At 67.7% G+C, this 101,191-nt stretch carries 94 protein-coding genes and 1 pseudogene; 37 read left to right on the forward strand and 58 right to left on the reverse strand.

Annotated elements, in window-relative coordinates:
* Positions 1 to 163 precede the first annotated feature (163 nt).
* Both FFS49_RS27465 and FFS49_RS27475 read left to right on the forward strand, forming a co-directional pair.
* Complete coding sequence (locus tag FFS49_RS27465; RefSeq protein WP_105818027.1) at positions 164 to 1,708, forward strand: TolC family protein; 1,545 nt, start codon at positions 164 to 166, stop codon at positions 1,706 to 1,708.
* A 305-nt stretch (positions 1,709 to 2,013) separates the two neighbouring features.
* On the forward strand, positions 2,014 to 2,721 hold the full coding sequence (locus FFS49_RS27475; RefSeq protein WP_011354660.1) for an MgtC/SapB family protein: 708 nt from the start codon (positions 2,014 to 2,016) through the stop codon (positions 2,719 to 2,721).
* Positions 2,722 to 2,767: 46 nt separating this feature from the next.
* On the opposite strand, the gene FFS49_RS27480 is transcribed toward FFS49_RS27475, so the two are convergent.
* A complete protein-coding gene (locus FFS49_RS27480; RefSeq protein ID WP_071332319.1) occupies positions 2,768 to 3,487 on the reverse strand; it encodes an autoinducer binding domain-containing protein in 720 nt (239 codons plus the stop codon).
* A 73-nt stretch (positions 3,488 to 3,560) separates the two neighbouring features.
* Between FFS49_RS27480 and FFS49_RS27485 the strand changes: the two genes are divergently transcribed.
* The 3 genes from FFS49_RS27485 (at position 3,561) to FFS49_RS27495 (ending at position 5,642) form a co-directional block, all read left to right on the forward strand.
* Positions 3,561 to 4,004, forward strand: a complete 444-nt coding sequence (locus tag FFS49_RS27485; protein ID WP_105818029.1) for a DUF4902 domain-containing protein — start codon at positions 3,561 to 3,563, stop codon at positions 4,002 to 4,004.
* 213 nt (positions 4,005 to 4,217) lie between these two features.
* Positions 4,218 to 4,826 carry an acyl-homoserine-lactone synthase gene (locus tag FFS49_RS27490; RefSeq protein WP_027789397.1) on the forward strand — a complete coding sequence of 203 codons (609 nt, stop codon included), beginning with the start codon at positions 4,218 to 4,220 and terminating at the stop codon, positions 4,824 to 4,826.
* Between the two features lie 51 nt (positions 4,827 to 4,877).
* Complete coding sequence (locus FFS49_RS27495; RefSeq protein ID WP_039344012.1) at positions 4,878 to 5,642, forward strand: hypothetical protein; 765 nt, start codon at positions 4,878 to 4,880, stop codon at positions 5,640 to 5,642.
* A 173-nt stretch (positions 5,643 to 5,815) separates the two neighbouring features.
* Here the strand turns inward: FFS49_RS27495 and FFS49_RS27500 are convergent, their stop codons facing one another.
* On the reverse strand, positions 5,816 to 6,106 hold the full coding sequence (locus tag FFS49_RS27500) for a hypothetical protein (protein ID WP_105818373.1): 291 nt from the start codon (positions 6,104 to 6,106) through the stop codon (positions 5,816 to 5,818).
* A gap of 298 nt (positions 6,107 to 6,404) precedes the next feature.
* Here FFS49_RS27500 and FFS49_RS27505 point away from each other — a divergent pair, with 298 nt between their 5' ends.
* Positions 6,405 to 6,791, forward strand: coding sequence for a VOC family protein (locus FFS49_RS27505; protein WP_039344010.1), 387 nt, complete (start codon positions 6,405 to 6,407; stop codon positions 6,789 to 6,791).
* A 21-nt stretch (positions 6,792 to 6,812) separates the two neighbouring features.
* Here the strand turns inward: FFS49_RS27505 and FFS49_RS27510 are convergent, their stop codons facing one another.
* Positions 6,813 to 7,379 carry a GNAT family N-acetyltransferase gene (locus FFS49_RS27510; protein ID WP_105818030.1) on the reverse strand — a complete coding sequence of 189 codons (567 nt, stop codon included), beginning with the start codon at positions 7,377 to 7,379 and terminating at the stop codon, positions 6,813 to 6,815.
* 150 nt (positions 7,380 to 7,529) lie between these two features.
* Complete coding sequence (gene ribA / locus FFS49_RS27515; protein WP_039344006.1) at positions 7,530 to 8,180, reverse strand: GTP cyclohydrolase II; 651 nt, start codon at positions 8,178 to 8,180, stop codon at positions 7,530 to 7,532.
* A 178-nt stretch (positions 8,181 to 8,358) separates the two neighbouring features.
* Between ribA and FFS49_RS27520 the strand changes: the two genes are divergently transcribed.
* On the forward strand, positions 8,359 to 8,817 hold the full coding sequence (locus FFS49_RS27520) for a CBS domain-containing protein (protein ID WP_039344004.1): 459 nt from the start codon (positions 8,359 to 8,361) through the stop codon (positions 8,815 to 8,817).
* A 157-nt stretch (positions 8,818 to 8,974) separates the two neighbouring features.
* Here the strand turns inward: FFS49_RS27520 and FFS49_RS27525 are convergent, their stop codons facing one another.
* Positions 8,975 to 9,304, reverse strand: coding sequence for a DUF4148 domain-containing protein (locus FFS49_RS27525; RefSeq protein WP_039344002.1), 330 nt, complete (start codon positions 9,302 to 9,304; stop codon positions 8,975 to 8,977).
* 512 nt (positions 9,305 to 9,816) lie between these two features.
* Between FFS49_RS27525 and FFS49_RS27530 the strand changes: the two genes are divergently transcribed.
* Complete coding sequence (locus tag FFS49_RS27530; RefSeq protein ID WP_105818031.1) at positions 9,817 to 10,215, forward strand: GreA/GreB family elongation factor; 399 nt, start codon at positions 9,817 to 9,819, stop codon at positions 10,213 to 10,215.
* Positions 10,216 to 10,396: 181 nt separating this feature from the next.
* Here the strand turns inward: FFS49_RS27530 and FFS49_RS27535 are convergent, their stop codons facing one another.
* The gene (locus FFS49_RS27535) at positions 10,397 to 11,515 is read right to left on the reverse strand and encodes a porin (protein WP_046548217.1); all 1,119 of its coding nucleotides are present in this window, start codon (positions 11,513 to 11,515) and stop codon (positions 10,397 to 10,399) included.
* Positions 11,516 to 12,121: 606 nt separating this feature from the next.
* Here FFS49_RS27535 and FFS49_RS27540 point away from each other — a divergent pair.
* Positions 12,122 to 12,496 (forward strand): YXWGXW repeat-containing protein, encoded by a 375-nt coding sequence (locus FFS49_RS27540; RefSeq protein WP_105818033.1) that lies wholly within the window; start codon positions 12,122 to 12,124, stop codon positions 12,494 to 12,496.
* A gap of 491 nt (positions 12,497 to 12,987) precedes the next feature.
* Here FFS49_RS27540 and FFS49_RS27545 read toward each other — a convergent pair whose 3' ends face one another.
* Entirely contained in the window at positions 12,988 to 13,374 is a 387-nt protein-coding gene (locus FFS49_RS27545; protein ID WP_105818034.1) for a helix-turn-helix domain-containing protein, read from the reverse strand.
* Positions 13,375 to 13,702: 328 nt separating this feature from the next.
* Here FFS49_RS27545 and FFS49_RS27550 point away from each other — a divergent pair, with 328 nt between their 5' ends.
* The 3 genes from FFS49_RS27550 (at position 13,703) to FFS49_RS27560 (ending at position 17,270) form a co-directional block, all read left to right on the forward strand.
* Positions 13,703 to 14,179 (forward strand): nuclear transport factor 2 family protein, encoded by a 477-nt coding sequence (locus tag FFS49_RS27550; RefSeq protein ID WP_105818035.1) that lies wholly within the window; start codon positions 13,703 to 13,705, stop codon positions 14,177 to 14,179.
* A 230-nt stretch (positions 14,180 to 14,409) separates the two neighbouring features.
* Positions 14,410 to 15,225 (forward strand): helix-turn-helix transcriptional regulator, encoded by an 816-nt coding sequence (locus FFS49_RS27555; RefSeq protein WP_224755828.1) that lies wholly within the window; start codon positions 14,410 to 14,412, stop codon positions 15,223 to 15,225.
* Positions 15,226 to 15,644: 419 nt separating this feature from the next.
* On the forward strand, positions 15,645 to 17,270 hold the full coding sequence (locus FFS49_RS27560; protein ID WP_105818037.1) for an amidohydrolase: 1,626 nt from the start codon (positions 15,645 to 15,647) through the stop codon (positions 17,268 to 17,270).
* Positions 17,271 to 17,290: 20 nt separating this feature from the next.
* Here FFS49_RS27560 and FFS49_RS27565 read toward each other — a convergent pair whose 3' ends face one another.
* From FFS49_RS27565 to FFS49_RS27585, 5 genes are all read right to left on the reverse strand, one after another.
* Positions 17,291 to 17,902 (reverse strand): cysteine hydrolase family protein, encoded by a 612-nt coding sequence (locus FFS49_RS27565; RefSeq protein ID WP_039343987.1) that lies wholly within the window; start codon positions 17,900 to 17,902, stop codon positions 17,291 to 17,293.
* Positions 17,903 to 18,075: 173 nt separating this feature from the next.
* A complete protein-coding gene (locus FFS49_RS27570; RefSeq protein WP_105818038.1) occupies positions 18,076 to 19,326 on the reverse strand; it encodes an MFS transporter in 1,251 nt (416 codons plus the stop codon).
* Between the two features lie 210 nt (positions 19,327 to 19,536).
* Positions 19,537 to 20,361: a hypothetical protein gene (locus tag FFS49_RS27575; protein ID WP_198113022.1), complete on the reverse strand. Its 825-nt coding sequence runs from the start codon at positions 20,359 to 20,361 to the stop codon at positions 19,537 to 19,539.
* 349 nt (positions 20,362 to 20,710) lie between these two features.
* Positions 20,711 to 22,225 (reverse strand): cytosine permease, encoded by a 1,515-nt coding sequence (locus tag FFS49_RS27580; RefSeq protein WP_105818039.1) that lies wholly within the window; start codon positions 22,223 to 22,225, stop codon positions 20,711 to 20,713.
* Positions 22,226 to 22,427: 202 nt separating this feature from the next.
* Complete coding sequence (locus FFS49_RS27585) at positions 22,428 to 23,075, reverse strand: glutathione binding-like protein (protein WP_105818040.1); 648 nt, start codon at positions 23,073 to 23,075, stop codon at positions 22,428 to 22,430.
* A 105-nt stretch (positions 23,076 to 23,180) separates the two neighbouring features.
* On the opposite strand from FFS49_RS27585, the gene FFS49_RS27590 reads away from it, so the two are divergent.
* Positions 23,181 to 24,305, forward strand: coding sequence for a pyruvate dehydrogenase (locus FFS49_RS27590; protein ID WP_105818041.1), 1,125 nt, complete (start codon positions 23,181 to 23,183; stop codon positions 24,303 to 24,305).
* 18 nt (positions 24,306 to 24,323) lie between these two features.
* Here the strand turns inward: FFS49_RS27590 and FFS49_RS27595 are convergent, their stop codons facing one another.
* Positions 24,324 to 24,779: a MarR family transcriptional regulator gene (locus tag FFS49_RS27595; RefSeq protein ID WP_071332302.1), complete on the reverse strand. Its 456-nt coding sequence runs from the start codon at positions 24,777 to 24,779 to the stop codon at positions 24,324 to 24,326.
* A gap of 173 nt (positions 24,780 to 24,952) precedes the next feature.
* Here FFS49_RS27595 and aceE point away from each other — a divergent pair, with 173 nt between their 5' ends.
* Positions 24,953 to 27,637 (forward strand): pyruvate dehydrogenase (acetyl-transferring), homodimeric type, encoded by a 2,685-nt coding sequence (aceE, locus tag FFS49_RS27600; protein ID WP_105818042.1) that lies wholly within the window; start codon positions 24,953 to 24,955, stop codon positions 27,635 to 27,637.
* 59 nt (positions 27,638 to 27,696) lie between these two features.
* Here aceE and FFS49_RS27605 read toward each other — a convergent pair whose 3' ends face one another.
* Genes FFS49_RS27605 through FFS49_RS27615 form a run of 3 tightly spaced genes read right to left on the reverse strand, consistent with a single transcriptional unit; the run spans position 27,697 to position 33,627 of the window.
* A complete protein-coding gene (locus tag FFS49_RS27605) occupies positions 27,697 to 29,226 on the reverse strand; it encodes an efflux transporter outer membrane subunit (protein WP_105818043.1) in 1,530 nt (509 codons plus the stop codon).
* Positions 29,223 to 32,384 (reverse strand): multidrug efflux RND transporter permease subunit, encoded by a 3,162-nt coding sequence (locus tag FFS49_RS27610; RefSeq protein ID WP_105818044.1) that lies wholly within the window; start codon positions 32,382 to 32,384, stop codon positions 29,223 to 29,225. Before FFS49_RS27610 ends, FFS49_RS27605 begins: the two co-directional genes overlap by 4 nt.
* A gap of 13 nt (positions 32,385 to 32,397) precedes the next feature.
* Positions 32,398 to 33,627 (reverse strand): efflux RND transporter periplasmic adaptor subunit, encoded by a 1,230-nt coding sequence (locus tag FFS49_RS27615; protein ID WP_105818045.1) that lies wholly within the window; start codon positions 33,625 to 33,627, stop codon positions 32,398 to 32,400.
* Positions 33,628 to 33,707: 80 nt separating this feature from the next.
* On the opposite strand from FFS49_RS27615, the gene soxR reads away from it, so the two are divergent.
* A complete protein-coding gene (gene soxR / locus FFS49_RS27620) occupies positions 33,708 to 34,187 on the forward strand; it encodes a redox-sensitive transcriptional activator SoxR (protein ID WP_039343964.1) in 480 nt (159 codons plus the stop codon).
* 195 nt (positions 34,188 to 34,382) lie between these two features.
* Positions 34,383 to 34,535: pseudogene (locus FFS49_RS27630) on the forward strand (LysR family transcriptional regulator); the annotation flags it as partial.
* 63 nt (positions 34,536 to 34,598) lie between these two features.
* Here the strand turns inward: FFS49_RS27630 and FFS49_RS27635 are convergent.
* Positions 34,599 to 35,252, reverse strand: coding sequence for a TetR/AcrR family transcriptional regulator (locus FFS49_RS27635; protein WP_039343957.1), 654 nt, complete (start codon positions 35,250 to 35,252; stop codon positions 34,599 to 34,601).
* A gap of 149 nt (positions 35,253 to 35,401) precedes the next feature.
* On the opposite strand from FFS49_RS27635, the gene FFS49_RS27640 reads away from it, so the two are divergent.
* Both FFS49_RS27640 and FFS49_RS27645 read left to right on the forward strand, forming a co-directional pair.
* A complete protein-coding gene (locus FFS49_RS27640; protein WP_046548236.1) occupies positions 35,402 to 36,694 on the forward strand; it encodes an NAD(P)/FAD-dependent oxidoreductase in 1,293 nt (430 codons plus the stop codon).
* 44 nt (positions 36,695 to 36,738) lie between these two features.
* Entirely contained in the window at positions 36,739 to 37,137 is a 399-nt protein-coding gene (locus tag FFS49_RS27645) for a DUF3331 domain-containing protein (protein WP_105818046.1), read from the forward strand.
* A gap of 28 nt (positions 37,138 to 37,165) precedes the next feature.
* On the opposite strand, the gene FFS49_RS27650 is transcribed toward FFS49_RS27645, so the two are convergent.
* Positions 37,166 to 38,494 carry a dicarboxylate/amino acid:cation symporter gene (locus tag FFS49_RS27650; protein ID WP_046196555.1) on the reverse strand — a complete coding sequence of 443 codons (1,329 nt, stop codon included), beginning with the start codon at positions 38,492 to 38,494 and terminating at the stop codon, positions 37,166 to 37,168.
* Positions 38,495 to 38,723: 229 nt separating this feature from the next.
* Entirely contained in the window at positions 38,724 to 40,475 is a 1,752-nt protein-coding gene (ggt, locus tag FFS49_RS27655; protein WP_105818047.1) for a gamma-glutamyltransferase, read from the reverse strand.
* A gap of 363 nt (positions 40,476 to 40,838) precedes the next feature.
* Between ggt and FFS49_RS27660 the strand changes: the two genes are divergently transcribed.
* The gene (locus FFS49_RS27660; RefSeq protein ID WP_105818048.1) at positions 40,839 to 41,717 is read left to right on the forward strand and encodes a MurR/RpiR family transcriptional regulator; all 879 of its coding nucleotides are present in this window, start codon (positions 40,839 to 40,841) and stop codon (positions 41,715 to 41,717) included.
* Between the two features lie 27 nt (positions 41,718 to 41,744).
* Here FFS49_RS27660 and FFS49_RS27665 read toward each other — a convergent pair whose 3' ends face one another.
* From FFS49_RS27665 to FFS49_RS27675, 3 genes are all read right to left on the reverse strand, one after another.
* On the reverse strand, positions 41,745 to 43,091 hold the full coding sequence (locus FFS49_RS27665; protein ID WP_071332293.1) for a nitrate/sulfonate/bicarbonate ABC transporter ATP-binding protein: 1,347 nt from the start codon (positions 43,089 to 43,091) through the stop codon (positions 41,745 to 41,747).
* Positions 43,092 to 43,102: 11 nt separating this feature from the next.
* A complete protein-coding gene (locus FFS49_RS27670) occupies positions 43,103 to 44,857 on the reverse strand; it encodes an ABC transporter permease subunit (protein ID WP_105818049.1) in 1,755 nt (584 codons plus the stop codon).
* 81 nt (positions 44,858 to 44,938) lie between these two features.
* On the reverse strand, positions 44,939 to 46,528 hold the full coding sequence (locus FFS49_RS27675) for an inorganic phosphate transporter (protein ID WP_039343944.1): 1,590 nt from the start codon (positions 46,526 to 46,528) through the stop codon (positions 44,939 to 44,941).
* Between the two features lie 255 nt (positions 46,529 to 46,783).
* On the opposite strand from FFS49_RS27675, the gene FFS49_RS27680 reads away from it, so the two are divergent.
* The 3 genes from FFS49_RS27680 (at position 46,784) to FFS49_RS27690 (ending at position 49,386) form a co-directional block, all read left to right on the forward strand.
* Positions 46,784 to 47,728, forward strand: coding sequence for a metallophosphoesterase (locus tag FFS49_RS27680; protein WP_105818050.1), 945 nt, complete (start codon positions 46,784 to 46,786; stop codon positions 47,726 to 47,728).
* A gap of 25 nt (positions 47,729 to 47,753) precedes the next feature.
* Positions 47,754 to 48,086, forward strand: coding sequence for a cupredoxin family copper-binding protein (locus tag FFS49_RS27685; protein ID WP_039343940.1), 333 nt, complete (start codon positions 47,754 to 47,756; stop codon positions 48,084 to 48,086).
* Between the two features lie 160 nt (positions 48,087 to 48,246).
* Positions 48,247 to 49,386 carry a patatin-like phospholipase family protein gene (locus tag FFS49_RS27690; RefSeq protein WP_105818051.1) on the forward strand — a complete coding sequence of 380 codons (1,140 nt, stop codon included), beginning with the start codon at positions 48,247 to 48,249 and terminating at the stop codon, positions 49,384 to 49,386.
* A gap of 84 nt (positions 49,387 to 49,470) precedes the next feature.
* Here the strand turns inward: FFS49_RS27690 and FFS49_RS27695 are convergent, their stop codons facing one another.
* The 4 genes from FFS49_RS27695 to FFS49_RS27710 all read right to left on the reverse strand — a co-directional run bounded on the left by FFS49_RS27695 (position 49,471) and on the right by FFS49_RS27710 (position 53,338).
* Positions 49,471 to 50,670, reverse strand: coding sequence for an alpha/beta fold hydrolase (locus FFS49_RS27695; protein ID WP_105818052.1), 1,200 nt, complete (start codon positions 50,668 to 50,670; stop codon positions 49,471 to 49,473).
* An 85-nt stretch (positions 50,671 to 50,755) separates the two neighbouring features.
* On the reverse strand, positions 50,756 to 52,108 hold the full coding sequence (locus FFS49_RS27700) for an MFS transporter (protein ID WP_171026847.1): 1,353 nt from the start codon (positions 52,106 to 52,108) through the stop codon (positions 50,756 to 50,758).
* A 34-nt stretch (positions 52,109 to 52,142) separates the two neighbouring features.
* Positions 52,143 to 52,835, reverse strand: coding sequence for an HAD-IA family hydrolase (locus FFS49_RS27705; protein WP_105818054.1), 693 nt, complete (start codon positions 52,833 to 52,835; stop codon positions 52,143 to 52,145).
* An 83-nt stretch (positions 52,836 to 52,918) separates the two neighbouring features.
* A complete protein-coding gene (locus FFS49_RS27710) occupies positions 52,919 to 53,338 on the reverse strand; it encodes a winged helix-turn-helix transcriptional regulator (protein ID WP_224755829.1) in 420 nt (139 codons plus the stop codon).
* A 74-nt stretch (positions 53,339 to 53,412) separates the two neighbouring features.
* Here FFS49_RS27710 and FFS49_RS27715 point away from each other — a divergent pair, with 74 nt between their 5' ends.
* Positions 53,413 to 54,009 carry a carboxymuconolactone decarboxylase family protein gene (locus tag FFS49_RS27715; RefSeq protein ID WP_105818055.1) on the forward strand — a complete coding sequence of 199 codons (597 nt, stop codon included), beginning with the start codon at positions 53,413 to 53,415 and terminating at the stop codon, positions 54,007 to 54,009.
* A gap of 120 nt (positions 54,010 to 54,129) precedes the next feature.
* Here FFS49_RS27715 and FFS49_RS27720 read toward each other — a convergent pair whose 3' ends face one another.
* The 8 genes from FFS49_RS27720 to FFS49_RS42710 all read right to left on the reverse strand — a co-directional run bounded on the left by FFS49_RS27720 (position 54,130) and on the right by FFS49_RS42710 (position 62,029).
* Positions 54,130 to 55,200: a substrate-binding domain-containing protein gene (locus FFS49_RS27720; protein WP_105818056.1), complete on the reverse strand. Its 1,071-nt coding sequence runs from the start codon at positions 55,198 to 55,200 to the stop codon at positions 54,130 to 54,132.
* 167 nt (positions 55,201 to 55,367) lie between these two features.
* Entirely contained in the window at positions 55,368 to 56,426 is a 1,059-nt protein-coding gene (locus tag FFS49_RS27725; protein WP_105818057.1) for an ABC transporter permease, read from the reverse strand.
* Positions 56,423 to 57,985: a sugar ABC transporter ATP-binding protein gene (locus FFS49_RS27730; RefSeq protein WP_105818058.1), complete on the reverse strand. Its 1,563-nt coding sequence runs from the start codon at positions 57,983 to 57,985 to the stop codon at positions 56,423 to 56,425. Before FFS49_RS27730 ends, FFS49_RS27725 begins: the two co-directional genes overlap by 4 nt.
* 102 nt (positions 57,986 to 58,087) lie before the next feature.
* Positions 58,088 to 59,470 (reverse strand): LLM class flavin-dependent oxidoreductase, encoded by a 1,383-nt coding sequence (locus tag FFS49_RS27735; protein ID WP_105818059.1) that lies wholly within the window; start codon positions 59,468 to 59,470, stop codon positions 58,088 to 58,090.
* Positions 59,471 to 59,495: 25 nt separating this feature from the next.
* Positions 59,496 to 60,263 carry an ABC transporter permease subunit gene (locus FFS49_RS27740; protein WP_105818060.1) on the reverse strand — a complete coding sequence of 256 codons (768 nt, stop codon included), beginning with the start codon at positions 60,261 to 60,263 and terminating at the stop codon, positions 59,496 to 59,498.
* A complete protein-coding gene (locus FFS49_RS27745) occupies positions 60,260 to 60,994 on the reverse strand; it encodes an ABC transporter permease subunit (protein ID WP_105818061.1) in 735 nt (244 codons plus the stop codon). The genes FFS49_RS27740 and FFS49_RS27745 overlap by 4 nt, the downstream gene beginning before the upstream one ends.
* 4 nt (positions 60,995 to 60,998) lie before the next feature.
* Entirely contained in the window at positions 60,999 to 61,802 is an 804-nt protein-coding gene (locus FFS49_RS27750; protein ID WP_105818062.1) for a transporter substrate-binding domain-containing protein, read from the reverse strand.
* Positions 61,799 to 62,029, reverse strand: a complete 231-nt coding sequence (locus tag FFS49_RS42710; protein WP_224755831.1) for a hypothetical protein — start codon at positions 62,027 to 62,029, stop codon at positions 61,799 to 61,801. The genes FFS49_RS27750 and FFS49_RS42710 overlap by 4 nt, the downstream gene beginning before the upstream one ends.
* A gap of 189 nt (positions 62,030 to 62,218) precedes the next feature.
* Here FFS49_RS42710 and FFS49_RS27760 point away from each other — a divergent pair, with 189 nt between their 5' ends.
* Positions 62,219 to 62,527, forward strand: coding sequence for a helix-turn-helix transcriptional regulator (locus FFS49_RS27760; protein ID WP_011354559.1), 309 nt, complete (start codon positions 62,219 to 62,221; stop codon positions 62,525 to 62,527).
* Positions 62,528 to 62,609: 82 nt separating this feature from the next.
* The gene (locus FFS49_RS27765; protein WP_039343915.1) at positions 62,610 to 63,671 is read left to right on the forward strand and encodes an alkene reductase; all 1,062 of its coding nucleotides are present in this window, start codon (positions 62,610 to 62,612) and stop codon (positions 63,669 to 63,671) included.
* A gap of 18 nt (positions 63,672 to 63,689) precedes the next feature.
* Here FFS49_RS27765 and FFS49_RS27770 read toward each other — a convergent pair whose 3' ends face one another.
* Positions 63,690 to 64,217 carry a GNAT family N-acetyltransferase gene (locus FFS49_RS27770; protein ID WP_105818063.1) on the reverse strand — a complete coding sequence of 176 codons (528 nt, stop codon included), beginning with the start codon at positions 64,215 to 64,217 and terminating at the stop codon, positions 63,690 to 63,692.
* An 88-nt stretch (positions 64,218 to 64,305) separates the two neighbouring features.
* Between FFS49_RS27770 and FFS49_RS27775 the strand changes: the two genes are divergently transcribed.
* Positions 64,306 to 64,917: a LysE family translocator gene (locus FFS49_RS27775; protein ID WP_105818064.1), complete on the forward strand. Its 612-nt coding sequence runs from the start codon at positions 64,306 to 64,308 to the stop codon at positions 64,915 to 64,917.
* A gap of 106 nt (positions 64,918 to 65,023) precedes the next feature.
* Entirely contained in the window at positions 65,024 to 65,326 is a 303-nt protein-coding gene (locus FFS49_RS27780; protein ID WP_137910421.1) for a hypothetical protein, read from the forward strand.
* 37 nt (positions 65,327 to 65,363) lie between these two features.
* Here the strand turns inward: FFS49_RS27780 and FFS49_RS27785 are convergent, their stop codons facing one another.
* Complete coding sequence (locus FFS49_RS27785) at positions 65,364 to 66,284, reverse strand: phosphatidylinositol-specific phospholipase C (protein ID WP_171026848.1); 921 nt, start codon at positions 66,282 to 66,284, stop codon at positions 65,364 to 65,366.
* Between the two features lie 6 nt (positions 66,285 to 66,290).
* Here FFS49_RS27785 and FFS49_RS27790 point away from each other — a divergent pair, with 6 nt between their 5' ends.
* A complete protein-coding gene (locus tag FFS49_RS27790; RefSeq protein WP_105818067.1) occupies positions 66,291 to 67,313 on the forward strand; it encodes a LacI family DNA-binding transcriptional regulator in 1,023 nt (340 codons plus the stop codon).
* Positions 67,314 to 67,345: 32 nt separating this feature from the next.
* Here the strand turns inward: FFS49_RS27790 and FFS49_RS27795 are convergent, their stop codons facing one another.
* From FFS49_RS27795 to FFS49_RS27850, 12 genes are all read right to left on the reverse strand, one after another.
* Positions 67,346 to 68,206, reverse strand: a complete 861-nt coding sequence (locus FFS49_RS27795; RefSeq protein WP_105818375.1) for a carbohydrate ABC transporter permease — start codon at positions 68,204 to 68,206, stop codon at positions 67,346 to 67,348.
* Positions 68,203 to 69,072 (reverse strand): sugar ABC transporter permease, encoded by an 870-nt coding sequence (locus FFS49_RS27800; RefSeq protein ID WP_071332264.1) that lies wholly within the window; start codon positions 69,070 to 69,072, stop codon positions 68,203 to 68,205. Before FFS49_RS27800 ends, FFS49_RS27795 begins: the two co-directional genes overlap by 4 nt.
* Before the next feature lie 34 nt (positions 69,073 to 69,106).
* Positions 69,107 to 70,345 (reverse strand): ABC transporter substrate-binding protein, encoded by a 1,239-nt coding sequence (locus FFS49_RS27805; protein WP_105818068.1) that lies wholly within the window; start codon positions 70,343 to 70,345, stop codon positions 69,107 to 69,109.
* A 275-nt stretch (positions 70,346 to 70,620) separates the two neighbouring features.
* The gene (locus FFS49_RS27810) at positions 70,621 to 71,829 is read right to left on the reverse strand and encodes a porin (RefSeq protein WP_105818069.1); all 1,209 of its coding nucleotides are present in this window, start codon (positions 71,827 to 71,829) and stop codon (positions 70,621 to 70,623) included.
* A 167-nt stretch (positions 71,830 to 71,996) separates the two neighbouring features.
* A complete protein-coding gene (locus FFS49_RS27815) occupies positions 71,997 to 72,935 on the reverse strand; it encodes a helix-turn-helix domain-containing protein (protein ID WP_039344159.1) in 939 nt (312 codons plus the stop codon).
* A gap of 60 nt (positions 72,936 to 72,995) precedes the next feature.
* Complete coding sequence (locus FFS49_RS27820; protein WP_105818070.1) at positions 72,996 to 73,589, reverse strand: DUF3156 family protein; 594 nt, start codon at positions 73,587 to 73,589, stop codon at positions 72,996 to 72,998.
* Positions 73,586 to 75,088 carry an APC family permease gene (locus FFS49_RS27825; RefSeq protein ID WP_105818071.1) on the reverse strand — a complete coding sequence of 501 codons (1,503 nt, stop codon included), beginning with the start codon at positions 75,086 to 75,088 and terminating at the stop codon, positions 73,586 to 73,588. The genes FFS49_RS27820 and FFS49_RS27825 overlap by 4 nt, the downstream gene beginning before the upstream one ends.
* 226 nt (positions 75,089 to 75,314) lie before the next feature.
* Positions 75,315 to 76,655 carry an aspartate aminotransferase family protein gene (locus FFS49_RS27830; protein ID WP_105818072.1) on the reverse strand — a complete coding sequence of 447 codons (1,341 nt, stop codon included), beginning with the start codon at positions 76,653 to 76,655 and terminating at the stop codon, positions 75,315 to 75,317.
* 42 nt (positions 76,656 to 76,697) lie between these two features.
* Positions 76,698 to 78,200, reverse strand: coding sequence for an aldehyde dehydrogenase family protein (locus FFS49_RS27835; protein WP_105818073.1), 1,503 nt, complete (start codon positions 78,198 to 78,200; stop codon positions 76,698 to 76,700).
* A gap of 186 nt (positions 78,201 to 78,386) precedes the next feature.
* A complete protein-coding gene (locus FFS49_RS27840) occupies positions 78,387 to 79,064 on the reverse strand; it encodes a hypothetical protein (protein WP_105818074.1) in 678 nt (225 codons plus the stop codon).
* 50 nt (positions 79,065 to 79,114) lie between these two features.
* Positions 79,115 to 79,855, reverse strand: coding sequence for a LuxR C-terminal-related transcriptional regulator (locus tag FFS49_RS27845; protein WP_105818075.1), 741 nt, complete (start codon positions 79,853 to 79,855; stop codon positions 79,115 to 79,117).
* Positions 79,856 to 80,025: 170 nt separating this feature from the next.
* Positions 80,026 to 80,907, reverse strand: coding sequence for a neutral zinc metallopeptidase (locus FFS49_RS27850; RefSeq protein WP_039343886.1), 882 nt, complete (start codon positions 80,905 to 80,907; stop codon positions 80,026 to 80,028).
* Between the two features lie 398 nt (positions 80,908 to 81,305).
* On the opposite strand from FFS49_RS27850, the gene FFS49_RS27855 reads away from it, so the two are divergent.
* The 5 genes from FFS49_RS27855 (at position 81,306) to FFS49_RS27875 (ending at position 86,276) form a co-directional block, all read left to right on the forward strand.
* Positions 81,306 to 82,097 (forward strand): SDR family oxidoreductase, encoded by a 792-nt coding sequence (locus FFS49_RS27855; RefSeq protein ID WP_105818076.1) that lies wholly within the window; start codon positions 81,306 to 81,308, stop codon positions 82,095 to 82,097.
* A gap of 199 nt (positions 82,098 to 82,296) precedes the next feature.
* Entirely contained in the window at positions 82,297 to 83,331 is a 1,035-nt protein-coding gene (locus FFS49_RS27860; RefSeq protein WP_105818077.1) for a LysR family transcriptional regulator, read from the forward strand.
* 101 nt (positions 83,332 to 83,432) lie between these two features.
* Complete coding sequence (locus tag FFS49_RS27865) at positions 83,433 to 84,122, forward strand: DUF4286 family protein (RefSeq protein ID WP_105818078.1); 690 nt, start codon at positions 83,433 to 83,435, stop codon at positions 84,120 to 84,122.
* A gap of 79 nt (positions 84,123 to 84,201) precedes the next feature.
* On the forward strand, positions 84,202 to 85,521 hold the full coding sequence (locus FFS49_RS27870; protein ID WP_105818079.1) for an MFS transporter: 1,320 nt from the start codon (positions 84,202 to 84,204) through the stop codon (positions 85,519 to 85,521).
* Between the two features lie 53 nt (positions 85,522 to 85,574).
* Positions 85,575 to 86,276: a DUF2848 domain-containing protein gene (locus tag FFS49_RS27875; protein ID WP_105818080.1), complete on the forward strand. Its 702-nt coding sequence runs from the start codon at positions 85,575 to 85,577 to the stop codon at positions 86,274 to 86,276.
* A gap of 400 nt (positions 86,277 to 86,676) precedes the next feature.
* Here FFS49_RS27875 and FFS49_RS27880 read toward each other — a convergent pair whose 3' ends face one another.
* Complete coding sequence (locus FFS49_RS27880; protein WP_105818081.1) at positions 86,677 to 88,068, reverse strand: RtcB family protein; 1,392 nt, start codon at positions 88,066 to 88,068, stop codon at positions 86,677 to 86,679.
* A gap of 131 nt (positions 88,069 to 88,199) precedes the next feature.
* Positions 88,200 to 89,183: an NAD-dependent epimerase/dehydratase family protein gene (locus FFS49_RS27885; protein ID WP_105818082.1), complete on the reverse strand. Its 984-nt coding sequence runs from the start codon at positions 89,181 to 89,183 to the stop codon at positions 88,200 to 88,202.
* A gap of 101 nt (positions 89,184 to 89,284) precedes the next feature.
* Here FFS49_RS27885 and FFS49_RS27890 point away from each other — a divergent pair, with 101 nt between their 5' ends.
* A complete protein-coding gene (locus FFS49_RS27890) occupies positions 89,285 to 90,187 on the forward strand; it encodes a LysR family transcriptional regulator (protein WP_071332252.1) in 903 nt (300 codons plus the stop codon).
* Between the two features lie 51 nt (positions 90,188 to 90,238).
* Here the strand turns inward: FFS49_RS27890 and FFS49_RS27895 are convergent, their stop codons facing one another.
* Both FFS49_RS27895 and FFS49_RS27900 read right to left on the reverse strand, forming a co-directional pair.
* The gene (locus FFS49_RS27895; RefSeq protein ID WP_039343871.1) at positions 90,239 to 90,559 is read right to left on the reverse strand and encodes a hypothetical protein; all 321 of its coding nucleotides are present in this window, start codon (positions 90,557 to 90,559) and stop codon (positions 90,239 to 90,241) included.
* Between the two features lie 57 nt (positions 90,560 to 90,616).
* Positions 90,617 to 91,489 (reverse strand): LysR family transcriptional regulator, encoded by an 873-nt coding sequence (locus FFS49_RS27900; protein WP_105818376.1) that lies wholly within the window; start codon positions 91,487 to 91,489, stop codon positions 90,617 to 90,619.
* Positions 91,490 to 91,659: 170 nt separating this feature from the next.
* Here FFS49_RS27900 and FFS49_RS27905 point away from each other — a divergent pair, with 170 nt between their 5' ends.
* On the forward strand, positions 91,660 to 93,120 hold the full coding sequence (locus tag FFS49_RS27905) for an MFS transporter (protein WP_105818083.1): 1,461 nt from the start codon (positions 91,660 to 91,662) through the stop codon (positions 93,118 to 93,120).
* Between the two features lie 68 nt (positions 93,121 to 93,188).
* Here the strand turns inward: FFS49_RS27905 and FFS49_RS27910 are convergent, their stop codons facing one another.
* The gene (locus FFS49_RS27910; RefSeq protein ID WP_083417578.1) at positions 93,189 to 93,386 is read right to left on the reverse strand and encodes an oxidoreductase-like domain-containing protein; all 198 of its coding nucleotides are present in this window, start codon (positions 93,384 to 93,386) and stop codon (positions 93,189 to 93,191) included.
* 144 nt (positions 93,387 to 93,530) lie between these two features.
* Between FFS49_RS27910 and FFS49_RS27915 the strand changes: the two genes are divergently transcribed.
* On the forward strand, positions 93,531 to 93,953 hold the full coding sequence (locus FFS49_RS27915) for a RidA family protein (RefSeq protein ID WP_071332250.1): 423 nt from the start codon (positions 93,531 to 93,533) through the stop codon (positions 93,951 to 93,953).
* Positions 93,954 to 94,040: 87 nt separating this feature from the next.
* Here FFS49_RS27915 and creD read toward each other — a convergent pair whose 3' ends face one another.
* From creD to FFS49_RS27940, 5 genes are all read right to left on the reverse strand, one after another.
* A complete protein-coding gene (creD, locus tag FFS49_RS27920; RefSeq protein WP_105818084.1) occupies positions 94,041 to 95,432 on the reverse strand; it encodes a cell envelope integrity protein CreD in 1,392 nt (463 codons plus the stop codon).
* Between the two features lie 104 nt (positions 95,433 to 95,536).
* Positions 95,537 to 96,988: a two-component system sensor histidine kinase CreC gene (gene creC / locus FFS49_RS27925; protein WP_105818085.1), complete on the reverse strand. Its 1,452-nt coding sequence runs from the start codon at positions 96,986 to 96,988 to the stop codon at positions 95,537 to 95,539.
* Positions 96,989 to 97,003: 15 nt separating this feature from the next.
* Positions 97,004 to 97,708, reverse strand: coding sequence for a two-component system response regulator CreB (creB, locus tag FFS49_RS27930; RefSeq protein WP_105818086.1), 705 nt, complete (start codon positions 97,706 to 97,708; stop codon positions 97,004 to 97,006).
* Positions 97,709 to 97,793: 85 nt separating this feature from the next.
* Positions 97,794 to 98,507, reverse strand: coding sequence for an SDR family NAD(P)-dependent oxidoreductase (locus FFS49_RS27935; RefSeq protein WP_105818087.1), 714 nt, complete (start codon positions 98,505 to 98,507; stop codon positions 97,794 to 97,796).
* Between the two features lie 106 nt (positions 98,508 to 98,613).
* Positions 98,614 to 99,522 carry a sterol desaturase family protein gene (locus tag FFS49_RS27940; RefSeq protein WP_105818088.1) on the reverse strand — a complete coding sequence of 303 codons (909 nt, stop codon included), beginning with the start codon at positions 99,520 to 99,522 and terminating at the stop codon, positions 98,614 to 98,616.
* Positions 99,523 to 100,374: 852 nt separating this feature from the next.
* On the opposite strand from FFS49_RS27940, the gene FFS49_RS27945 reads away from it, so the two are divergent.
* A partial coding sequence (locus FFS49_RS27945; protein ID WP_137951027.1) for a hypothetical protein occupies positions 100,375 to 101,191 on the forward strand: 817 nt, incomplete at its 3' end.

A 101,191-nucleotide genomic window follows, 5' to 3' on the forward strand; every position in this document is an offset into this window, starting at 1 on the left:
GCAGGAACAGCGGCCCTTCGAGAACCCGCCGCGCCGACGGCTACCCCGCCGCGCGCAGCCCCCACCGACCCCGCACGCGACGCGCTGCTGAACCTGATCGACACGCGGCTCGCGCACATCGCCGATGCCGCCCGTCAAGCCACACCGAAGGAGCCTGCCCCCCATGCGCGTACCTGAACCGCCGGCCGCCTCGATCGCCGCCGCCGCCCTCGCGACCGCCGTCGCGCTGGCCGGCTGCGCGACGTCGTCGATCGATCTGGCGCCGGAGGCGTCCGACCGCCCGTGGCAGCCGCAAACGTCCGCCGCAGGCGACATCGTGCCGGGGCCGCCGCGCGCGTCCGCGCAAGGTTCGCACGACTACACGCTGCCCGCGTCGCCGGCACTCGCGTCCGTCTCGCCGCCGGCCGCGCTCGATGCCACGCACGCGTACACGCTGCCCGAGCTGATCGATCTCGCCGAATCGGCGAACCCGCTGACCCGTATCGCGTGGAACGACGCGCGTAACGCCGCGCTCGCGGTCGGCCTGGCCAAGACCGCCTACCTGCCGAAGCTGTCCGCGACGGCCATGGGCGGGTACCAGGCCAACCACGGGTCGACGTCGTCGTTCCTGGGCGACTCGTCGAGCAACTCCACCGTGCACGGCACCATCTCGGCGCTGTCGCTGCAATGGCTGCTGTTCGATTTCGGCGGCCGCGCGGCGCGCGTCGAAGCGGCCGAACAGGCGTCGATCGCGTCGAATGTCGCGTTCACGGCCGTACACCAGCAGGTGATCCACGACGTGACCGTCGCGTACTACCGCTACGAAGCCGCACGCTCGCGCGCACTCAGCGCCCGGCAGGGCCTCGCGAACGCGGACGCGATCCTCGCGGCCTCCCGCGCGCGGCTCAAGCACGGCGTCGGCACGGTCGTCGAACTCGCGCAGGCGACGCAGAACCGCGCGCAGGCCAACCTCGCGCTCGTGCAGGCGAACGGCACGGAGAGCGACGGCTACCTCGCCCTCGTCTCCGCGCTCGGCATCTCGCCGCTGTCGAAGCCGACCGTCGCCGCGCTGCCGAAGCGGCCGCTGCCGCCCTCGCTCGGCTCGTCGGTCGACGCGATCGTGTCGGATGCGATCGCGCGCCGCCCCGACCTGCAGGGCGCGTTCGCGCTCGAAAAGGCCAATCGCGCGAAGATCAAGGCCGCGGAAGCTGCGTTCATGCCAAAGATTTTCCTGTCCGCATCGACGTCGTACGCGAGCGGCGGCACGTCGATCTCCGCGCTGCCCGCGATCGGCGACCAGGCACCGACCGTCAACCTGAACGGCAGCCGCTACGGCGGCGGCGTGTTCCTCGGCGTGACGATTCCGTTGTACGACGGCGGCCTGCGCTCGGCGGTGCTGATGCAGGCGCGCAACGACGCGGAAAGCGCCTCCGCGCGCCTCACGCGGACCAAGGAGGAAGCGGTCCGCCAGGTCGTCGCCGCGCAAAACGCGGTACAGACGAGCCTGGCGTCGCACGACGCCGCGAAGGCGCTCGTCGACGCCGCGCAGACGAGTTACGACGCGGCGCTGACCGCGTACCGGAACGGCGTCGGGTCGGTCACCGATGCGACGATCGCGCAAAGCCAGTTGCTCGCTGCCCGTAACGCGGAGGTCGACAGCTATGCCGGCGCGCTGTCGGCCGCTGCCGCGCTCGCGCTTGCGACCGGGACGATCGGCTCGGCGCAGTAGCGCAGCCGCCGCGAGGCGGTTGACGCATGCGCTCGCCGCCCACTAGAATGCCGCCCATTCTTCCTTCAGGAACCATCGTGGACAGTTGCAGCACTCCGTTGCGTGCGCCGCTTGCCGCCTGAACGCCTGTCCGACGCAGTTCTCCTGCCCGGCTCGCGTTCCGCGAGCCGCACGCCACCCGTTTCACACTGAATGACGCATTCGCGCGGTACAGTACCGCGCGATGACGGCTATCTTCGTGTCGCCTTCGGCCTTGCGCCGCAGCGACGCGAAACGGCACGCGCTCCTTGCACGGCAGGACAACCATGACTTTCGATTTCGCACTTCGTCTTTTCACCGCGTTCGCCTGCGGCGTCGCCATCGGCATCGAACGCCAGATGCGCCAGCGCACGGCCGGCCTGCGCACCATCACGCTCGTCGCGAGCGGCGCGTGCCTGTTCGTCACGCTCGGCGTGCTGACCGGCAACGGCGTCGCGGGCGTCACGCAGATCGCCGCCTACGTCGTGTCGGGCGTCGGCTTCCTCGGCGGCGGCGTGATCATGCGCGACAAGGGCTCGATCCAGGGCATCAACACCGCCGCGACGTTGTGGTGCTCGGCCGCCGTCGGCGTGCTGTCCGGTTCCGGTCATTACGTGCCGGCGCTCGCCGGCACCGGCGTCGTGCTGCTCACCAATACGCTGCTGCGCAGCGTCAGCCAGGCGATCAACGCGACGCCGGTATCGAACGCCGATCTCGTGCGCGAATACCAGATCACCGTGATCTGCCTGGCCTCCGACGAAGTGCACATCCGCACGCTGCTGTCGAACTCGATGTATGCGAAGCCGCTGTCGTTCCAGAGCCTCACGAGCGAGGACGTGCCCGACCAGCCGGACCGGCTGAAGGTCACCGCGACACTGAAGCTGCATCCGAAGGATCAGCAGAAGCTCGAGCAGATCGCGAGCCGGATGAGCATGGAGAAGAGCATTTCCAGCGTGAGCTGGACCGCGAAGGAAGCGGAGCCGATGATGGAGTGAGCGGCGTGGCGGCAGCCGCATGTCGCGCTGCCGCCTTCACGCGCTGTCAGGGTGTCTCGATCAGCCCGGCCGAGATCGCCTTGACGACCGCCTGGACCTTGTTCGTCGCGCCCAGCTTCTCGAGAATGTTGTTGACGTGGAAGTTGACCGTCCGCTCCGAGATGCTGAGGATCTGGCCGATTTCGCACGCGGTCTTGCCCTCGGCCGTCCAGCACAGCACCTCGCGCTCGCGCGCGGTCAGCGTGACGCCCGCCGCCGGCGCCAGCTTCGGCACCATGAAGCGGCTCATCAGCGAATGCGACATGTTCGCGAGCCAGTTGGTCTGCAACGTCAGCATGTTGATCTCGGCCGGCGTCAGCCGGTCGGCACGGCGGGCGATGCTCAGCAGGCCGAACGCGCCGCGGGGCGCCCAGCTCGACTGCGCGACGCCCACCGACAACCCGAAATCACGTGCGTCCTGCCACAGCGGGCACGGTTCGATCCGGTCGACGTCCGGCCACACGATCATGTTGGTGCTGAGCGCGCCGTCGCGAACCGTCGAGTCGATCTCGATATAGTTCTGCGCCTGGTAGTGCGCCATCCAGCCGTCCGGATAGGTATCGAAGATCGCGACCGCGGGCTTCGATACGGGCAGCGGGACGCGAATGCCGTAACAGCAGTATTCGAATCCCAGCCGTTTGGAATAGGCGGCAATCCGCTGGAAGAGCTGCTGCTCGTCTTCCGCGGCGCTGAATTGTTGATAGGCATCCTGCCAGCGCAGTTCCATTCATTCTCCGACAACGTCACGCTGTCATACTTGTCAGGTTCCAGCACCCGTTCGAGGCTGATACATTCCGCGCATGACTTCACCTTTGCTGCACCCGGTCCCCGGCCCGTCCCCGGACGGCTACGTACGCCTGCCAGAAGGCGCACTGGCCGTGCTTGCGCTCGACCATGTCGCAAGCGGCCTCGACGCATCGCTGCTCGAGGAATTGCGCGACAGCGCCATCGACGCACGCCTCGCCGGCTACACCGAATGGCATCGCCCGGCCAGTGCCGGCGTCCCTTACGTGACGATCGGCTGGGACTGGTACCTCGAACGCGCGACGGGCACGTTCGTGATCGCGGGCGGCGACGTCCGCAGCAACGTGATGGTCACCGACGCCACGGGTGCCGACATCGGCATGTTCCGCACCGCCGCCGCGCTCGCCGCACGGCTCGCGTGCATCGACTGGGCCGCCGCGGTCGTGTCGGCCCTGCTCGGGCACAACGACGCCTATCATGCCGGTCCGACGCTCCAGTGACAACTGGCAGCGCCTCTATTCCTCTGACAATTTCATGATGCTGGCGCTCTTTATAAGCAAAAGCGCCACGGTTTTCAATCCCGTTGATCAAGAAACCGTTACCACGTCCTAAACGGCGTCTTTCCGGCGTCACCCTGTAAGAGTTACCAGTTACAGCCCCCTCGTGCTGCGCGATGTAATGCACGCATACAAAAGCACAGATCCGAGGACACCATGCGGACCTTCGTTCACGAGGAAGGGCGGTTGCCACACGAACTTGCGGCGGATCTCGGGCGCTATCGGCGCCGTGTGTTCGTCGAGCAGCTGGGCTGGGCACTCCCGTCGGCGAACGAAAGCTTCGAGCGCGACCAGTTCGATCGCGACGATACCGTGTACGTGTTCGCGCGGAACGCCGGCGGCGACATGTGCGGATGTGCGCGCCTGCTGCCGACGACGCGCCCGTATCTGCTGAAGTCGCTGTTCGCCGACCTGATCGCCGAAGACATGCCGCTGCCGCAATCGGCCGCCGTCTGGGAGTTGTCCCGGTTTGCGGCAACCGACGACGAAGGCGGCCCGGGCAATGCCGAATGGGCCGTGCGCCCGATGCTCGCAGCCGTCGTCGAATGCGCGGCGCAGCTTGGCGCGCGGCAGTTGATCGGCGTGACGTTCGCGAGCATGGAGCGGCTGTTCCGCCGGATCGGCATACACGCGCACCGCGCAGGCCCGCCGAAACAGGTAGACGGACGTCTGGTGGTCGCGTGTTGGATCGACATCGATCCGCAAACGTTTGCAGCACTGGGAATCGAGCCGGGGCAAGCCGCCCGGCAAGCCATCGCCGCCTGAACCGGAACGCGCGTTTCTGTCCGGGCGGCATCGTAACGAAGGAGAATCAACGTGGACCAGTCTCAGGTCTTTCGCGCGATGATGCCCGGGTTGACGAGCGCCAACGGCGCCCGCATCGAGGTCGTCTACCCGTCGTTTCCCCGGCCGCTGCCGCTCGTGCGGCTCGACCGTCGCGGGCTCGTGTTCCGCGCGGCCGGCGCCGCGCCGCTCGTGTGCGGGCTGCCGCGCGCGGCGACGCTGCTGGTCGCGGACGAGCCGCTCTGCTCGCTGCGCCTCGTGATCCGCGACATCGCACCGGCCGGCGAAGGCCGGCATGACCTGACGATGCAGCCTTCCGGCGCCGCCGGCGACGAATTGCTGTGGCATGCGTTGCGCGATCGCGAGCCCTACCGCCAGATTCAGCAGCCGCTCGCGCCCGTCGACGCGTCCATCGCAACCGACGGCGAACCGCGCGCGTCGGCCGGCGAAACCGGGCCGCGCCCGTCGCGCAGCGCGGCCTTCCGGTTGCCGTGCCACAGCGACGCGCTGTTCTTCGCCGACTGGCTCGAATATCACTTCGATGAATTGCGTGCACTGTCGCAACAGCATGGGCCGCGGCTGCAGCTCAACCAGCTCGAGCGGCAGGTGGCCGACGACGAGGTCGGCGTGCGCTTCGTCTACGACATCGATGGCCATGCCACGCGGCATGCGCTGACCGACTGCGCGCGCGAAGCCTGTGCATGGATCGAAACGGAGATGCGCGACAAGTACGCGTTACCGGTCGCGCAGGAGCGGTTCAGCGCATTTGCGGCACACGCCCGGGCAGGCGGCATGTGAGTGCGGCGCAACAAAAAGTTGTATCGATACAACTAGGGCTTGCCATGCCTCGGGTTTTCCCTTAAATTTACGTCTGTCTCCTCCATGTCTCCAAACATGGATTCAGCCCGCTCAATGAAGCGGGCTTTTTCTTGCCCGCTCGAATTGCGGGGACACATCCCCCTCCTCCCCGCCTAACCTGCCGGGCGCGCGCCACGCGGCCATGGGCAGTAGTGGTGCACCGCAATAATCAGCACGACCAACGCGAACACGACCAGCAGCAGGGTCAACCAACCCTTTTTGGTCGTTGGCAGGTCCGCCAGCGCACCCACGTCGCCCGTCAGGGCCGCTAACGCTATCATGCCGAGTCCGACCAGTACCATCGTCCCCTTGGCCACCCATCCGAAGGCAACCTCGAGCACGCCTGCCCACCGCGACTGCCGATAAGGGCCGGTAACCGGCCGACGGAGATCGGGCTTACCCATTTGCGCGCCCTGGCCCGGCATCGGCACGTCGGCCCATCGATCGACAGACCGAGGCGAAAACAGGACGCCGAAGGTTGTTCTGACAGGCACCGGCTGCAATGGGGTGCACGCGTTTGATCGGGGGCGTCATGTTTTTCCTTTCACGAGACGAGGTTCGACGGTTCGATTCGTTTGGCCGGAAGGTGCCCATATCGTTCGATACGACGTAGCCCGCGCCGACACGTGCTCCGTTCGTCACACGCAATCCGGATCGGCCGGCTTATCATTGACCGGCCCGCCACTCGCCTCCGAGGCCATCTTGCACGCCCATCTGCGCATTGCCCGCCCGGTCAGCAACCTCGCCCGTACCGAGCGCATGTATCGCGACGCCCTCGAGTTGTCCGTCCTCGCGCGCTTTGAAGATCACGACGGATTTTCCGGCGTGATGCTCGGGCGCGACGGCCTCGACTATCACTTCGAATTCACGCACTGCCCCGACCACCCGATTGCGCCGTCACCGACGCCCGAAGACCTGATCGTGTTCTACCTGCCCGATCGGCCGGAATGGGAAGCCGCTTGCGCGCGCGCCACGGAACATGGCTTCATGCCGGTGACGTCGTTCAATCCGTTCTGGGAAATATCCGGCCAGACTTTCGAGGATGCCGACGGCTATCGGATCGTGCTGCAGAACGGCACGTGGCGCTGACAGGCGATCACGTGTGAGCCGTTACGCGCCGGCCAGACCGGCGGTGCGAGCGGCATACACGACGTGCCGACGCAGCGGGTGTCCTTCAGGCAACGCAGGATGGTCGAAATCGCGCGCGGGCTGACGCTGCATGCCGAGCCGCTGCATCACTTGCCGTGATCGCAGGTTGGTGTCGGCCGTCCACGCAAAGATCTCGCCAAGCCCGATCCGGTCGAACCCGTCGGCCAGTGCGGCGGCAGCGGCTTCGACAGCGTAGCCGTGCCCCCAGGCGTGACGCGCCTGCCGCCATATGATCTCGATGCACGGCGCCATCGGATGCGTTGCACGCGCTTCGTGCGACAGGCCGCACACACCGATCAGCATCGCGTCGGCGCGGCGCTCGACGGCCCACGGGCCGAAACCGTGTGCGTCGAAATGCGCGTCGAAGCGCGCGATGGCGTCGCTCGCCTCGTCAACTGACATCGGGCCGCGCGCGAGCCATGCTGTCACGTCCGGATCCTCATGCATCGCCGACAACGCGCCCACATCCGCCGGTCGCCAGCGACGCAGCGTCAGGCGCTCGGTTTCGATCTTCGACGGAATGGACATAGGGGGGACGGATCGTTCGGGCCGCGTGGCGCGAGTGCCACCACAAACCTGAAAGCGGAACGGATGGAGGGGGGATGCGAATCGTCGCCTTTGCCGGCAACGATCCAGGGAACGGATGACGAGATACGGGCGCTGGTGCGCCCGCGGCGATTACTCGTTTTCTTCGAAGTAATGCCCGAACTTCGTCTGCTTCGTGCGGATATAACGCTCGTTTTCCTCGCGCACGGGCACGGCAAGCGCCACGCGTTCGCAGACGGGTATACCGTGCTTCGCGAGCGTATCGAACTTCGCCGGGTTGTTGCTCATCAGCCGCACCGACGTCACGCCGAGGATCCGCAGGATGGCGGCGGCCGAATCGTATTCGCGGGCGTCGTCAGGCAGGCCGAGGTCGAGGTTCGCCTCGACGGTGTCGCGCCCCTGCTCCTGCAGCGCGTAAGCGCGAATCTTGTTGCTCAGGCCGATCCCGCGCCCTTCATGGCCGCGCAGGTACAGCAGCACGCCGCGGTCTTCCGCCGCGATGTAGCGCAACGCGAGATCGAGCTGCTCGCCGCAGTCGCAGCGGTACGAGCCGAATACATCGCCGGTCAGGCATTCGGAATGAAGGCGCGTCAGCACGGACTGCTCGCCGGCCACGTCGCCCATCACGAGCGCGAGATGTTCGGCATCGCTGCCCGATACGCGAAACGCGTATGACTTGAACGTGCCGTAGCGCGTAGGCAGCGACGCGGTGGCGACGAGGGTCACGCATTCGTCGGCCTGGTCATTGCCCTGCGTGGGCGATTGGGGACGCGAAGACATCATGAATTCAATCGAAACGTTCAGGAATGTAGGAGTTGTGTGGATAGTGCGTGACCGGAGTTTACCGCTAATCTGGAAACGTCACGCGACTGCCACTGGCTGCCCGGCTATACTGGGCTTATCGGGTGTCGCGCACCAACGCCCTGCCTTCCCTGTATCGACCTGCACACGGAGAAAGCGAATGAGCACGACTGTCGCGCAGATTCTCAAGGCCAAGCCGGATTCGGGCCGCACGATCTACACCGTCACGAAGACCGATCTCGTCTACGACGCCATCAAGCTGATGGCGGAAAAGGGGATCGGCGCGTTGCTGGTGGTGGACGGCGACGACATCGCGGGCATCGTCACCGAGCGCGATTATGCGCGCAAGGTCGTCCTGCAGGACCGCTCATCGAAAGCCACCCGCGTCGAGGAAATCATGACGGCGAAGGTGCGCTACGTCGAACCCTCGCAATCCACCGACGAGTGCATGGCGCTGATGACCGAACATCGCATGCGCCACCTGCCCGTCCTCGACGGCGGCAAGCTGGTCGGGCTCATCTCGATCGGCGACCTCGTGAAGAGCGTGATTGCCGATCAGCAGTTCACGATCAGCCAGCTCGAACACTACATTCACGGCACACCGGTCGCTTCCACCTGACCCGCCCCAGCGAAAAAGGCCCAAACGCGTCAGCGTCTGGGCGGAAAGCCGCCGGCATGCGGCGACGGAGGTTCTGCTCCTGCGGGCGAACGACGCGGGCACATGCCGCGCGTCTCGTCGATTGAATCCTGCGCTCGGGCAGACCGGGGACGTTCGATTAGTTGCCGAAGTAGACCGAGTTCACGGGGTTCGGCGCGTCATGCGTGATGCGGCGGCCTGCCTGGCCGGCACCCGTCGCCACTGCACCGTAGCCGCTCGTGTCGGCCTGCGCGAGCGTCGGCTGGTTCGGCTGGATCCGTTGTTCGGCTGCCTGGATGTCGTTCGGGTACTGCGAATCGCTCGCGAGCGGCTTGTAGCCGTTCTGTTCGAGTTGTACGAGTTCGGCCTTGACCTGGTCGCGCGTCAGCCCCTGTTCGGACTGTGCAAACGATGCGATCGGTGCGGCAAGGACGGATGCGGCGATAGCTGCGTAGATGATCGACTTCATGATTTACCTCCGGTGTATGTTCTCTTTTGGCGTCGCCTCGGCAGGACTGTCTGAAGCGATGGAATCCAGTTTAGTTCTCGTCCATCCAAGGGGAAACCCTTAGTTTGAACATACAGCGTTGCGATTTTGACAAAAATCGCCGGCACATCCCGCGTGACATCGTCGCAACTTGCTTCATCTGCACAACAATCTCTGACGAAATGCCGACAGCCAAATGACATATCCTGAAGGTTGTGTTGTAGAATCGTAAGGTTATATTCGTCAGTCGATCTTCCATCCACCATGTACGCGCTCACGCCCCTTTCGGTTTCGCCGTCCGGCCCGTCCGGCGTGCGCGCGCGCGCCGGCCATCCGGCACATCCCCTCGCTCGACGCACGGCCCAGGCGCCGCTCGCCCCTGCCCGGCGCCTGATCTGACGGCTCGGTCTCCTCCCGGAGCCAGGTCAGACAGGCTCCGGGCGATCCCCATAGGCACGCCACGCCTGCCCTTGCCGATCATTTGGAGAACTCCCATGAAACAACGCCTTTACCAGTTGACCGAACTCGACGTTGCTCGCCTCGAAAAGCACGCCGAACACAACCCGCGCTTCCAGACCATGCTCGACACGCTGCTGGAGCGTGCCGACATCGTCCAGCCCGATGCCATCAAGGCCAATGTCGTCACGATGAACTCGCAGATCACGCTGCTCGACGAGGCGACCCAGGAACAGGCCACCTGGACGATTGTTTATCCGGACGCGGCCAATCTCGAACTCGGCCGCCTGAACGTCTTCTCACCCGTCGGCATGGCACTGCTGGGCACCCAGCGTGGCCAGATGGTCAAGGTGATGCAGCCGAGCGGTGCCGAAAAGCTGATGAAGGTCTCCGCGATCATGTTCCAGCCGGAAGCCAACGGCGAATACACGCGCTGACACCATCGGCAGCCGGCTGCCGAGTTCGACACCGGCGCAGAATGCAAAAAAGCGAGGCCAATGCCTCGCTTTTTTTGCATTCCGGCGATCCGAATCGTCGCCGTCACATCCCGCACACGAAAAAAAGGCGCCCGAAGGCGCCTTTTTCGATGCTGCGTAGCGGGTTACCCCGCCGTCACGCTTAGAAGCGGTGACGCAGACCAACCGTTGCTGCGGTTTGGTTGATCGACGAGCTCGGCAGGTTGTCGCTGAAGTTGTTGCCGTTGTAGATCGACGCGCCGATGCCGTTCTTCGCTGCACGCTGGTACACAGCTTGTGCGTAGACGTCCGTGCGCTTCGACAGTGCGTAGTCAGCTTGCAGACCGAACTGGTTCCAGTGCGTGCTGCCGTTGTTGATCTTCGCGTTCGTGTACGTGTAAGCAGCACCCAGGCCGAGAGCCGGCGTCAGGTTGTACTTGGCGTTGACTTCGTAGTTGTCGGTGCGCAGCGTGCCCAGACCGACAGCATTGTTGTCGAGACGCGCTTGCGTCCATGCAGCGCCGACTTGTGCCGGGCCGAATGCGTAACCAGCAGCAGCGCCGTACGTGCGGACGCGGCCTTGGCTAGCGATGCCACCGATTGCCGACGACGTTGCGCCGTTTGCGTTCGTGCCGTCACCCAGGTTCGCTTGCGAGTATGCACCAGCCAGCTTCAGGCCTTGGAACTGGTATGCAACGCCTGCGCTGTATGCACGGTTGTTGCCGAAGTTCGTGTTGTTCGAGAACGAGTACGTGCCGCCGAATTGCAGGCCAGCGTAGTTCGCGCTCGTGAACTTGATCGTGTTGTTCTGAGCGACATCACCGGTCGTGCTCAGACGGTCGAGGTTCAGCGGGTGCGCGAAGTACGTGCCGCCCCACGAACCCGTTGCCGTCAGCGGCGCCAGGTAGTCTTGCGTTGCGTCATACTGCTTACCCAGCGTGACCGTGCCGTACTGGCTCGACAGGCCGACGAACGCTTGACGGTTGAACATGCCGCCGTTGTTGCCCAGCTTGCCGTCACCGATGCCGAAGCCGCTTTCCAACGTGAAGATTGCCTTCAGGCCGCCACCCAGGTCTTCCGAGCCACGCAGGCCGAAACGGCTCTGGTCAATGCCCGAACCCATCGCCCAACGCGACTTGCCAGCTTGGCCGAGTGCCGGCTGGACGTTGCTCGTGTAGGTGATGCCTGCGTCCAGCACGCCGTACAGCGTGACGCTGCTTTGTGCGTGAGCGACGGTTGCGAACGATGCTGCAGCTGCTGCAACGATCAGAGTCTTGTTCATTCGTGGAGCTCCCTTCTAAAAAGAGGCAGGTCTCGCGACCTTGTTCATAAACGGTCTGCAACCGCCCGGGAGCGCCATCGATCCTGCTGGCGGCGCCCGGATAGTTGCCCGTTTGGGAACCGTGAGTTTAGGGGTGTACCCTAGGGGAGCGATCCGCAAATAAAGAAATAAGCTTTTCCAGAACTAGAAATAATGAAAGTGGGGCCGAGTTATAAGTATTTGTTTTGACGTTTGTTTTTGACTTCTTGACGAGGGCTTTTTGGAGCCTTTCATCCCACCATTCTTTCATGTCATCGTCTTGACGGTTGCATAGAAACAACAAACGGATTCGACGCGAGACCCCGGAATCGGCAAATTTTACCCAATCCGATCTCGAATTTCAGCCTCGGGACACTCAAACGCATCCTCCGGCGAGTAAACAGCGCACGACATTCGTTCAGCGGGCCACATCTACCCGTGGGCCATCCATACAGAAGGGCCGGCTTCGATCTGCCGGGGTTCGCCCACCTGCCGTGACACGCGGTAACAGCCTTAACCGCTCGCGTAACCCGGCCGGCCGACTGGCAGGCTAATGTAAGGCAGCCTCGAATACAGAACAGGACCGCCATGAATCGACGCTCGTTGTTACGCGCCATCGGATTGACCGCCGCCTTCATGGGCACCGGTGGCTGGCTCCGCGCCGCCTCGGCCCAGCCCGCTCCGCCCGTATACCGGCCGTCCGGCCCGAATCGCGTGCCCGGCGGGCCGCCCTATCCGGACCGCCCGGGCTTCGCACCGCCGGCCGCCCGGCACGATCGCCGCCCGCCGCCGCCACGGCCGCACGGCTATATATGGACGGACGGCTACTGGCGCTGGCAGCGTGGCCGCTATATATGGGTGCCGGGGCGCTGGGTCGCACGGCGCCCCGGGCGCCGATGGGTACCCGGCTACTGGCGCCGCCAGGGACAGGTGTGGATCTACGTCGACGGCACCTGGCGATAGGCAGCCATCCGGCGCCCGCCCGGTGGCAGGCACGGGCCGGGCGGCGCGGGCAAATCCGTGCCGTTCAGCCCCGACAATCATGACGCCCGGCAGGCGCCCCGCGAATCCAGCCCCACCCCGCCCCAATGCCGGTGCGCAAACCGGCGGCGACGCTTCCGGTCACGCAACCTCGGCCATCGACATGGCTCGCTGATCTACGGCGCACCATCCCGCCTCGAGCGGACCCTACCGCACCCTTCGTACGCCAGGCGGAGAAAGTCCGCTGTCGCGGTCGCCCCGTCCCTGCCCTTGCAAGCGGGGCGCCGCCAGCGCATTGCCGCATCCGGGCCGAATGAAACACACCGGAGCATCAGCGCCCTCGCTCAACCCGACGAGACCATTCGGATAACGAAATCATGCAATGGCGATGCGCCGGCAATCAAGCCACGCGTCGGCGCATCACAACCGATCCGCGGCACAACACGCAGCGACAAGACGGCGCACGCGCCCGCTCAGCGCCCGCCGCCCTCCAGCTCCCGTGCACGCCGTCGCGCAACGCAGATCGCGCGATGATGTTCGTCGGCCCACCGGATCATTGCCTGCATCGGCGTCAGGAACGAATGCCCGAGATCGGTCAGCGCATATTCGACACGCGGCGGCACTTCTGCGTACAACGTGCGACTGACGAAACCGTCCTGCTCGAGCCGCTTGAGCGTGCGCGACAGCATCTGGTTCGACACATCGCCGATCGTACGGCCGAGTTCGTTGAAACGCATCGTCCCGCCGGACAGCGCTTCGAGTACGAGCAGGCTCCACTGGTCGCCGATGCGGTCGAGCACATCGCGGATCGGGCACGGCTGATCGAGTTCGACGGGTTCATCGGCGGGCGGAAACGACATGACTGGATTCTCTTTCAAGGGCAATGCATGGTCAGCGCGGTGTGACCTGTTCACACCGCACTGACTTCTTGTGACGGGTTCGCGGCAACTGTACCATTCGAGCGACCGACGGCCGCGCGGATTCGCCAGTTCAACGAAGCATGACGACGGCGCGCGGCCTCGCCCAACCAGCATCGTGACGGTTCGCACCGGGCCGTGAATCCTTCGCGCCGACAAGGCTCGTGTATCCGCAACCATGCGCCGTCGCACGCCGATCGCCGCGGCAGGCTCGACCCGCCGTCGCGCATCGCGCACCGACCCACGCTTCGTCAGACGAGGAATCCGCAACATGTCATCGCTCCGCTCCCCCGTTCGCGCCGTTGCCGCGCTCGTGCTGCTGGCCGCGTCGACGGCCGCGCTGGCCGCCGGCCAGGCCACGCGCGACCTGGCCGCCGAGGAAGCCAACCGCCAGCTCGTGCTGACGTTCTACGACCGCTTCTTCAACAAGCACGAAGCCGTCGAAGCCGCCGCCGTCGTCGCGGACGACTACAAGCAGCACAACCCGCACGTGCCGGACGGCAAGAAGCCGTTCGTGTCGTACTTCGTCGGCGCGTTCCAGAAGAACCCGGCTTCGCGCGCCCGCATCGTGCGCAGCGCAACCGACGGCGACCTCGTCTACCTGCACGTGCATGCAACGGAGCGCCCGGGCGACCGCGGCGAAGCGGTCGTCGACATCTTCCGCATAAAGGACGGCAAGATCGTCGAACACTGGGACGTGATCCAGCCGGTACCGGAAAAGTCCGCGAACGCGAACACGATGTTCTGACGCGCGCGGCCGGCACCTGGTGCGCCACGATGCGCACCATCCGTCGGCGGACGGCCGACCGTCTGGCAAGCGCGGATGCCCCGCGCCGGCGAAGTCCCCTACAATCGAGCTTCGCCGCCGCGCCGGCCTCCGTCCCGCATGACCGCACCGCCAGCCGCCGCGCCGCCGGCGTGCCGTCGCAAGCGAAGCACGGCCGGCACGGGCGGCCGTTCGCGAAGACGGTGTCAACGATGAACCCCGCCCATATTTCCCTCAGCAATGCCGGCGACCTGGTCGCCAGCCTCGGCAGTCCGCAGTTTCCCGCCCGGCTCTGGGCGTGGCTGCGCGAAACCGTCGATCCGCAGTCCCATTACAGCGTCGCGACACGCTACCGTCGCGATGCGCCGTCGCAGTCGATCGACAGCGTCGACGTGCTGTTCTTCGCGGGCGGCGACGATCCCGACGGCACGCGCCACGCGCTCGACCTGTACACCCAGGGCGACTGGCGCACCGACACGCTGCTCCCGCATATCGAGCGCGCCACCGATTCGCAGCTCGTGTTCTCGTGCAACGAGGACATCGATACGGCAACCGAATACGGCCGCCATTTCGCGCTCGGCGATCTCGGCGAAGACTGCACGCTGCTCGGCAGCGAGCGCGACTATGTCTATGCGTTCTCGCTGTTCCGCCGGCGCGGCCAGCCGTCCTATACGCTGGCCGAGCTGGCGCTGCTGCGGCAGCTCGGCGATTTCGTGCTGCCGCTCCTGATCCAGCATGCACGGCTCGCCCGCCTGACGCCGCGCTCGGACGACGGCGCGCTGCTGCAGCGCTTCGAGCAGCGCCTGTCGGCCAGCGGCGCGGCGCTGTCGCAGCGCGAGCGGCTCGTGTGCCGCGCGGTGCTGCAAGGCCGGCCCGTCCCGCAGATCGCAGAGACGCTCGCGCTCAAGCCGAGCAGCGTGCGCACCTATCTCGGGCGCGCGCTCGCGAAGCTCGGCGTGGCGAACCGGGCCGGGCTGTTCGCGTGGTGCGTGACCGAAGAGGAACCGCCGGAGGACCGCGGTCAATAGATGCACCCTCCGCATCGCGTCAATCCGTCTCGCCCCCGCCGCCTTTGTCGCGCGTTGTCCTCAAAACGATGACAGACAGCCGGCCACCCCGCTCCTAGTATCTGACTCACCCGACGACAGGAACGCGTCGGATATCACGGAGACACGGCATGCCGAATACCGGATGAACGCCGGCCCGCACGGCCGCGCGCGCGTCGCCCATCGATCCGCCGATTCCGACCCGGTGGCGCGATCGGCGTGACGCTCGCGCCGGGGCCGGCCTTCACCACGACGCCCCGCCGCGCCTGCCGCGCAGCACCGGCACCTAGCCGCCCCGCACCTCATTCCAACCCGACCGGGTTCACCCGACCGGACGTGCCACACGGCCCGCCCGCCGGACACGTGCGCCTGTCGAACCTTCCCCCATCCGGAGGAGACACATGCAACACGCCGATACCGTCTATCTGAACGGCCTGCTTTACACGGGCGATGCGCAACGCCGCTTCGCGCAGGCGCTCGCCACCAAAGAAGGCAAGATCGTTGCTGTCGGCCGCGACGACGACGTCCGCCCGCTGGCCGGCCCCGCGACGCGCATCGTCGACCTGGCCGGCGGGCTGATGCTGCCGGGCCTCATCGACGGCCACGTGCATCCGCTCGAAGGCCACCAGATCCTCGGCGACTTCGACCTGTCCGGCATCAACGATCCCGACGCGATCCTGCAGCACATTCGCGCATGCGCCGATGCGACGCCGAACGAACCGTGGGTCTATCTCGGCGGTGCCAACCTGGCCGCATTCGGCGCGTATCCGACCCGCGAGCTGCTCGACAGGATCGTGCCCGACCGGCCGCTGCTCGTGGTCGGCTTCGACGTGCACAGCGGCTGCCTCAACACGAAAGGGCTCGAAGCGGCCGGCATTCACGCCGATACGCCGGACCCGGCCGGCGGCGTGTACGAGCGCGACGCGTCCGGCGCGCCGAATGGCGTCGTGCACGAAGCGGCGTTCTACCGCGTATGCCCGATCATTCCGCAACTGAGCCCGGCCGGCTACCCGAAGTCGCTCGCGAAAGCGCACGCGATGGCGCACGGTTACGGCCTCACCGGCTGGTTCGACGCGCGCGTCGAGGAGGCCGAGCTCAACGCGTATGCGGACGCGCAGCGCGCGGGCACGCTGAAGGTGTACATGAGCGCGGGCCTCTATGCGAACCCGCGCCGCGATCCGCGCGAACAGATCGAGCGCTTCGCCAGATGGCGTCGCGAGTACGAATGCGACAACCTGCGCCTGCATACGGTGAAGATCTTCGTCGACGGGGTGCCCGAATCGAAGACCGCCGCGCTGCTCGAGCCATACGCCGGCACCGACGATTGCGGCCTCGCGCTGTGGAGCCAGGACGCACTGAACGAGATCTGCCTGCTCGCCGATACGGCCGGCTTCGACCTGCACTTCCACACGCTCGCCGACCGTGCGGTACGCATGACGCTCGACGCGCTCGAATATGTCCAGATCCGCAACGGCATGCGCGACCGCCGCGCGCAGCTCGCGCACCTGCAGCTCGTCGATCCGGCCGACATGAGCCGCTTCAACCGGCTCGGCGCGATCGCCAGCGTGCAGACGCTGTGGACGGCCGCGCGCGAGGAGCAGCAGCAGCTCTACCGCGACCTGCTCGGCGCGGAACGCACCGCGCGCAACTATCCGTTCCGCAGCCTGCGCAACGCGGGTGCGATGCTCGCGGCCGGCTCCGATTGGTCGGTCAGCACGATGGACCCGATGCAGATCATCCAGACGGGCGTCACGCACCTGCTGATCGACCAGCCCGACAGCCCACCGTGGAATCCGCACGAACGCCTCGACCTGCTCACGATGCTCGAGGCCTATACGGTGAACACCGCGTATGCGCTGCGCTTCGACGACTGCACGGGTTCGCTCGAAGCGGGCAAGGACGCGAGCTTCGCGATCCTCGACCGCAATCCGTTCGCGTATCCGGTCGAGACGTTTGCGCAAACCCGTGTGATCGAGACGTGCTTCCGCGGCGAAGTCGTATACGCCGCGCCGGGCTGGGCCGACTGAAGCACGCATCCGTGCGGCCGTCAGGCGACGGCCAGCGCCAGCACCTGCTCGGTCGTCAGCACGTCGCCGAACGTGTCCGACAACGCGGCCAGCGTCGCGCGATGGAGGTCGCGGTGCGATACCGTGCCGCCGTCCGCGATGTCGAGGTCGCGCGTCGCGCATGCGTCGTCGACGACGATCACCGCGTAGCCGAGCGGCACCGCATCGCGTGCCGCACCGGCGACGCATGCATGCGTCATCAGGCCCGTGACGATCAGCGTGTCGACACCGGCCGCCTTCAGGCGCGCGTCGATGTCCGTCGTCGGGAACACGCTCACCGACGTCTTCTTCACCACCGTGTGATGCGCCGCCGGCTGCAGGTCCGCGTGAAAGCGAAAGCCGTCGCTGCCGTCGGCGAAGATCGGGCCGTCGGCCGCATCGACGTGCTGGACGTGAAACACCGGAATGCCCGCACGATCGGCGAACGCGATCACGCGCTGCGCGTTACCCAGCGCGCGCGGCCCCTCCGGAATCGGCAGGCGGCCGCTGAAATATTCATTCTGGAAATCGATCACCAGCAGCGCGGTGCGGGCGGCGTCGATCGATGTCGGCGCGCTCGCGCCCGCCAGGGTACGGATGGTCGGATGTTGCATGGGTCGCCCTCTCTGTTGGCATGTCGAAGGAACGGCGCGCCGGGCCAGCCGGCGCCGCCGTACGCGGCCCGGCTACTCCCGGGACGCGAGGCGCCAGTGTCGGGCCGCACGCCCCGGCGCGACAGCGGTGCGCGGGACAACGTCCGACAGGATCGGGCCAACGTGCAAGCCGCCTACGACAGCGCGGCCGTTCGCGCGCCCGGCTGCGTGCGGCCATACGCGACCATCATCGCGAAGCTGAGCAGGAAGCCCACGCCGCCGACCAGCAGCAGGCCGATCTCGCCGAACACGGGCAGCAGGTTCGTGAGCGCGCCCGTGACGACCCACGCGACGGCCATCACCGAGCCCGCGACGCCGAGCGCCCAGCCTTGCCGATCCTCGCTGACCGCGTCGGAGAACGCCGTATACATCGTCGTGTACGCGACCATGTCGAAGCAGCCGACGACCATCGCGAGCGCCCACAGCACCGGCTCGTGCGGGAACAGCGCGGACAGAATCTGGCCGACACCCGCGACGAGCAGGCCCGTCTTCGCGATATCGACCACACGCCACACGCGCAGCATCCGCCGCACGACGAACAACAGCCCGAACACGAAGCAAAGGCCAATCACGCCACTGAACAGCCCGAGCCGCGCACTGGTGTAGCCGAATTTCGCCTGCAGCAACAGCATGATGGTCTGCAGGTAGAGCCCGTAGCCGACCTGCATCAGGAAGAACACGACCGACAGGAACGCGACGTTGCGCTGGCGCGCGGCCTCCCCGATGATCCGCAGCGGCAGCAGCGGATCGATGCGCGTGTCGCCGCGCGGTGCGGCCGAATCGCGATACGACGCCAGGGTCCAGAACGCGCAGACCAGCGACAGCGCGGCGACCAGCACGAACGGCGTGCCGTAATCGAACAGCGGCGAAATCGTGCGATCGGACGTCACGCCGCCGAGCACGGGGCCGACGATCACGCCCGCACTGAACGCGAGCGACATGATGCTCATGTTGTACGCCTTGTTCTGCGGCGTGCTCAGGTCGGTGATCGCCGCCTGCGCAATGCCCTGGCAGCCTGCCATGAGCCCGGTGAGCCCGCGGCCGGCCAGCAGCAGCGCGACGCTCGCGTGCCACGCGCCGGCCGCCATCATCGCATAGCCGGCCGCGAGGCCGAGCAAGCACAGCAGCAGGATCCTGCGGCGACCGTAGCGATCGGACAGGTCGCCCATCAGCGACGAGCCGAAGAACATGCACAACGGGTAGATCCCGTAGCCGAGGCCGAGGTAGAAATTGCGCGCATGCGCACCGGCGTTGGCCGGCAGGATGCCCGCGTGCGGATCGCTGAAGATCGCGGACATCATCGGATAGACGAGCCCGAAGCCCATCGCGTCGATCGCGATCGCGAGCAGGCAGGGGCCGAGCAACTTGTAGTTGAGCCGGGACATGGCGACCTTCCGGACAGAGTGGATGATCGCCCAAGCGTAACGATGGGGCAGCGCCCGCGGTAGGCCGCCGCCCGCGATGCTAAGCATCGGTTCGCCCGATACCCGAACCGACTCGGCAACCGATCGATCGCCTCGACGCCCGGGGCCGGGGCCGGGCCGATCAGCCCCGTCGAGCTGCCACGGAACCGGCCTGGCGACCCGCGTCGTTCTTCACGTCGACAGCCGGACGATCCCGTACGGATTGAACTTGAAGTCGTCCTCGTCGTGAGACCCGTCGTCGACCAGCAATGCATCGCGTGCGTGTAACGTCGCATCGATCCCCTGTCGCACGATCTCGTCGGCCACGGCATCCATGATGGCCACGGAGTCGCAATCGGTTCCGCGCGAACGCGGCACCTGCACGTCCGGCAAGCCGACCAGATGAAAGCCCACGCTCTCGAAGTAACCGTCCGATCCCAGCGGGCGCCGAGCGAACGCCAGCCGGCCCACCCGGTTCTGCGCAAGCGTGTCGTCGCGGTCGGTCGCGACCGCGCCCATCCGAATCAGCTCTCGCCATCGGTGCAGCCCGTGCGCCACGCCCGCGCTCTCGCCCTTGACCGCCACGGCACCGGCATCGATCAGCCGATCGACCAGGAACAGCGCACCGATCGTCGCACGCACGGCATTGTCCCGCGTCATACGCGGGCCGAGCACGTACAGCACCGACTGATGTGCGCCGACGGCTTCGGCGTCCGCCCGCGTCCACGCATCCGGTTCGACGCGGTCGCGGCAAATCTCGAACGAACGGCTCATCCGCTCGTCCGGCGCGGCGGTGGAACAGGCATCGTCGACGCCGAACCCCGTCGCGAATTCGGCAATCGCCGCGTTCGTCGCATCGCGCAGGCGCCGCAGTTCGCGTTCAGCGCCGAGAAAGCACAGCACGTGCCGCGGCTGCACCAGCGATTCACCCGACCAGGCTGCCCGCCGGTCCGTTTGCGGCACGGCGGCCTGTTGCGCCGCCCCGCCGTCGAGCAGCTTCTTCAACCTTGAAAACATCCGTCACCTCCCATGCCGACCTTACGTGCCGCCATGATAGCGACCTGCTAAGTCACGGGAGCGACGGCGCCGACGCGTTCGACCACGTCATCCGTATCGGGGGGGCGCCTGCCTGCGTGCCGGAATCGATCGGCGGCAGCCCGCGGGACAGCCGCATCCGTCGCTATTTGACGCCCAACGGCTCGCTCCGAAACTGCCGGCGCGCGAGCACGCACGGCGCGCCGTCGCGCATGAACACGCCGTACAGCCGCCCCCTCTGGCAATCACACGCCCGAAATCGACGATGCCGCCGGCGGCTCTCCCGCGCGGCGGCATCGTCATTTGCAGTGCAACGCACCACGCGCCGCGCTTACCCCTTCGGCTGGATCGCCGGTGCGCCATTGCCGCGCGCCGCCTGCCCACTACCCCGCACGAAGCGTCGCCCGCGCGGACCGTACACGCCATCCGGTTCCGGATACAGCGTCAGCAGCACGAAATACAGCGCGCCGCCTACCGCCAGCGACACCGGCACGCTGAGATCGAGCCCGCCCGCGAGGTTGCCGAGCGGCCCGACGAACTGCCCCGGCAGGTTCACGAACGACAGCCCGACGAACGCGGCCGGCAGCCACGCCCCCATCGCGCGCACGTTCCATCCATGCGTGAACCAGTAGTGGCCGCCGCGCAGCCCGCGGTTGAACACCTGCAGGTCGTCGCCAAGGTAGTAGCCGCGCCGCGTCACGTAGCCGATCACCATGATCGCCATCCACGGGCAACTGAACGTGTCGATCAGCGTCGAGAACGTCGCGACGCTTTCGACGAGGTTGAACCAGAAGCGGCCGACGAAGATGAACGCGATCGCGACCGTGCCGATCAGCAGCGTCGCACGCACGCGGTTCAGCAGGCGCGGGAACATGCTCGACACGTCGAGGCCGGTGCCGTACAGCGCCGTCGTGCCGGTCGACATCCCGCCGATGATCGCGATCAGGCACATCGGCAGCAGGAACCAGCTCGGCGAGATCGCAAGCAGCCCGCCGACGTAGTCGTTCGACGCGATGAACGCGGGCGCCTTCGTCGCGATGATCGTCGCGGTCGCGAGGCCGAAGAAGAACGGCACGAAGGTCGCGATCTGCGCGGCGAACACGGCGCCCATCACGCGATGCTTCGGCGTGTGCCGCGGGATGTAGCGCGCCCAGTCGCCGAGCGTCGACGCGAACGATACCGGGTTGCTCAGCGCCACCAGCACCGCGCCCACGAACGCGGCCCAGAAGCCCGCGCTACCCTGCTGCACCGTGCCGGCGTAGCGCGTGTCGAACAGGCCGGCGAACGCGAACAGCCCCGCGACGAACAGTACGCTCGCCGCCCACACGGCGATCTTGTTGACCCACAGCATGAAGCGAAAGCCGTAGATGCAGACGATCAGCACGAGTACCGCGAAAACCATGTACGCCGCGCCGAGCGTGAAGCCGTTGACCGGCACGCCGACCATGTCGTGCGCGCCGCCGACGAGCGCGTCGCCCGAGCTCCACACCGCGAGCGAGAAGAATGCGATCGACGTGAGCAGCGCAAGGAACGAGCCGACGATCCGGCCGTGGATGCCGAAATGCGCGCCGGACGACACGGGGTCGCTCGTGCCGTTGCGCGAGCCGAACAGGCTCATCGGCGCGAGGATGCAGGTGCCGGCGAGCACGCCGAGCACGATCGCGCAGACACCCGCCTTGAACGACAGCCCGACCAGCACGGGAAAACTGCCGAGCACCGATGTGGAAAAAGTATTGCAGCCGCCGAACAGCAACCTGAACAGATCGATCGGCCGCGCATAGCGCGATGCATCGGGAATGCGCTCGAAACCGAACGACTCGACCTGCGTAATCCTGCCTTCACTCATTTGTCTCCCACTCCTCTGGTGCGTCTGTACCGCCCGGGACTGCGGCGATACGACACATCGTCATCGATTCGCGGCCACTCTAAACCGGATCGCGCGGCGCAAATATCACGCATTCGAGACGTTTACGACGAAGGAGAACAATGTTTCCCGGCAGGCCAGCGGCCGGCGCCCGCGCCATCCGTACGGCGCGGGCGATGCGAGGTCAGTGCGCGCCCTCCGCCGCCGGCGCGCGGCATGCGACCAGGCCCCGCTGAACGGCTTGCCGCGCCTCGATGCCGGCGAGCCAGCGCGCGACGTGCGGGTAGTCGGCCAGATCGAGATCGAGTTCGGGCGCCGTGCGCAGCCACGGAAACGCGGCGATGTCGGCGATCGAATACCGCGGCGACGCGAGATACGCCGATTCCGCCAAACGGCCATTCACGACGCCATAGAGGCGCCGCGCCTCGTTCCGGTAACGCTCGAGCGCTTGCGCATTGACCGTCGTCGAGGCATGCAGGAACCACCAGAGCTGGCCGAGCATCGGCCCGATCCCGCCGATCTGGAAGTGCAGCCATTGCTGGACGGCCGTGCGCTCGGCCAGCGTCTCTGGATGCAGAACGCCCGTCTTCGCGGCGAGATAGCTCAGGATCGCGCCGGATTCGAACACGGTCAGCCCGGTGTCGTGGTCGACGATGGCCGGGATCTTGCCGTTGGGGTTGATCGCGAGGAACGCCGGGCTGCGTTGTTCGCCGGCGGACAGATTCACGTGCACGCGGTCGTAGGCGAGCCCGGCCTCTTCCAGGTAAATGGCGATCTTGTGTCCGTTCGGCGTGTCGGCCGTATGGAACGTGAGGGGATGCGTCGAGATCATGTCGGTCCTTGTCTTCCGGTTATCGTTGCAACTACAATCGTTGCAATTGCAATCCTATGCCGGAATCGACAGCCCCGGTGACATGCCAGTACTCGAAGGAGGGACATGCAGACTGCGCGATCCGGTCCGCCCGTGCGGACACCCGACACCCGCCGCGCCGCGGCGGCCTGCCTCGAAACGCTGCTGACGCAACGGCTCGCGCCGGGTGGCCGCGCGGTGTCGCCGCTCGGCGCGATGCGCGCCGCCGCCGATTGCCTCGAACGCGATATCGCGACATCGGAACGCGTATGGATCGTGCGTGCCGATGCGCGGGAACCGTCTGCGGACACCGACGCACATCGCCGCATCAGCGCGTGGCCGCTGCGGTTTCTCGATGCGCGCAAGCGGTTCGAGAAACCAATGCTGTACCTGCTGCATGCGCGCGCGACCGACCGGCTGCGGCTGGCGTCGGCCGAAACCGTCGATCGCGGGATCTTCGTCAACGATGCCGAAACGGTCGCGTCATCCTGGCCGAAAGGCGTGACGCCCGACGTCCCCCACTGGCTGGCCGCGAACACCGCGTGCACGCCGTACGATCCGGCGTCGGGCCATGAGGCGATTGCGATCCTGCGCCACGCGCTGCGCGCGCTCTATGTCGCCGGCCAGCCTGGATTCTGTTACCTCGCGAGCCACGACGATCTCGTCCCCGAGGCGAAACCGCTGTCGGCCACGGCGGCCCGCGACGCGTTCAGCGGCATGGTGCGGGCCGGCCGGCGCGCAGGGGCCGGCGCGGCTGCGCAGATCCGGCTGTGCGGCGCGGGCAGCACGCTCGCGGAAGTCATGAAAGCAGCCGATCTGCTGCGCGACGAATGGCGTATCGATTCGACGATCTGGAGTTGCCCGAGCTACACGCAGCTCGCCCGCGACGGTTACGCAGCCGACCGATGGAACCTGCTGCACCCGTACGACGAACCGCGCATCGCGCATGTGCGCCGATGCATCGGTAACAGCCGCACGCCGGTGCTCGCGGTGACAGGCTATGCGCGGCACGTCGCCGCGCAGATCGGCGCATTCGTCCCGGCCCGCTTCGCGGCGCTCGGCGCGGACTCCGCCGGCCCGGGCGCCGGTGCCGGCATGCGCGCGCCGAATGCACGCTGGATCGCCGCGGTCGCGCTTCGCCTGCTGGCCGACGATGGCCGGGTGCCGGCCGACTGGGCCGCGCGGGCGATGCGCCGTCATGCGAGCGGCTGACGCGCGGGCCGGCCGCCGCTACTTCGCGTCGGCTCCGGCCTCGCGCGCCGCGGCGATCGCACGGTCGAGCGCGGCGGCCATCGCCGCCTGTTCCTTGCTGCCGAACTGATCGAGAAAGAGTTCCGCGACCGTCGACTGGTACACCTTCCACATCTTCTTGCGCAGCGTCCGCCCCTTGTCGGTGATGCTCGCATACGCGGCGCGGCCGTCGTCCGCCGAACGGGCGCGCGTGACGAGCCCCTCCTGTTCGAGCCGGTCGATGAGCCGCGTGAGGTTGTAGCGCTCGATCGCGAGCACGTCGGCGAGTTCGTGCATGCGGCGCGTGCCGTCGGGCCCGCTTTCGAGCCCCCACAACGCGTCATACCACGCATAGGCCGGCAGGCCGGCCGCCGCGAGGCGGCGCTCGATCTCGCGAATCATCGTCCGGTGTGCGCGGACGAACGAGAACCACAGATCGGGTTCGGGTGCGCTCATGTCAGGTCGTTCCTCTCGTTGAATTGCAGTTGCAATTAAATTTTACCTCGATAACAATTGCCTCCATACGATTGCAATTGCAACCATCCGCCCGCCGATCGGCGGGCGTTCCGTCGCGCGTCGCGGCGCCACGATCGTCGCCCCGCGCAGCCTTATGCTTCTGGAGACATTGCATGACCGCACCTCTCACGCTACCCGACATCGACCCGCAGGAAACCCGCGAATGGCTCGATGCGCTCGAATCCGTGATCGCACTCGAAGGCCGTCCGCGCGCGCACTACCTGCTCGACCGGCTTTCCGACCTCGACGCGGCACGCCACGGCGACCTGCACGGCCGCGTGACGACTGCCTACGTGAACACGGTGCCGCGTGCACGACAACCCGCCTATCCGGGCGATCTCGCGCTCGAGCGGCGCCTGAACGCGATGATCCGCTGGAACGCGATGGTGATGGTGCTGCGCGCCGGCCGGCTTTCGAACGTCGGCGGGCACATCGCGACCTACCAGTCGGCCGCCGTGTTGTACGACGTGGGCTTCGATCACTTCTTCCGCGGCCGCACCGACACGTTCGACGGCGACATGGTCTACATCCAGGGGCATTCGGCACCCGGCATCTATGGCCGCGCGTACCTGGAAGGCCGCATCACGGACGCGCAACTCGACAACTTCCGCCGCGAGGCCGGCCGCGAAGCGGGACGCGACGGGCTGTCGTCGTATCCGCATCCGCGGCTGATGCCGGATTTCTGGCAATTCCCCACCGTGTCGATGGGGCTCGGGCCGCTCACGGCCGCATATCAGGCACGCTTCATGCGCTACCTCGAATATCGCGGGCTGAAAGCGCATCAGGGCCGCAAGGTGTGGGCCTTTCTCGGCGACGGTGAAATGGACCAGCCCGAATCGCTCGCCGCGATCTCGCTCGCCGGGCGCGAACGGCTCGACAACCTGATCTTCGTCGTCAACTGCAACCTGCAGCGCCTTGACGGCCCGGTACGCGGCAACGGCAAGGTCATCCAGGAACTCGAAGGCACGTTCCGTGCGGCGGGCTGGAACGTCATCAAGGTGATCTGGGGCGCCGGCTGGGATCGCCTGCTCGAACGCGACACGACGGGCCTGCTGCGCCAGCGCATGATGGAATGCGTCGACGGCGACTACCAGACCTTCAAGTCGCAGAGCGGCGCGTACGTGCGCGAGCATTTCTTCGGCAAGTATCCCGAGTTGCTCGAACTCGTTGCGGACCTGTCCGACGACGACATCTGGAAACTGGCGCGCGGCGGCCACGACCCGGAAAAGGTGTATGCGGCCTATGCGCAGGCGATGCGCGCGGACGGACGGCCGACCGTCGTGCTCGCGAAAACGGTCAAGGGCTTCGGGATGGGCGAGGCCGGCGAAGGCCAGAACGTGAACCACCAGTTGAAGAAGATGAGCGCGGATGCCGTACGTGCGTTCCGCGACCGCTTCGCGCTGCCGGTCAGCGATGCGCAGCTCGACGAACTGCCCTACCTGAAGCCGGAACCGGGCAGCGCCGAGGCACGCTACTTCGCGGAACGCCGTGCCGCGCTCGGCGGCCACGTGCCGGCCCGCTTCAGCTCCGTGGCGCCGCTGCCGGTGCCGCCGCTCGCAGCGTTCGACAGTCAGCTCAAGGACAGCGGCGAGCGCGGGCTGTCGACGACGATGGCGTTCGTGCGCATCCTCGGCACGCTGCTGAAGGATCCGGCACTCGGCAAGCTCGTCGTGCCGATCGTGCCGGACGAGTCGCGCACGTTCGGGATGGAGGGCCTGTTCCGCCAGATCGGCATCCACTCGCATCTCGGCCAGCTCTATACGCCGCAGGACGCCGGCCAGCTCAGCTACTACAAGGAAGCGAAGGACGGGCAGATCCTGCAGGAAGGCATCAACGAATCGGGCGCGATCGCGTCGTGGATCGCGGCCGGCACGGCGTACAGCAATCATGGATTGCCGACGATTCCGTTCTACATCTTCTATTCGATGTTCGGGCTGCAACGCGTCGGCGATCTGGCTTGGGCGGCCGGCGACGCACGTACGCGCGGCTTCCTGCTCGGCGCGACGTCGGGCCGCACGACGCTGATGGGCGAAGGGTTGCAGCACGACGACGGGCACAGCCACGTGCTGTCGTCGGTGATTCCGAACTGCGTGTCGTACGACCCGACCTATGCGTACGAGCTGGCCGTAATCGTGCGCGACGGCCTGCGGCGGATGTTCGCGGAACAGGAGGACGTCTACTACTACATCACGCTGCTCAACGAGAACTACCCGCATCCGGCGCTGCCGGACGGCGCGGAGGCCGGCATTCTCAAGGGGCTTTACCTGCTGCGCGAAGGTACGTCACACACGGCCGATGCGCCGCATCTGCAGTTGATGGGCAGCGGCGCGATCCTGCGCGAAGTGATCGCCGCGAGCGACCTGCTCGCGCAGGACTTCGGCGTGTCGAGTGACGTGTGGAGCGCGACGAGCCTGAACGAACTGCGCCGCGACGGGCTCGCCGCGGAACGCTGGAACCTGCTGCATCCCGAGCAGGCGCCGCGCGTGCCGTATGTGCAGCAATGCCTCGACGGTCGCAGGGGGCCGGTGGTGGTGGCGACCGACTACATGAAGATCGTCGGTGACCAGATCCGCGCGTTCGTCGACGGCCGGCGCTTCGTGTCGCTCGGCACCGACGGCTTCGGCCGCTCGGATACGCGCGACGCACTGCGCACGTTCTTCGAGGTCGACCGGCACTTCATCGTGATCGCGGCGCTGAAAGCGCTCGCCGACGACGGCGCGATACCGCGCACCAAGGTAGGCGAAGCGATCCGGCGCTACGGCATCGACATCGACAAGGTCGATCCGGCCAGCGTGTAACCAAGCGGCGTGCGGCAGGCGGGATTACTCCGGCCTGCCGCGCCGCCGCCCCGTCCGCGCTACTGTGCTGGCTGCCCCGCCTGCGCGAGCGGGCTTTGCTGCGGGCCCTGCCCCGTTCCCGACGGCCAGCCGCCCGCCAGCGCCTTGTACAACGCCACTGTCGCCGCGGCGCTGCGCATCTGCCCGTCGGCCGCCGCATCCTGCGCCTGCAGCAGCGTGCGTTGCGCGTCGAGCACTTCGTAGTAGTCGATCGCACCCGCCGAAAAACGCGCCTGCGCCAGTTGCGCGGCACGCGCGCTGTCGGTCGCGGCCTGCACGAGATGGCCCGTCTCGTCACGCGTGCGCGCAGCGCGCAGCAGCGCGTTCTCCGTTTCCTCCAGCGCCCCGAGCACGGTCTGCCGGTACTGCGCGAGCTGCCCGGCCGCTTCCGCATCGCTCGCGGCGATCCGCGCACGCACGCGGCCGACGTCGAGGAACGACCAGTCGATGCCGAGCGCGATCAGGTTCGTGTCGCTGCCCGCGCGGAAGAACCCGTAACTGCTCGTCGCGCTGCCGAGCAGCCCTGACAGCGTGAAACGCGGAAACAGGTCGGCCGTCGCGACGCCGACGCGTGCGGTCGCCGCGTGCAGCCGCGCCTCGGCGGCCGCGACGTCGGGCCGACGCCGCAGCAGGTCGCCTGGCGTGCCGGGATCGATGTCGGCGGCCAACGCCGGCAGCGGCACCGGTGTGCCCGCCGCCGCGGCTGCCTTCGGAAGATCGAAGCGGCCGATCAGCGCGTCCGGCGTCTGCCCGGTCAGCACCGCGAGCCGGTGCTCGTCGACGCCGATCGCCGCTTCATACACGGCAATCCGCGACGTCGTCGATTCGTACTGTGCGCGCGCCCGCGCCGCATCGAGGTCGGACCCTCTCCCCGCACCGACACGTGCATTGATCAGCGCGAGCGTCTGCTTCTGGTTGTCGGCATTCTCGCGCGCGATCCGCAGCCGCTCCTGCGAGCCGCGCAGATCGACGTACGTGCTCGCCACCTCGCCGGCGATCGCGACGCGCACCGCGCGCACGTCCGCCGCGCTGGCGGCCGTTTCCGCACGCTGCGACTCGATCGAACGACGCACGCGGCCGAACAGGTCGAGCTCCCACGCGGCATTGATCCCGACGCTGGACGTCGGATTATCGCGCTGGCTGCGCGGCGCACCGAACGCCTGGTCCTTGCTCATCAGCTGATGGCCCACCTGCCCGCTCGCGGTGATCGTCGGGTACCGATCGAACGTGGCCCGCGACAGCAGCGCATTCGACGCGTCGTAGCGCGACACGGCGACCTGCAGGTCCTGGTTCGCCGCGAGCGCCGTGTCGATCAGATGCGTGAGCACCGGATCGCCGAAGCCGCGCCAGAACGCGGCATCGGCATCGGCCGACGCGTCGGGCGGCGTATCCGGTGTCTCCGGCGTCGTACCGGACGGCGCCGCCGGATGCGTATCGCGTGCGAACCGCGCGGCCGTGGCCGTGTCGGGTCGCTTGAAATCGGGGCCGACCGCGCACGCGGCGAGCGTCACCGACATCGCGAGCGCGGAAAGACGAAAAGCGGCGCTCATCGGTTTTCTCCTTCGAGGGTGCCGTGGTGTTCGCTCCACACGGCCGGCGTGCCGCCCGCGAGCTTGCGGATCGCCACATAGAACACGGGCGTCAGGAACAGCCCGAACAGCGTCACGCCCAGCATCCCCGCGAACACGGTGATGCCGGTGGCCGCGCGCACTTCGCTGCCCGCGCCGCCGCCGATCAGGAGCGGCACCGAGCCCGCGATGAACGCGACCGACGTCATCACGATCGGGCGCAGCCGCAGCTTGCACGCTTCGAGCGCGGCTTCGATCACGCCCTTGCCCTGGATCTCGAGCTCGCGCGCGAACTCGACGATCAGGATCGCGTTCTTGCACGCCAGCCCCATCAGCACGACGAGGCCGACCTGCACGAACACGTTGTTGTCGCCGCCCGACAGCCACACGCCGAACAGCGCGGCGCAGATGCATACCGGCACGATCAGGATCACCGCGAGCGGCAGCGTCCAGCTCTCGTACAGCGACGCGAGCACGAGGAACACGAGCATCACCGCAAGCGGGAACACGACGATCGCCGCGTTGCTCTGCGTGACCTGCTGGTAGCTGAGGTCGGTCCATTCGAGCGTGATGCCCGGCGGCAACACGTCCTTCGCGATCTGCTGCAGCTTCCCGATCGCCTGCGACGACGACATCACCTTCGGATCGGCGTCGCCGATCAGGTTCGCGGCCGGATAGCCGTTGTAGCGAACGACCGGGTCGGGCCCGTACGCGGGCACCACCGTCACCATCGAGCTGATCGGCACCATTTCGCCCTTCGCGTTGCGCGTGCGCAGGTTCGCGATGTCGGCGGCCGTCTGCCGGTGCCCGGCATCCGCCTGCACCATCACGCGATAAACGCGGCCGAACAGGTTGAAGTCGTTCACGTACATCGAGCCGAGATAGACCTGCAGCGTGCTGAACAGGTCGGTCAGCGCGACGCCCTGCGCCTTCGCCTTCAACCGGTCGACCTTCACCTCGAGCTGCGGGATGTTCGCCTGGTACGAGCTGACCGGGTAGCTCATCCCCGGCGTCCTGGCGACCGCGGCCTGGAACGCGGTGAGCGCGTTCTGCAACGCGCCGTAGCCGAGCCCGCCGCGATCTTCCAGGTACAGCGAGTAGCCCGAGCCGTTGCCGAGGCCCTGGATCGGCGGCGGCATCAGCGCATAGGTGATGCCGCCGCCGATGGCCGCGAAGCGCGCGTTCAGGTCCGCGTTGATCTGCGCGGCGCTGCGGTGGCGCTGGTCGAACGGCTTCAGGATCACGTACGAGTTCGTGATGTTCGGCGTGTTCACGCCCTGCAGCGCGTTCAGCCCGGCAAACGCCGGCACCATCTCGACACCGTCGGTGCCGAGCGCGATCTTCGTCATCTGCTCGGTCACCTCGCTGGTGCGCGCGAGCGACGCGCCTTCCGGCAGCTTCGCACCCGCGAACAGGTACAGCTTGTCCTGCACGGGGATGAAGCCGCCCGGCACCGCGTTGAGCAGCAGCGCGGTGGCCGCAAGCAGCACGGCATAGGCCGCGAACACCACGCCGCGCCGCTTCAGCGTGCGGCCGACGAAGCCGTGATAGCGGTCGAAGAAGCGATTGAACGGACGGAACAGCCAGCCGAACGCGCGATCGAGCCCGCGTGTGAGCACATCCTTCGGCGCGTCGTGCGGACGCAGCAGTTTCGCCGCGAGCGCGGGCGACAACGTCAGCGAGTTGATCGCGGAGATCACCGTCGAAATCGCGATCGTCACCGCGAACTGCCGGTAGAACTGGCCCGTGACGCCGGACATGAACGCCATCGGCACGAACACCGCGCACAGCACGAGCGCGATCGCGACGATCGGCCCCGACACCTCGCGCATCGCCTGATGCGCGGCATCACGCGGGCTCAGGCCCTGCGCGATGTTCCGCTCGACGTTCTCGACGACCACGATCGCATCGTCGACGACAATCCCGATCGCGAGCACGAGCCCGAACAGCGTCAATGTGTTGATCGAATAGCCGAGCAGATAGAGCCACGCGAACGTGCCGACCACCGAGACGGGCACCGCGACGAGCGGAATGATCGACGCGCGCCACGTCTGCAGGAACAGGATCACGACGAGCACGACCAGCACGACGGCCTCGATCAGCGTGTGCTGCACCGCGCGGATCGATTCGCGCACGAACACCGTCGGATCCCACACGGGCCGGTACGCGACGCCGGGCGGGAAGCGCTTCGACAGCTCGTCGAACTTCGCATACACGGCCTTCGCGACCTCGAGCGCGTTCGCGCCCGGCGACAGGAAGATGCCGACCACGGCCGAAGGCTTGTCGTTGAAGTACGAGCGCAGCGTGTAGTCGCCCGCGCCGAGCTCGACGCGCGCGACGTCGGACAGTTTCACTACCTGCCCGTCGTCGCCGGTGCGCAGCACGATGTCGCCGAACTCCTGCACCGTGCGCAGCCGGCCGCGCACGTTGATCGACAGCAGGAAGTCGTTTTTCTTCGGCGACGGCTCCGCGCCGAGCTGGCCGGCCGACACCTGCACGTTCTGCTCGCGCACGGCGGCGATCACGTCGCTCGCGGTCAGCCCGCGCGACGCGAGCCGGTTCGGGTCGAGCCACAGCCGCATCGCATAGTCGCCGGCCCCATACACGCCGACGTCGCCGATCCCGGTGAGCCGCGACAGCTCGTCCTTCACGTGCAGCGTCAGGTAGTTGCGCAGGTACAGCGAATCGCGGCTGTTGTCCGGCGAATAGAGGCTCACGTACATCAGCGGCGTGGGCGACTGCTTCTGCGTGGTCACGCCGTACTGGCGCACCTCGTCGGGCAGGCGCGACAGCGCCTGGCTCACGCGGTTCTGCACGCGCACGGCGGCCGTGTCGGGATCGACGCCCTGCAGGAACGTGACGACGACCTGCAGGCTGCCGTCCGAACCGGCAACCGACTTCATGTACATGATGCCTTCGACGCCGTTGATCGCTTCTTCCAGCGGTTCGGCGACCGATTCGGCGATTTCCTTCGGGTTCGCGCCTGGGTACGTCGCACGCACGACGACACTCGGCGGCACGACTTCCGGGTATTCGCCGGCGGGCAGCATCGGAATCGAGATCAGGCCGATCGCGAAGATGACGATCGACAGCACGACCGCGAAGATCGGCCGGTCGATGAAGAATCGGGAGAAATCCATTGGCTGTCTCCCGTTACTGCGCGGCCGGTGGCGCGCCGGCATCGGCGACGGCCTGCGTGCCGTTGCCCGGGCCGGTGCCCGCGCCATTGCCGGCACCGGTGTCGGCACGCGCAGGCAGCGCCTTCGGCTTCACCTGAGCGCCCGGATAGTAGATCCGCTGCATGCCGTCGACGACCACGCGGTCGCCCGCCTGGATCCCTTTCTCGATGATCCGCTCGCCCTCCACCCCGCGGCCGATCGTCACGTCGCGGCGCAGCGCCTTGTCGCCGGGCCCGATCACGTACACGTACTTGCGGTCCTGGTCGGTGAGCACGGCCTTGTCGTCGACGAGCAGCGCATCCTGGTCGCGGCCGCTGACGAGCTGCACGCGCGCATACAGCCCCGGCGTAAACGTATGGTCCGCATTCGGCAGCCGCACGCGCGCGCGGATCGTGCCGGTCTGCGGATCGAGCCGGTTGTCGAGGAAATCGACGGTGCCCGCATGCGGGAAACCCGTCTCGTTCGCGAGGCCCACGCGCACCGGATCGGCGCCGATCGCGCGATGTTTCGGATCGGCGCGCCGCGCGTTGTAGCGCAGGTAGCTCTGTTCGTCGCAGTCGAAATACACGTAGACGGGGTTCTGCGACACGACGGTCGTCAGCAGCGTGTCGTCCGCGCGCGCCAGGTTGCCGACGGTGGCGACCGCGCGGCCGACGCGGCCCGCGATCGGCGCGCGCACTTCGGTGAAGCCGAGATTGAGCTTCGCGTCGGCGACGGCCGCGTCGGCCGCCTGCAGGTCCGCACGCGCCTGCTCGGCCGTGGCGCGCGCGTTGTCGAGTTCTTCCTGCGACGTCGCATGCGCATCGATCAGCGTCTGCACGCGCTTGAGCTGCACGTTCGCGAGGCTCGCGGCCGCACGGGCCCGTTGCAGCTGCGCGTTCGCGCGATCGAGCGCGATCCGGTACGGGCGCGGGTCGATCTCGAACAGCAGTGCGCCCTGCGCGACCAGGTCGCCTTCCTTGTAGGCGACGCGCTGCAGATAGCCGCTCACGCGCGGCCGCAGTTCGACCGCGTCGACGGCTTCGACGCGTCCGTTGAATTCGTCCGCGAGGCGGATCGTGCGCGGCGCGATGGTGGCGACGCCGACTTCCGGAAGGGATTGGGCCGACGATGCGCCTTTGCCGTCGTGACAGCCCGACAACGCCAGCAGGAGCGCACAGGCCGCGCCCAAAGGCGACGTCCTGCGTAGGGATAAGGAGAGCATGATGCCTCGCGACGGGTTAAACTGACGCGCAGCATAAAAGTTGAAGTTAACTTCAAGTCAAGTTTTCCCGGAGGGGCAACATGGGTATCCAGGAAACACCGCAATGGCCGCTGCTGTCGATTCGCGAAGTGGCCGCGCGCAGCGGCGTGCCGGCGTCGACACTGCGGTTCTACGAGACGCGCGGGCTGATCAAGTCGCACCGCAACGGCTCGAGCCACCGCCACTATTCGCGCGCGGTGCTGCGGCTGATCGCGTTCATCGTGTTCGCGCAGAAGATCGGCTATTCGCTCGACGAGATCGCCGAGCAGCTCGTCAGCCTGCCCGCCGACACCGCGCCGAGCAACAAGGACTGGCAACGGCTGTCGCGCGGCTGGAAGCAGCGCGTCGCGAGCCGGATCGAGGAGTTGCAGCGCCTTTACATCAACCTCGACGAATGCATCGGCTGCGGCTGCCTGTCGCTGAAGCGCTGCAAGCTGACGAACCCGGAAGACCGCGCGGGCCGCAACGGGCCCGGCGCGCGGCGCTGGCTCGGCGACAAGCCGCCCACGGATATCGAATGACCGGCAGGCCGGGCGCGGCGCGCGACGATCGCCACGCGGTGCCCGTCTTCGATCGGCCGGCGCGCAGTCGCGAACCCGATGCCGCTAGATCCGCCCTCCCTAATGTTGACAATCGATGACATTGGAATTCTGGGCAGCGCAGTGCGATAGGTAAAACACGAGTTCTGTGATCCAGCGGTACGCGAAAGGTATCGCATGATCGATCTGCGCCAGTTCAGGCGGTTCATCGCGGTCGCCGACACGTTCAGCTTCCGGCGCGCGGCCGAGCGGCTGCACATGGCGCAGCCGCCGCTCAGCGCGGCGATACACAAGCTCGAGGACGAGCTGGGCGTCGACGCGCTGCGCGACACTACGCGCCACGCGGTGCGCGAACAGGGGCTCGCGCTGGTGACGTGACCGCCCGCGCGGCGCTCAGCCGCCGAGGATGTTGAGCGCGACCGTGAGCACGGCCTGCTTGAATTCCTGCTGCCGCGTGGGCAGCGACGTGAACTCGCGAATCATGTGGCTGTACGACACGGCCGAGCCGACCGCGCTCGCGACCATGAAGAACAGCACGTCGGGATCCGCCGCGCGAATCTCGCCGGCTTCCACTGCCTCCGCCAGCAGCGGGAACATCACGTCGCGGTACGGGCGGACGAGCCGCTCCTGCAACCGGTCGAGCCGCACGCCCTCCTCGGTCGCCGCCGTCGAGAAAAACATGCCCAGGTCGGGCTCGTCGAACTCGTGCTCGACACACAGCTCGATCGCGCGCCGCACACGCTCGCGATGCGGCAGCGACGATGTGCGCAGCGCGCGCATCGCGTCGAACATCGGTTCGGCCAGCTCGACGATCTGCTCGACCACCGCCAGCCACAGCGTTTCCTTCGTCCCGAAATGGTGCGCGATCAGCGCCGCGTCGACCCCCAGCTCGCGCGCGACTTCGCGCACGCTCGTCGCGTCGTAGCCACGCTTCGCAAAGGTTCGGCGCGCCGCCCGCAATATCACGTCCGGCCCCACGGACGCCCCGGCCAGCGGCCGTCCTCGCATCCGGCGCTTGGCCGGCTCGCGCTCAGTGACTTCAGCCACGTCTTCCTGCTCTCCTTGAATGATTCGGATACCCCTGTTCCGGCCCCGCTCGAGCGGCGTCGAACATCGGGTGACCTGCCCCGCTCCGTTGACACGCGAAGCCGGGAAGCGCTAGGATCATACCTTATTCATCACGTGATGATTTATACATGACAACCCCTACACGCATCGTCATCGTCGGCGGCGGCATCGCCGGCCTGCAGCTCGCCACCCGCCTGGGCGAGCGCCTCGGCCGGTCCGGGCGCGCCCAGGTCACCATCGTCGACCGCAGCCCGACCCACATCTGGAAGCCGATGCTGCACACGATCGCGGCCGGTACGCGCGACGTACAGCAGCAACAGGTGATCTTCCTCGCCCATGCACGTGATCACGGCTACGCGTACCAGCCCGGCGAACTGACGGGGCTCGATCGCGCGCGCCGCCGCGTACAGCTCGGCGAGATCCGCTCGCAGGACGGCGAACTCGTGCTCGAAGCACGCGAACTCGAATACGACGTGCTGATCCTCGCGCTCGGCAGCCAGGCCAACGATTTCGGCGTGCCGGGCGTGCGCGAGCACTGCTATTTCATCGACAGCCAGAAGCAGGCCGAGACCTTCAACGAAGCATTGCGGATGCGCGTATTTCGCAGCATCGCGCGCGACGAGCCGTTCCGCGTCGCGATCGTCGGCGCCGGCGCGACCGGCGTGGAACTCGCGGCGGAGCTGAGCCGCCTGCTGGAAGTGGCACAGGCGTATGGCGACGCGACGGTGCGCGAGCGGCTGCAGCTCACGCTGCTCGAGAGCGGCCCGCGCATCCTCGCCGCGTTTCCGCCGCGGATCTCCGCATCGGCGCAGCGGCGGCTCGAACAGATCGGCTTTCATGTGCTGACGTCCACTCGCGTCACATCGGCCGACGCGAACGGCTTTCACTACGGCGACGGTTCGTTTGCGGAAGCGGACCTGATGGTCTGGGCAGCCGGCGTGAAGGCGCCCGATTTCATGCAGGCGCTCGACGGGCTCGACACGAATCGCGCGAACCAGATCGTCGTCGGGCCGACGCTGCAGGCAACGGGCGACGAGCACGTGTTCGCGATCGGCGATTGCGCGAGCCTGCTGCCCGACGGGCACGAACGGCCGCTGCCGCCCACCGCGCAAGTCGCGACGCAGCAGGCCGAGCATCTTGCAAAGCACCTGCCCGCGTGGCTCGACGGCCAGCCGATTCCGCCGTTCGCATTCCACGATTTCGGCGCGCTCGTGTCGATCAGCGACTACGACGCGTTCGGCACGCTCGGGCAGTTCGGGTTCTTTCGCGGCGGCTTCATCCAGGGGCGCTTCGCGCAATTCAGCCACCTGATGCTCTACCGGCGGCACCAGCAGGCGCTGCACGGCTTCTCCAAGGCGACCCTGCTGTGGATCGCCGAACGGATCAACGGCTGCGTGCAGCCGCGCATCCGGCTCTCGTGATGCCGCGCGTGGCGGTGTTGCATAACGTTTCGAGGACAACCGACATGAACAACCGTTTAGCGCCCTGGCTCGTGACCGTCGCAGCGATCAGCAGCTTCGACATGCCGTCCGTCTCGTGGGGGGCGCCGCGGCGGCGCAGCGTCACGCGCGACCGGCTACCGTCGTGGGACGCGACGAGCAAGCCGTCCATCAGCGTGCTTGAGCGGCCCACGGCCGACACCGTGATGATTTCCTGGCGCGACGCATGCACCGGGCATTACGGTTATCAGAAGTGGCGGCTGTTCACCACGCGCAAGCGCGGCGTGTGTGCGCTGTCGGGCCAGCCGATCGAGATCGGCGACAGCGTCTATGCGCCGCAATTGCTCGGCTCGACGCCGGGCAACGCCGCCGCGATGGTGCTGGCCGCGTGCCTCGACGCGGCCCGCCCCGCCGAGGCGGCCTGAAGGCCCGGGATTCGACCCGGGCCCTGCTTCAGGCAGAGGTGACGCGATCCGTATCGCGAACCGCCTCGTTCATGCGCGCTTCGGCTTCAGCATCCAGCCGCGCCGCATTCGCTTCGGCTTCTGCTTCCGGCATCAGCTCGCCTTCCCATTTCGCGACCACCGCGCTGGCGATCGAGTTGCCCACCGCGTTCGTGGCCGAACGGCCCATGTCGAGGAACGTATCGACGCCGAGAATCAGCAACAGCCCGGCTTCCGGGATGTTGAACTGGTGCAGCGTCGCGGCGATCACGACGAGCGACGCGCGCGGCACGCCGGCCATGCCTTTCGACGTCAGCATCAGGATCAGCAGCATCGTGACCTGCGTGCCGAGCGACAGGTGAATGCCGTAGGCCTGCGCGATGAACAGCGACGCGAACGTGCAGTACATCATCGAGCCGTCGAGGTTGAACGAATAGCCCATCGGCATCACGAAGCTCGAGATCTTGCGGCGCACGCCGAAGCGGTCGAGCGCATCGAGGATCTTCGGATACGCGGCTTCCGAGCTCGCGGTCGCGAACGACAGCATGAACGCTTCCTTGATCAGCACCAGCAGCCTGAACACGCGGCGGCCGAGGAACAGCAGCCCGGCAGCGACGAGCGTGCCCCACAGCAGGAACAGGCTCAGGTAGAAGTCGCCCATGAACACCGCGAACTTCAGCAGGATCGACAGCCCGTTGATCGCGACGGTCGACGCCATCGCCGCCAGCACCGCGAGCGGCGCGAGCTTCATCACGTAGCCGGTGATCTTCAGCATCACGTGCGCGAGCTGGTCGATCGCCGCGACGAGAATCTTGCCGCGTTCGCCGAGCGACGCGAGCGCCACGCCGAAGAACATCGAGAACACGACGATCTGCAGGATCTCGTTGTTCGCCATCGCTTCCGCGATCGACTTCGGCACCATGTGGCCGACGAAATCCTTCAGCGTGAACTTGGACGTCGCCAGATGCGCGGACGCGCCGATATCCGGCAGCGGCAGCCCGAGGTTATCGCCCGGACGCAGCAGGTTCGCCATCAGCAGGCCGAGCAGCAGCGAGATCAGCGACGCGGTGACGAACCAGCCGAGCGCCTTCACGAACACGCGCCCCACCGACGACGCGTCGCCCATGTGCGCGATGCCGACGACCAGCGTCGAGAACACCAGCGGGCCGATCACCATCTTGATCAGCCGCAGGAACACGTCGGACACCAGCGAGATGTAGCCGGCGATCTCCGCCGCCGACTGTTTGTCCGGCAGTTGCGTATAGATCATGTAGCCGATCAGGATGCCGGCCGCCATTGCGAGCAGGATCCAGCCTGCCGCGGACATTCGTTTGTTCATATCGGAATTCGACGCACGGGAAGAAGTTGACGGATGAAAGGCGCGCGTCCCATGCCGTGCCAGGGTGCGCGCGTGGCGAGCCGGTCGTGCCCGGTGTATCGGGCACGAGCGCCGGCGCCGGTCGGGCTCGCGGATCTCCGCGAACCGACGTGCCGCCGCCGCAATGGCATTCGCGCGAGAGCGAACGCCGTTGCGGGGCAGCGATTCAGCATGAAGCGATCAGGTCAGGTCAGTAACCGATTGCGGAGCCGGCCGGACGGCGCGGGTCGTTGTAGCCGTAGATGAAGCCGACCCGCACGTTCCCGGATACCGACGAATCGTTCCCGGAGCTCTGGCGGCTCGCCGCTTCGGTGCCCGGCAGGCCGACCATGATCAGTTCGGCGGCACCCCACGGTGTCTGCTCGACCATCTTGTAGCCCATGTTGCGCAGGATCGCGAGCGTGTCGGGCGACAGGCCGTAGGTTTCGTAATAGACCTCGTCGGGCAGCCACTGGTGGTGGATGCGCGGCGCGGTGACCGCGTCCTGCGGCGTCATCCCGTAGTCGATCACGTTCAGCACCGTCTGCAGCGTGATCGTGATGATGCGCGAGCCGCCCGGCGAACCGACCACCATGAACACCTTGCCATCCTTCTTCACGATGGTCGGCGCCATCGACGACAACGGACGCTTGCCCGGCGCGATCGAGTTGCGCGTGCCCTGCACGAGGCCGAACAGGTTCTGCGCGCCGACCTTCACGGTGAAGTCGTCCATCTCGTCGTTCAGGAAGAAGCCCGTGCCCGGCGCGATGACCACGGCGCCGAAGCGGCCGTTGACCGTGTACGTCGTCGACACCGCGTTGCCGTCCTTGTCGATGATCGAGTAGTGGGTCGTCTCCGGCTTCTCGTGCACGCCGACGCCCGGCTGCACGTCGACCGACGGCGTCGCCGTATCCGAATGGATGCTCTTGCGGATCTGCGCCGCGTATTCCTTGCTCGTCAGCTTCGCGATCGGGTTGTCGATGAAGTTCGGATCGCCGAGCAGCGTGTTGCGATCTTCATACGCGTGGCGCATCGCTTCGGTCATGTAGTGCACCGCCGCGGCCGAATGGTAGCCGAGCTTGCGCATGTCATACCCTTCGAGGATGTTCAGCGTCTCGCACATCGTCACGCCGCCCGAGCTCGGCGGCGGGGCCGACACGAACTCGTAGCCGCGATACGTGCACGTCAGCGGCGCCATGTCCTGCGCGCGGTATGACGCGAAATCGGCCGCCGTGATCAGGCCGCCGCCCTTTTTGGCCGCCGCCTCGACGATCTTCGGGATCTCGCCGTGATAGAACGCGTCGGGCCCCTGCTCCGCGATGCGCTCGAGCGTGCGGGCCAGATCCTTCTGCACCAGGCGGTCGCCCGGCTGCAGCGGCGTGCCGTCCGGCCGCAGGAAGATGCGGGCCGCATCCGGGTCCTTCCTGAAACGGTCGATCGTCGTGTCGAGGATGTCCGTATCGCCGCGCGTCAGCACGAAGCCGTCGCGCGCGAGCCGGATCGCCGGCTCCATCACCTGCTTGCGCGTCAGCTTGCCGTACTTGCGCTGCGCGAGATCGAGGCCGGCAACCGTGCCCGGCACGCCGACCGCGCGATAGCCGTACAGGCTGTCGTCGGGAATGACGTTGCCCTTCGAATCGAGATACATGTTCGCGGAAGCCGCAGCCGGCGCGGTTTCGCGGAAATTGATGAAGCGGTCGCGGCCGTCGGCCAGGTGCACGGTCATGAAACCGCCGCCGCCGATGTTGCCGCAGCACGGATTGGTCACCGCTTGCGCGTAACCGACCGCCACCGCGGCGTCCACCGCGTTGCCGCCTGCCTTCAGGATGTCGACGCCGATTTGCGACGCGAAATGCTGCGACGAAACGACCATGCCGTTCTTCGCTTCGACCGCGGGGTCCGATGCCGCGAACGCGCACACGCTCATGGCCGACAACAGGGTGAGTACTACGAGCCGCCTCATGACGGGATCCTCCAGACAAATGAAACCGTGGCATGCCGGAACGCGACGCCGCATCGGGGTGTGTCGAAGCGTCAATCGAATATGTAATAAACAATACATTCCAGCGAGGCCGCGATCATAGCACTCGCTTTTTTGTGCCAAAACCTAGGGTTATCACTGAACATGGAACGAATATCCGCCGAATTGCTCATTTATCAATGTTTGTTTTATTACAATGGGGAGTGATCCGGTCCACCGAGCGATGCGTCCCTCTAATTTCGGAGCGTGCACGGCCTGCCTGACCTCGATCGGCTAACATGCGTGGAGTCGCCGGCAGACACCCGTCTGCCGTTTGTCATTCAGATACGAGAGTTGGAGTGCCCGATGGGGACGAGCATCAGGGCGTTGCTGTTATCCCAGATGGATAGCTTCACGCCGTCGGAACAGAAGGTCGCGCAGGCGTTGCTGGACCGCTACCCGAGCCTCGGGCTCGGGCCGATTGCGAGCTTTGCCAAACAGGCGGAAGTGAGCGATCCGACCGTGTTTCGCTTTGTCGTCCGGATCGGCTTTCCGAATTACTCGTCGTTCCAGCAGGCGCTGTACGGCGAGATCGACACGGCGATGAACTCGCCGCTCGCGCGGATGGATGCGTTCCATTCGTCTGCGGGCATGCGCGACAGTCATTCGGCAATTTTCCAGCGGCTGTCCGAGTCGCTGGCCACGACGATCGAAGGGCTCGATGCGACGGCATTCGACGCTGCGGTCGCGCTGCTGGCGAATCCGGATGTGCGTGTCTTCTGCGGTGGCGGGCGCTACACGGCGCCGCTCGCGTCGCTGTTTTCGTTCACCCTCGCCTATGCGCGGCCCCATGTTCAGTATGTCGAACCGAACGTGAACCTCGCGTCGGTCGCGCTGGCGGACATGGGGACCGGCGACGTGCTCGTCATTTTCGATTTCCGTCGCTATCAGCGGGACAGCATCCGGTTCGCGCAGGCCGCTCACCAACTCGGCACACGCGTGCTGCTGATCACGGACGAATGGCACTCGCCGATCGGCGAATTTGCCGAGATCGTGCTGCGGATCCGGGGGCAGCCGTTCGCGATGCTTCAGACGAACATGCCGGCGCTCGCGCTCGCCGAAGCGCTCGTGATCGGTGTGACGAATCAATTGCCGGAGATGGCAAGGCAGCGGATGGAGAAGATCGAACATCTCAACACCGGCGGCATCGGGCAGGACACCAACCAGCGCGATTTGCCCGAATGACGATGGCTCGCCATTCGGGCGACGGCTTCAGCTCTCGACATCCTCGAGACTGAACACCTCGGTCTTGTCGTTGTACGAGAACACCTCCCCGTAACGCCCCCAGTCGATCACCGCATCGAGCGTCTCCTCAGCCGCTTCGTCCGACAGGAAATCCTCCAGCTCCTGCTCGAAGCGCACGCGCGGCGCACGATGGCCCGGGCGCTCGTTCAGCACCTTCCGAATACGCGCAGCAAGCGGCACGTGCTTCAGCAGGTGATCCGCGAACATCAGCTTGCGCTCCTGCGTGCCGAATTCCGCGAACACGCGCGCAGGCGGCGTCAGGAACACGTCCCCTTCCCGCACGTCCGCGAAACCGAGGTACTGCAGCACTTCGGCGATCGGGAACAGTTCGTCGACTTCCAGATGCAGCGTGCGCGCGATTTCCGGCATGTCCGCGCGGCCGTGGTACGGCGCCATCGCGAGCGTCTCGATCAGGCCGGCCATCAGGTTGGTCGACACGCGCGGCATCCAGCTGCCGAGCTCCAGCCCCTTCTTCGTCGCCTCGTTGGTCTGACGCGCGGTCATCTTCGCGTAGATGTCGTCGACGAGCTTGCGGAAATCGGTGTCGAGCCGGTTGCGCGGATGCTTGAACGGCACCTTGATCTCGGCAATCACGCGGCCCGGGTTCGACGACAGCACGAGGATCCGGTCGCACATGAACACCGCTTCCTCGATGTTGTGCGTGACGATCAGCACCGACTTGATCGGCATCCGGCCTTGCGTCCACAGGTCGAGCAGGTCGGTACGCAGCGTCTCGGCCGTCAGCACGTCGAGCGCGGAGAACGGCTCGTCCATCAGCAGGATCGTCGGGTCGACGACGAGCGCGCGCGCAAAGCCCACGCGCTGGCGCATGCCGCCCGACAGCTCGCGCGGGTACGCGTTCTCGAAACCGTCGAGACCGATCAGGTCGATCGCGGCCAGCGCACGCTCGCGCCGCTCGCGCGCGCCGACGCCGAGCGCCTCGAGGCCCGCTTCCACGTTCTGCAGCACGGTGAGCCACGGGAACAGCGCGAAGGTCTGGAACACCATCGCGACGCCTTCGGCGGGGCCGGTCAGCGGCTTGCCGAGATAGGTCACTTCCCCGCCGGTCGGCTCGATCAGCCCGGCGATGATGCGCAGCAGCGTCGACTTGCCCGAGCCGGAACGGCCGAGCAGGCCGACGATCTCGCCCTCGCGCAGCGACAGGTTCGCATCGTCGAGCACGAGCAGTTCGCCCTGCGACTTGTTGAAGCCGCGGTTCACGTGCTCGACGCGCAGGATTTCATCGCCCAGGCGCGGCGGCTGCAGCGGCTGGGACGGCTTGGCGGGGGCGTTGATAACGGTCGAATTTTGCATCGCGCTTACTCTCAATCGAGACGGAGCCGGGATTCCGCATAGGCGTACATCGGACGCCACAGCAGACGGTTGAACAGGGTGACGAACAGGGACATCACGGCGATGCCCAGGATGATCTTCGGGAAATCGCCGGCGGCGGTGGTCTGCGCGATGTACGCGCCGAGGCCGTGCGCGACGACCTTCGTGTCGCCCCACTGCACGAACTCGGACACGATGCTCGCGTTCCACGCGCCGCCCGATGCGGTGATGGCACCCGTCACGTAGTACGGGAAGATGCCGGGCAGGATCGCCTGCCGCCACCACTGCCAGCCGCGGATGCGGAAATTCTTCGTCGCTTCCTTGTAGTCGTTCGGATAGGACATCGCACCGGCGATCACGTTGAAGAGGATGTACCACTGCGTGCCGAGCACGATCAGCGGCGACAGCCAGATGTCCGCGTTCAGGTGGAAGTGGACGATCACGATCACGAACACCGGGAACAGCAGGTTCGCCGGGAACGCGGCGAGGAACTGCGCGAGCGGCTGGATCTTCTCGGCCAGCGCCGGGCGCAAGCCGATCAGCACGCCGAGCGGCACCCAGATCACCGATGCGATCGCGATCAGCACCAGCACGCGCAGCAGCGTGATGAGCCCGAGCACGAGCACGTGCCCGACTTCGCCCATCGTCACGCCGGTCGCGACGAACGTGACGACGCGCCACACGACGTACAACGTCAACAGGATCACGAACGCGCCCCACACGATGTCGCCGATGCGCGACGTGCCGCGCGACGATGCACCGCGCGCACGCGTGCCTTTCAGCGACGGAAAGCGCAGCGGAATCCGCGCGGCCTGCGACAGCAGCCAGCCGGCCGGCACGAGCAGCTGGTGGATCAGGTGCGTGCGGCGCATCATGTCGAGCAGCCAGGATTGCGGCGCATCGCCCGACGCGGTGTTCTCCATCCGGAACTTGTCGGCCCACGCGACGAGCGGGCGGAACAGGAACTGGTCATAGGCGAGGATCACGACCGACATCGCGACGATCACCCAGCCCACCGCGCCGAGATTCTTGTCGGAGATCGCCTGCGCGAGATACGCGCCGATGCCCGGCAGCGTGATGGTCTGGTTGCCGACCGTGATGGCCTCCGATGCGACGACGAAGAACCAGCCGCCCGACATCGACATCATCATGTTCCAGATCAGGCCCGGCATCGAGAACGGCACCTCGAGCTTCCAGAAGCGTTGCCACGGTGTCAGGTGAAAGCCGCGCGACACTTCGCTCAGGTCGCGCGGCACCGTGCGCAGCGACTGGTAGAAGCTGAACGTCATGTTCCACGCCTGGCTCGTGAAGATCGCGAAGATCGCGGCCAGCTCCGCACCGAGCACGCGGCCCGGAAACAGCGCGAGGAAGAACGTGACGGTAAACGAGATGTAGCCGAGCACCGGCACCGACTGCAGGATGTCGAGGATCGGGATCAGCACCATGCCCGCGCGGCGGCTTTTCGCGGCGAGCGTGCCGTAGACGAGCGTGAACAAGAGCGACGCGACCATCGCGGCGAGCATCCGCAGCGTGGTGCGCAACGCGTATTCGGGCAGGTTCGACGGATCGAGCGTGATCTTCTGCGTCTGCAGCACACCGATCGGCGCCATCGTCTGGTGGAAGCCGACGATCGCCATCGCGAGTATGCCGATGATCAGCGGAAACGCGACCACGTCCCAGCGGTTGGGCAGCACGCGCCACGCGGACGCGTTGGCGGTGCGATTCGGATCGAAGAAACTGATATCCATCGGTAGCGTCTTGTGTTGAATTGAAAATCGATGGGTCCGGCCGCGTGTCGCGCGGCCGGGCGTCGCGCCTCCCGGCGCGGATCAGAACAGCCCGTGCAGCGCCCAGTACAGGGCGGCGGACAGCGCGATCGAGGCAGGCAAGGTCAGCACCCACGCGAGCACGAGGTTGCGCACGGTATCCCAGCGCAGGCCCGCGCCGCTCGCCGTCATCGTCCCAGCCACGCCCGACGCGAGCACGTGCGTCGTCGATACCGGCAGCCCGTAGGCGTCGGCCATCCCGATCGTCAGCATCGCGACGGCCTCGGCCGATGCGCCCTGCCCGTATGTCAGGTGCGACTTGCCGATCTTCTCGCCGACCGTCACGACGATCCGCTTCCAGCCGACCATCGTGCCGAGGCCGAGCGCGATCGCGACGGCGACCTTCACCCAGGTCGGGATGAATTTCGTCGCGCGGTCCATCTGCTTCTTGAACGCCTCGAGCGCGCTCGCGTCCTCGACCGAGAACGCCGGCGCCTTCGCCTTCTCCATCAGCCGGATCGCCTCGGACGCGACGTACATGTTGTTGCGTACGTTGTCGACGAGGTTCTGCGGCACGCTCGAGATGCCGCCGGCCTGCGCGACCTGGTCGGCGATGGTGTCGGTGAGCTTGCCCAGTGCGGGAATCGTCGCCGGCGTCAGCTTGTGCGTGCGCACGTATGCCTCGACGTCGGCGCGCGGGTCGGCCGTCCGGGCCGCCGGGTCCGCATACTTGACGAGGGTCGTCGACGCGTGGCGCGCCACCGCGACGAACGTGCTCGTCTGATCGGGCGTCACGGCCTTGTTCAACGCATACGCGGTCGGCATCACGCCGATCAGGATCAGCATGATCAGCCCCATGCCCTTCTGCCCGTCGTTCGAGCCGTGCGCGAACGACACGCCCGTGCACGTGAGGATCAGCAGCAGGCGGATCCAGAACGGCGGCGGCTTGTTGCCCTTCGGCTCCTGGTACAGCGCCGGCACGCGCACGAGCGCCTTCAGCAGCAGCAGCACGAGCGCGGACAACACGAAGCCGATCAGCGGCGAGAACAGCAGCGCCTTGCCGACACCGAGCGCCTGGTTCCAGTCGACGCCGCTCGTGCCCGACGGGCCGCTGACGATCTGGTTCATGAGGCCGACGCCGATGATCGAACCGACGAGCGTGTGCGAACTCGACGACGGCAACCCGAAATACCAGGTCGCGAGATTCCACGTGACGGCCGCGATCAGCAGCGAGAACACCATCGCGAAGCCCGAGCCGCTGCCGACCTGCAGGATCAGCTCGACCGGCAGCAACTGCAGGATGCCGAACGCGACCGCGCCGCTCGACACGAGCACGCCGAACAGGTTCCAGAGGCCCGACCAGACAACCGCCAGGTGCGGGTCGAGCGAATGCGTATAGATGACGGTCGCGACCGCGTTCGCGGTGTCGTGGAAACCGTTCACGAACTCGAATCCGAGCGCGATCAGCAGCGCGACGATCAGCAGCAGGAACGGAAGAACCGAGCTCTCCTTGACGGGACTGAGATCGGCGCTCAGATGGATACCGACATAGACGATGCCGCAGGCAATGATCAGAAAAAACAGCGCGAGGCTGATGACGCGCGTGCGGCTGCTGACCGCACCGCTGGTTTCCGTTGCCGCGAGATTCGGCATGAAGGGGCTCCGGAGAGGTGACTCGGAGTGGCAGGCTATCGATCGGTCGTGACGCAAATGTGACATGTCACTTACAAGACATTGACGAGACGTCCACCAGAACGCCTGCGCCGCCTGCCGACCCGCAAACACGGGTGTTCGACCTTGTAACTCGCGGGAATAAATCCGCCGCTGCGCCGGTATGGCACGCGAAGGCGCCGGCTTATTCCAGGACGATCCGGCCGTCCGGTTTCGTCATACGAATGCGAGGCTCACATGTCTTCATCGACCCCCACCAACCCGTCGCGCCGCAAGGCGCTGCAATGCATGGCCTTCGGCGGCCTCGGCACGCTGTTTACGCTGTCGGGCGGCATCCTGACGACGTTCGACCTCGCGCTCGCGCAGACCGGGGACGCGCTCCCGGCCAACGCGGGCCGCCCGCTGTTCGTGCAGATCAGCGATACGCACATCGGTTTCAACAAGGACGCGAACCCCGACGTATCGGCCACGCTGAAGCAGACGATCGACCTCGTCAACGGCATGCCGGCGATGCCCGCGCTGGCCATCCATACCGGCGACATCACGCACCTGTCCAAGCCCGAGGAGTTCGACCACGCGTCGCAACTGCTCTCCGCGCTGCGCGTGCCGGAACTGCATATGGTGCCCGGCGAGCACGACGTCACCGACGGTTCGGGCGCCGAATATTTCGGCCGGTTCGGCAAGGCGTCGGACAATCGCGGCTACTACAGCTTCGATCACGCGGGCGTGCACTTCATCGGCCTCGTCAACGTGATGCACTTCAAGCCGAACGGGCTCGGCAGCTTCGGCGACGACCAGCTCGCGTGGCTCGAGCAGGATCTCAAGGGCCGCTCGTCGAGCACGCCGATCGTCGTGTTCTCGCACATGCCGATGTGGACCATCTACGAGCCGTGGGGCTGGGGCACCGGCGACGCGCCGCAGACGATGGCGCTGCTGCGCCGCTTCGGCTCGGTCACCGTGTTGAACGGGCACATCCACCAGATCGTGTCGAAGGTCGAGGGCAACGTGACGTTCCACACCGCGCGCTCCACCGCGTTCCCGCAACCGACGGCCGGCAACGGCCCGGGCCCCGTGCCGCTCACCGTGCCGCGCGACCGGCTGCCGTCGATGCTCGGCGTGACGACCGTCGAATTCGCGGGCCATCCGGTCGCGTCGTCGCTGCACGATGCGACGCTGGCCTGACGCACCGAACCCCAGGGAGACCGACATGACCCGCTTCAAGCCATCCAGCCTCATCGCAGCGCTGCTCCTGTGCGCCACCGCCCCGCTCACCGCGTTCGCGCAGGGCCCCGACGGCACGCTCGTGACGATCCGCAACTTCATGTTTTCGCCGATGTCGACGACGATCAAGGCCGGCACGACGATCACGTGGAAGAACCTCGACGCGGAGCCGCACACCGTCGTCAACGACGCCGGCATCTTTCATTCGAAGGCGCTCGACCAGGACGAAACGTACGCGTTCCGCTTCGACAAACCGGGCGTCTACAAGGTGTTCTGCGGGATTCACCCGTACATGAAGGAGACCATCACGGTCGAATGACGCGGCGCGTCACGACACGCGCTCGAGGGTCGGAAGGGTCTGGCGTCGAATCAAGCGGGGCCGCCCGTTGCACTGCGGGCGGCCCTGCGCCGCCGATCGCCTAAACTGGATCGAACCGTTCGGCGAACCCGACCCACCCTCACACGCAGCGAGGCCAGCCATGACCGCGAGCCAGCCGGCACGCATGGATCTTCCCGGGCAAGTGGTGCTCGTGCTCCAGGGCGGCGGCGCACTGGGCGCATTCCAGCTCGGCGTCTTTCAGGCGATGGACGAAGCCGGCATCCGGCCAGACTGGGTGGTCGGCACGTCGATCGGCGCGATCAACGCGGCGCTGATCGCCGGGAATCCGCCGGCGCAGCGTTACGAGAAGCTGTCGGCATTCTGGCGGCGCGTGACCGAACGGACCCGTTTCGACACGGCACCGCTGCTGCCCGGCTGGAACCGGACGCTGGCCGAGCTGATGATCATCGGCGGCGGCATCGCAGGATTCTTCCAGCCCAATCCGGCCTCGTGGCTCGGGCCGATGGCCCGCCTCGGCGTCGATCGCGCGTCGTATTACCGGATCGCGCCGCTGCGCGACACCCTGGCGTCGCTGATCGATCCCGAGCTGCTGAACGCGGGCCAGCCGCGCCTGACCGTCAGCGCGGTCAATGCGTGCTCGGGCACGATGCGCTATTTCGATTCACGCGATACGCGACTGGCGCTCGAGCACATCATGAGCTCCGGCGCGCTGCCGCCCGCGTTCCCGGCGATCAGGATCGACGGCGAGCCGTACTGGGACGGCGGCGTGTATTCGAACACGCCGGTCGAGGTCGTGCTCGACGACAATCCGCGCCGCAGTTCGATCATCTTCTCGGTCCAGATGTGGAACCCGGCCGGCCCCGAGCCCGAGAGCATCTGGCAGGTGTCGGAGCGGCAGAAGGACATCCAGTACGCGAGCCGCACCGACAGCCACATCGCGCGGCAGCAGCAGATCCACCGGCTGCGCCACGTGATCCGCGAGCTGGCGCGGCACGTGCCGGACGCCGAACGCGCGTCGCCGGCCGTGCGCCGGCTCGCCGCGTGGGGATGCGAAACCACGATGCATCTGATCAAGCTCGCGGCGCCGCGACTCGCCGACGACAATCAGTTCAAGGACATCGATTTCACGCCGGCCGGCATCGCGGCCCGCCGGCAGGCCGGCTACGAGGCCGCGCAACGGGCCATCGCGGCGCGTCCGTGGGAGACACCGACGGACCCGACGGAAGGCCTGACGGTATTCGATGCCAGCGGGCCGCCGATCACGGAGGGTCCGGCATGACGCGCCGCGCCCCGATCTCGCGCCGACGGCACCGGCGCGATTACACGCGCCCGGCGGCCTGAAGGCAGGCCTGGCCGGCCGCATTCACCTCGACCATCGCCACGCCGTTAAGCGCGGGGGGCCGGACGACGTAGCCGCGTGCATGTCCGGCGCCGTGCCGGCAACGACCGGACACGATTGCGGCAACGCCCGCCCGAACAGCACGGCCAGCCCGCAAGCGGACGTGAACATGCCGAGGCCGTCATGCCCGACGCCCGGCACTTCGACGACCTGCTGCGCGAGATCGTCAGGATGCCGCTTCTTCAGATAGTCGAAATACGCGAGCCCGCGTGCGAGCCGGTACGGGCCTTGCGCCATGGCCGCGCATGAGCGGTCGATGAAGTGGGTGTAAGGGTTCGTGTCGGCCTGGCCGAGCAGGTACACGACATGACGCGCGACATAGCGTGTTTCAAGATCGCGCACGTCCTGCGACGCAACGTAAGGCGGGGCCGACTTCAGCCCGTATTTCCACTGGGTCGCGCTCGGGCAGGTTCCGTCTGCGATCGCCTGGCCGTCCGGCCGTTCGTCGTCGAAATACAGGTAGCTCGACGGGTTCGCGACCACATAACGCACCGCGATGCCGGCCCGCTCCAGCGCATCACCTTCATGCCCGGCCACCGCGTAACGCTGCAGCAACTGCGCGCCGGCGGAATGGCCGATCACGACCACGGTGGACAACGCGGGATACAGGCCGCGGTCGGCGAAATGCGCGAGCAATGCATCGAGCGCGGTGAACGAGCTGATCGGGGCCGGCTGCCGGGCCGGTTCGCCGCCCTTCCATCCTTCCTGGGTCCAGGCGAGCGTCGGCGCGGGCAGCGAGAACGCACGCGTATCGGCGCGCGTCAGGAATTGCGGCGCGACGACCATCGTGCCCCGGCCGGCCGCACCGGCCTTCCCGACGACCTTGAGCCCCGATGCGTAATAAGCGTCGGCATTGCGCAGCGTGCCGTGAATCACGATGAACACACGCGTGACGTCGGGTGCCGTCTTGTCGACGGGATGGTCGGCGTAGACGGGCAAGATCGCGCTGCCCTGCGGCGTGTCGACGGTCACGCGCTGGTCGGCGACTGCCTTCACCGGTGCTTCCAGACGTTCGCGCTGGGTGGGCGTGACGGCTTCGACCGGACGCGCGCCGCCCAGCGCGCCGATGGCTGCCGCGACCGGAATCGCGAACGCCAGGGTCCGGGCGGCCGGCAACACACGTGAGCGCCGGATGCTTGCGAAGGCAACGGAAATGAGTGACATGGCGACGGATCGAGTGGCGGACATGACTTTAACGGCGATGGTCGCAGAATCCGTCGCGCGCTGCCGGCCCGTTGCGTCATACGGCTCAGTCGGCCGGCTCGGAAACCCGCCCGGCGTCGGCGCGGGTTTCCTGCGCATCGCCGCACCGCGTGTTCCGGCCCCCTGCCGCCGGTGGCCCGTCGCACGCCGCCACGGCGAGCAACGGGCGCTCGGGATGGACGAACAGCCACAGCACCGCGCCGCAAGCGGCCGCGGCACCGATCACGAACATCCCGCTGCCCCAACTGCCGGTGACCTTGACGACGAGCGCGAGCGCCATCGGGCCCGCGACGTTCGACAACGCGCCCCACACGTTGGTCCAGCCCGACATCACGCCGGCGAACGGCCGCCCGAGATCCTGCGCGGCCGACCAGACGACGACCTGCACGAACCCGACGGCCGCAAACGACAGGCACAGCAGCGCGATCACCGCCGCCATCGCCTGCGCGCGGGACGCGGCGACCAGCGCCAGCGCGCTCACGACGAATCCCGCCACCGCGACCGGCGTGCGTGCCCAGTAGATCGAACCCGTTTTCTTCAGCAACCGGTCGCTGACGGTGCCCGCGACGAATACCGCCACGAACACGGCAACCCACGGCAGCGATGCGACCATCCCCATCGCCTTCAGCGACAGTCCGCGCGCATGCATCAGGTAGGTCGGCAGCCACACCGTGTAGAAGCTCTGGATCAGCACGAGCAGGAAATACTGGACGCCGAAGATCCAGAAGCGTCCCAATCGCAGGCAGCGCATGAGCGAACCCGACACGACCGTGTCGCCGGGCGGCTGGCCGGCCGCGATGTAGTCCGCCTCGGCCTGCGTGATGAGCGGATGCGACGCCGGCGCATCGCGGTAGCCGAACCACCAGATGGCACCCAGCAGCAGGCCGAGCGCGCCGAATCCATAGAAGACGGCATGCCAGCCGAAATGGACGATCGTCCACGCTGTGAGCGGCGCCGACACGATCGGCCCCAGATACAGTCCCGCGAGCAGCGCCGCATTGCCTTTTGCGCGCTCGCCGGCCGGAAACCAGCGCTTGAGCGCGACGACGCTGCTCGACCAGTCGGCCGACTGCGCGCCGCCGAGCACTAGCCGGCAACCGAACAGCCAGGCAAACGCGTGGCCGAACGGCGTGACGATCATCATCAGCGACCACAGCGTGCTCGTGCCGAACAGTACGCCGCGCGAGCCGAAGCGTTCGGCCGCGCGCCCCGCCGGCATCTGGCCGATCGCATAGGCCCAGAAGTAAATCGTCAGGATCATCGACATCTCGACGATCGACAGGCCGAGTTCGCCCTGGATCGTCGGTGCGGCCACGGCCATCGCCGCACGATCGAGCGTCATCACGAAGGTCAGCGGCGCGAGCAGAAACGCGACGATCTTCCAGCGGAGATGGTTCACGTGGCGCGGCATCGTGCGGCTCCCGAATCCGGCGTCAGGCATCGTGCGGGCCGCACGCGTGGCCCGGATCGCGCTGCATGTGCTGCACGATCGCGGCCAGGTCGCCGATATGCGTCGCGACCGCCTGCTTGCCCGCACGCGCCCATTCGTCGAATGACGTCATCCCGCTTACCGCGCCGACGAACGCCACGCCGGCGCGCTCGGCCGCCTGTGCGTCCACTGCGTGGTCGCCGACATAGACCGCAGCGTGTGCCGGCAGATCGAGCCGCGCCAGCGCCTGCACGAGCCCTTCGGGATCCGGCTTGTGACGCTGCACGTCTTCCCCGCCGATCAGCACGTCGACGAGTGACTGCAAATCGTTACGTTCGAGAATCGCCTCGATCCGGTAGCGAAACTTCGACGACACGATCGCGACGGCGAGCCCTTGCGCCCGCAACCAGGCAAACAGCGGCGGCACCTCGGGATAGATGCGGGTGCCGGGCACCATGATCGCGTCGGCACGCGCCACGAAATGCCGCGCGAACGCGTCGGCCCGCGCCGGCTCGGTTTCGCCCGTCAACGCGCGGAACATCTGCGGCAGTGTCAGCCCGATCACCGCACCGATCTGCGCGGGTGTCGCGCCGGCTGCCCCAAGCTGATGCAACGCGTATTCCGTGCATTCGATGATCGCCGCGGACGAATCCGCCAGCGTCAGGTCGAAGTCGAATATGACGGCCCGCACACGCATGAAAGGACTCCTCAGGCAAACATGGACCATGCCCGACGCATGCCCCGGAATGACGTTGCGATGCGCGCCCGCGCACCGAGCGGTCAGCGTGACTGACCGGATTGCTCGCGATCGGCCGCGTCCAGCCCGCCAGGATCGCGCTTCGCCCATTGTCTTGCCCACCCCAGCAACGGCTGCAGCGCCGCTTCAAGCCGCCGGCCTTCGGCCGTCATGCAGTAGCCGCCCTCGCCATGCTCGACGAGGCCCGACGCCTTGAGCTCGGCCAGCCGCGTGTTGAGCAGGCGCGCATTCGTTTCGCAGGCTTCCTGCAGTGCGCGGAACGTGAGCGGCTCGCCGCGCAGTTCCCACAGGATGCGCAGCGCAGTGCGCCGCCCGAGCAGATCCAGCACGACCATGATGGGCCGTCCCGTCTTCGATCCGCGAACGCGTTGTCCGATTTTGGGTGTGGTCATGCTGTACTTTTTAAAGCAATCGCCAGACGGCGTCAATTGCTTGAATCGCATCTCTACTCTGCTTTACTTTTTAAAGCACCATGCCTACGCTTCCACGCATGCATCGTCTCAGGCACGAGGCTCACATGACTCAGCGCATTGCATCCGCATCACCACCGTTCGAACCCCACATCGCAGCCGCGATCGAGCGGATCATGCAGGGCCGTCCGCCGCTGCGACTCTTCACCACGATCGCACGCGATCCGCGCCTGTTCACGAAATTCTTTGCCGCCGGCCTGCTGGACAAGGGCCATCTCGACATCCGGCAACGCGAGATCGTCATCGATCGCACCACTGCGCTTTGCGGGTCCGAATATGAATGGGGCGTGCATGTGGCCGTGTTCGCACGGGCGGCGAAGCTGACCGGCGAGCAGACCGGATCGTTGGCTCACGGTTCGGCCGACGATGCATGCTGGAACGATGACGACCGGTTGCTGATCCGGATGTGCGATGCGCTGCATCGGCACTGCGATATCGACGATGGCCTGTGGCACGCGCTGAGTCGGCGTTTCAGCGACGAGGCGCTGCTTGAGCTGCTGATGCTTGCCGGTTTCTATCGGACGGTGAGTTATCTCACGAATGCGCTGCGCCTGCCGATGGAAGCGCATGCGGCGCGGTTTCCCGCTCGTGCGTCGGGATGTGCGTTCGATCCCCCTGATTTGCCAACCGAGGATCGAACGTGATTTCCGAAATCGTCTTCTTCAAGCTGCAAGCCGACATCGATGTCGCCACGCTGAAGGCGCGCTGCGAAAGCACCGCATCGAAGCGGGCGCAGAGTCCGGATTTGCTGCGTGCCGCAGCGATCAGTCGATCGCCGGAATCCACGCGGCCGTCGCCGCGTCGCTCGCACGAAACGCCGGAAACTTCGCGCCGAGTTCGGCCACGGTATGAATGTCGTTCTTCACGAGATCGTCGCGCGTGATCAGCGCCGGCTTGACCGCGATGCGCGCGCCCGGGTTTTGTCCTGCGACCAGCAGCGCCGCGGCCCGCACCGACACCGCGCCGACGACCGCCGGATTGGTCGCGGCCGTCGCGACCCACGGGCTGTTCGGCGCGCGGATGGCCTCGATGTCGGCCGTCGACACGTCCGCGCTGTAGATACGGATTTTCGACGAGAGCCGGGCCTCGTCCGCCGCGAGCTTTGCGCCGCGCGCGAACTCGTCGTACGGCGCGAACACCACACGAATGTCGGGATTCGCGCGATACACGGCCGCCGCCTGGTTCGCGACCGATTGCGCGATCGGATTGTCGACGGTGCCCCACCGCGCCTTTTCCTGCACCTTCGGATGCGCGCGCTTGAAGTCGCGCCACGCGGCATCGCGCCGGTCGAGCGGCGCGAATCCGGCCACGTACACGTACCCGGCCGCGAACGCGTCGCCGTTGTCCTTCACGGCCTGATCCAGCAGCAGGTTCGCGAGGTCGCGATCGTTCTGCTCGATCTGCGGCACCTTCGGATTGGCGAGATCGACGTCGAACGCGACCACCTTGATGCCCTTGTCCAGCGCGCGCTGCACGACGTCCTTCAGCGATTCCGGCAAGCCGTGATTGACGATGATCGCGGACACACCGATGCTGATCGCCTGCTGAATCTGCTCACGCTGCTCGGCCGCATCCTGCCGCCCTTCGTAGATGCGCAGATCGACGCCGAGCGCGCGTGCCTGCTTCTGCGCGCCGGCTTCGTAGGCCTGGAAGAAATCGCCCGTCGACAGGTAGTTGACGAGCGCGATCTTCACGCCGCCCTTGTCGAACGGCGCGGGCGCGCCCTTGAGCGGGCCGGCGTGTGCGGTGGGCACACCGAGCGCGAGTGCGGCGCCCAATACGAGTGCACCGAGTTTCGGTTCGAGGCGCGACTTTCGGCGAAGCAACGAGCGCATGGCGTGTCTGTCTCCGTACAGGACGATATCGGCTCAATCTATCAGCACGGCACGCGAACTCAAACCGACCGATTCGGCAATCGATATTACTTTGGATAACAAACGGTCTGAATCGCCGCCTCTTCGAACCCGTGGGTGCCCAAATCGAGTCTCGACGACCTCACGCATCACGCCCTGGCGTCCGCGCGGCGACCGATGCCGAACGTAAATGCGAGGGCCAGCACCAGCAGCACGCCCTTGATGAAATCCTGCATATAGTAGGGTGCGTTCAGCATCGTCAGCCCGTTGAGCAGCACGCCGACGAACACCGCGCCGACGACCGTGCCGAACACGTTCGGCCGCTTCGCGCCCCACACCGCGTAACCGATCAGCGCGGCCGCCACCGCATCGAGCAGCAGCGAGTGGCCCGCGCTCACGTCGCCGCGGCCGACCCGCGCGGCGATCAGCACGCCGCCCAGCGAAGCGATCGCGCCCGACACGACATACGCGGCGACCCGGTAGCGCGCGGCCGGCGCGCCGGCCAGCCGCGCGGCCGTCTCGTTGCCGCCAATCGCGTAGATCACGCGGCCCCAGCGCGTCGCCTCCATCGTCACGCAGGCCAGCACCGTCACCGCCGCGAGTAGCAGGACCGGCAACGGGACGACGTCGAACACGCGGAGCCGGCCGAGCGCGAGAAAGGCGTCGGGGAAAACGCCCGTCGCGTCCGTGCCGTCGGGCAGCACGGAGCCGGTCGCGAGCGAACGGCCGCCGGTCGGGATCAACTGCAGGCCGGCCAGCAGGAACAGCGTGCCGAGCGTCGCGAGCTGGTCGGGCACGCGCAGCCGCGTAATCAGCAAGCCGTTGAACAAGCCGGCGGCCACGCCGAGCACGACGCAGGCGAGCACGGCCGCCCATGCACTGCCGTGCCAGACGACCAGCACGTAGCTCGCGGCCATCTGCGCGGTCGCGGCCACGCTGCCGACCGACAGGTCGAAGCCGCCGGCCGCGAGCGTGACCGTCACGCCGATGCCGAGCAACGCGACGATCGACACCGCCTGCAGGATGCTGAACAGATTGTCGACGTTCAGGAACGCGGGCTCCCTGAGCGCGAACACGACCACGAGGACGGCCAGCACGAGCAGGATGCCGGTTCGTTCGAGCGTATCGCGGAGACGGGCCGGCCAGGGGCGCGACGACCGTTCGACGGGAACGGCAGGACGCACTGCGGAGGAAGTCACGGGTTTCATGAGCAGGCACCCACGATGGAAGAAGTCGGAGGCAGGCAATCGAGCGTCGCGCGATCGAACCGCACGATACGATCGGCGATCTCGGCGGCTTCCTCGAGATCGCTGACGAACACGATCGTCGTGCGCTCATGCGCATGACGCCGCAACGTATCGACGATATCGGCGCGCGCCCCGGCATCGATGCCCTGGAACGGCTCGTCGAGCAGCAACAGCCGCGCCGGCTCGGCGTGCCAGCGCGCGAGCACGACCTTCTGCTGGTTGCCGCCGGACAGGTGGGCGACGCGGTCGTCGGGGCCTTCGCAGCGAATCCCGAACCGCGCGATCGCCGCCGCGGCGGCCGTGCGTTCGCGCGCTCGACGCACCGCGCCGCTCGCGAACCAGCGCGACAGGAACGGAAAGCCGATCGTGCCCGCGATCGATGCGAACGGGACGCTGTCGGGAAACAACGACGTGCGCCAGCGATCCTCGCCGGCCAGGAATACGCCGGCGCGAATCGCGTCGGCGGGCGTTCGTGGCCGCCACGGCCGGCCGTCGAGCGTCATCTCGCCGGCCGCCGCCCGCACGGCGCCGAAGATCGTCCGCGCGAAGCGCGACTTGCCGCCGCCGACCGGGCCCGCGATCGCGACGATCTCGCCGCGCCGGACGTCGAGATCGAACGGCGTACTGGTCGGCGTCAGCCGGATCTGCCGCACGCTGAAGCCTGACCCGGGCCCGGATTCGGCCTGCGCGGCCCGCTCCGGCGCGAGGGCACGCGCTCGCGGCAGCGGCCGCCCGATCATCGTTTCCACCGCGGCGTCGAAATCGATCGGCGCGGCCAGGTCGGCGACGATCCGGCCGTCGCGGACGATCGCCGCGCGATCGGCAATGCGACGCAAATCGCCGAGCCGATGCGACACCAGCAGGATCGCGACGCCGTCGCGACGCAACGCGTCCACCAGCACGAACAGCCGCTCGGCCTCCGCTGCGGACAGACTGGCGGTCGGTTCGTCGAGAATCAGCAACGACGGCTGCCCGGCCAGCGCGCGCGCCAGGGTCACGCGCTGCTGGTCGGCCAGCGACAGCGAGGCCAGCGGCGCCGCCAGATCGACATCGAGCCCGACCCGTGCGGCGAGCGATCGCGCCGCGGCACGCCGCGCGGCCGGCGGTGCGCGCCACGGCGAGGCCGGGTCGCACAGCCGGTCCAGCAGCAGGTTGTCGGCGATCGACAGCGTCGGCACGACGGCGTCGGCCACCGACTGGTGCACGGTCGCGACGCCGAGCCGCTTGGCCGCGTGCGGCGACGCCGGCCGATACGGGTCGCCACGCAGCGTCAGCGTGCCGCCGTCTGCTTGCAGCGCGCCGCTCAGGATCTTGACGAAGGTCGACTTGCCGGCGCCGTTCGCGCCCATCAGCGCGACGACTTCACCCGCGCCGATCGACAGGTCGAGTGCCGCCAGCGCGACGGTCGCGTCGAAGCGTTTCGCGATGCCCGTGGCGCTCAGGACCGGCGACGACGCCGATCGATGGGGTCGATCTTCGCGCCGCGTCGCGTCCATGGTTTCGTTCGTCGCGCCGTTCATGCCGAAAGATTCCGGTCGGCACGACGCGGTTGCTGCAGGAACAGTACGTCATCGATCATGTCACGCCACTCCGATGAAAGTCGTCCGGCATTGATCGGCTGGTCAGCCCGCTTCAGCCACGGGAAACCGGAACGAAGCGCCATAGGCCGTGTCCGGCAGGCGGTCACGCCCGCTCAACCGCGAACGGAAGGTGCCGCTCGCCGGCGTCGTGCGGTACAGGCCGCGCTTCTTCAGTTCCGGCACGATCAGTTCGGCGAAATCGTCGAGCGTGCCCGGGCTGATCAGCGGATTGAGCATGTAGCCGCTCGTCGTCGACTGCTGTGCGTGCTCGGCGAGCTGGTCCGCGACTTCGTCCGGCGAGCCGACGAGGATCAGGTCGGTGCCGCGCGTGACGCTCGCGAACTTGCGCCGCACGTCGCCGGCGGTGAGCGGCTTGCCGCTGCCGTCCGGCCGCACCACGTAGGACGTCAGCCCTTCCGTCTGCGTCGTCAGCGGTTCGTCGTCCGCATAGCGGTCGATGTCGATGCCGGTGTCGCCCGCATAGCTGACGAGCTGCGCGCGCTGGTGATAGTGCTGCTGCAGCGTGTGATATTTCTCCTTCGCGTCGCTCGACGTGCGCGCCGTCACGATCCGCAGCACCGTCAGCGACTTCACGTCGTCCGCCGCCCGGCCGCGTTCGGCCGCGAGCCGCCGAATCTCGTCGAGGCCCGCGCGAATCTCGTGCGGATTCGACTTCGCGACGAACACCACCTCCGCGTGCTTCGCCGCGAACTCGCGCCCCCGCCCCGACCAGCCGGCCTGGATCAGCACCGGCGAGCGCTGCGGCGACGGCGCGCAGACGTGCGGCCCCTGCACGCGATAATGCGTGCCGTCGTGCGCGATCGGTCGCACGCGGTCGCCGCGCGCATAGCGCGGCGCGTGCTTGTCGGCGACGACCGCGTCGTCCGCCCAGCTGCCTTCCCACAGTTTGTAGGCGACGTCGAGAAACTCCTCCGCGCGCGCATAGCGTTCATCGTGGCCGATCATCCGGTCGAGCCCGAAATTGCGCGCCGCGCTCGTCAGGTAGGACGTCACGATGTTCCAGCCGATCCGGCCGTTGCTCAGGTGATCGAGCGTGCTGAAACGGCGCGCGAGCGCGAACGGGTGCTCGTAGGTCGTGCTCGCGGTCACCCCGAACGCGAGCCGCTCGGTCTGCGCGACGAGCGCCGGAATCAGCATCATCGGATCGTTCGCGGGCGCCTCGACCGCCCACTGGACCGCCGCGTCGGCCGACCCACCATAGATGTCGTACAGGCCAAGCACGTCCGCGAAGAACAGCATGTCGAGATCGGCCTGCTCGGCCGTGCACGCGAGGTTCGACCAGAACGCGAGCGTATTCGCGCGCAGCCGCTCGTCGGCGGGATGAGTCCACAGGCTCGGCGCGCCGCCGCAGCCGACACTGGCTTGTTCATACAGGGAAAACAGCAAGGGGCGAGGATCGGACATCGTCGAAATCGGTACCAGGCAGGAATCAGTTGGGTGCCGCCCACGCGCCCGACGACGCACGGCGGCGCCGTACGGGCAGGCGGTCGTCGGTCGTGCGCGTCAGGTAGCGATTGACGTGCTTCTCGAGACGGGCGGCGGGAATGGTCAGCAGCGCGACCAGCACGACATAGACGATCGCCGCACCGGCCAGCGGTTCGTATACGCGCAACGTCTCGAAGCGCAATGCATTGGCCGTGCCCATCACGTCGAACACGGTCACGGTCGACGCGAGGACGGTCGATTTCAGCAGCAGGATCGCCTCGCCGGTGAGCGCGGGCAGCGCAAGCCGCCATGCGCGCGGGCCGACGATGCGGCGCAGCACCTGCACGCGCGTCATCCCGTAGGCATGGCCGGCCTCGATCTCGCCGGCCGGCACGCCGGCGATCGCGCCGCGCAGGATCGTCGCGACGTACGCGCTCTCGTTCACGCTCAACGCGACGATCGCGTACCAGAACGCGTCGCGCAGCAGAGGCGACGCCCAGCTGTCGCGCATCCATTCACGCGGGACGATCTGGCCGAATCCGTAGTAAAGCAGATAGAGCTGTACGAGCAGCGGCGTGCCGCGGATCAGCATGAGCCAGCTGCGCGCGGACCAGCGCAACGGCGTATGGCGCGCACCGGCGGCGAGCGCGAGCGGCACGCCCAGCAGCAGGCTGGCCGCACCCGACACAAGCGTCAGCGCGAGCGTGGTCGGCACCGCGGCGAGCAGCTTCGGCATCACCGTGTCGAGCAGGAAAGGCAGCGAGAAGATCATGTGGTCGCGCGCCTCGTGCCGCGATTCGCATGCCGTTCGAGCACCGCGAAGAGGCCGCTCGACGTAATGCTCAACAGCAGGAACAGTGCGGCCGTGACGAGGTAGAAGAATACGTAGTGCCGCGTCGCGCCGGCCGCGAGCTGGCTCGCCTTCAGCAGATCCGTAAACGAACCGAGCACGCTGATGAACGACGCGTCCTTGGTCGCGTTCAGCCACACGTTGCCGACGCCCGGCAACGCAAGCCGCGCGGCGGCCGGAAGCCGGATGCGCGCGAACGTCTGCCATGGCGTCATCCCGTACGCGTGCGCGGCTTCGATCTGGCCGACCGGCACGTTGACGAGCGCCGCGCGGAAGATGTCGGTGAGATACGCGCCCTGGATGAAACCGAGCGACAGTGCGGCGACGACGAACGGGTCGAACGCGAAGTCGGCGGATACGAGGCCGCTGCCGCGCAGCGCGTTCTCGATGGCCGGTGCGACCGCGTAGAACGCGAGCAGCAGGCACAACAGCTCGGGCAGCGCGCGCACGAGCGTCGTATAGAGCCGCGCCGGCCACACGAGCGCTGCGTGGCGCGACAGCTTGCCGAGCGCGCCGGCGATACCTAGCAGCACGCCGGTGCAGAACGACGCCGCGGCGACGCCGAACGTCAGCGCGAACGCGCCCGCGAACACGCGGCCGTAGCCGCCGTCGCCGAATGCGAGCAGCGCGAGCAGCGAATCGTCCGCGGCCATGGGGTCAGCGGCCCTTCTCGATCGTGCCTTTCAGGTTCGGATAGCGGGCGGTGATCGCGTCCCACGTGCCGTCCTGCTGCAGTTGCGCGATCGCGGTCGACAGCTTGCCGCGCAGCGCATCGCCGCGCCGCACGCCCGCGCCGACGCCGAGGCCCAGCACCGGATCGTCCGCGCACGTGGCCTTGACCTCGAAGTCCTTGCCGTCGCGCGACGCGAGGAACGCCGTGAACAACCCTTTGCCTTCCTGCACGTAGTCGACGCGGCCGGACACCAGATCGGCGAGCGCATTGTCGAACTTGTCGAACGCCTTGATCTGCGCGTCCTGCTTGAAGCGGGTGTCGAGGAAGGCCGAGAAGTTGGTGCCGGCTTCAACGCCGATCACGCGGCCCTTGAAGGTCGCGGGAGCCGCGCAGTCGACGCGGCGCCGGTCGCTTTTCGCGCCGACGAACACCGTCGGCGATTCGTAATACGCACGGCTGAAATCGATGGCTTTCTGCCGCTCGCCGGTGATCGTCATCGACGACCAGATCACGTCGATCTTGCGATTCTGCAACGCCGGAATCAGGCCGTCCCACGCGATGTCGGTGAGTTCGCACCGCACGTTCAGCTTGCCGCACGCGGCATCGAGCACGTCGACTTCCCAGCCTTTCCACTTGCCGGAGGCATCCTTCGAAAAGAACGGGGGGTACGACTCGGCGTCGATGCCGACGCGCAACGTCGGCTGGGCCGCATGGGAAACCGGCACGAGGCCCAGCACGAACAGCGCGGCCGCGGCACGGCGGACCCTGGAACGCATCAAACGATTCATGTGGCGAATTTCTGGAATAACGTCGGAACGACCGGCGGTGCAGCCGGCAGGAGGCCAGACTGTAATGCCCGCCGATGCGTGTACCAAATGGTTATTTTCGCGATGGATATCTGATTGCGCGATATGCGCGGAACCGCGCAGCGTCTGGCGTCCACGCACGGGGCACCCCGCTCGTCCTGCTTCAACGCGCAGGCGATCTGTTCGTCGGTGAACTCGCTCTTCTTCATGGCATGACGTCCTTGTCTCGATGACAGCGTCATGCCGGCACTTTCCACTTTCCACCGGGACAGTTTTGTGGGCTGGGGTCAGCTATCAACCCCATTGCCAGCAGTGCTTTCAAACATATCGCAAAATTCCGATATAAGATTCGCACATCGACGATACCTTGTTGCCCGACCGAAACACCCCACCCCTCCATGCCGACCGAACTCGACATCGACGCGATCCTGAAAGCGCTCTCGAACCCCGTGCGCCGGGAAATCCTCAACTGGCTGAAAACGCCGGGCGAGCATTTCCCGAACCAGACGCTGCCGTACGAACACGGCGTCTGCGCGGGCCAGATCGACGCGCGCTGCGGGCTGTCGCAGTCGACGGTCTCCGCGCACCTCGCGACGCTCCAGCGCGCGGGGCTCGTGACGTCGACACGGATCGGCCAGTGGGCGTTCTTTCAGCGCAACGAGGCCGTCATCGACGCATTTCACGACGCCCTGCGCCGCGAACTCTAGTCAACACGGCCGAACCGGCCATGCGGAGCGCTGTCGCCCATGACGCGACGGTTTCCCGCCTTTCGTGAAGAGGTTATTTGCCATGCCCACCCTGTTCGATCCCGTCGCCCTCGGCGACCTGACCCTGCCGAACCGCATCGTGATGGCGCCGCTCACCCGCTCCCGTGCCGGTGCGACGCGCGTACCGAACGCACTGATGGCCCGCTACTACGCCGAGCGCGCGACGGCCGGCCTGATCATCACCGAAGCAACGTCGGTCACACCGCAAGGCGTCGGCTACGCAGATACCCCCGGCATCTGGTCCGACGAGCAGGTCGAGGGCTGGAAACAGGTGACGCAGGCCGTGCATGCGGCCGGTGGGCGCATCGTGCTGCAACTCTGGCACGTCGGCCGGATCTCCGACCCGGTGTTCCTGAACGGCGACCTGCCGGTCGCGCCGAGCGCGATCGCCGCGGGCGGCCACGTGAGCCTCGTGCGTCCGCAGCGCCCGTACGTGACGCCGCGCGCACTCGAGCTCGACGAAATCCCGGGCATCGTCGCCGCGTACCGCAAGGGCGCGGAGAACGCGAAAGCGGCCGGCTTCGACGGCGTCGAAATCCATGGTGCGAACGGCTACCTGCTCGACCAGTTCCTGCAGGACAGCACCAACCACCGCACCGATGCATACGGCGGCCCGATCGAGAACCGCGCACGCCTGCTGCTCGAAGTGGTCGATGCGGCGATCGACGTGTGGGGCGCCGGCCGCGTCGGCGTGCACCTTGCCCCGCGCGGCGACGCGCACACGATGGGCGATTCCGATCCGGCGGCAACGTTCGGTTATGTCGCGCGCGAACTCGGCCGTCGCAAGATCGCGTTCATCTTCACGCGTGAGTCGTATTCGGGCGACCACCTGAGCCCGCGCCTGAAGGAAGCGTTCGGCGGCCCGCTGATCGCGAACGAGCAGTTCACGTTCGACACCGCGCAGGCCGCGCTCGCAAGCGGCAACGCCGACGCGATCGCATGGGGCAAGCTGTTCATCGCGAACCCCGACCTGCCGCGCCGCCTCGAACTCGGCGCACCGCTCAACAAGCCGGTGCCGGAAACGTTCTACGCGGAAGGCGAAACGGGTTATACCGATTACCCGGCGCTGAGCGACGCGGCCTGACGGCCCGGCAGCGCGTGTTCAGCGGCGCACGTCCGCCCGCATGAACACGCGCTGCGTCTCGTCGAGCCCAAGGGCGACGTGGTGCGCGCGGATCGCGCGCAGCATGTCGTCGAGCGTGGCGTCGTCGACGATGCTGAAACCGAGGCGCGCGTAGTACGGCGCATTCCACGGCGCGTCGCGAAACGTCGACAGCACGATCTCCGCGATCCCCTCCTGCGCCGCGCGCGCCGTCACCTGTTCGATCAGGCGCGCGCCGATCCGCTGTCCGGCATGCGACGGCGCGACATCCAGTTCTTCCAGGTAAAGCCGCTGCGCATCGAGCAGCCGGTAGAACGCAAATCCGACGCACGCCCCCTGCTCATCGACCGCCACATACGCGCGACCGTCGTCGATACGCACGAGCACGGCCGCCGCATCGGTCGGCTCGCCTTCGGCGATGTGGGTCATGCCGATTGCGCGGAACCGCTGCGCGGCGGCGACTTCGACGGCGGCCATCGCGGCCGCGTCTTCCGGCGTGGCGGGACGGATCAGGATCGATGCAGTCATCACGGCAATTCAGGCAGGCAGTCTGGAACGGCCGTCACTATAATCGAAACCTCATACGTTTCGAACGCCCCCACCCAAGAGGTTCGTCATGGCTTTGTCCGCGCTCGCCGTCTTCGCCGTCACCCTGCTCGTCACCGCCGGCACGCCCGGGCCGAGCGTCGCCGCGCTGGTCGCGCGCGTGCTGACGAACGGCGTGCGGGACGTGTTGCCGTTCCTCGCGGCCATGTGGCTCGGCGAAGCGCTGTGGCTCACGCTCGCGGTCGCGGGGTTGTCCGCGTTCGCGCGCACGTTCGCGGCCGGGCTGATCGTGCTGAAGCTGCTCGGCGTCGCGTACCTGCTGTTCCTCGCGTGGAAGATGTGGACGGCACCGACCGCGACCGGCGACGACGACCTGCCGCGCGGCCAGTCGCCGTGGCGCATGTTCGTCGCGGGAATGCTCGTTACGCTCGGCAACCCGAAGATCATGGTGTTCTATCTCGCGCTGCTGCCGACGATCGTCGATCTCTCGCACGTGGGTGTGACCGCATGGGCCGAGCTGGTCGGCACGATGCTCGCGGTCCTGATCCTTGCCGACTGCCTCTGGTCGCTGCTGGCGTCACGCGCACGAGCGTTCCTGACGTCGGCGCGCGCGAAGCGGTTCGCCAACCGCACGAGCGCGACCGCGATGGCCGGTGCCGCGGTGATGATCGCGACGCGCTGAGCGGCACCCCGTCGCCCGCCACGCCGTCGCCGTCCGGCCCGCCATGTCTCAACTCGGCGCAATACCGCCCGCGCTCGCCGCCCAGTCGATTTCCCGTCGCGAAATCGTGCTGCCGCTCGCCGCCGCGCTCGAGTGCATCGACTTCTGTGTCCTGCATCGCATCCCGATCTACGGCTGGGAAGGCTGGGTCCTGGCTGCCGACGGACGGGTCGGACACGGTAGCGCGCCGCAAGGCACCGTCTGCCTCGCAGACCTGCCGCTCGACGAGGCCGCCGCGTTCTGCCGCCGCACGATGGTGTCCGACGCCGAGGTCTGGCAGACCGAAAATCCCGAAACGACGGACAAACTGCATTTCTGCATCACGATCGGCGACGCACACGGATCGTCGCGCTCGCGCAGCGGGTCCTGACCAGCAAACCAGGACCGAAGTCCGCGCATTGCCTCCGCTAACAGCGAAACGTCTTGCGCCAGGCGCCCGGCGCCGGCACATGGTCGTTGCACGCGATCAGCGCGCGCACCAGCGCCCAGTCGTCGTCGTCGCAGAAGTCGAGCAGCATCGTGCCATACGGGCCGGGCTGCTCGCGCAGCCGCTCGGCCAGCCGCGCATGAATGCCCCGCACCCTGCTGTCGCCGTGCGCGACCACCGACGGATTCGCGCCCATCCCGGTCCCGCTGCAGAAGTTGATCGCCCAGCGGCCGCTGTCCGGCGACGGCAGGTCCGTCAGCAGCGTGTCGATCGCACGCCACTTCCAGCCGATCGACGCGGCCACCGGCACGCGGTATTCGTCCTGGATCACGAATGCGCCGTCGGGATGATCGATCGTGAAGGTCGCGTTGTCGGGCCACGCGGTCAGGTCGATGCCGAGCGGCCGGCTGCTGCGAAAACGCCGCAGCAGCACGATCGCGCCGCGCACGTCGCCGAGCGTGGGCAGCGTGCCGCCGGCATGCCAGCGCAGCCGCGGATGCCGCGCACGATGCGCGTCGAACGTCGCATCGAAACTGCGCGTGCAAGCATGGGCCGGCCATTCATCCTTCACCGACATTACGATGCATTCGCGCGGATGCGCTTCGAGAAAACGCGCACAGGTTGCCAGCACGTCGTCGAACGTCATGCCGAGCGCGATGCCGCCGTGATGGATGTCGAACGCATCGCGCACGTGCCGGCAGCGGATGTCGAGCAGCCGCACGCCATGCGCGAGCTGGGCATCGAGCGGCGCACGCTGGGTGCGCACGAGCCCGTCGTCGACGGTATACGCACAGGTGTCATGGCTGCCCGGTAGGGTCAGCGTATGCAGCAGTCGCGCATCGTCGAGCGCCGACATCCAGTCGGCGGGCGGCATGCACGTATCATGGCTCGAAGGGATCATGAATCGATGAATGACAAGGAAAGAAAGCCGTGGGTCACGGCGTCGGATGTCGCGGCGCGCGCCGGCGTGTCGCGCTCCGCGGTGTCGCGTGCATTCTCGCCGACGGCGAGCATCGCCCCGCAGACGCGTGAACGCGTGATGGTCGCCGCGCGCGCGCTCGGCTACCAGGTCAACCTGATCGCGCGCGACATGATCACGCAGCGCAGCAGCATGATCGGCGTCGTGACAGCAGGGTTCGAGAATCCGTTTCGCGCACGGCTGCTGTCGGACCTGATGGCCGCGCTCGGGCAGCGCGCGCTCACGCCGCTCGTGACCAATGCGGAAGATCCGCGCCAGGTCCGGCAATCGCTCGAACAGTTGCTCAGCTACCGGATCGCGGGCCTCGTGATGACGTCCGCGTCGCCGCCGCTGTCGGTGGCGCAGCAGTATCTCGAACACCGGATCCCGGTCGTGATGATCAACCGCGAGGCGAACCTGCCGGGCGCGGACATCGTCGTCAGCGACAACTCGGCGGGCGCCGCCCATGCGGCGCAGCGGCTCGTGCGGGCCGGCGCGCGCCGGCTTGCGTTCGTCGGGCCGCGCGGCGCGAGCTACAGCGCGCAGTCGCGTGCTACCGCGTTCGAGCATGCGATCGGGCGCGGCGATGCATTCGACGCGACACTCGCACACGTGCTCGACACGCCGTCCGACACCCATGCAAGCGGCGTCGAAGCCGCGCGGCAACTGTTCGCGAACGGCAAGCGGCCCGACGGCGTGTTCTGCTCGTCGGACCTGCTCGCGCTCGGCGTGATCGACGTGGCGCGCAGCGAATTCGGGCTGCGCGTGCCGGACGACGTGCGCGTGATCGGCTTCGACGACATCCCGGCCGCCGAATACGACGCGTATCGGCTCACGACGCTGCGGCAGGACACGCGCGGCCTCGCGCATGCGGCGATCGACCTGCTCGCCGACCGGATGCAGACGTTCGACGGCCCGTCGCGCACGCGCATCGTGCCGGTCACGCAGGTGGTGCGGGCCAGCTGCGCATAACCAGGGGAGATCGGGCGCGGCGGCGCCGCGCGTCACTTCAGCCCGCCCGCGAACCCGCGCAGCAGGTAGCGCTGCACATAGCCGGCCACGGCCAGCGTGGGCAGCGACGCCATCAACCCCGCGCTCATCAGGTCGCCCCAGTCGATGCCGTTCTCCGTCACGTAGCCGGCAATCGCGAGCGGCAGCGTGAAGCGGCTCGGCGTCGACACGAACAGCAGCGCGATCAGGAATTCGTTCCACGCGGCGATGAACACGAAGATCGCGGTCGCGATCAGCCCCGGCGCGCACAGCGGCAGCACGATCTGCACGAGGCGTCGAGCAAGCCCCGCGCCGTCGATGCAGGCAGCTTCCTCGTATTCGATCGGCACGTCGCGCACGAACGCGAGCAGCATCCAGATCGCCATCGGCAGCGCATAGATCTGGTACGCGAGCATCAGGCCGAGCGTCGAATCGAGCAGGTGCAGTCGCTTCGCGAGCGCGAACAGCGGCACCGCGATCGTGATCGGCGGCATCAGCTTCAACGCGAGCACGAGCACCAGGAACAGCAGGTCCAGCCGCGCCGGAAAACGCAGCCGCACGAGCGCGTACGCGGCCGGAAACGCGAGCGCCAGCGCGAGCAGCGTCGTGCCGAAGCCGACCAGCAGCGAATTGAACAGCGGCGCGCCGATACCATTGGACCATACCGAGGCGAAATGCTCGAAGGTCGGCGCGGCCGGCCAGATCCGCAACGGATGATCGAGCCGTTCGAGTGTCGGCATGAACGCCGCGCCGGCCATCCACAGGCACGGCAGCAGCAACAGCGCGAGCGCGGCGATGCGCAATGCCCACGGCATCGCGCGGCCGAATGCGGCGCCCGATCGCGCACCCGTGATGCGAGCGGGTTGCGCCGTCATGCGCGCCGCTTGCGAACCGTCTGCCATACATACCCCGAGACCAGCAGCGCGGACGCCGCGAGCATCAGCACCGACGCGGCGCTCGCCGGGCCGACGTTGAAGAAGCGGAAGCCCGTGTCGTAGATATAGGTCGACAGCGTCTGCGTCGCGTTGCCGGGGCCGCCGCCCGTCAGCGCATAGACCTTGTCGAACAGCTTGAACGTGTCGATCGAACGCAGCAGCAGCGCAAGGCCGATCTGCGGCGCCGCGAGCGGCAGCGTGATGTCGCGCAGGCATTGCCACTCGCTCGCGCCGTCGGTGCGCGCGGCTTCGTACAGCTCCTGCGGGATCGACTGCAGCCCGGCGAGCACGATCAGGAACGCCATCGGCGTCCACTGCCACACGTCGACGAGCGCGAGCGACCACAGCGCGAGATGCGGATCGGACAGCCAGCGCACGCCTTCGACGCCGAACGCCGCGAGCAGCGCATTCAGGAAGCCGTCGAAGTTGAGCCAGTTTCGCCAGATCGCCGAGCACACGAGCGTGGACAGCATCATCGGCAGGATCGCGAGCGGCAGCGCGATGCGTCGCCCCGGAAACGCACGCACGAACAGCAGCGCGAGGCCGAAGCCCAGCGCGACTTCGGCGAGCGACGCGACGATCGTGAAGCGCAGCGTGTTGCCGAAGCCGGCCGTGAACGCGTCGTCGCCGAGCACCGCGCGATAGTTCGCGAGCCCGGCAAACGCGCGCCGGCCGGCCGAGTAGTCGACCCGGCAGAACGAATCGATCAGCACCTGCGCGACCGGATACAGCGCGAGCGCGGCGAGCACCAGCAGCGCGGGCCCGAGCAGCGCGACGAACGGCAGGCTGCGGCCGAAGGCTTTCATGCGCTGTGTTCCGGCGAGGGTTGGAGACGCGCGGTCACTTGCCGGCCGCGGCCGTCGCCTGCGCGATCTTCTGCTGCGCCTGGCGCAGCGCGGCGTCGGGCGCGGCCTGCCCGGTCAGCGCGAGCTGCAGCTGGTCGCCGAGAATGCTCTCGACCTGCTGCCAGTCGTTCACGCGCGGCCGCGCACGGCCGGCTTCGAGCGCCTTCAGCTGATCCGGATACCAGCGGTACTGGCGCACCAGCGCCGGATCGTTGAACACACTGCGGCGGGTCGGCGGAATGCCGATGCCGGCAAGGCGCGTCTGCGTGTCGCGTGCGGTCAGGTACGCGAGGAAATCCTGCGCGAGCTTCGCGTGCGGCGCGTCCTTCGGGATGCCCATCTGCCAGATGCCGAGCATCGGCGCCGGGCCGGCGGTCTGCCCGGGCGGCGGCTGCAGCGCGATCTGGCCAACCACGCGCGACTGCTTCGGATCGTCGAGCGCCGGCACCCACGCCGGCCACACCTCGATCGACTGCGCGGCCGTGCCGCGCTGCAGCGCGTCGCGTACTTCGGCCGCGCCATATACGTCGACGTCCTTCGGCGCGGATGCCTTCAGCGCGAGGAAGGTCTTCAGCGCCGCCTGCGCTTCGCGAGAATCGATCGTCACGTTGCCGGCACGGTCGAACACGTCGCCGCCGTAGGCCCACAGGATCGGCAGGAAGCCCGTCACGACCGGGTTGCCCTTCGTGCCGCGGAACACGACGCCCGACACGCTCTTGTCCGCGCCGCCGACGGTCTGCGCGATCTTCAGCACGTCGTCCCAGTTGCGCGGCGGCTGCAGCTTGTACTTCGCGAGCAGGTCCTTGCGGTACGCGAACATTTCGACGTTGCCGACGATCGGCAGCGCGTACAGCGCACCGGCCGAGTTGCGGCCGAGCGCGACGGTGGACGGCACGAGATCGGCGTCGGCGAGCGACGCGGGCAGCGGCTTCAACCAGCCGTTGCCGATGAATTCGGGCGCCCACGTGTCATCCATCATCACGAGGTCGTATGCACCGGTGCCTTCGCGCATCGACAGCTTGAGCTTCTGGTACAGGTTCGCGTTCGGCAGCTTGAGCAGCTCGATCTCGGTGCCCGGGTGCAGCTTGTTGAAGCCGGCGACGGCGTCGGCCAGCCCCTTGCCGTAGATGTCGTCGCGGCCTGCGATGACGAGATCCGCGGCAACGGCGTGCGTGGCGGCGAAGGACAGCGCAAGGGCGGCGGACAGCGCGCGCAGGCGGCTCAGCAAGGTCATGAGGTCTCTCTCGTTCGGCGTGGTGGCGGGACGGCCAGGCGTTGCACACGTGTGCAACGCGGGAGATGCGTCTGGCCGCCTGTTGCGAACGCCATTGTTCACGCCGATCGTTAAGAATTTATGGCACACGGCGATCACCGGTGCGCGGCGCCTGCCGAGCGCTTGCCACTGCGAGTCGGGCGGCAACCCGGCCGCCCGCCACCCACCTGCTGCTCACCGCCCGTTGCGCGTCGCCCGCCGCACGCGTTCCGCGTGCCGTGTCCCGTGCCCTGCGCTTAAAAGTTCACACGAATGCCGGCCATCACCGCGAGTTGCCGGCTCGAATTGCTGTTCGCGAGCACCGGGATCTGCGCGTAGTTCACCGCGTTGCCGTCCGCGTCGGTGCCGAGCCCCTTCCCGCTCGCGATCTGGCCGATCGCGACCGCATACAGCGCCGTGCGCTTCGACAGGCTGTAGTTCGTGCCGACGTTCACCTGGTGGAACCGCGTCGTGCCGCGCCCGTCGGTATGCACGGCGTTGAAGATATAGGCGACGCCGCCCTGCAGCGCGGGCGTGAACATGTACGTGGCGTTCACCTCGCCGATATCGAACGTGAACGCCTGCGTGCGCGGCTGCGCGGCGGTCGAGAAATAGCGGCTGTCGCCGAGGCGCGTATGCGTATAGGTGAGCGCGATCGTCGCGTCGCCGAACGTGACCGACCCGCCCGCGCCGAACGCGCGCATCGAGCCGGCGTCCTGCAACAGGCAGACCATCGCGCCCGGGTTGCTGCACGCGAAATCGCCGATATAACCGGTCGCGCCGCCGAGCGCCGCGTCGAGCGGCTGGTGCAGGTCGAGGTAGCCGACCGAGAACGCGACCGGCGCGCGCGTGTACGTCGCGGCGACCGCATAGCCGCGCTTCGCGGAGAAATCGCCGGCCTGCCCGCCGAAGCTGAACGTGCCGCCGAACGTGAGGCCGTTGAAATCGGCGCTGGTGAACTTCACCGCGTTGTTGAAGTTGAACGCGGCGTTCAGGTTGTCGACGTCGCCGAGGTGCGAGCCGTACGGCGTCGACCAGTTGTTGCTCGACACGTAAGCGCCGAGCATGTCGGTGTACGAGTCGTACTGGCGGCCGAGGCCGAGCGTGCCGATGCCGTCCTGGCGCAGCCCGACCCACGCCTGCCGGCTGAACGCCGTGCCGCCCTGCAGCGCCTGCCCGTTCGCGGACAGAAACTGCTGCTCGAGCGTGAACAGCGCATTGAGCCCGCCGCCAAGCGGCTCGGCACCCTGGAAGCCGAACCGCGACGGCACGAGGTTGCCGCCGCCCATCTGCCACGCATGGCCGCCGCCCGTGCTGCCGTCGGCGCGCGTGAACTGCTGGTTCGTCGAGTAGATGATGCCGGTATCCACGGTGCCGTACAGCGTCACGCTGCCCGAGGTCTGCGCATGTGCGTGCATGCAGCCCAGCGTCGCCGCAGCCGCGGCCAGTCGTCGTCCGATCTTCATGTCCCGCCCCTCTGTTGTCATCGATTCGCAGTGCAGATCGATGGAGTTGTCGATATGGGTGACAGGACTCTATCCAGCGAAAATTCAGGACCTCTATCGCAAATCGGCAAACAGTCGCATGCGTTGCCCGCGACGGTGCCCGGCGGCGCCGGCGCGGCGCGCGCGTGTCATTCGGGGCGCGTCGTCTGCGACGGCAGTTCGCCGAACAGGTCGCGATACTCGCGCGCGAAATAGCCGAGGTGCGTGAACCCCCAGCTCGCGGCGGCCTCGCCGACGCCGAGCTGCTGCACGGGCGTCGTGCGCAGCAAGCGGCGCACCGCGTTCAGTCGGATCGTGCGCAGATAGCCGACCGGCGTGACGTCGGCCACGCGCTGGAAACTCGTTTGCAGCGTGCGGCGGCTGCAGCGCAGCGCGCGGCACAGTTCGAGCACGGTGACGGGTTCCTCGGGCCGGTCGCGCAGATGCTTCTCGCAACGGCTCACGATATCGCTGTAGGTGGCGTGCGTGATGTCGCGGCGCTCGACGCCGATGCCCTGCTCGAGCGCATCGAGGAACATGCCGAGCATCGCGTCGCGGAACATCTTGCGGGTGGCCGCGTATTCGAGGTGGCCCGGGTTGCGCTGCGCATCGTCGATCAGCGACGACAGCCGCACGCCGAGCGCGACGCCCTGCTCGTCGGACAGCCGCGTCACGTGGCGCAACTTGCGTGCGCCGGATGCGCCGAATTCGGCTTCGCACAGCTCGTCGACCATGTCGGACGCCGCGCTGATCCCGACGAGCCCCATCCCTTCCGGCGTGTGGAATTCGAAATCCTCGCCCGCGCGCAGCGCGAGCAGCGCGTAGCCGTCGACGGGCTGGCCCTGGAACGTGCCCGCGAGCGGCACGGACAGCGGCACCGCGAGCGACGTACGCCCGGCCGGCGCGAGCCCGGTTTGCGCGACACGCCGGTTGGTCGTTTCGCGGAAGAAGTGGAAATCGTCGTACAGCACCTGCGTGACGGTGCCCTTGAAGCGGCCCGGCGTCATCTGGCGGTAGACCTGATGCCAGCCCGCGATCGCGAGCCCGTGATCGTGCACGTCTTCGTGTGAGCGTGACTGGAACAGCATCGGCATCTCCGGTAAAACCCTTAAACGCGGCCGCCGGTTCCCGGCGCGCAACGCCATAGCTTACCCGTGCAAAATCCTGCGTAGTGCGGTTTCGAACGCGAGACAGGCCGCCGACAGCGCGCCGGCCTGCTCGCCCGTCAGGCGAACGTAGCGGCGGAACGACGGCATGCGGTTCACGACCTCGCTGCCGCCGAACGGCACGATCGCGAGCGTCCAGCGGCCGTCGCGTGCGTCGATCGTACAGTCGGTCAGGTGCAGCGGCCGCAGCGCGTCGGCCAGCGACGGTTCGGCGACCAGCGCGGCCACCGCATCGACGAATCCGGGGTCGCATCCTGGCACGGCCACCGCGTCGATACCCGTGCTGCGCAGCCAGCCGGTCTGGCGCACGCGCGCGCTGCCCTGCACGGCCGGGCCGCACGCGGTGGCCGCCACCGTCACGCTGACCGTATGCATCAGGAACTGGCGGTCGACGCGCTCATCGATGGTCACGCGCACGCCGTTCGGCAGCCGGGCCGTCAGACCGGCAGCCCCGTCGGCCTCGCGCTCGGCGCGCAGGTCGGCCAGCACGCGCGCGGCGAGCGCGCCGGGCCGATGGCCGGGCGGCGGTGCATCGGGCGCCGCGCGCCAGCGGGCGAGCGCGAGCGCGAGCTTCACGATGCGACGTGCTCGTTGCGCAGCACTTCCTCGACCGGCACCGGCCTGAACGGATGCCGGCGCTGCACGACGAGCGTCCAGAACAGCGCGTACAGCGCGGTGAGCCCGAGCATCGCGCCGAACGGCACGTAGATGTCGCGCGCGTTCATGCCCGGCGGCGTGATGTACCAGATCGCCAGGATGATGCCGACGCTCGATACGATCTGCGGCAGCGGGAACAGCGGCGAACGGTACGGGCGCGGCAGGTCCGGGCGACGAATCCGCAGCATCACGACCGACGCGGTGACGAGCAGGTACGCGGTGCCCCATGCGCAGGTCGCGGCGAGCACGAGGTGCAGGATGCTGTCGAGGTTGCCGTTGATCAGCCACGCATGGAAGATCGGCACGATCGCCGACGCGACGATGCCGACCACCGGCGTCTTGAAGCGCGGGTGCAGGTACGCGAAGCAGCGCGGCAGCGCGCCGTCGATCGCCATCCCGTACAGGATGCGCGGCAGCCCGGCCATCAGCGTGTTGATCGTCGCGGCGCCGGCGCACAGGAACGCGATGCCGAACCACACGCGGCCGAACGGGCCCAGCACCTGCAGCGCGAACGCGGGAATCGCGCCCGGCGTGTCGAGCAGGTGCGTGAGGCCGTCGGCGCTCACCGGCACGTTCGCGACCTGGCGGCGGATCGCCGCGCCGTACAGGAACATGCAGATCGCGACGCCGACGAGGCCCAGCGCCATCGCGCGCGGAATCGTCTTGCCCGGCGCCTTCATTTCCGGCGCGAGCGGCGTGACGAATTCGCAGCCGACGAACATGAACATCGCCATCCCGACCAGCGACAGCACGGCCGGCACCGACGTGCCGACATCCGAGCCGCCGAACCAGCCGTCGAGATGCACGGCCGGCGCGGCCGCGAGCCCGAGGATCCCGAAGATCATCAGCGACAGCCACATGCCGGCCGTCAGCACGATCTCGAGCTTGCTGAACACCTTGATGCCGATGATGTTGGTGATCGCGAACGTGACGACGAGGCCGACGCCGACGAGCCACGAGCTGTTGTGCTTCTCGAACGCCGCATTCAGCGATTCGAAATTGACGAGCGCCATGATGCCGCTCAGGATCGTTTCCGCCGTGCCGGCGAACACGTGCACGAGGAAATACGCGGAGATCGTGCCGGTGATCGCCCAGAAGCGGCCGAGCCCGCACGACAGGTAATCGTAAACAGAACCGGCCGTCGGCAGCATCGCGGCGGCTTCGGAGAAGGTCGTCGCCTGCGCCTGCATCATCACGAACGCGATGATCATCGCGATCGCGAACGCCCAGCCGCCCATCCCGAAGCCCGACGTCGCGGTGAGAATCACCGGGCTCGCCATGATGAGGCCGACGGCGCTCGCCAGCGCGGTCGGAAAGCCGACCGCACCCGCCTTCAGCGCCGTTCCGCCGCCTGCTTCAGCCGGCGTGCCGGCGGGCGTATCGCCCGCTGCGCCGGTAACTCCTGACCATCCCGACATCCCTGTCTCCTTCAAGTGTCGAACCGGGCCGCCGCTTCGCCGGCGGCCCGGGTTCCCTGCCTTGCGGTCAGCCCGGGGCGGCGCTTCGGCGCTTCGTTACCCGGGCCCCTTGTCGATCAAACGTCGATCCGATGTCGAAAAAATACGCAGGCAAAATAATCCGGTCATAGCCCAAATCGGCAAACCGGCGGCAGCCGCGCTGCCCGCCGCCGGTGGGCCGTCACGCTCACGCGAACGGCACGGCCTCGAAGCCCGCCGCGAGCGCGTCGACGATCCGGTCGAGCTGCTCGCGCTGGATCACGAGCGGCGGCGACAGGATGATCTTGGTGCCGACCGGGCGCACCAGCACGCCATTCTCGCGCGCGACTTCCGCGACCGCGTTCGCATAGCCCGACAGCGGGTCGATCGGCTCGCGCGTGTCCTTGTTCGCGACGAGGTCGAGCGCGAGCATCAGGCCCTTGCCGCGCACCTCGCCGACCGCCGCGAAGCGTTCCGCGAACGGCTTCAATGCTTCGAGCAGGTACGCGCCCTGCTTCGCCGCGTTGGCCGGCAGGTCTTCCTTCACGACGATGTCGAGGCTCGCGATCGCGGCCGCGCAAGCGACCGGATGGCCCGCATACGTGTAGCCGTGCATGATCGCGCCGCCGAAATCGGCGTTCGCGGCGAACGCGTCCTCGATCCGAGCGTTCACGACCGTCGCGCCGAGCGGCACGTAGCCCGACGAGATCCCCTTCGCGAGACACATGATGTCCGGGCGCACGCCCCAGCCGCGGCTGCCGAACAGGCTGCCGCTGCGGCCGAAGCCCGTCACGACTTCGTCGGCGATCAGCAGGACGCCGTAGCGGTCGCACACCTCGCGCACGAGCGGCCAGTAGTTGGCCGGCGGCACGATCACGCCGCCCGCGCCCTGGATCGGCTCCGCGATGAACGCGGCCACCGTGTCGGGGCTCTGGAACTGGATCTCGCGTTCCAGCATCTCCGCGCAGATCCGGCCGAGTTCTTCGGGATCCTGCGTGAACGGGTTGCGATACAGCCACGGCGTCTCGACGTGGAAGCAACCCGGCAGGTTCGGCTCGTAGTTGCGGCGGAATACCGTGTTGCCGTTCACCGACGCACCGCCGAAGTGCGTGCCGTGATAACCCTGCTTCAGCGAGATGAACTTCGTGCGGTCGGCCTGGCCGCGCACCTTCCAGTACTGGCGCGCGATCTTCAGCGCGGTCTCGATCGAGTCGGAGCCGCCCGAGCTGTACAGCACGCGGCGCATGCCCTCCGGTTCGAGCAGGTCGATCACCTTCTTCGACAGCTCCTCCGCGCGCGGATGCGAAATGCCGTCGAACAGCTGGAAGTATTCGAGTTCGTCGAGCTGGCGCACGATCGCGTCCTTCACTTCCTGGCGGTTGTGGCCGACGTTCACGTTCCACAGGCCCGCGACGCCGTCGACGAGCTTCCGCCCTTCCTCGTCGAACACGTAGCAGCCGTCGCCGCGCACGATGCGGATCGGCTTGCGCTGTTTCATCTCGTTCGGGTGCAGCATCGGGTGCCAGAATTTCGCTTCGTTGTAGCTCATTGCAGTCTCCACTGTGGGATCGTTCGAGGTTGATGCCGCGCGTCAGTGCGCGATGCAGACGGATTTGGTTTCGGTGAAGCCTTCGATCGCGTACTGGCCGAATTCACGGCCGATGCCCGATTGCTTGTAGCCGCCGAACGGCATCGACGGGTCGAGCGGGATATGGCAGTTCACCCATACGGTGCCGGCCTCGATCTGTGGCACGAGGTTCATCACGCGCTTCAGGTCGTTGCTCCAGATGCTGGCGGCGAGGCCGTACGGCGACGCGTTCGCGAGGCGCACCGCGTCGGCCGCATCGTCGAACGGCACGACGACGATCACCGGGCCGAACACTTCGTCGCGCACGATCGCGCTGTCCGGATGCGGATCGGCGATCACGGCCGGCTTCACGTAGTAGCCGGGCAGGTCGTCGGCCGGCGTGCCGCCCGCGAGGAACGTGAGGCCCGCGCGGCGCGCGCCCTCGATGTGCTGGACGACCTTGTCGCGGTGGTGCGCGGACACCAGCGGGTTGATCTGCGCGGTCGTGTCGAGGCCCGCGCCGAGCTTCATCGACTGCGCGACGCCCGCGAGGCCGTCGGCGAGCTGTGCGAACTTGCTGCGATGCACATAGATGCGCGAAGCGGCTGCGCACACCTGCCCCTGGTTGAAGAACGCGCCGGCCGCGACACCGTCGAGCGCCTGCGCGACGTCGATGTCGTCGAGCATCACGATCGGGTTCTTGCCGCCGAGCTCGAGCGAGAAGCGCGTCATGTTCTGCACGGCCGCCGCACCGACCAGCTTGCCGGTCGCGGTCGAGCCCGTGAACGAGATCTTCGCGATCGACGGGTGGCTCGCGAGCGCGGCACCGCACACGCGGCCGCCGGTGACGACGTTGAACACGCCTGGCGGCACGCCGGCTTCGAGTGCGAGCTCGGCCAGGCGCAGCGCGGTGAGCGGCGTTTCCGGCGACGGCTTCAGCACGATCGTGCAGCCGGCCGCGAGCGCGGGGATCAGCTTCCACACCGCGATCATCAGCGGGAAATTCCACGGCACGATCGCGGCGACCACGCCGACCGGCTCCTTGCGCGTATAGGCCGTATAGCGCGCGCCGGGCGGGAACGGGATCGACACGTCGAGCGTCTGGCCGGTGATCTTGGTCGCCCAGCCGGCCATGTAGCGCACGTATTCGACGCTCGCGCCGACCTCGATCGCGCGCGACACGTGGATCGACTTGCCCTGGTTCAGCGTTTCGAGCTGCGCGAGCGTTTCGGCGTCGCGTTCGATCAGGTCGGCGAGTTTCAGCAGGATGCGTTCGCGGTCGGCCGGACGCAGGCCGCTCCACACGCGGGTGTCGAATGCGTGCTTCGCGCTGGCGACCGCGCGGTCGACGTCGTGTGCGTCGGCGTCCGCGACGGTCGCAAGCCGCTCGCCCGTCGCGGGGTCGTACACGTCGAGCCGCGCGGCCGTGTGCGCGGGCTGCATTTCACCGTCGATGAAGAGGCCGAAGTCGCGCGCAACGAAGGTGCGCACGGTGTCGCTGACGGCGACGAAATTCGTGGTGCTCATGGGCGTCTCGAGGATTGTCGTGGCTGGACCGCATGCGCACGGGCACGCGGGCGTCGTTCCACTGTATCGACGAGGGATTGCGCGAGGTGAGCGCAAATTGGCAGCGCGTGGGCGCTGGGGGGCGGGTTCCAACCCTGCGGGGTGGTGGCGGTCGACGCGGAACACCGGCTGCGGGAGCGGTGCCGGTCAGCCGCTGACGTACATGCAGCCCGCTCCCCCGACCAGTTCGTTTTCCTTCGCACTGCCCGATGTGAACAGGCAGAAGCTGGCGCCGAGATCGCTTTCGAATTCCAGCAGGAAGTCCAGCCGGCCGTCGCGATCCAGGTCGCCCGCCCAGACCAGCGACGCGCTGAACGGCGGCGTGTTGCCACCGAAGTCATGCAGGACCGACCGCTTGCCGTCGCCTTCGACAATCACCGCACCGGATAGAGTGTGGCGTAGTGCGTACCGGCGACCGTGAAAGCCGAAACGCAGCGGGACGGCGCCGGGCTCGATCGCCTTTCCATCTTTCGGAAACGCCATGTTCGCCGCTTCGACCTTGCCCTGCCTGAGCGACTTGCAACGAAACAGCGCCACGGCTTTTCTCAGGTCGGACTTGATGTCGACGATGTCGCCGCTCGGCGGCGACGGTTCGAAGCGGACACGTGCCGGCGCAAGTTTCCAACGGTGCCTCTCCGGTATCAGTCCGAGCCATCCGCCACCGGCATAGAGACCGGCCTCACCGACGTCGTCCGGGGCAATTCGGGTCGGTTGCAGCACGAGGCACGAATCGGGCTCGCTCTCTTGCGCGAAGGCGGTCGTGGCCGTGGACGCCCCCAGCAAGGCGAGCAGCACGGCCAGCAGCGCTTTGGTTTTGGTATCCATCAGTCGGCGATCACGCAGGTTCGAATTCCGGATCGCAATTATCCGATGAATTACAGGAACAACGCCCCGACCAATTCCGTGCGGTTCGACACGCCGAGCTTGCGATACATCCGCATCAGGTGCGTCTTGACGGTCGGCTGGCCGAGCGCGAGATCGCGGGCGATCTCCTTGTTCGAGCGGCCGTCGCGCACGAGGCGCGCGATCTGCTCCTCGCGGTACGTCAGCCGCTCCTCGCAGCCGATCCGGTGAATGCCACGCCGCGCGCGCAGCAGCGGGCTCAGCGCGGCTTCGGCCACGGGCTGCAGCCGCGCGAGCGCGTCGATCTCGCCGGGCGCGAACCGCCCGCCCGTGCTGTTGCCGGCCGCGCCGCCGCGCGTGTCGGCCGCCCCGAAGCGCAGCAGCGAGAACGCGCCGACCGTGCGGCCCGCGTCGCGCAGCCAGATCTCGACGACGTCGGCCACGTCGTGCCGCCGCAGGAAACGGGTCCAGTACGCGGACGCGTCGCGCCTTTCGTCAGGCAATTGGGAAGCGAGCGTGACGACCGCGCGCTCGCCTGCCGCGCAGCGCGACGGATGCAGCGGATCGAGCATCCGGTAGCGCGCGACATAGGTGCGATGCATCGATTCCGGCATCCCGAACAGCTCGAAATCGGCCGGTTCGCCGCTCTGGTCGAGCCGGTAGAACACGATCGCGGACGGACTCGCGAACGCGTCGAACGCGTCCACGCAAGCACGCAGCGCGCGCAGCCAGTCGGCGGCGGCCGGGTCGGCGGGATCGGATGGGGTCGGCATGGTGGAATCGGCTGGCGGGCGAACGTCACGAAGATCGAAGTTCAGGCCAGCCTACCGGCGCCGAAAAGCGCCGGTGAGCACAAATCGGCAAATCGTCCCGGCCCGGCCGGTACGGCGGGTTCACCCTCCTGCCGGGACGATGGAGGCGCGCAGCCGGGCACGCGCCCGATTCAGCGTGCGTTCGCGGCGAACGTGTCGCAGGCGCTCAGTTCGCCCGATTGCATCCCGCGCCGCAGCCAGTACACGCGCTGGTCGCTGGTGCCGTGCGTGAAGCTCTCCGGTACGACATAGCCCTGCCCCTGCTGCTGCAGCCGGTCGTCGCCGATCGCGGCGGCGGCCTTCAGCCCCTGCTCGAAATCGCCGGGTTCCATCAGCCGCTGGTTCGCGCGCTGCGCGTTGTTCGCCCACACGCCGGCAAAGCAGTCGGCCTGCAGCTCCATCCGCACCGACAGCGCATTCGAGTGCGCCTGGCTCGCCCGCCGGCGCGCCGCGTCGACCTTGTCGGAGATGCCGAGCAGGTTCTGCACGTGGTGGCCGACTTCGTGCGCGATTACGTAAGCCTGCGCGAAATCGCCGCCCGCGCCGAAACGCGTGCGCAGTTCGTTGTAGAAACCGAGATCGATATACACCTTGCGGTCGCCCGGGCAATAGAACGGCCCCATAGCAGTCTGGCCCGTGCCGCATGCGGTCGGCGTCGAGTTCGTGAACATCACGAGCGTCGGCGGCTGGTACTGCGCGTGCAGTTGAGTATTGAACACGCCCGTCCACGTACGCTCGATATTGCCGAGCACCTTGCGCGTGAACACCGCACCCGTGTCGTTCGCCTGCTCGCCCTGCCGCTGCGCGGGCGCGGGCTGCGCCTGCTGCTGGCGGCCCTGCAGCGCCGAGGCGCCTTCGAGTATCACGCGCGGGTCGATCCCGAAGAAATACGACGCGGCGAACGCAACCACGATCGTGCCGATGCCGATCGTCGCGCCGCGCCCGCCGCCGAACCCGCCTGCGCCGCGGCGATCCTCGACGTTCGTGCTTTCCGTTTCGTCGTCCAGCCTCATAGCCGGCCCTCCCTGTTCTTGTCGATGATCCGGCGCGCGAGCGCGCAACCGGGCGATAGGTTGTCGTGACACGATCCCCGGCCGATGCAGCGCGCGCGTCGGGTGCGCGCTCGTGCCGGGATCGACGGCCTGCCGCTCCGCTCGCACGACGGAATCGGCCGGCCGATGCGCCGCGCGTCGATACGCGGCCCGCCCGCGCTATTCTGCCGGGCTTTCGTGACTTATCGCAAAAATGTGGAGGATAGAGCGATTCGGCGCCGCACATCGTCAGCCTTTGCAAAATGGTCCGCTGCCGCGCCGGCCGCCCGGATACCGCCCGCGTTCATCCTTTTGGCGGATACCGGCGCTCGCAGGGGCCGCCTAAAGTGACCGGAAACGACCCCTTTCCGGAGCACGACATGACCCACCCGCAACCCCGCACGATCGTGATCACCGGCGCGGGCACCGGTATCGGCGCCGCGTGCGCGCGCCGCTTCGCCCGCCGCGGCGACCGCGTCGTGCTGATCGGGCGGCGCCAGGCGCCGCTCGACGCGCTGGCCGCCGAAACGGGCGGTCTCGCGCTGGCCGGCGATGCCGCGAGCACCGCCGACTGGGCCCGCTTCCTGCCGCAGATCGCCGAACGCTTCGGCCGCGTCGACGCGCTCATCACATGCGCGGGCGGCCACGGCCTCGGCCGCGCGGATGAAACCGACGACGCGCAATGGCGCGACGCGATGCACGCGAACCTCGACACCGCGTTCGTCAGCGCGCGCGCGTGCCTGCCCGACCTGATCGCGCAGCGCGGCAGCGTCGTGCTGGTCGCGTCGATCGCCGCGCTCGCGGCCGGGCCCGGCGTGTGTGGCTACACGGTCGGCAAGCACGCGCTGCTCGGGCTCGCGCGGTCGCTCGCACGTGACTACGGGCCGCACGGCGTGCGGGCGAACGCGGTGTGCCCCGGCTGGGTCCGCACGCCGATGGCCGACGCGGAGATGGAACCGCTGATGTCGGCACACGGCGACACGCTCGACGGTGCGTATGCGCGCGTCAGCGCCGACGTGCCGCTGCGGCGCGCGGCAGACCCGGACGAGATCGCGGCCGTGTGCGCGTTCCTCACGTCGCCGGACGCGTCTTTCGTGACCGGCGCGACGCTTGTCGCCGACGGCGGCGCGATGGTCGTCGACGTGCCGACGCTCGCGTTCGACAAGCTTTGATGTGCGCGGGGGGCGCCGCTCGCGTGACGTACGCGTCGCGGGCGGCGTTGCGTGAACGTGCGCCTGCCCCTTCACCGCCCGCCCACGTACCCACCGCCGCACACGCAACGCGTCTCCCGTTTATTTCCTGCCCCTGAAAATCCGCTACCATCGACCGATCCCGCCGCCCCGCCCGGTAACGCCTCCCGCTCGGACTTCGATGAACATCCGGTTTCTTGAAACCTTCGTCTGGCTCGCGAAGCTGGAAAACTTCCGGCTCACGGCCGAAAAACTGCACACCACACAGGCCGCCGTATCGAGCCGCATCGCGTCGCTCGAGGAGGCATTCGACGTACGCCTGTTCGACCGCAACACGCGCTCGGCCACGCTCACGCCCGCCGGGCGCCGCATGCTCGCGTACGCGGAGCGGATCGTGCGGCTCGACGGCGAAATGCGCCGCGACATCGATGCGGCGAGCGACGCGGGCCTGATCCGGATCGGCGTGATCGAATCGATCGTGCACAGCTGGTTCCCCGCGCTGATGGCGCAACTGCGCGAGCGCTATCCACGCCTCGACGTCGAGATCACGAGCGACACGACGCTGCACCTGATCCGCCTGCTGAGCACCGACGGCGTCGACCTGATCCTGCAGACCGACCCGGTGCCGGGCCCCGATTTCACGAACCTGCCGCTGTGCGAATTCCCGGTGCGCTGGGCGGCCAGCCCGCGCCTCGGGCTCGGCGGCCAGCCGCTCGACGTCGCGCGCCTGGCCGAATTCCCGATCATCAGCTTCTCGCGTCACTCGGGGCCGCACGCGACGATCGAGCGGCTGTTCGCGGCCGTCGAGCGGCCGGCCAGCATCAACTGCATCACGTCGGTCGCCGCGATGATCCGCCTCGTCGCCGACGGCTTCGGCGTGGCCGCGCTGCCGCCCGCGATCATCGGGCGCGAGTTGCACGAAGGCGCGCTCGAACTGCTCGACGTCGAACCCGAATTCCCCGCGCTGCCGCTCGTCGCGACGTACCGCAGCCAGGGCTTGCCGGTGGCCGCGCGCATCGCGGAACTGGCCAGCGAAGTCGCGCGTGCGATGTCGGCCGCCGCGAATCACGCCAAGACGACCGCGCCCGATACCGTGGGCAATGCACCCGCCCGTCCCGCGGCGAAAGCAAATACCCGAGCGAAAACACCCGCAAAGGCGAAGCGCACGACGCAATCCGCCCCGCCCCCCGCGCAACGCCGCCCGCGCCGCTCATAAGAAAACCTGTTCACCGCGAATTTGTTTTCTTGTTGGACGGGCGCGGCCCGTCTTCGGGAAACTGCGGTTCCTGACATCCCCCCGTCACGAGGAACCCCGCGATGACCCGCCTTACCCTTCCGCACGGCCAGCTTTGCGTCTGGACGGATATCGACCCCGCGCACGAAGCCGATTTCAACGCGTGGTACGACCGCGAGCACATGCAGGAACGTGTCGCGATTCCCGGCTTCACGCATGCGCGGCGCTTTCGCGCGACCGATCGCGGCCCGCGCAAATACCTCGCGCTGTACGTGACGGACGCGCTCGACGTGTTCCACGGCGACGCATATCGCCGCGCGTTCACGCAGCAGACCGCGTGGTCGCTCGCGAACTTCGAGCGCATGACGGGCACGCAGCGACGCGTCGGAGAACTGACGATCGAGTCCGGCGACGGCGAAGGCGCGCATCTCGCACTGTTCGTGCTGCCGCCGGATCGCATCGACGTGCCGCACCTGCGCGAGCGCTTCGACGACGTGCTGTACGAACCGGGGATCCACGCCGCGCGACTCTTTCGCACCGCGCCCGAACTGTCCGCGCCGATCGGCGCCGATGCGGCCGCCCGCCCGGCCGCCGATGCGCTCGTGCTGATCGAAGGCAGCGATGCGGCCGCGACGCGCCGCGTCGCCGCCACGCTCGCCGGCCACGACGACGTGCGCACCTTCGACCTGATGTGGCGCGCCGCCGCCCCGCTGCATGTAACGCGCAGCGACGTCGAAGCCGAGCCCGCTGCCGCAGCCGCGCTGCCCGCCTGATCGCCCGCGCCGGCCGCACCGCACGCACGCTGCCCGCCAGCGCAGCGGCCCGGCGCTTCATCCCGTTCCCCGTCACGACATGCCCGACACCATGAGCACTCTCGCCCAGCCCGCCGCCCACGCGCCCCGCCGCGTCCGCAACAGCCGACTCGCGACCGCGAGCATGATCGGCACGTCGCTCGAGTGGTACGACTTCACGATCTACAACACGCTCGCCGCGCTCGTCTTCAACCACCTGTTCTTTCCGTCGGTCGATCCGCTGGCCGGCACGATCCTCGCGTTCTCGACCTATGCGGTCGGCTACGTGTCGCGCCCGCTCGGCGGTTTCGTGTTCGGCAATCTCGGCGACCGCATCGGCCGCCGTGCGGTGCTGATGCTCACACTGGTGCTGATGGGCGTGACGACCGCGTTGATGGGCGCGCTGCCGACCTACGCGCAGGCCGGCATCCTGAGCCCGATCCTGCTCGTCGCGCTGCGCTTCGTGCAGGGCGTCGCGCTCGGCGGCGAATGGGCCGGCGCGGTGCTGCTGTCGGTCGAGCACGGCGACCAGAAGCGACGCGGGCTGTCCGCATCGTGGACGCAGATCGGCCCGTCGTTCGGCACGCTGCTCGGCACCGGCTGCATCGCGCTCGTGACGCTGTCGACCACGTCCGGCGACTTCCTGTCGTGGGGCTGGCGCGTACCGTTCGCGGCCAGCGCACTGCTCGTCGTGTTCGGCTTCTGGCTGCGGCGCGGCGTCGACGAAACGCCGCAGTTCGAGCAGCTCGCCGAATCGCACGCGACCGCCGAGGTGCCCGTCGCCGACGTGCTGAAGTTCCACTGGAAGCGCCTGCTGATCGCCGGTGGCTCGCGGATCGGCTCGGACGTGCTGTATGCGCTGATCGTCGTGTTCACGCTCACCTACGTGACGACCGTGCTGCACCTGTCGCGCCCCGTCGCCTTGACGGCCGTGATGATCGGCACAGCCTGCAACGCGCTCGCGGTGCCGTTCTTCGGCGCGCTGTCGGACCGCTTCGGCCGCCGGCCCGTGTATCTCGCCGGTGCGCTCGCCGGCATCGTGTGGGCGTTCGTGTTCTTCGCGCTGCTTGATTCGGCCCGCCCGGGCGCGATCGTCGCGGCCGTCGCGATCGGCCTCGTGATCCATGCGGTGATGTACGGCCCGCAGGGCGCGTTCGTGACCGAACAGTTCCCGACCCGCGTGCGCTATGCGGGCTCGTCGCTCGCGTACACGCTGGCCGGCATCGTCGGCGGCGGCTTCGCGCCGCTCGTGATTGCCGCGCTGTTCCGGCAGACGGGCACGACGACGGCCGTGTCGCTGTATGTCGTCGCCGCGCTCGTCGTCACGTCGATCGCGCTCGTCGTCGCACGCGAAACCGCGCACAAGCCGCTCGCGGATTGAACGTCGCCGCCAGCAAGCCGTTTCATTCTTTCGCACTTCAAACGGATACCCGCATGCCAACCCTGTCGTTCAACGTGATTTCCCGGCAACGCGAGCCGGCCACCGTCGACGTCGAAATCCAGCGCGTCGTGATCGCCGGCTGGGCCGGCCGCGATCCGGCCGCGATCCAGGCGCATATCGACGAACTCGCGGCACTCGGCGTCGCGCCGCCGTCGACCACGCCCTGCTTCTATCGCGTGTCGGCCGCGCTGCTCACGCAGGCGCCCGCGATCGGCGTGCTCGGCGCACGCTCGGGCGGTGAGATCGAATGCGTGCTGGTCGACAGCGCGGCCGGCACGCTCGTGACCGTCGGCTCCGATCATACGGATCGTGAGGTCGAAGCCTACGGCGTCGCGGTGTCGAAGCAGGTGTGCGCGAAACCGCTCGGCCACGACGCGTGGCTTTACGCGGACGTCGCGGATCACTGGGATGCGATCGAGATGCGTTCGTGGCTGATTTCTCGCGATGGCGAGCGGACGGCATACCAGCATGGCGCGGTGAGTGGCCTGCTTGCGCCGGAAGTGCTGTGGCAGCGCTTCGACGACCGCCGGACGATGCCCGCGCGCGGCGCGATGTATGGCGGCACGGTTGCCGTGCATGGCCCGATCGCTGCGATGGGCGACGGGGATGCGTTCGAGATGGAACTGCACGATCCGGTGCTCGGGCGCAGCCTTCGGCACCGCTATGCAGTGGAGGTGTTGCCGATCGTCGCGTAGCGGGCAATGAGCAAGTGCGCGGCACACGGGCGCGACAGCATTCCGCGGCCGCGCCAGCCGCCGCTATTACGGCTGAAAGCAGTGATAGTCCGGAAAATTGAACTGCGAGTTGTTGCAATACAGCACCCCGGCCAGGTCGGTGCACCCGCTCAATGCGAACATCATTGCCCCCGCAACCGACACTTTCCACCCGAAATGCAACATTGCGCCCCCGTTTTCGCTTTCTCGACATGAGCCGACATGATGCGCATCGGACGTGCCCGGGTATGTGGAGAATTGTTGTGCCCCGTGTGTGCCGGTTCGCGACGACGCTTTTCCGTGCCCGGGCACGGGCAGGCGGACGCCGTGTCGCGGGCCCGGCGCACGCAACGACGACGGCCACGGAGCACGCCGCCGCCCGTCACGCCTTGAACGTGATCCACGGCTTCAGCCGAACCGCGCTGCGAATGAGGCCGGCCTGCTCCTGCGCATCGATTACGGGCCCGATCGGCTTGTAGGCTTCCGGTGCTTCCTCGATGCGGCGCTCGTCGCGCAGCGTGACGCAGCGCCACGTGCCCGGCGCCTGTGCCGTGCGCATGCGCCGCACCGCCTGCCGGCGCACGCTGCGGCCGGCGCCGTGGCTGCATGACCACAGCCAGTCGGGATGACCGAGCCCGGTCGCGAGAAACGACGCATCGCCCATCGATCCGGGAATCAGCGCGAGATCGCCGTCGCGGGCGGGTGTCGCCCCCTTGCGATGGATGTTCATCCCGTTTTCGCGCAGCACGACGTTGTGCGGCACGTCGACCACGAGTGCCGAACGGGTTTCGCCGGTGAGTTCCGCCAGTTCCTTGCGCACCATCTCGGCCAGCACGACACGGTTGAGCCACGCATAGCGCGCGGCCGTGCCCATCGCGACGAGGTATTCGCGCGCCAGTTCGCCGGAAAGCCCATACAGGCCGCTTTCCGGATGCCTGACGCCCGCCGGCCACGCCGCGCGCGCCCGGTCCATCCAGCGCCGCCCGACGTAGAAGCCGACATCGCGCGAACCGCTGTGGATCATCACGACGACATCGTCCTTCGCGAGTCCCGCACGGTAGGCCGCATGCCGGTCGAACACCGCGTCGACCACCTGAAGTTCGACGAAATGATTGCCCGCCCCGGGCGTGCCGAGGCTGGGATCGCGGAAGACCTCGCGGGACCCGACGTGGGCGTCCGGCGCATATTTCGCGCTGCCGTCGAACCGGTCGAGGCCGATGCACGACGACAGCTCGTCGATGAGCCGGTCGCGGTCGACGTGCTGCCAGAGCCCGTGCGGCGCCACGCGATCGACGAATGCCGCCGGGCCCGCATCGAACAGCGCGCGGAATGCGTCGCTGGCGACCGGCACGTCGCGCCGATCCGCGAGAATCGCGCGCGTCAGCCGCTCGACGAGCGCCGTCTCGAACGGCGCGAGTGCCGATCGCTTGAGACCCGTGGTGACGAGACGCATCCCGCAATTGATATCGGTGCCGATCGCGGCGGGAATCACGAACGTGTCGTCGGTCGCGACGATCGAGCCGACCGGCGCAACCCCGCCCGGATGAAAATCGGGCGTCGCGCAGGCCTTGCACACGCCCTGATGGCCATCCGGAGAACGGACGGCCGCGAACGCGAGCAACTGCTGAACGGCCTTCTCCTCGAGCGGGAGCGAATCGGGCAACAGGACGGACGCCTGCGTCAGTTCATTGCGCAGGTGATAGATGCCGGCGTGATAGTCGACATGGATGCCTTGCCGTTGCAAGGCCTTTTTTAAGCGAGGAAGAGTAGACATCGCTGCTGGAAATGAAAAAGGTACGACGCGACCTCCGGCCTTCCGGCGGTCGTGGGTACCTTCCTGCAGCAGCGTCGAGGAAGGGAGCGCGGATCATAGCAGAACGCGCTTGCGTTCGCGACCGCCGTTGCTCACTTGAGACACCCGAGCCCCGCCAGCGTCGCCTCCACCGCCGTGTCGAGCGGCGTCACGGGCTCGCGGCCGAGCACCGCGGTCACCCGCGTATTGTCGAGCCGGACCGGCTCGCGCCACAGGTAGCGCATCTCGAGCAGTTCGCGCAGCGTCGTGACGAACGGCGCCGCGGCCCACACGAACCACCACGGGAACTTGCGCACCATCGGGCGCAGCCCGTGCCGCTGCGCGACGCGGCGCACGGCCTCAGCCATCTGCGTGCCGTCCGCATCCCAATGCCCGCCCAGGTGAAAGCGCGCGAACGGCTCCAGCGTGTCGCGCCGCTCGATCAGTTCGACCATCGCGCGTGCGGCGTCCGGCACATACGACCATTGGTGCCCGATGCCGGCCCGCCCCGGCACGCTGATGGACGCAACCGGCTGCCCGGCCTTGACGAACCCCGCCGCAAACCAGCTGTTGCCGGTGAGCTTCGGCCCGAAGAAATCGCCGGCGCGCACGATGATCGTGCGAACGCCCTGCCCGGCCGCATCCTGCAGCCGGCGCTCCAGTTCGACGCGGATCGCGCCCTTGCGCGTCGACGGATGCTGCGGCGCATCTTCGACCAGCACCGGAAACGCATCGGGCCCGTAGTTGTAGACGGTGCCCGGCAGCACGATGGTCGCCCGCTCCGCCTTCGCCGCCGCGATCGTGTTGTCGATCATCGGCAGCACCTGCCCGGCCCAGTTCCGGTAGCCCGGCGGATTCACCGCGTGCACGATCACGCTGCAGCCGCGCGCGGCCCGGACGACCGCGTCGCGGTCCATCGCGTCGCCGCGGATCCAGGTAATGCCGTCGCGCTCCGCGACTTCGGCGTCGAGCCCGCGCTTCAACCCGCGCACCAGCCAGCCCGCATCGCGCAACTGCCGCGCGACTTCGCCGCCAATTCCGCCGCTCGCGCCGAGCACGAGTGCCTGTCGTTGCGTCCCGCCTGCGTGGGTCGTCATTGCCGCTCTCCTTGAATGAATGTCCGTGATGACATGCATTCTGGCGCGACTTCAGCTACCAAGGAATTGCCGAACCTGATGGATCATCTATACATTTATGTATGGCCATCGATCTGAACTGGGAACGCTACCGCACCTTCCTCGCCGTACTGACGGAAGGCTCGTTGTCGGGCGCTGCGCGCGCCCTCGGCATCACGCAGCCAACCGCCGGCCGCCACGTCGCGGCGCTCGAGGCCGCATTCGGCCAGACGCTGTTCACGCGATCGCCGTCCGGCCTGCTGCCGACCGAGGCGGCGCTCGCGCTGCGCGGCCACGCGGAGGCGCTGCGCAGCGCGGCGGCCGCGTTCGAGCGCGCGGCCGCGAGCCACGGCGCCGGCGTGCGCGGCATCGTGCGGATCTCGGCCAGCGACGTGATCGCCGTCGAAGTGCTGCCGCCGGTTCTCGCGCAGTTGCGGCGCGACCATCCGGGGCTCGTCATCGAACTGGTGCCGACCGATCGCATCCAGGACGTGCTCAAACGCGAGGCAGACATCGCGATCCGGATGGCGCCCCCCACGCAGGAGGCGCTCGTTGCGCGGCGCATCGGCGAAATCGACATCGGCCTGTATGCGCGCGACGACTACCTGGCGCGCAACGGTGCACCCACGACGATCGACGAACTCGCGCATCACGCGCTGATCGGCTTCGACACGGTCACGCCGTTCATCCGCTCCGCGGGCCGCGGCATGCCGCTGTGGAAGCGCGATGCGTTCTCGCTGCGCACCGACAGCAACCTCGCGCAGCTCGCGATGATCCGTGCCGGCTACGGGATCGGCTTCTGCCAGAGCGGGCTCGCGAAACGCGACGCGCGGCTCGTGCGCGTGCTGCCGGACAAGCTCGCGATGCAGCTGGAAACCTGGGTCGTGATGCATGAGGATCTGCGGTCGAGCCCGCGCTGCCGCGCGGTGTTCGACGCGCTGGCCGACGGGCTGCGTGCGTATGTGAACGGCGAAGCCATCGAATAGACGATTCGCGGCGACGGTCACGAACAAAGTGAACGAAGCGCCCGCGCGGCGCTATTCGTAGATTTTCCCGGCGAACAGGATGTCCGCCATGCGCCGCCACGGGTTGTCGGGCACGTCGTAGAAACGCAGCCCTTCCTCCGACGCCTCAGCCCAGTCGACCATCGCGTCCAGGTACGCGCCGATCGAGTGGTTTTCCCAGCCGAGCGCGGCGCGGGAGTACGGCGACGGCGGCACGTCGGCCTCGAGCTGGCGCTCCGTGTTCCAGTCGTGGCCGAGCACGCGCAGGAAGTGGATCAGCGAGCGTTCGTCGACCACGCGCTCCAGCGCATCCTGCAGCTTCGCGGCCATCTGGCGTTGCAGTTCGTCGTTCATTTTTTGTCCCCTGGCGCGCCTCTCACTACGCGCCGCCGCAAGTCGTGCGGCCCGGTTCTACATCAGCAATTGCCGCGACAGCACCTCGCGCGCCTGCGTGACGGCTTCGCGTTCGCCGGGTATCGGCGGCGTCAGCGAAAACACCGCGTCGGGCAGCGGCGGCAGCCGGTATTTCGCGCCGAGCCGCATCATGCCCTCGCCGATCGCCGACGCGCACAGGCAGCCCACGCCGAGCCCCGCCGCCAGCATCGACTGCAGCCCCGCGACCCCCGACGCGCTGTGCACGAGCCGGTACGGCATGTGCTGCTCGTCGAGCGAGCGCACCGCGACCTGATGCATCATGCAGTCGTCCGGCAACAGCACGAGCGGCAGCGGCTCGGGCAACTGCTCGGCGAGGGCGGGCGATGCGACCCACGACAGCGGCTCGCGCCGCAGCACCCAGCGCGTATCGGCCGACGCCGGCCGGAACGGCCCGCTCGACAGGTTCATCACCACGCCGAGATCGACGTGCCCGCGCGCATGCGCCGCTTCGATATCCGCGCTCTTCATCGCGCTGACGTGCAGGCTCAATTGCGGGTAGCACTCCCGCAGCCGCGCGAGCAGCCCCGCGACTTCGTTGGTCCGGTAGTAATCGGTGATCGCGACGCGCAGCTCGCCCTTGATCGCCTGACCGCGCACTTCGTCGAACGCGGCCTCGTTCAGCGCGACGATGCGCCGCGCGTGCTGCAGCAGCCGCGAGCCGGCCGGAGTCGGCTCGACCCCGCGCTTGCTGCGCACGAACAGCGGCACGCCGGCGCGCGATTCGAGCTTGCGCACCTGCTCGCTGACCGTCGACTGCGACAGGTGCAGCAGCGGCGCGGCGGCCGTCAGGCTGCCGGCATCCGCGACCGCCGCGAAAGTACGCAACTGATCCAGGTCGAACCCACGCATCGCCATCCTCCATCCATCGAATAACCCGATGGATGCTACCACCAATTCCCGCTTTTCCGATTCATCGTCACCACCCAGAATGGGGGTCAATCGCCCGTCCATGGCCGAACCGGTGCTCCCGGCGTCGCGTCCGCCGTGAATGTGGCACTCATTCTTTCGGACTTGCTTCCATGACGAACGACACCCTTGCTCCCTGCGTGCCGGCCGGCACGGCCGCCGCGGCGACGCCGCGCAGCCATCACGGCTGGGCGCTGGTGGTCCTGCTGGTTGGCGCGATTTTGCCGCCGCTCGACTACTTCATTGTGAATCTCGCGCTGCCGGCCATCCGCGACGGCATCGGCGCACGCCCGGCCGAGCTGCAGCTGGTCGTGTCCGCGTATGCGTGCGCGAACGCGGTCGTGCAGATCACCGGCGGCCGGCTCGGCGACCTGTACGGCCGCAAGCGGATGTTCATGATCGGGATGGCCGGCTTCGTCGTCGCGTCGACGCTGTGCGGGCTTGCCGGCAGCGGCGCGGTGCTGGTCGGCGGCCGTGTGCTGCAGGGCCTGTTCGCCGCGATCCTCGCGCCGCAGGTGCTCGCGACGATCCGCAGTGTGTTCAGCCCGCAGGAGCAGGTGCGCGTGATGGGCTTCTACGGTTTCGTGTTCGGTCTCGCAGCCGTGATCGGCCAGCTCGGCGGCGGCGCGTTGATCAGCCTGCATCCGTTCGGGCTCGGCTGGCGCGCGATCTTCCTCGTCAACCTGCCGATCGGCATCCTCGCGCTGATCGGCAGCTGGCGCTTCATCCCGGAAAGCCGGCCGCCGAAAGGCCAGCGCATCGACGTGCCGGGCATGGCGCTGCTGTCGCTGTTCCTGCTGATGCTCGTGTACCCGCTCACGCACGGTCGCGAGGCCGGCTGGCCGCTGTGGATGGTCGCGTGCCTCGTCGGCGCGCTGCCGATGCTCGGGGCGCTGCTGGCGGTCGAGGCGCGCCGCCTCGCGGGCGGCCGCGATCCGCTGCTCGACGTGCGCCTGTTCCGCAACCCCGTCGTCGCGCTCGGGCTCGTGCTGGCGTTCCTGTTCTATACGCTGAGCGCGTTCTTCCTGAGTTACGGGATCTACCTGCAGGGCTGCCTGAACTGGTCGCCGCTCGCGTCGGGGCTCGCGATCCTGCCGCTCGGGCTCGGCTTCCTGTCGAGCCCGCTGCTGATGCCGCGACTCGTCGGCCGGTTCGGCGGCTATCGCGTGCTCACGCTGGGCTTTGCGATGCTTGCGGCCGGCGTCGCGACGGCCGCCGCACTGGCGGGTGCAGCCACGCCGGGCGCCGGCTTTTACGTAGGGATCGCGGCGATCGGGATCGGCCAGGGCCTCGTGCTGCCGTCGGTCGTGCGGATCGTGCTCGCGGAAGTCGACACGGCGCGCGCGGGTGTCGCATCCGGCATGGTCACCGCGATGCTGCAGATCGGTGCGGCCGTCGGCGCCGCGACGATCGGCGGCGTGTTCTTCGCGCGGCTCGGCGTGCATCCGGCTGCGATCGACTACGTGCAGGGGTTCCGGACCTCGATGTTCACGCTGACGGCCGTGCTGCTCGTGTGCATCGCGCTGTCGACGATGCTCGGGCCGCTGCATCGGCGGCTGCATGCCGGCGCGTAGCCGGACAGGGATGGCCGCGGCGGCATGCGCCGAATCGTCGATGGCGCAGGCACGCGCCGGCGCCCGGTTCAATGATGCTGCTTGCGTTGCGCTTGCCGCGCCTCCCATTCGGCCAGTTCGATGCGATAGCGCGCAAGCGCTTCGTCGTATAAGTCGAAAACGCACGGCGAGCAGCCGCTGTTGCAGCAGTCTTCCAGCTCGGGTTGGACAGGCGGGGTCGGGCGGGGATCGTCGACGGACGGATCGTCTGAAGCTTGGTTCGGCACGGCATGGTCCGGTGATGTGGAGCGCTCAGTATAGGTCGATCCAGGCCACCGCCGCTGTCAGCCGGACGGACGGGGCAACGACGAACTCCTCCATAATGCCGCGATGGCCGGGTACCCCCGTACCCGCCCCACAGGAGCCGCACGATGGCCGAAGCAGTGAATCCGCCGGAAGTCTGGGCGCCGTTCGGCGCGTTCTCGATGGCCGTGATCCAGGGCGACGGCCGGATCGTGCATCTGAAGGGGCAGGTGGCGCTCGATCGCAACGGCCAGGTGGTCGGCCACGGCGACATGCGCACGCAGGTACGCCAGACGCTCGACAACATCCGCGCCGTGCTCGCCACGATGGGCGGACAGATGCAGGACGTGATCTCGCTCGTGCACTACGCGACCGACATCGATGCCTTCATGCAGGCCGGCGACGTCCGCAAGTCGTACTTCGCCGAGCCCTATCCCGTGACGACGACCGTCCAGGTCGAGCGTCTCTACCATCCCGACCTGCTGATCGAGATCACCGCTGTTGCCGAGATTCCGCTGGCGCGTTTTCGGCGGCCTGCATTGCGCGCGTGAAGCGGCGATGTGGCGATGTGGTACCGCGCCCTATGACGCGCCGGCCGTAGCCTTCCCGACCGGCGCGCCTGCCGACACCCCGCGTGCTTACTTCACCTGCGCGCCCGGCTTCGCTACGCCCGCCCCCGCCTTGTCGGCCAGCGGCTGCCACGCGGCGCCGAGCGAATACCAGTCGACGCGGCGCGTGAGCGTCATGATGCCGGCGAGAATCGCGAACAGCAGCAGCGAACCGAGCATCAGCGCGTTGTCTTCCGACAGCAGCAGCCCGTAGAGCGCGGCGTACAGCACCGCGAGCAGCGCCGCGAACACCACCCCGCGCTTCACGCTGTGCAGCACGAACGACAGGTAGAAGGCAAGCAACCCGATGCAGGCGCCGCTCGCCGCGAGATACGCATACGCGAACTTGATGTGTTCGGACAGGCTTAGCAGCAACAGGAAGAACAGTGCAAGCGACAAGCCGACCAGCGTGTACTGGATCGGGTGAATGCGCAGCCGCTTCACGAGCTCGTACATGAAGAAGCTCGCGAACGTGAGCATCACGAACAGCGCGCCGTACTTTGTCGCGCGCTCGGCCTGCAAATAGACGTTCACGGGTTCGATCACCGACACCGACGCCATTTCGATCGCGCCCTCCCCGTCGCCGGAGGCGATCTGCCCACGCGCCTTCGTGTTGAACGACGTCACGCGCCAGTTGCCGGTGAAGCCGCGCGCATCGACCGTGCGGTTGTTCGGCAGGAATGCGCCGTCGAAACTCGGATGCGGCCACGTCGATTTCAGCGAGAAATCGTTCTGGTCGCCCACCGGCGCAAAGGCGACGGAATCCGCACCGCGCAACGGCAGGTCGACGCTGAACGGCACGACCGCCCCTGCGTTTGCGTCCGCCAGCGCCGCGAGATCGACGTTCGCGTGCACGCCCTGGCGCAGGCTGTCCAGCCGCGTGCCCTGCTCGACGTCGAAGCGCGCGCCGCCGATGCGCAGATCGGGTTGCGCGGTCAGCCCGCGGATGTCGCCGATGCCGATCGACACATAGGCTTCGTCGACCTTGAAGCTCACATGACCGTCGGCTTGCGGCAGTTTCTTCAGGTCCGGCAACGGCAGCGTGCCCGTCATCCGGCTTGCCAGCTCGTACACCAGCGCCTTGTGAATGCCGCGATAGCGGACGCTGGTCGTCAGTGTGCCGTCGACGTTCAGCGTCTTCGGAAACACGAGCAGGCGCTTCGTCTCGCTGCGCAGGCTCGTCTTCGTCGCGCCGCCGGCCGGCGAATCGTCGCGCACCCGCGTGACTTCCGTGTAATGCACGACGAGCACGGGGCCCGCCACCGTCTGCGGCCCCGCATAGCTCGACCAGATGCTCTGCAGCGCATCGCGGCGATACGCGGAGCGTTCCTGCACGATGCTTTGCACCATCTGCAGCGGGATCAGGATCAGCAGCGCGAGAACCGCGGTGATCGCGAATTTGAACAACAGGACTCGATTCATGGCCGACAAGTACCGGAGTAAAAGGGTACGGTCAGCATGAGCGGCGCCGGTGAAGCGCGATTGAAGCCGATGTGAAGCGAATGTGTGGCGAGCGTGAAGCGCGCTCAGCCCGCCGACGGCAGCGTGAGCGTCGCGCACGCGCCGCCTTCGTCGCGGTTCGCGAGCGAGACCTGGCCACGGTGCAGCATCGCGACCTCGCGGACGAAACACAGCCCGAGGCCCGTGCTGCGATCCTGGCCGTCGGGGCGCGGCAGCGAATAGAAGCGCTCGAACACGCGCGCCAGTGCGTAGTCGGGCACGCCGGGGCCGTCGTCGGCCACGCGCACGATCGCGACCTGCGCCCGGCCCGCCGACTGCCGTTCGAGCGCGATGCGGATCGTGCTGCCCTGCGGCGCGAAATCCAGCGCGTTGTCGAGCAGGTTGCCGAGCGCCTGGCGCAGCAGGAACGGATCGCCTTCGACGACTGCCGGATCGGCCGCATCGTTCGCGTCGATCCGCAGGCTCACGCCGCGCTGCCGCGCGCGCGGCTCGATATCGTCGACGAGCTGTTCGAGCACCGGCCGCAGCGCGACCGGTTCGCGCACCGACAGGCGCTGCTTCTGCTCGACTTCCGCGAGCGCGAGCAGCTTGCGGATCATCTGTTCGAGGCGGCCGGCCTGGCGACGGATGTTCTCGGTGAAGCGCCGCCGGTTCGCCACCGGCATGTCTTCCTGCAACAGTTCGGCCGCGCCGCTGATTGCAGCGAGCGGGCTCTTCATCTCGTGCGTGAGCGTGTGGATGTAGGTTTCGACGTACTGCCGGTCCTCCAGCCGCTGATGCATGCTTTCCACCGCGCGCCCGAGTTCGGCCAGTTCGCTCGCGCCCTGCAGCGGCATGTCGGCCCGCTCGCCTGCCGCAATCGCGCGTGCATAGCGCTGCAGTCGCCGCAGCCCGACCACCAGCCACCACGTGCAGGCCACACCGATCAGGATCGCGCCGCCCATCAGCAAGGCGCCGTACAGCATGATCTTGCGCTGGCTGCGCGCGATGAACGGCGCGACCGTCTGGTTCGGCTTCGCGATCGTCAGCACGCCGATGATCGCGTTGCCGTGCCGGATCGGCGCCGCCACGTGCATCACGGTGCTGCTGTCGTCGTTCGGATCGCTGCGCGTGCTGCGCGCGCCGTACTCGCCGCGCAGCGTCCGGTACACGTCGTTCCAGCGCGAATAGTCCTGCCCGACCGCGCGGCCGGACGAGTCGTAGCGCACGATGCCGTGCGCGTCGGTGATGTAGAGACGGTAGCCGATCGCGTTCTTCTGCACGCCCCACACGTTCGCGCTGACCGGGTGTTCGTGCAGGTTCGAAAGCTGCCGCGCGAAAGCGCCGTCGGCGATGTGGCCGCTCGCCATGTCGTCGGCGGCCAGCGTCGCGAGCACTTGCGCGGTATCGACGAGCGTGTCCTCCATCGCCTCGCGCACGCCCGGCTTCACCTCCTGCACGAACACGCGCAGCGTGATCAGGGCAGCCAGGCCGACGATCAGGAAAAAGCCGAAGAAGATGCGCAGGCCGATATGCATGGACGGTGCCGGTCGTTACGGTTGCAGCGAATAGCCCATTCCGCGATGCGTGCGGATCGGGTCGCGTTCGGGGTCGATCGCGCGCAGCTTCGCGCGCAATGTCTTGATGTGCGTGTCGACCGTGCGGTCGGCCGAGTCGAATGCCTCGTGCCACACGAGGTCCATCAGTTGTTCGCGCGAGTAGATGCGCCCCGGATGCCGCACCAGCAGCGCCAGCAGCCCGAATTCGTAGCGCGTGAGGTCCAGTGCCTGGCCGAGCCACGATACGCGCGCGCCGTCGGCGTCGAGCGTGAAGCCCGGTGCGATGGACGCAGCCGGCACGGGTACGGGTGCCGCTTCGGACGCGGCCGTCCGGTGGAAGCGCCGCAGGATCACGCGCACCCGCGCCGCCAGCTCACGCGGCGAAAACGGCTTGATCACGTAATCGTCGGCGCCGATCTCGAGCCCGACGATCCGGTCGATTTCATCGTGCCGCGCGGTGAGGAAGATCACCGGTATATCGGAGAACGTGCGCAGCCGCCGGCACACCTCGAAGCCGCTGAGATCCGGCAGGCCGACGTCGAGCACGACGAGATCGAAGCGCGTGTCGCGCAGGTGGTCGAGCGCCGCCTGGCCGAGCGTGCAGTGGACGGTCTGCATGCCGTCGGTACCGAGGGCGTAGATGATCGTGTCCGCAATCGCCACTTCATCTTCGACGATCAGGATAGTGGGCTGATGCATGGTCTCAGGCTGGGCTCGCGCAATCCGGTGCGACATTGTACGCACGGCCGGCCGCGGTGCGAGCCCCTGCCCCTGCCCCGCCGCGCTATGCCACGCGGCCGGTCACCGGAATCGACGCGCCGGTGATCGCCTGCGCATCGGCCGACAGCAGGAAGCCGATCGTCGCCGCGATCTGCTCCGGCTTCACCCAGCGCGTGAAATCCGCGTCCGGCATGTCTGCGCGGTTCGGCGGCGTATCGATGATGCTCGGCAGGATCGCGTTCACCGTCACGCCGCGGTCGAGCAGTTCGGCCGCCAGCGCCTCGGTGAGCCGCGCGACGCCGGCCTTTGCAGCCGCGTATGCGCCCATTCCCGTGCCGGCCTTGAACGCAGCGCCCGCGCCGATGTTGACGATACGCCCGGCCGGGTTCGCCAGCAGGTGCGGCAGCGCGGCCTTCGATGCGTTCAGCGCGGTCTTCACGTTCAGTTCGTACATGCGGTCCCACGTGGCGGCGTCGCCGTCGGCGATCGTCTGCCATACGAACGCGCCCGCGATGTTCAGCAGCGCATCGACCCGGCCGAATTCACGTTGCACGGTATCGAGCGCCTGCGCGGCGGCCTGCGGATCGACGAGATCGATGCCGCCGATGCGCAGCGCGTCGGCCGGCACGCCGGGCAGCGCCTGCGCCGCCGGGGCCGCGCCGCGGCCGATCAGCGCGACGCGCGCGCCGCGCGCGCCGAGCCACGCGGCCGTCGCGACGCCCAGATGGCCGAATCCGCCGGTGATCGCGACTGCCTTGCCTTTGAGATCGTGTTCCATCGATGTTTTCTCCTGGATCGAGGGTTGCTTGATGATGCGTGTTGCATGAGCGATGCCGGCCGCGGCAGGCGTGCCCGGCCGGCAATGTGCCACAGGGTAGCGCCGTTCACGCATCCGTGCGCACGGTGACGAGGCTGCGACGGCGCAGTTCTTCCGTCGTTTCGCCCTGGTTGTCAGGGCGCCAGCCCGGCGCCAGCAGCACGAAGCGGATCGCGGTCCACACGTCGCGGGCGGTTGCGACGTCGCGGGCGAGGCTCGTCCAGTGCTCGAGCTCGACGACGAACGGGTTGCGCGAGCGGGTCGGCGTGACGAGGCCGAAGCGGCACGGCTCGTCGGCGCGCTCGGCGACATAGGTGCCGAACAGCCGGTCGAACACGACCAGTACGCCGCCGTAGTTCGCATCGAGATAGTCGAGGTTCGACGCATGGTGCACGCGGTGCGCGGACGGCGTGTTGAACACGGTTTCGAGCCAGCCGAGCTTGGGCATCCACGTGTTGTGCAGCCAGAACTGGTACATCAGGTTGAACGACAGGATCGCGAGCACGGCTTCCGGACGCACGCCGAGCCAAACGAGCGGCGTGAAGAACATCGCGGCGCCGGCGATCTTGCCGGTCCAGCCGAGGCGAAACGCGGACGACAACGTCAACTGGTTCGGCGAATGATGCACCGCATGGGTCGACCAGAAGAACCGCACGCGATGCGACGCGCGGTGATACCAGTAGTAGCAGAACTCCTGGCCGACGAACACGAGCAGCGCGAGCGCGACGCTGTGGAGCGGGATCGTGAAGAGCCGGTGCGCCCACGCGAGGTCGAACAGCGGCGTGGCGAGCGACAGCGGCACGAGTGCGAGCAGCTTGCGGCCCGCGAGATCGGCGAGCGACAGCCACACCTCGTTCCAGTCGAACGGTTCGGGCCCGCGAGCGCGGCGCCAGGTGAGCACGGCCGCCTCGACGAGCGAGACGGCGACGATGAAGAGCGTGACGTAGTACGCGAGCTTTCCTGTAGTGGTGAGCATGATGGGTCTTTCCTCCGGTTGAGTCGGACGCGTCATCGGCTGCACGGGCTGCCAGCGCGTCGAATGGAACGCACTGTAGTGGGCACGGAACGGAAAGACCACGCGAGAAATATGTCGCCGTATGTCGTGGGGGAAGGCGTTCAGGTGAGGTGTGGCAGGCGCGGGCGCTTGTGGGCTGGAGCGTGGCCGGCTTGACGCGGCGCGTTCGTGTGTCATGCGGGAAATGTGTCGCCGCATGTCACGATGAAATGCGTTCGGGCGATAAGCGGCGGTCGCGTGCGCTCATGGATTGAAAACCGACCCGCTTATGCGTGCGCGTTTGCATGTCCGGCAAGCCATGTATCGCCGCCTGTTGCAACGAACCCGGTCGACGCTGCACACAACCTGCGTCGACGGATCCTGCTGCGCGACACATGAACACTACGGGCGCCGATCAGAAGCCGATTCTTCGGAACGCATGCGATTACGGCTTCAGGTCAAGAAGAGACCGGGGCCGGTCGCACGGCGCGCACTGCCCGCGTTCGGTTCGCGCGATTCGCCGCAATGCACGCATCAATAGGAGCGCAAATATGTCGCCGCATGTCGCCGCGACACATTTTCGCGCTGTGCACGACACGCTCCGCATCCGTGCCATCGCACCGGCCCTCACGCAACCGCATCGCCGGCAGCCTTGCCCGGCGCGGCATGCCCGCGGTCGGCGCGACCGGCGCGCGCATTCGTCATACCTCGGAACACCACGCCACGTGTAACACCGAGACATCTTTTATGACGCGACGGACGCGCGTCATCGCCCTAAAGTTCGTCCCGTCGCCACGCCACTGCGTGCACCGAAACGAACCGCAAGGACACCCGATGAAAACCCGCTTCCTCGTCACCGCCGCCGCCCTCACCTTCGCCTGCGCGCCGGCCTTCGCCGGCTGGGCCGGCCACGGCACCGCGTACACGCCGCGCGGCACCTACAGCGGCGCGCATGCCGGCTCGTGCGGCGGCGGCAGCTGCTCGCATGCGGGTGGCGTGATCGGCCCCGGCGGCGGTATCGCGACCAACACGGGCACCGTCACGCGCACCGCGCCCGGCCAGTTCTCGAACAGCGGCACGGCCGTCGGCCCGAACGGGCGCTCGGTCGAGCACAGCGGCGACACGAGCTGCGCGGGCGGCACCTGTTCGCATACCGGTTCGCTGACGGGGTCGGACGGCCGCAGCGCCACGACGTCGGGCAGCGTGACGCGCAACGGCCCGGGCCAGTATTCGTCGAGCGGCACGATCACGGGCTCGAGCGGCAACACGGCCAGCCACACGGCATCGACGAATTGTGCAGGCTCGACCTGCTCACGCTCGGGCACCGTGACGGATGCCGACGGCGGAACCGTCACGCATTCCGGTAGCGCGACGCGCGTGGCGCCGGGCGTCGTGACGACGTCGGGCGGCTCGACGATCGTGCACGGCGGCACGGTGTCGACCGGTGGCACGACCGTGATCCACGGCAGCACGACGGCGGGCGGCGCAGTCGTCGTGGCCGGCGGGGCGGTGCCGGTTCCTGTCCCGGTGCCGGTGCCCGTCGTGGCACCCACGCCGGCCGCGGTGGTCGTGACGCCCCCGCCGCCCGCCGCCACGGTCGCTGTCGCGGCACCGGCGCCTGCACCGGCACCTGCCGCCGTCGTAGTTACAC

Source organism: Burkholderia sp. 4NA327C6 (assembly GCF_005502655.1).
In the GTDB taxonomy this organism is placed as follows: Bacteria; Pseudomonadota; Gammaproteobacteria; order Burkholderiales; family Burkholderiaceae; genus Burkholderia; species Burkholderia contaminans.

Coding starts and splice junctions, on each gene's coding strand:
- FFS49_RS27465 (WP_105818027.1), top strand. CDS start 164: ATGCGCGTACCTGAACCGCCGGCCGCCTCGATCGCCGCCGCCGCCCTC.
- FFS49_RS27475 (WP_011354660.1), top strand. CDS start 2,014: ATGACTTTCGATTTCGCACTTCGTCTTTTCACCGCGTTCGCCTGCGGC.
- FFS49_RS27480 (WP_071332319.1), bottom strand. CDS start 3,487: ATGGAACTGCGCTGGCAGGATGCCTATCAACAATTCAGCGCCGCGGAA.
- FFS49_RS27485 (WP_105818029.1), top strand. CDS start 3,561: ATGACTTCACCTTTGCTGCACCCGGTCCCCGGCCCGTCCCCGGACGGC.
- FFS49_RS27490 (WP_027789397.1), top strand. CDS start 4,218: ATGCGGACCTTCGTTCACGAGGAAGGGCGGTTGCCACACGAACTTGCG.
- FFS49_RS27500 (WP_105818373.1), bottom strand. CDS start 6,106: ATGGGTAAGCCCGATCTCCGTCGGCCGGTTACCGGCCCTTATCGGCAG.
- FFS49_RS27510 (WP_105818030.1), bottom strand. CDS start 7,379: ATGTCCATTCCGTCGAAGATCGAAACCGAGCGCCTGACGCTGCGTCGC.
- ribA (WP_039344006.1), bottom strand. CDS start 8,180: ATGATGTCTTCGCGTCCCCAATCGCCCACGCAGGGCAATGACCAGGCC.
- FFS49_RS27520 (WP_039344004.1), top strand. CDS start 8,359: ATGAGCACGACTGTCGCGCAGATTCTCAAGGCCAAGCCGGATTCGGGC.
- FFS49_RS27525 (WP_039344002.1), bottom strand. CDS start 9,304: ATGAAGTCGATCATCTACGCAGCTATCGCCGCATCCGTCCTTGCCGCA.
- FFS49_RS27530 (WP_105818031.1), top strand. CDS start 9,817: ATGAAACAACGCCTTTACCAGTTGACCGAACTCGACGTTGCTCGCCTC.
- FFS49_RS27535 (WP_046548217.1), bottom strand. CDS start 11,515: ATGAACAAGACTCTGATCGTTGCAGCAGCTGCAGCATCGTTCGCAACC.
- FFS49_RS27540 (WP_105818033.1), top strand. CDS start 12,122: ATGAATCGACGCTCGTTGTTACGCGCCATCGGATTGACCGCCGCCTTC.
- FFS49_RS27545 (WP_105818034.1), bottom strand. CDS start 13,374: ATGTCGTTTCCGCCCGCCGATGAACCCGTCGAACTCGATCAGCCGTGC.
- FFS49_RS27550 (WP_105818035.1), top strand. CDS start 13,703: ATGTCATCGCTCCGCTCCCCCGTTCGCGCCGTTGCCGCGCTCGTGCTG.
- FFS49_RS27555 (WP_224755828.1), top strand. CDS start 14,410: ATGAACCCCGCCCATATTTCCCTCAGCAATGCCGGCGACCTGGTCGCC.
- FFS49_RS27560 (WP_105818037.1), top strand. CDS start 15,645: ATGCAACACGCCGATACCGTCTATCTGAACGGCCTGCTTTACACGGGC.
- FFS49_RS27565 (WP_039343987.1), bottom strand. CDS start 17,902: ATGCAACATCCGACCATCCGTACCCTGGCGGGCGCGAGCGCGCCGACA.
- FFS49_RS27570 (WP_105818038.1), bottom strand. CDS start 19,326: ATGTCCCGGCTCAACTACAAGTTGCTCGGCCCCTGCCTGCTCGCGATC.
- FFS49_RS27575 (WP_198113022.1), bottom strand. CDS start 20,361: ATGTTTTCAAGGTTGAAGAAGCTGCTCGACGGCGGGGCGGCGCAACAG.
- FFS49_RS27580 (WP_105818039.1), bottom strand. CDS start 22,225: ATGAGTGAAGGCAGGATTACGCAGGTCGAGTCGTTCGGTTTCGAGCGC.
- FFS49_RS27585 (WP_105818040.1), bottom strand. CDS start 23,075: ATGATCTCGACGCATCCCCTCACGTTCCATACGGCCGACACGCCGAAC.
- FFS49_RS27590 (WP_105818041.1), top strand. CDS start 23,181: ATGCAGACTGCGCGATCCGGTCCGCCCGTGCGGACACCCGACACCCGC.
- FFS49_RS27595 (WP_071332302.1), bottom strand. CDS start 24,779: ATGAGCGCACCCGAACCCGATCTGTGGTTCTCGTTCGTCCGCGCACAC.
- aceE (WP_105818042.1), top strand. CDS start 24,953: ATGACCGCACCTCTCACGCTACCCGACATCGACCCGCAGGAAACCCGC.
- FFS49_RS27605 (WP_105818043.1), bottom strand. CDS start 29,226: ATGAGCGCCGCTTTTCGTCTTTCCGCGCTCGCGATGTCGGTGACGCTC.
- FFS49_RS27610 (WP_105818044.1), bottom strand. CDS start 32,384: ATGGATTTCTCCCGATTCTTCATCGACCGGCCGATCTTCGCGGTCGTG.
- FFS49_RS27615 (WP_105818045.1), bottom strand. CDS start 33,627: ATGCTCTCCTTATCCCTACGCAGGACGTCGCCTTTGGGCGCGGCCTGT.
- soxR (WP_039343964.1), top strand. CDS start 33,708: ATGGGTATCCAGGAAACACCGCAATGGCCGCTGCTGTCGATTCGCGAA.
- FFS49_RS27640 (WP_046548236.1), top strand. CDS start 35,402: ATGACAACCCCTACACGCATCGTCATCGTCGGCGGCGGCATCGCCGGC.
- FFS49_RS27645 (WP_105818046.1), top strand. CDS start 36,739: ATGAACAACCGTTTAGCGCCCTGGCTCGTGACCGTCGCAGCGATCAGC.
- FFS49_RS27650 (WP_046196555.1), bottom strand. CDS start 38,494: ATGAACAAACGAATGTCCGCGGCAGGCTGGATCCTGCTCGCAATGGCG.
- ggt (WP_105818047.1), bottom strand. CDS start 40,475: ATGAGGCGGCTCGTAGTACTCACCCTGTTGTCGGCCATGAGCGTGTGC.
- FFS49_RS27660 (WP_105818048.1), top strand. CDS start 40,839: ATGGGGACGAGCATCAGGGCGTTGCTGTTATCCCAGATGGATAGCTTC.
- FFS49_RS27665 (WP_071332293.1), bottom strand. CDS start 43,091: ATGCAAAATTCGACCGTTATCAACGCCCCCGCCAAGCCGTCCCAGCCG.
- FFS49_RS27670 (WP_105818049.1), bottom strand. CDS start 44,857: ATGGATATCAGTTTCTTCGATCCGAATCGCACCGCCAACGCGTCCGCG.
- FFS49_RS27675 (WP_039343944.1), bottom strand. CDS start 46,528: ATGCCGAATCTCGCGGCAACGGAAACCAGCGGTGCGGTCAGCAGCCGC.
- FFS49_RS27680 (WP_105818050.1), top strand. CDS start 46,784: ATGTCTTCATCGACCCCCACCAACCCGTCGCGCCGCAAGGCGCTGCAA.
- FFS49_RS27685 (WP_039343940.1), top strand. CDS start 47,754: ATGACCCGCTTCAAGCCATCCAGCCTCATCGCAGCGCTGCTCCTGTGC.
- FFS49_RS27690 (WP_105818051.1), top strand. CDS start 48,247: ATGACCGCGAGCCAGCCGGCACGCATGGATCTTCCCGGGCAAGTGGTG.
- FFS49_RS27695 (WP_105818052.1), bottom strand. CDS start 50,670: ATGTCACTCATTTCCGTTGCCTTCGCAAGCATCCGGCGCTCACGTGTG.
- FFS49_RS27705 (WP_105818054.1), bottom strand. CDS start 52,835: ATGCGTGTGCGGGCCGTCATATTCGACTTCGACCTGACGCTGGCGGAT.
- FFS49_RS27710 (WP_224755829.1), bottom strand. CDS start 53,338: ATGCGATTCAAGCAATTGACGCCGTCTGGCGATTGCTTTAAAAAGTAC.
- FFS49_RS27715 (WP_105818055.1), top strand. CDS start 53,413: ATGACTCAGCGCATTGCATCCGCATCACCACCGTTCGAACCCCACATC.
- FFS49_RS27720 (WP_105818056.1), bottom strand. CDS start 55,200: ATGCGCTCGTTGCTTCGCCGAAAGTCGCGCCTCGAACCGAAACTCGGT.
- FFS49_RS27725 (WP_105818057.1), bottom strand. CDS start 56,426: ATGAAACCCGTGACTTCCTCCGCAGTGCGTCCTGCCGTTCCCGTCGAA.
- FFS49_RS27730 (WP_105818058.1), bottom strand. CDS start 57,985: ATGAACGGCGCGACGAACGAAACCATGGACGCGACGCGGCGCGAAGAT.
- FFS49_RS27735 (WP_105818059.1), bottom strand. CDS start 59,470: ATGTCCGATCCTCGCCCCTTGCTGTTTTCCCTGTATGAACAAGCCAGT.
- FFS49_RS27740 (WP_105818060.1), bottom strand. CDS start 60,263: ATGATCTTCTCGCTGCCTTTCCTGCTCGACACGGTGATGCCGAAGCTG.
- FFS49_RS27745 (WP_105818061.1), bottom strand. CDS start 60,994: ATGGCCGCGGACGATTCGCTGCTCGCGCTGCTCGCATTCGGCGACGGC.
- FFS49_RS27750 (WP_105818062.1), bottom strand. CDS start 61,802: ATGAATCGTTTGATGCGTTCCAGGGTCCGCCGTGCCGCGGCCGCGCTG.
- FFS49_RS42710 (WP_224755831.1), bottom strand. CDS start 62,029: ATGAAGAAGAGCGAGTTCACCGACGAACAGATCGCCTGCGCGTTGAAG.
- FFS49_RS27760 (WP_011354559.1), top strand. CDS start 62,219: ATGCCGACCGAACTCGACATCGACGCGATCCTGAAAGCGCTCTCGAAC.
- FFS49_RS27765 (WP_039343915.1), top strand. CDS start 62,610: ATGCCCACCCTGTTCGATCCCGTCGCCCTCGGCGACCTGACCCTGCCG.
- FFS49_RS27770 (WP_105818063.1), bottom strand. CDS start 64,217: ATGACTGCATCGATCCTGATCCGTCCCGCCACGCCGGAAGACGCGGCC.
- FFS49_RS27775 (WP_105818064.1), top strand. CDS start 64,306: ATGGCTTTGTCCGCGCTCGCCGTCTTCGCCGTCACCCTGCTCGTCACC.
- FFS49_RS27785 (WP_171026848.1), bottom strand. CDS start 66,284: ATGATCCCTTCGAGCCATGATACGTGCATGCCGCCCGCCGACTGGATG.
- FFS49_RS27790 (WP_105818067.1), top strand. CDS start 66,291: ATGAATGACAAGGAAAGAAAGCCGTGGGTCACGGCGTCGGATGTCGCG.
- FFS49_RS27795 (WP_105818375.1), bottom strand. CDS start 68,206: ATGACGGCGCAACCCGCTCGCATCACGGGTGCGCGATCGGGCGCCGCA.
- FFS49_RS27800 (WP_071332264.1), bottom strand. CDS start 69,072: ATGAAAGCCTTCGGCCGCAGCCTGCCGTTCGTCGCGCTGCTCGGGCCC.
- FFS49_RS27805 (WP_105818068.1), bottom strand. CDS start 70,345: ATGACCTTGCTGAGCCGCCTGCGCGCGCTGTCCGCCGCCCTTGCGCTG.
- FFS49_RS27810 (WP_105818069.1), bottom strand. CDS start 71,829: ATGAAGATCGGACGACGACTGGCCGCGGCTGCGGCGACGCTGGGCTGC.
- FFS49_RS27815 (WP_039344159.1), bottom strand. CDS start 72,935: ATGCTGTTCCAGTCACGCTCACACGAAGACGTGCACGATCACGGGCTC.
- FFS49_RS27825 (WP_105818071.1), bottom strand. CDS start 75,088: ATGTCGGGATGGTCAGGAGTTACCGGCGCAGCGGGCGATACGCCCGCC.
- FFS49_RS27830 (WP_105818072.1), bottom strand. CDS start 76,655: ATGAGCTACAACGAAGCGAAATTCTGGCACCCGATGCTGCACCCGAAC.
- FFS49_RS27835 (WP_105818073.1), bottom strand. CDS start 78,200: ATGAGCACCACGAATTTCGTCGCCGTCAGCGACACCGTGCGCACCTTC.
- FFS49_RS27840 (WP_105818074.1), bottom strand. CDS start 79,064: ATGGATACCAAAACCAAAGCGCTGCTGGCCGTGCTGCTCGCCTTGCTG.
- FFS49_RS27845 (WP_105818075.1), bottom strand. CDS start 79,855: ATGCCGACCCCATCCGATCCCGCCGACCCGGCCGCCGCCGACTGGCTG.
- FFS49_RS27850 (WP_039343886.1), bottom strand. CDS start 80,907: ATGAGGCTGGACGACGAAACGGAAAGCACGAACGTCGAGGATCGCCGC.
- FFS49_RS27855 (WP_105818076.1), top strand. CDS start 81,306: ATGACCCACCCGCAACCCCGCACGATCGTGATCACCGGCGCGGGCACC.
- FFS49_RS27860 (WP_105818077.1), top strand. CDS start 82,297: ATGAACATCCGGTTTCTTGAAACCTTCGTCTGGCTCGCGAAGCTGGAA.
- FFS49_RS27865 (WP_105818078.1), top strand. CDS start 83,433: ATGACCCGCCTTACCCTTCCGCACGGCCAGCTTTGCGTCTGGACGGAT.
- FFS49_RS27870 (WP_105818079.1), top strand. CDS start 84,202: ATGCCCGACACCATGAGCACTCTCGCCCAGCCCGCCGCCCACGCGCCC.
- FFS49_RS27875 (WP_105818080.1), top strand. CDS start 85,575: ATGCCAACCCTGTCGTTCAACGTGATTTCCCGGCAACGCGAGCCGGCC.
- FFS49_RS27880 (WP_105818081.1), bottom strand. CDS start 88,068: ATGTCTACTCTTCCTCGCTTAAAAAAGGCCTTGCAACGGCAAGGCATC.
- FFS49_RS27885 (WP_105818082.1), bottom strand. CDS start 89,183: ATGACGACCCACGCAGGCGGGACGCAACGACAGGCACTCGTGCTCGGC.
- FFS49_RS27890 (WP_071332252.1), top strand. CDS start 89,285: ATGGCCATCGATCTGAACTGGGAACGCTACCGCACCTTCCTCGCCGTA.
- FFS49_RS27895 (WP_039343871.1), bottom strand. CDS start 90,559: ATGAACGACGAACTGCAACGCCAGATGGCCGCGAAGCTGCAGGATGCG.
- FFS49_RS27900 (WP_105818376.1), bottom strand. CDS start 91,489: ATGCGTGGGTTCGACCTGGATCAGTTGCGTACTTTCGCGGCGGTCGCG.
- FFS49_RS27905 (WP_105818083.1), top strand. CDS start 91,660: ATGACGAACGACACCCTTGCTCCCTGCGTGCCGGCCGGCACGGCCGCC.
- FFS49_RS27915 (WP_071332250.1), top strand. CDS start 93,531: ATGGCCGAAGCAGTGAATCCGCCGGAAGTCTGGGCGCCGTTCGGCGCG.
- creD (WP_105818084.1), bottom strand. CDS start 95,432: ATGAATCGAGTCCTGTTGTTCAAATTCGCGATCACCGCGGTTCTCGCG.
- creC (WP_105818085.1), bottom strand. CDS start 96,988: ATGCATATCGGCCTGCGCATCTTCTTCGGCTTTTTCCTGATCGTCGGC.
- creB (WP_105818086.1), bottom strand. CDS start 97,708: ATGCATCAGCCCACTATCCTGATCGTCGAAGATGAAGTGGCGATTGCG.
- FFS49_RS27935 (WP_105818087.1), bottom strand. CDS start 98,507: ATGGAACACGATCTCAAAGGCAAGGCAGTCGCGATCACCGGCGGATTC.
- FFS49_RS27940 (WP_105818088.1), bottom strand. CDS start 99,522: ATGCTCACCACTACAGGAAAGCTCGCGTACTACGTCACGCTCTTCATC.